This window comes from Nocardioides aquiterrae (assembly GCF_039526625.1).
In the GTDB taxonomy this organism is placed as follows: domain Bacteria; phylum Actinomycetota; class Actinomycetes; order Propionibacteriales; family Nocardioidaceae; genus Nocardioides; species Nocardioides aquiterrae.
Genome location: NZ_BAAAJE010000015.1, coordinates 46,102 through 156,470, shown reverse-complemented (window position 1 = coordinate 156,470; position 110,369 = coordinate 46,102). Strand labels below are relative to the sequence as shown.

Here is a 110,369-nt window from a genome sequence, read left to right as displayed (position 1 = left end):
CGTTCCTCGCCGACCGACGCGCGCACCCCCAAGACGACCTCATGACAGCACTCGTCCACGCCGAAGTGGACGGCGCCCACCTCTCCGAGGAGGAGCTCCTCGGCTTCTGCCTTCTGCTGCTCGTCGCCGGGCACGAAACCACCACCAACCTCCTCTCCAACAGCGCCGTAATACTCGCCCAGCATCCCGAGAGCCGTCGACGGCTCGCGGATCACCCCGATCTCGTCCCCGCCGCGGTCGAAGAACTGCTCCGCTACGACTCACCCGTCCAGGGCCTCGCGCGCACCCTGACCCGGCAGGTGGACCTGCACGGGCAACGCATGAAGACCGGTGACAGCGTGCTGCTGTTGTTCGGGTCGGCGAACCGGGACGACCACGCCTTCCCCTCCGCCGACGCCTTCGACATCAACCGCCGCCCCGAACGACAGATCGCCTTCGGCCGGGGCATCCACTTCTGCCTCGGCGCAGCCCTGGCACGCCTCGAAGCACAGATCGCTCTCCAGGCACTCCTGGCCCGACGTCGTGACTGGGATGCCGACCTCGACTCAGCGGTCCGACTTCGCTCCGGTCCGATCCGCGGCTACGTCGCGCTGCCCGTGCAGTGGGCGAAGGCTGCACCACCCTCGTCCTGAGGAAGGGAGCGCCCCGTGAAGAACCACCCGAAGCCGACCCGCGCCAGCGTCCTCCACGCCGTGACCGAGGAGATCCTGGCCCGCAAAGACGGGCAGATTCCCACCGACATCGACGGCATCGACACCTTCTTCAACGACCCCGACGACCTCGCGGACGCCCTGCTACTTCGCTGGCACACGCTACTGACCGCTTCACTAGAACGCGGACTCGTCGGCGACCCCGAAGACCGCGAGGAGATGGTCATCGAGGCATGGCGGCACGCCAGCGAGACCTACCGCGGCGTGCGGATGGTCATCGACGAGCTGGCTGAGAACCCGACAACCGACGGCATCGCGCACGCTGTCCGCGCGACCGCGCGCAACGACCGGGCAGCCATGGCTATCGCAGCGGGACTGGCCAGTGGCTTCGACGAACCAGCGATTCGAGTGGGGCGTCGCCTCGAGCTCGAAGCGCGACGGCGCAACGACCTCGTCGACGACACCGCGGTACGCGAGCCACCACCGCGGAAGCTGTTCAGCAAGTTCAAGACGATCCTCATCGGTCGATCCGTCACCGCAGAATTCGAGCGCCCTCGACCCTGACGTCGGTGAACTCCGCATCACGATCACGAACGGGGTGAAGGCCAGCAGCAGGACGAGAAGGGTGTCGATCGGGTGCAAGCCGCCCAGGTGCCACGCGGTGACGGCAGCCGAGACCACTGGTGCAGTCCCTCCTGCTGCGGGTGGTGGTCGACGACCTTGGGCGCCTGGTGGAGGAGGCCCCGCCCGAGGCGTTGGCCGCGTACCTGACCGAGCGGGCCGAGAGGTCGGACACACCGTCGACCCCATAGCCCGAAACTAGTGCGAGGGCAGCTCTCCGGTGAGCCGACCGTGCCGTTCGGCGCTGGCGTCGTTGAGACCGACGATCTCAACGGTCTTGACCTTGCGTTCGTACTTGGTGCTGATGGCGTCGAGCGAGGCGACGGTCGAGGCGTCCCAGATGTGTGACTGGGACAGGTCGATGACGACGCGGTCGGGGTCGTCGGCGTACTCGAACTGCGTGTATAGGTCGTTGCTGGAGGCGAAGAACAGCTCGCCGGGTGACGGTGTAGACCGCCGTGACGGTCCCGTCTGCGCTCTCGACGAGCTCGCGGTGGGTGTCGGTGAGGTGGGCGACCCTGCGGGCGAACAGCGTCATGGCAACCAGGACGCCGCCCCGTGATCACCTCCGCAGGCATCATCTTCGCCAGCACCTTCGTCGCCCTCCTCTCTTCACCAGTGGTCACCCTCGCGGAGACCGGCTTCGCCGTGGCCGCAGGACTGCTGCTCGACACCTTCGTGGTCCGCAGCCTCATCGTGCCCGCGTGCGCCGCCCTGCTCGAGGATCACAATTGGTGGCCGACTCGGATGCTGCGCCACGGGATCGGGTGATCGACCAGCCGATTGCCAGTCCCTCGACGGGACCACTCCTCGTCGACGGCCGCTGGAGTATCGGGCGCCAACGTCTCCTGTCCGGCCCTGATGCTCGGGCAGCCACCGGGGAACGCGGGTCGGCGCGCGCCACTGGCCCGATGCGCCGGTGCGCCGGCGTCCGCGTTGAGCCTCCGCAATGAGGCTTCCGGCCTCCTATCGCTGGGGGCGGCCGGGCTCCTGGATCGAGGCGGTGGAGCCGTTGCCTGACAGTGCGCTCACCTCGTCGTTGACGGTCGCTTGTGCGCTCGACCGCTGGCTGAGCAGGGTGGCGAGCCGGTCGCCTTCGACGTCGAGGTTCGGGATCAAGCGATCGAGCCAGCGCGGCAGCCACCACGCCCTGTCGTCGACGATCGCCATTACTGCTGGCATGAGTGTCACGCGGACGAAGAAGGCGTCGATGAGGATGCCAACGGCGAGCGCAAGGCCGACCTGTTTGACCACGATGTCGTGGCTGAAGATGAAGCCGGAGAAGACGGCGATCATGATCAGGGCCGCTGCTACGACTACGCGGCTTGCTTGGTCGAAGCCGTGTACGACACTGCGCATGCCGTGGTGGCCGTGGACGTAGGCGTCTCGCATCGAGGAGACGAGGAAGACCTGGTAGTCCATGGCGAGTCCGTAGAGGATGCCTGTGGCGATCATCGGTATCAAGCTCATTATCGGGCCACCTCCCTCCACTGCAAACAGGCTGCCGAACCATCCCCAGGTGAAGACGGCTGTAGTGACGCCGAAGGTGGCCAGGATGCTGAGCAGGAACCCGGCAGTCGCGACGAGTGGAACGATGACGGACCGGAAGACCAACATCAGGATCAGTAGCGATAGCACCTGACACTTCCGTGGGTGCTTGCGCGAGCCTGAGAGAGCCGCACGCCGTTCCCTGCCTAGGTTTCTGAGCTGTCGAAGAACAGGAACCAGTGAGCGGGGAACGGCGTGCGAAACGCCAGCCTATGGCGCGCCCTTCTGGGGGTCGAGCGCACTGTCATCGAGGACGTGGAGTTCGATGAGGACGAGGGCGTTGTGGTGGCCGCTGTGCGGCCCACGCGCCGGGCTGCGGCCCGGTGCGGACGGTGTGGTCGACGCTCGCCGTGGTACGACCGTGGCGAGGGACGACGGCGGTGGCGAAGCCTGGACCTCGGCACGATCGAGGTGTTCCTCGAGGCCGATGCGCCGCGGGTGAACTGCCGCGAGCACGGCCCCACGGTGCGTCAGGTGCCCTGGGCTCGCCACGCTGCGGGCCACACGTTGGCGTTCGACCAGCAGGTCGCGTGGCTGGCCACGCAGTGCTCCAAGAGCGCGATCACCGAGTTGTCGACGACGCTCGAAAACAGGGCTGATGCGACGTGGTGGTTTCCAGTGACCATCGCAACGAGCGCCGGTTCGTAGGAGGCCTTGTTGTCAGCGCGTCGTGTTCGGAAAGGGCCGGGTAGACGGCCGAAGTCGGAGGCCCGGGCCAGGTTTGTCGAGTTGCTGGCGCAGGGCTGGTCGCTGCGCGCCGCGTGCGCGGAGGTGGGTGTCTCACGCTCCGCCGGGCAGCGGTGGAAGAACGGGGCACGGGTGCGTCGTCCGGATGGCACGGTCTTCGTCGTGCCACCTCTCGAGCCGCTCGCTGTCCGTCAGATTTCGCCCCGCTTCCTATCCGAAGGCGAGCGGGTCAAGATCGCTGACCTGGCCAGCCGCGGTCACGGGCCGGCGGCGATCGGGCGAGAGCTCGGTCGCGCCGCATCGACGATCAGCCGCGAGCTGCGACGCAACCTGCACCACTCCGGGCAGTACCGCCCCTTCCACGCCCACAGGGGGACTTACTTTCTGCTGACTTTTCGGTGAGCTAGGCATGGTAAGGACCTCACGTCCGTGCGCAGGCAGCTCGCCGCGATCGCTAGCTGTTCCGCCCAGGGGGGTTGCGGACACGCAGGGCATCTTCGAGCCGCCCGCGAACCTTCGCGCTCACATCGACCACGTGACGCTCGGTCAAGCCCTCCGTTGCCACCGGCGCCGTCACCACCACCCGCACCGTCCCTGCTCTGACCCTCAAGCGCTTGGCGGGCCACACCTCGCGGCTGTCGGTCACCAGCACCGGAAGGATGGGAACGCCGTGCCTGACCGCGATCTGGAAGGCACCGGGCTTGAACGGCAACAGATCGCTGGTTCTGGAGGTGGTGCCTTCGGGGAACACAAGGAGCGGCATGCCTTGGTCGAGTGCATGCGCCGCGCCGGCGGCAATGGTTACCCGATCTGGAGCGTCGCGGTTCACCTCGACCATGCCCCCCGCACGCAGTGCCGAACCTAGCAGCGGCACCCCGAAGAGCTCTCGTTTGGTGAGAATGCGGATGCGCCCGCGGAAAGTCGAGGTGAGCACGATCGGGTCCAGGTTCGACTGGTGGTTGGAGACGACGACGCAGGCGCCCACTCTGTGGAGGTGCTGGGCGCCCTCGACAACGACCCTGGCGCCGGTCGCGATCAGCCAGCCCCGACTCCACAGGCTCAGTAGCCGGTTGGTGAGCTCAGGTGAGCGCCAGCCGGGCGGGCACAGCGTCATGACCGCGGCGAGGACGAGCGTCCACAGGCTACCGGCGACGAGCGCTGGCACGGTGCGTGGCGACGGTTGGCACCTCGGGGCGTTGGCGGTTCCCACGGCTCTATGGAGCTTTCAGCGCAGCAGGGGGAGCGCCGATGCGGGGGGCGGAGCCCACCGACACCTCCAGCTCGGTGCGGTGCTCGGTTGCCGACCGCTCGTCGAGCACGGTGACAGTACCGTCGTCGCCGACGACAATGCACTCGTGCGCGCGGGCTTCGTACATCCTCGGGAATGTCGACCCATGCAATGCCCGCGGGGACCCCTCGAAGCTCGTCCCCGGCCGCGACCTCGTCGATGTTGCCGCGACTGGGGCAGCGAGCGGCGAGCACCTCCTCCTCCACGACACCGGGTGCGGGTCGTCGACCACCTCGGCGACGGTCGCTTCGTCGACCGCCGACACCGGGCACCGGGCAAGAACCTTGGCCCGCTTGCGAGGGGGGATGTTGGCGGGGCTGACGTCGCCGCCGGGGTGAGCCAGTACCCGAACACCTGTTACGCGTGGCCAGATCGGCGGGAAGATCGCCACCAGGAACATCCCGACGTAGCCGGCGGGCAGCACCGAGGGTCGGCTCTTCATCGCGCAGCGTCTGGTAGTGGCGGGTGATGTTGGCGCGGTGCTCGTCGTGCCGCCACATGCAACCTCCACGTTGAGCCTTCCTCGCCAGAGCCGGCGTCTGCGCGCTGTCAAGCGAAACCGGGTGTCACGAGGCCCTTCCACTGCGGGCCCACGCTCGGTCGGTCCGGGGCAACGCTCAGCCAGTCTTCGTGCCTACCGTACATACATTCGTGCACGGATGTACTCTCCTTACTGTGCCTGTGCAAGCGAGACGACAAGAGGAACGTTCGGCCATTACGCGCCGGGCCCTGCTTGACGCCACGGTGACCTGCCTGGCCGAGCTCGGCTACGCGGGCACCACGAGCGCCGCGGTGGCGGAGCGAGCCGGCCTTTCGCGTGGTGCGCAGCTGCACCACTTCGGGACCCGAGACCAGTTGGTGGTCGCGGCCGTCGAGCACTTGGCGCAGAAGCGCCTGCGTCAGGTGCGGGACCAGATGTCTCGGCTGGCGTCGTCAGGTGCCGAGCGCGAGGGCCCGTCGTCACGGGACAATCCGGAAGCGGCATTGGGGCTGCTGGCGGAGGCACTCTCGGGTCCGCTGTACGCCGCCACTCTGGAGCTCTGGGTTGCCGCACGCTCACATCCCACGTTGCGGACGGAGTTGGTTCCCGCCGAGGACCGGGTCAATGCCGAGCTCGCCGAGATCTGCCGAACCTATGTCACCGTCGATCCGATCGAGATCCGCCTGACCCTGGACCTCCTCCTCGGGCGCGGCGTCAGCGGACTGCTGACCCCTCATCCAGACCAGCGCCAAGCAGAGGTCCTGGCCGCCTGGGCCCGGCGCCTGACGGGAAGTCCCCGTGACTGACGCGGAAGCTCTGCTGGCAACGTGGGAGCAGAAGTTCCGGCCCCATCCGGACGGCGCCGACCTGCCGGCCCACCACAACCACTGCCTGGGCTGCGGCCCGGACAACCCTCACGGCCATCGCCTGCAGGCCCGTCGTCACGGCGACAGTGTGGTCGCCTCGCACTCCTTTGACGGGCGCCACGTGGGCGCACCCGGAATCGTGCACGGCGGCGCCGTCGCGACCGTCATCGATGATCTCTACGGGTTCCTGCTCTACCTGGTCGGCACACCCGCGGTCACCCGCCGGCTGACGGTTGACTACCTCGCCCCGGTGCTGATCGGCACGACGTACCGGCTGGAGGGGAGCGTGACCAGCCGTGAGGGACGGAAGCTGTTCGTCGCTGCCAGCCTGACCGCGTCGGACGGTCGGTCGGTGGCGACGTCGACTGCCGTGTTCGTCACCGTCGGCGTCGACCACTTCGGCCGATGTGGCGCCCCTTCCGTGGACGATTAGCTCCGTCGGGCGCGAGAGCCGTGGCGAGTCCAGCGCCAGCGGGCGTTCAGTCGCGCCGGCGCCAGTCGCCTCGAGCGTGCCCAGGTATTGTCCGCGGACCGGTGATCGCGGCAAGAACGACCCGATCCTCCACGCCGGCTCGGATCGGGGATACCCGAGGGGTGCGCATGTGGCAGGTCGCCTGCTCTTACGCCGCTGCCGCGTCCACCAGGCATCTGGCGACCGGTATCGATCCGGCGAGGCGAGGGAAGACCTTGTGTCCCGCACCGAATCACTTACTATTGGTAAGTGGCCTGTGGCGCTAGAGCCAAGGCCACGGAGGGACGAAATGGCCGGAACCGGACTGCTTCCGGTCGGCGCGATAGCGCCGGAGTTTGAGCTGCGCGACCAGGCCGGTGACCTCGTCCGACTGTCCGAGCTCCTCACCCAGGGTTCCGTCGTGGTGTTCTTCTATCCGGCGGCCATGAGCCCCGGCTGCACCGCACAGAGCTGCCACTTCCGGGACCTGGCCGCGGAGTTCGCCAGGTGGGGAGCCAGAGTCGTGGGCATCAGCCCAGATGCCGTGGATCGGCAGCGCCGCTTCGATGAGGCCAACCATCTCGGTTACCCAGTCCTGGCTGATGTCTCGGGTGAAGTCTGCCGAGACTACGGGGTGGCCCGGACCCGGTCGCGCACCCGACTTCTGCCCTTGCGCCGCTCGACTTTCGTTGTTGCCCCTGACCGACACATCGCGGCTGTCATCCACAGCGAGCTCCGGATGGACGTTCACGCGGACAAGGCGCTCGACGTGCTCCGCCGCCGCGCCACGTCGGCAACGTGAACGTCACGCACGTCCTGAACTCCCCGCAAGAGAGTCGCCGACCGTGGGCCGCAGGCCCCCACCTGCATGTATCGCATCCATTACCCAACTGTCGCCCCAACACCCTGGCACGAGCGGCGCATCACATCCTCCCCGGGCATGCGGCTCTTAGCCCGGATCCACCGATGATCTGGGTCTGTCGGCGGGCTTGAGCGAGCCGTAACGCGAGGATGCCCTTGCGGGCTGGGAGATTGGGGTTTGTCTAGGACTCCAGATCCACCGGCACGAAGGGCATCCGTCGAGTGCAACTCTCTCATAGCCTCCGCGCGACCTCGGCGGTGTTCGACGATCCGAATCTGGTGTCGTCCGTGGGTCTGGTTCCGCTGCTCGCGCTGGCCGAGTCCGCAGGGTTGCGTGAGCTCGCCGATGAGCACCTGACGGTGCCGACCGACAAGGGCGCGAATGCTGGGTTGAAGGTAGCTTCGCTGGTCGCCGGCATGGTCGCGGGCGCGGACTCGATCGACGACATGGCGCTGTTGCGGCACGGTGGGATGGGCCGGTTGTTCGCCTGGATCTACGCACCCTCGACGTTGGGGTCGTTCCTGCGGGCCTTCACCTTCGGTCATATCCGCCAACTCGACGCCGTCGCCTCGAGGCTCCTTCTCGCGCTGGCGAAGCTGACCGGGCTGTTCGACTCGGCCACCTCGCGCCCGGAGGGCGAGCCCGGTCGGTATGCGTTGGTCGACGTTGACGACACCGTGGTGGAGGTTCATGGGCACGCCAAGCAGGGAGCCGGTTTCGGCTACAACCGGGTCCGTGGCTTGAATGCGCTGTTGGCCACGCTGACCACCACGACGGCCGCCCCGGTGATCGTGGCCCAGCGGCTCCGCAAGGGATCGACCAACTCAGCGCGGGGCGCGAAACGCCTGGTCGGCGACGCGGTCAAGACCGCCTGTCGGCTGCTGGGCCCGAAGGCGTCGATCCTGGTGCGGATGGACTCCGCGTTCTACGGCCGCGGCCCGGTGCACGCCGCCCTGGCTGGAGCCGCCGCGGTGTCGGTCACGGTCCGGATGAACCCCCAGATCAAGGCTGCGATCGCCGCCATCGACCAGGACGCCTGGATCGCGATCGAGTACACCGACGCCGTCTTCGAGGAGAGCACCGGCCGTTGGATCTCCCGGGCGGAGGTCGCCGAGATCGACTTCACCGCCTTCGCCGGACAGAAGAAGGCCGAACAGGTCCCCGGCCGGCTGATCGTGCGCCGGATCCCGGACTTCAACGCCGAGGCGCACAAGGCCGCCGGCCAGGACACCCTGTTCGACCTGTGGCGATTCCACGCGTTCTTCACCACCGCCGACGCCGACCTGCTCGACACCGTCGCCGCCGATGCCACCCTTCGCGGTCACGCGGTCATCGAACAGGTCCACGCCGACCTGAAGAACTCCGCGCTCGCGCACCTGCCGTCGGGGGTGTTCACCGCCAACGCCGCCTGGCTGGTGCTCGCGGTCATCGCGTTCAACCTCACCCGAGCCGCCGGCACACTCGCAGCACCAGACCTGGCAAGGGCGACGACTGCGACCCTGCGTCGCAAGCTCCTCGCCGTTCCCGCCCGGGTGGCGACCTCAGCACGGCGGGTGACCCTGCACCTACCCCAGAACTGGCCCTGGCAGACCGCCTGGACCCAGCTGATCACCCGCGTCAGCGACCCACCACTCGAGCTCGCGTCCTGAACACCCAGCCGTCAGCGACGGCGTGACCTGAGAACCGGAACGCCCCTGGCAGAAAGGCCAGGCACTCCGCCACGCCCCCTCACCGAGCTGCCAACGTCAACGTCGACAACCCCGCTCGTCACGTCGCGTCGGTGGATCCGGGCTTAGGCATACGGAAAAGGCACGGCAGTGCCGGGCGATAGTGAAGGGCGAGTCGACCACACCCACCACCCCGGTTCGAGGTAGGCAGTGTCATCACCAGCCTGGCCGGCTTCGCGGTCGGGGTCGCCATGTTCGGCGCGATCATCTTCCTTCCGCAGTACCTTCAGATCGTTAAGGGCGAGTCACCCACTGCCTCCGGTCTGCTGGCCCTCCCGCTGATGGTTGGCCTACTGATCACATCGATCGGGTCAGGGCGGCTGATCACCCGCACCGGCCGCTACAAGATCTTCCCAGTCGTCGGCCTGCTGATAGCGGCCGTTGGATTGACGCTGATGAGCCGGCTGTCGGTGGACACCTCCCTCTGGCTGGCCGGCGTGTTCATGCTCGTCACCGGCGCCGGCATCGGCATGGTGATGCAGGTTCTCGTGCTGGCGACACAAAATGCGGTACCCCACGCCGACCTCGGCGTGGCCACCTCCGGGGCGACCTTCTTCCGCTCCCTCGGGGGCGCGATGGGAGTCGCGGTCTTCGGTGCCCTGCTTACCCACCGGCTCCGCGACACCATCCCTGCCCAGTTGCGGGCAGCCGGGGTGACCGCCGACCAGATGCCCGCCGGGTCAGCCACCCAGGGCAGCCCCGAACAGATCGCCGCGCTGCCCGACCCCATCCACCTCGCAGTGACCGCCGGGTTCGCCGAGGCACTGCAGACCACGTTCCTCGCCGCCGTACCGTTTGCGCTCCCTCGGGTTCGTCATCCTGCTCTTCCTCCGCGAGACCCGCTGCGACGGACCCGGGGACACACCCGGGCGGGACCTCGCCGCCGCACTCGAGACCTCGGTCGACCCAGACACACACCTGAGCGACGACGAAGACGGACCGCGTCCCCAGAACCCCCTGCCACCAGCGAGAACACCCCGACGCCGCTACCCAGGACCGCTCGCCCTGGCGGCCGGTGGCCCCTCAACCCCGAGGATGCGCAGCCGACTGGGTCTCCATCCGTGCCTCACTGCGGACAACCCGCCGCACACGACGGCTTGTTCGGCGTCGCACCAAGCCTCCCGAGCCATCGGCGCCGCGGCAGATCGCCCAACCGCCCTGGTCGCCCCCCCCCCCGTCTCGACGTCCGCAGCCAGGCCACGAAACGCGAGGCCTTGCGCGGTTGGCCCTCGACTCCTCGCAGCCCATCCGTGGACCCAGGGTTCCGGCCACGTCCGGACGGCGCCCACCGTGTCGGCTCCCCCTACCGCTTGCCTGGGCTGCCGTGCCGACCTGGCGCGAGGTGGCGCGCCTGCCCCTCGACGGTTGATCCACCCCTGAGGCGATGCGGACGGGGCCGCGGTCAGCGGTGCGGGAGCCAGTGCATCGGGAGTGCCAGGTATCCGCGGATCGGACCGTACCTCAGCCGCCCGGACCGGTCTTCGTCGACCTCCCAGTCCGGGCAGGTTCGGAGCAGGACCTCGAGGGCGGCCCGTGCCTCGAGGCGAGTCAGGGCTGCGCCCAGGCAGAAGTGGATGCCTCGCCCGAACGCGAGGTGGCGCTCTGGTCCCCGGTCGATGTCGAATCGATCCGCGGCCGGGAAGACGCGCTCGTCGCGGTTCGCCGATCCGAACAGCAGCAGGACGGTGTCCCCGGCGGGCATCGTGATGCCGTGGATGGTCACGTCGCGGGTGAGGGTTCGCGAGAGGCCCTGCACTGGGGAGTCGAAGCGGAGGAGCTCCTCGACGGCCCCCGGGTGAAGCTCGGGGTGGCGCGCGAGGCGCTCGCGGGCAGCGGGGTGCCGGGCCAGGATGACCATGCTGTTGGCGAGCAGGTTGGTGGTCGTCTCGTGCCCGGCGACCAGCAACAGCAAGCAGAACCCGAGCAGCTCCTCCTCGGTCAGCCGCTGCCCGTCTACCTCGGCTCCCACCAGCGCGGAGATGAGATCGTTGCGCGGCTCCTTGCGTCGTTGGGCGAGGAACCCGCTGAAGTACTCGTACAAGGAGGCCGCGGCGGCAAGGCCGGCGCCGGTTTGATCCCGCACCGGGTCTGCCTGGACGAGCAGGCTTGACCACTGCCGGAACTGCGCCAGGTCCTCCCGGGGTATGCCGAGCAGGTCGGCGATCACCATCGCCGGCAACGGGCCGGCCAGCTCCGCGACCAGGTCGCAGGCGCCTGCCTGGACGAATCCTTCCACCAGCTCGGTGGCGATCGCCATGACCGCTGGCTCCACGCTGGCGATTCGCCGCGCGGTGAAACCTCTGCTGACCAGCGCGCGCAACTGCGAATGGCGGGGCGGGTCGGTCATGATCATCGGCAGGAACAGCTCAGTCATCTCCATGCCGGCCGGTGTGGGAAAGATCCCCGAGGCTGAGGAGTAGGTTCCCGGGTCCAGCGGTGCCGCCTCCACATCGGCGTGGCGGCTGAGCACCCAGGTGTTGCTGGGCGGCGCCCAGTACACCGGGTGGGCGGCCCGCAAACTCTCGTAGACGGGGTAGGGATCGTCTTGCACGCCGGTGTCGAACGGGTCGTAGAGGTTGCTTTCCGGGACTGCTGCGTGGGTCATGGCTCTCCCCTCACCGCACTGCTTCCGGACTGCCTGTTTAGACTCTGAGTCTGGACCCGTCGGACAGGAGTTGCAATGCGTACCGTCCCCAGTCAGACCGCCGCCAAGCTGGGCGCCGCCGCCGAGCTGTTCGCCGAGCACGGTGTCGACCAGACCAAGATCGACGACATCGCCGCCGCGACGGGGATCCCCAAGGCGACGCTGTACTACTACTTCGCGGGCAAGGAGGAGATCCTCGCCTTCCTGTTCCGCGACGTCCTGAACCGCGTCTCGGACGAGGTAGCGATCGCGGTGCAGTCCGACCGGCCAGGAGCAGTTCGGCTCGGCGAGGTGATCCGGGCCCAGCTGCGGGTGATGGCCGAGCAACCGGCCGTCTGCCGCGCCCTCGTGGGCGAACTGGGCCGGGCCGGCCGCATCCCGGAGATCGCGGCCGTGATCCACGCGGCCTACTACCAACCAGTCCAGGCCCTGCTCGCCGAGGGGGTGGCCGACGGCTCGCTGCGGCAGGTCCCGGACCCTGGGTCGGTCGCCATGGCCCTGTTCGGCGCGGTCACCATCAGCGCCCTGTCCTACCTGGTCACCGACCAGCCCCTGGACGAGGAGCGCATCGGGAGCGCCGTGATCACGACGCTCCTCGACGGCCTTCGCCCCCGCTGACCCCGCCCGGTCAGAAGCACCGCTGAAGGCCGCCACGAGTCCTCCAACCCCTCGCCCCCGACCCGAAGGATGGTTCCTCGACATGCTTGCAAACGCTCTCCCGCTGTGGGCAATGCGCGCGTTGGCGGCGCTGCTCGCGCTCACCCTGCTCGTCGTGACCATCGGAGTGGCACTGCTGCTGCCGCACCTCCCCGGCCTCGCCCGGGCTGCCACCGAGATGCCCGAGGCTCTCGAGGTGGTCGACCGCGCCCCGGACACCCTGGACCAGGTCGAGCGGATCGACCGCAACGTCGAGAACATCACTCCCCCCGTGGCGGCTGCGACCAAGGACCTGTCCGAAGTTGCCCCGCACATCGCAACCCTGGCCGGCCAGGTCGACCAACTCCTGGGCGACCTCGAAACCTTGCAACGCACCACCAAGCCACTGGGCGAGGCCGCCCCCAAGATCGCCCGCCTGTCCGACCAGCTCCAGGGCCTCCAGACCTCGCTCCGTCGGCTCGACGGTCGCCTCGCCGCCCTCGACCAAGGTCTCGTCGAACCACTCAACCAGGTGGAGAAGCCCCTACGCAGCCTCGCGGGCACCACCGCCCCGCTTCCCGAGAGCCTCGACCGGCTCAACCGGAGCACCGCCGTGCTCGAAGAGCTCCCCGGCTACTTCGACCGGCTCCAGCGCACACTCCACCGCGTCGCCCGACACGTACGAAACCTGGACGAGAAGACCGGACCAAACCTCCGGTGAGCCAGCGCCGGACACGCAGCACCCTGCTCGCTCGCGTGCCGAGCGCACCGAGCCACTTCAATCGGTCAGCCCAGACCACCACTGGCGTGCCCCGCATGGGTCCCGCCAGACTGCAGGGCCCCGGCCGCGCACCCGGCGTGGACAACGCCCCGCCTACCGAGTTAGCCGACCGTGGGCGACAGAACGTCTCAAGACATGTCGCAGCAGCCGGAGTTGGGCCGCCCATCTGGACGAGCCGGGTGCGTCAGCGTCAGCGGACATGTCGTTACGGGGCTGCTCACGTAGAATTGGCAGCGTAGGGCCTGGGTGGAGGATTACCACGCCGAAGGTCTGCCTGCACCAGAGCCGACCCGGCGCCGGCGAGGAGGAAGCGTGCAGCGAGCGATCGTTGAGCCGCCCTCCAGCCAGCCCGTGGACGCGCACCCGGGACCCCGGCTGCGTGACGACACCGTGGCCGAGGCCGACCATCGTGGTAGTGCGTCGGGGCGTACCGGACGGCGGCCGGGCCAGAGCACCACTCGGGCGGCCATCGCTGCAGCAGCGCTGCACCAGTTCGCCGCGCGGGGCTACGGCGGCGCCACCATGAGGTCCATCGCCCAGCAAGCAGGCGTGGATCCTGCCTTGATCGCCTACTTCTTCGGATCAAAGCGCGATCTGTTCAACCAGGTGATGCGGCTGCCGATCGACCCGCCTCGGGTCGTGTCGCGCGTTCTCGACGGCGAGCGCACCGCCGTGGGCGAGCGCCTGGCTACGGTTACCTTCGAGGTGCTCGCCGACCAGCACAACCGGGACACGGTGATCGGGCTGCTGCGGTCTGCCAGCCACGATCGCGAAGCCGCGACACTCCTCCGAGTGGCGGTCACCGAGGAGATCCTCAAACCCATCGCGTCAGGGCTTGACGTCTCCGATGCCGACCTTCGCGCCGAGCTCGCGTTGTCCCAGATCTCAGGCCTCGTTTTCGCGCGGCACGTGATCGGACTGGAGACGCTGGGCGCATCGGCCCCCACCCGCCTCAGGAGGACGCTCGGTCTCACCCTGCAGCGCTGCCTGGTGGGACCCCTGGACACCTGACGGCCGCCTATGCGAGGTCGGGGCGCTCGTCCTGGTCCACGATCCACCTCGGCCGGATTCATGACATCGTGAACGTGCCGAACTAGCCTTGTCCCGTGGGTGATGTCCAGCAGGCCGTCGAACGCCTCGGCCGCGCCCTCGAGGACAACGGCGTCCCGCGGATGCCGGCCCGGGTGTTCGCCTTTCTCCTGGCCGAGGACCGTGACCACTGCACCGCCGCCGAGCTCGCCGCCGCACTTCAGGTCTCACCTGCCGCGATCTCCGGCGCAGTCCGCTACCTCATCCATAACGGGCTGATTATCAAGGAGCGCCGGCCCTCGGCCCGCGGGGACTTGTACCGGCTCGTCGACGGAGATGTCTGGGGCACGATGATCACGGCGCGGCTTCCGCAGTTGGACCACTACCTGACATCGCTGGACGCGGCCGTCGCCCTCCTGGAGCCCGGCAGCCCTGGCCGGGCCAGGTTCGAGGAGACCCGCGACTGCTTCGCCCTTGCCCGGGAGGGGATCGCCGACCTGGCCGAGCGCTGGGCACGGCACCACGACGCCCGCACGAGGTAGCCAGCTCTCGGCACTGTGACACCGACGCTCTGCTCGTGTCCCGATCGGGGGCGTCGCTTCTCGCGGCGGTGTGCGTTCTCGCACTTCGCCCGCCTGCCCTCCGTCCACGCCCCCGTCCGGCCTTGTCCCCACCCGGCTCAGCATGGGCCCTGGGCCGACCTCAACTTGTGCATGCCAATGGGTTACATACGTGCATGACGGCATGTAGTCTGGGCGTGTCGGACGTCACTCAGTGGACTGTCAGCGTCCGATGGAGGTGGCCGATGTATTCGGGTTACGCCTGGCAGGCGCTGGCGGACCTGCTCGCCGACGCGGCCTGGTACGCGATGTGGTTCCTCTACGGCGGTCTGGTCGCGTTCGGAAGCTGTTGGTGCCTCGGGTACGGCGGTTACCGCGTCTGGCAGGAATGGGATCGTGACTGGCTGCGGCGACGCGAGCAACGTCGGATCGACCGAGAAGTCGCCCGCGGCCTGCGCCAGGTCGAGGAGTTCTTGCAGCACCAGACACCGGCACGGGCGGAGGGCTTCGACGGCTTCAAGCCGTCCCGGGCACCTCGAGGCCTCCGACGACGCCCGTCACGCGGGTAACGTGCGCCCGGCGTCAACAGATCGGAGCCCGGGGCCGCGTCTCCGCCGCCCGGCCGAGACGATTGCGTCAGGCTGGCGACTTCCCGGGCTCGGTGTCGGTCCAGCGGCGGTTCCAGCGGTCGATGGCGAGGAAGACGTGCTCGAGGTCGCGCCCCATGTCGGTCAGCTCATAGCGCGGGCAGGCGTCCTTGAGCCGGTGGGTGATCACGCCGGCCCGGCACAGTTCCTCGAGCCGCTGGCTGAGCAGACGCGAGGACAGGTGCGGGACCGCGTCGAGCAGGTCGCTGAAGCGGACCGGACCGTCGAACATCGGCCGCAGGATCGAGGCCGTCCAGCGACGCCCCAGGAACTCGATCGACTCCTGGAACCTCGGGCAGTGCCCGGCATCCAACTCTTCCCTCACCACCATCACAGGATTGCACCAGCACCGACACAGGTATAGGTTATGCATAGTAACTACTCTTGGTAATGCGGTGAAGGGGTGTCGTGATGGAGTGGCTGGTGCTGGTGGGGCGGCTGTTGTTCGGCGTGCTGTTCGTGGCGAGCGGGGTGGGTCACCTCACCCAGACTCAGATGATGGCCGGATACGCCCAGAGCAAGGGGGTGCCATTGGCCCGCGCTTCGGTCCTCGGCACCGGTGTGCTGATCTTGGCGGGTGCGCTGATGGTGCTGCTGGGGGTCTGGGCAGACCTCGGCGCACTCCTGCTGGTGCTCTTTCTGGTTCCGACCGCGGTCTTGATGCACGGCTTTTGGAGTGTCACCGATCCGCAGAGCAAGCAGATGGAGCAGACGCAGTTCCTCAAGGACCTCGCTCTGGCCGGTGCGGCGCTGATGCTGTTCGCGTTCTTCGCCACCACCGCGGATCTCGGGCTGACCCTCACCGACCCGCTGTTGGACGGCCTGTTCGAATGACCCTCGCCACGCCCCTGCCGACGCGGCCGGGACCACGCCCGCGCACCACCACGTCCAATCCCCACACCCAGCTCGACCAGCAACCCGCCGACCCGAGCATCCGGGAGCAGCTGGCGGCCAGGCTGTTCGCCCTCCCTGGCGTAGTGGAGCGCCCAGCGCGATCTCCGTGCCGGGCGCGCGGGCGCTGACCCTGCGGCAGCCGGGTCCACGATCGCCGATGTTCCTGGTCGGCAGCGAATTCGCGCACCTGCATCCGACGCCGGACCTCAGCCTGCACGCCGCGCTGCCGCGCGATCTGATGGTCGAGGCGATCGAAGCCGGCTGGGCAGAGCCGCATCCGATCGCCCGCCTCGGTCTGATCCCGGACACCATCGTCATGCTCTACGCGCCGCGCGACGAGAACGAACTCGACGTGGTGGCCGACCTGGTCACCGCGACCCACGCCCTCCTCGTTCCCTGACCTGCCTTCTGCCGGCTCCGGCCGCGCCGACTCGGCACGCACAGCGAAAACAGTCGCGAGACAAGTCACCGGACTCGGACGGGATCTCCGCCCGGGCCGCCGAAGGAACCGCACCCGCACCCCAGCCAGGCGTCGGCCACAAGGCGCCGCGCCACGCCGCGGGTGACGGCCTACCGCGTCCCCACCGCGTCGGGACGCGGCGTCTCCTCGCTGTCCTGACGCCGGGCGAGCATCTGGAGAAGTCGGTCGCCCTCGACGTCGAGGTCGGGCAGGATCCGGTCCAGCCACCGCGGTAGCCACCAGGCCTTGTCGCCGAACAGTGCCATCAGCGCCGGGGTCAGGGTGATCCGCACCAGGAACGCGTCGATGAGGATGCCGATCGCGAGCGCGAAGCCCATCTGCTTGATCATCACGTCGTGGGTGAAGATGAAGCCGGCGAAGACCGACACCATGATCACCGCGGCCGCGACGACCACCCGGCTGGCCTGGTCGAAGCCGTGCACCACGCTCGCCGGGCCGTGGTAGCCGTGCACGTAGGACTCGCGCATCGAGGAGACCAGGAACACCTGGTAGTCCATCGCCAGGCCGTACAGGATGCCGGTGACGATGACCGGGATGAAGCTCATCAACGGCCCGCCGGTGTCGATGCCCACCAGCCACCCGACCCAGCCCCAGGAGAACACCGCGGTGGTCACCCCGAAAGTGGCCAGGATGCTGAGCAAGAACCCGACGGTCGCCTGGATGGGCACGACGATGGACCGGAAGACCACCAGCAGGATCAGCAGCGACAGGCCCACGATGACGGCCAGGTAGACCGGCACGACCTCGGCGAGCCGGTCGGACATGTCGATGCCGATCGCAGTAAATCCGGTGACACCCACCACGACGCCGTACTCCTGCGCGATGGAGGAGCTCGGAGCTCGGAGCGCCTGCACCAGGTCGGCGGTGGCGTCGTCGTCAGGTCCGGAGGTCGGGATAACGCTGAGAACGGCCATGGCGCCGTCCTTGCTGGTGCCGACCGGCACCGCGGCCACGACGTCGTCGCGCTGCTGCAGCATCTGGGTGACCGCGCCGAGGGTCTGCGAGTCGACGGCAGCGCCCTTCGCGGACTCCACGGTCACCAGCAGCGGGCCGTTGAAGCCCTCGCCGAAGCCCCGGGTGATGGCCTCGTAGCTCTGCCGGGCGGCAGTGTCGGTGTTGGCGGTCGCCCCGGTCGGCAGGCCCAGGTCCATGTTCGCCGCCGGGACCGCACCCAGCCCGAGGACGGCGACGACGCCGAGAACCACCGGCCAACGGAACCGCACCACGGCCTTGGCCCAGTGGTCGGCGACGCTGTGGGCCTCCTCCTCGCGCCTGGTGTGTCCCTTCTGGCGGGCCTTGGCCGAGACGATCCGCTCACCGATGAGTCCGAGCAGGGCCGGAAGCAGGGTCAGCGCAATCAGGACCGCCAGCAGCACCGTGCACGCCGCCACCAGCGCCATCGTGGTGAGCAGGGAGATCCCGATGACCGTGAGCGCGACCAACGCCACGAGCACGGTCAGGCCGGCGAAGAATACGGCGCTGCCCGCGGTCCCCACCGCCCGGCCGGCGGCCTCCCGGGCCTCCAGACCACGGTCGATGATCAGCCGCCGCTGCCGGTTGACCACGAACAGCGCGTAGTCGATCCCCACGGCCAGGCCGACCATCAACGCCAGGACCGGGGTGGCCTCATTTATCTCCATCGACGTCGACAACGCGAACGCCGTACCGACGCCGATCCCGACGCCCACCAGCGCGGTGACCAACGGCAGTCCCGCGGCGACCAGCGACCCGAGGGTCAACACCAGCACCACCGCGGCGATCGCGAGACCGACGACCTCCGTCGGGCCGACCGGGACCTCGATGGCCTTCAGCGACTCGCTGGGCAGCACCCGCAGGCCGGTGCCCCTGCCGGCGTTCTCGACCACCTTGAGTACCGCGGAGACCTCCTCGTCGGTCAGTGACGTCGAGGGCACGGTGAACTGGAATTGGAACAGCGCCACCGGCGCCTGGGTGGAGACCAGCACACCCGGGACCGGGGTGCCGTCGACCACCAGCGGCTGGTACGGCGGCGGCTCCGCACCCGGCTGGGTAGGCGCCTGCGGGGCATCCGCACCCGGGGCCCCTGGCTCGGCGGTGGGCTGATCCGGGCCGGGAGCACCCAACTGCCCCTGGGCGGCGATCAGGTCGGCCGGGTTGACGACCTGCTCCAGGCCGTAGACCTCCTGCACGGTTCCCGCGATGGCGGCCATCCGCTCCGGGGTGTCCAACCGCTGGCCGTCGGGCACGGTGAAGACCACGCTGGCCTGACCGCCCGAGGCCTCCGGAAGCTCCTCGATGACCCGGTCCAGGACCTGCTGGGCGTCGGTGTTGTCGATCTTCATCTCCGAGGTGACCTTGACCCCGTTGACCAGCAACGCGGCGACCACCGCGGCGAGCACCAACACCCAACCGACGATGAACGGCCAGGGCCTGCCGTAGGCCCCGCGGCCGAGGCGGTACAGGAACGTGGACATGCGGTTCTCCTCAGAAGGTGACGGGTGCGCGGGTCAGAAGCCGGTACGGAGGTGCTTGAAGGCGACGTCGAGGAACTGGTCGAACTCCATCGACCCGGGGCTCGACGACGTGTCCCCGGGGAGGCGGACGTCGACCAACCCCTCGAGGGCCGCCGAGACCATGCCGTAGAGCGCGCCGAAGAGCAGCGAGACGTAGGTCGGCGGGTACCGATCGGCCGCCACCGAGCGCAGCCGCTGCTCAGCCTCCAGCCGCATCCGGTGCTGGACGTGGTGGACATACGGTTCGAGGGACGGGAACTCCCGCGAGAGCCGGATGACCTCCCGCATCCGCGAAAGGGTCTCCGTGGTCAGCTGCAGCCGCAGCACGCCGTGGATCGCGTCGAGCAGCGGGACGTCACCCGAGACATCCTCCAGGGCACTCACCGCCGCATCGATGCCGGAGTACGCCACCGCAGCGACCGCCGCCTCCTTGCAGGAGTAGTGGTTGGCGAACGTGCGGCGCGAGTACCCCGCGCGCTCAGTGACGTCGTCGATCACGAAACCGTCCAGACCATGCGCCTTCGCCAGGTCGAACGCAGCCTCGGCGAGCGCCTGCGCGGTCGCCTCACGCTTCATCTCACGCAGTCCGGGTCGTGTCACACACCAAGAGTGGCAGACGACTGCCCAAACGGCAAAATGACCCATCGGGCAACCAGTCCGCGAGCACAAGTGAGAGTATGATCTCAGATGGAGCGTCGATGGCAGCGAGGAAGGGTTGCGTGTGCCCACACCGAAGTTGGCGTCCATGCGTTCGGACGCCGTGTCGAACGTCGCGCGGATAGTGGAGGCGGCACGCCGCCTCTTCGCCACCGGCGACGGCAGGGGGCCACTCCGCCACGTCGCCCGGGATGCCGGCGTCGGGGTCGCGACGCTCTATCGGCACTTCCCGGACCGAGAGTCCCTGGCCTCCGCGGTGTACGCGCACGTGTTCGCCACTGAAATCGAGCCCGCACTCGCGACCTTCGGGCGCCACGGCGTATCACGGGAGGCGCTCCTCGACGTCGCCGAACGGATCAGCGACGTGGTGGCGCACCAGCCCGGCCTTATCGCCGCCATGAGCGACATCACCGAGACGACCCGGGACCTGCTTCGCCACCGAATGGAGACGATGGCGCCGATCCTGCGCGCCAGCCAAGAAGCGGGCAACATCCGCCCGGACATCACGCCCGAAGACCTCCCCGTGTTGATCGCCCTGGTCGCCACCGCCTTCGCAGGCACGAGCCTCGACCGACCAACACGCCGCCGCTATCTCGGGCTACTGCTCGACGCACTCAGCCCGAGCCGCCCCCAGCGCGCACCCTCCCACTGAGAAGTGCCCGACCAGCACGGAGCCGCTGCATGTCCTCCAGCCCGCGAATCGGTCTCGCCCTCGGGGGCGGGGCCGCACTCGGCGCTGCCCACATCGGTGTCCTGCATGCCCTCGCCGACCACGACATCCAACCCGAGATCATCACAGGGACGAGCGCCGGAGCCCTCGTCGGCGCCGCATTCGCGGCCGGCCTGCCCCTGGACCTCATCGAGGAGAAGGTCCGCACGGCCACCTGGGCCACCTTCGGTCAGTTCACCCTCGCACCCCGCGTGGCATTGCTGGACAGCTCCGTGCTCTCGACCTCCGTTGCCCTGCTGGGCCACGAGCCGAGGATCGAGGACCTGCCACGCCAGTTTGCGGCTGTCGCCACCGACCTCCGCACCCGCGCATCCATCGTGCTCACCCACGGCCCGCTCGACCTCGCCCTGCGGGCAAGCATCGCCGTCCCCGGACTCTTCCCACCGGTCGCCTGGGACGGTCACCTCCTCGTCGACGGCGTCCTGACCGACAACCTACCCATCAGACCGGCCCGGAGCCTGGGCGCAGACATCGTGATCGCCGTACAGCTGTACGGTGGCCGCAAGCGGACAGTTGCCTCGAGGCGACCCACAGCGGCGCCCGGAGCCGCCACCCCGCCCGCCACCGAGACCCTGATCATCAAGCCACAGCTGCGGCAGCTGTCGAAATGGTCACGCACCGACATCCCCCGGATCATCGACGAAGGACGACGTGCCGCCGATGAGGCACTGGCAGCCCCGTGCCGTCGACAATGACGGAGGAATGGATGAACGCCAGCGACTTGGTCGAATGCTTGAGAATCAGATGAAGGAAGTGCGGCAAGGACGGCTTCGCACTCGGCGCCACCGCCCAACATGGGCAAGGTGTGGGTTCACGCTCAAGCCGCGTGCATTGACCCCGCGGGCGAACAGCGGAAGCGTGCAACTGCGTCCCGTCGGCTTCCACGACCTCGCCGCGAGGCACAGCGCCAGTTCGCTCGCCGATGAGCGGCCCGCCCCGATCCCTACCGGGCCGACAGCCGCCGAACTCTCGACCTTCTTGGCTTGGCCGACGATGCGCCACGACTGCTGGGGAGGCCCACGTTCGTTACAAACGTGGTACAAATGCTCCAAAGTCATCGACGTTTGAGCAGGTCAGCATGGGTCAGTCAGTCAGTACTACGACATCTAGCAGCCGCTAGTTCAAGGGTTCGGCACAGCCCCTGACCTGCACTGCCTCGGGGAGTTAAAGCCCCAGTTCAAGAGAGGTTCTTGAAGGCAGAAACACACTTCAGCGTGTTGTCGCAGGTCAGGGGCTGTTTCGACGTTTCTGGACATTCTTGTGTCATGGCTGTGTCACGAAGTCAATCACCGCGTATGACCGTGCGGCCCGGCTCTCTGGGAGATGCAGCCGCTCATGCCGAAGAGCGGACGGGCGTCCGACGACGGTATTCTGGCGCCGGAGGTTCGGCGTTGAACGAACAGAAACAGTCGACGAGGCGTGGTCTCGCCGACGAAGCCATTGGTACTCGTGCCCTACCGTTCGGCGTGCGCGCCTCCCCCCCATACGCCCGTCCGACCCCGGCCCCCGCGACTCGTAACACCACGCCAGACGGCGAGCCGAAGTACCTGTACTTGGCCGAGCAGGCTTACGCGGACACCTGGATCAATGGCGGCGACGTGCCCATCTACCCGGCGAGCCGTTACCTAGACACGGTTCGCGACGGAACCAAAACGCCAGACGAGGTCATGCAGAAGTCAATCACCGGGGCGAGCATGAACTTCCTGAGCGAGAATCGAATTCTCAAGATCGGGCCGGGGGCAGCCGTTACTGGGCTCGTCTTCGAGAACTGCACCTTCAACGGCGTGCGAGTGCCTGGCCGGATCGAGATCAATCAGTACCCGGAGCACTCGTTGATTCTCTGCATGTCCAACGTGTACGACGTGGCCATCATGGAGCGGTTGGGACACAAGGCGGCCCTTCGAATTCCGTCGGTGGCCGCCCTGAAGGCTTGTATCGACCCACAGATCGGTGCAGACAGCATGTGTGGGCGCGTCGACTACACCAGCGAGTCCGGCAACCGGGGGCACTTCCTCAAGAGCACCGACGACCAGTGGCAGAACGAGTACCGGCTCGTTTGGGTGGGTGACGGCTTGGGCGCCGAGGCCAAGTGGGTCACTCTCGCCGCCGGGCTTGCGGAGCCGCTTTCGGTCGACGTTGGATCCTACTCATGACGTGTGGGCCGACCCCACCTGGCTATTGGTTTGATACGAACGTCGAACGCGCGGGCGAGTTGTTCTTAAAGGCCTTATGGATCCAAGGCCAGATGGCCGACCTTCTCATATTCTCAGAGCGGCCAGACCTCATCGCGCCTTTTCATGCCACTCCGACGGAATTGCCAGGACAGTTCATACAGCTCCGGTTTGAGAAGTGGGAGAAGTTGAACTTTGGTCCCACCAAGGACGCCTTCATCGCGACATTCGGTGCCCTACTCGCGGACGCTGACAGTGACGACCTTGAGTATCTCAGTGCTCTGCGCAACGCCATCGGCCACGCACATGTCTCCATGGGCCGCGACTACTTTCTCTATCGTCCGAGGACCAACCGCGAAGCTGCTGCAATCGAGGGACTCGCGCTACCGCCTCGCGAGGGAGCGATGGAACCTTCGGTCATCAAGCTCGCCTTCTATGACGATGAGTTCTACATGGACTGCTTCAACCGCATCAAGAGACTCGACGAAGGTTGCCTGAGGAGGGTCGCTACGGCAATTGGCGTTCAACAGAGCCGCATACGTTGAGCCTCAGACTCTGCCGCGATGGGCGCGCAACCCACGGATCCACTCCTCACTCGCCGGAGTGCGAGCGGCGAGTGCATCGCCAGACACCAACCGTGGCCATCAGCGCATCTCCTAGATCGTCCCTCGCCGTGCGTCACGGGACAGCGAAGCATGCGGAGCCGGTGGTAGCCATGCGGCGAGGGGGCGCGACCACGCCCGGTCACTGACCGAGGTTGGTGACCAGGTTGATCGCCACCGCCATGACGCCCGTGCCGAACGCGTAGGAGAGCAGGGCGTGGCCCAGGGCGATCCTCCTGATGGACGTCGTCGTCGGTTCGGTCTCGGAGACGGCGAACGACATGCCGACCGTGAAGGCCAGGTACGCGAAGTCGCTGTACGCCGGGGGCTCGTCCTGCTTGAAGTCGATGCCCCGGGCGTCCGGCTCGTCGAGGTAGTACAGGCGTGCGTACTTGAACGCGTAGACGCTGTTCACCAGGGCCCACGAGAGCGTCACGCTGAGCACGCTCAGGATCACCGAGGCCACGGCGGCGCCGCTCTTGCTGCTGCTGGACTGCACCAGCGCGACCACGACCACCGCGAGGCTGGCGACCGCCGCCGCGAGCAGCCAGACGTCGGTCGACCTGGTCTGGCTCTCCTGCTCCGCGAGTCGCTTCGTCCCCGCCGCGTCCTGCGGCCAGCTCATCCGCCAGACCCAGGTGAGCAGCACCGCCACGGTGACGGTCCAGCTCACCAGCGGCAGCAGGCGGGGTGTGGCGAGCACGGCGACCAGCCCGCCTGCGGCCAGGCCGGCCACCAGGCTGAGGAGCGCCCGGCGCGGGGAGAGCAGCTGGCCGGGCGTCACCGCGGAAAGTTCTCGTTGCGCAGCGTGACGACCGCGCTCTGGAGCACCACCTCGGGCGGCAGGGTGACGGCGGTGCGGACCAGCCCTGCGACGATCGCGGGATCCATCTTCCGCTCCTCCGGGAGGCCCCACTGGTCCATCATGGGCGTGTTCATCGCGGCGGGGTCGATGATGCTGACCCGGGCCGGCCAGTCGCGCTCGCGCGACTCCGTCTGCATGACCTCGGCCAGCTTGTGCATCGCGGCCTTGGACGAGTTGTAGGCGCCGGCGCCGGCGCCCACCGTCAGCGCGCTGATCGAGACGACACACACGATGTCGCCGGTGCGGGAGGTGTGGTGACCCTGGAGGTGCCGCACGAACGCCCGGCTCAGGTACATCGGGCCGTGCACGTTGACGGAGAAGACCTGGTGCCAGCGCTCGTCGTCGACGTCGACCAGGTCGTCGCCGCGGTCGGTGCCGGCGTTGTTGACGAGCAGGTCGAAGCGGTCGCCGTACGTCGTGGACGCGTCCGCCACCACCCGGTCGACCGCGTCGCGGTCGGTGACGTCGACGGCGACGGGCTCGGCGGTGCCGCGGCCGTCCTCCTCGACCAGCGCGACGGTCGCCTTCGCTCCGTCGAGGTTGACGTCGCCGACGAGCACGTGCGCACCGGCCTGCGCCAGGTCCCGGCTGATCGCGCGACCGAGCCCGCTCCCGCCGCCGGTGACCAGCGCGACCCGGTCGGTCAGGTCCCTCGGGGCGCTCATCAAGAGTGCACCGGCACGGAGTGGGCGTCCTTGGTCCTGGGCGGTTCGACTCGAGGCATGCGGGCCGGTACCCAACGCCCGGCTTCGCAGTAGGTCGGGAATCGGCCGACGACGTGTGGGAGCATCGCCGGACCACTGAGCGAGGAGGTCCCATGATCGTGGTCGCGGCCTGTCAGCTGGCGCCGGCGCTGGGCGATGCCGCCGCGAACCGGGATCGTGTCGCGGCCGCGGTCGAGGACGCGGCCGGCCGCGGCGCGGAGCTGGTGGTGCTGCCCGAGCTGGTGTCCAGCGGGTACGCCTTCGAGGACCGGGCCGAGGCCTGGGCGTCCGCCGAGGACGTGGACGGGTCGACGGTGCAGGCCTGGCGGCGACTTGCGGCGGACCGCGGGGTCGTGCTGGTCGGCGGCCTCTGCGAGCGCTCGGGCGACTCCCTGTTCAACTCGGCGGTGGTCGTCGACCCGTCCGGGGTACGGGCGGTCTACCGCAAGGCGCACCTGTGGGACCGCGAGCGCCTGATCTTCGACGCCGGTGACCAGGCTCCCCCCGTCGTCGAGACGAGGGTGGGGCGCCTGAGCACGATGGTCTGCTACGACCTCGAGTTCCCCGAGTGGGTGCGGATCCCCGCCCTGGCCGGCGCCCAGATCCTGGCCGCGCCCGTGAACTGGCCGGCCGCACCGGCTCCCCCGGGCGAGCGACCCGCCGAGGTCGTGCGCGCCCAGGCCGACGCGGCGGTGAACCGGCTGCCCATCGTCGCCGCCGACCGGGTGGGGGTCGAGCGGGGCGTCGCCTGGGTCGGCGGCACCGTGGTGACCGACGCCGACGGCTGGGTGGTCGCCGGCGGGTGGTCCAGCGAGGAGGAGGCCGTCGTGCTGGCCGAGCTCGACCCTGCGCAGGCGGACGACAAGAGGATCGGCGGGCTCAGCGACATCCACGCCGACCGGCGCGCGGACCTCTACCCGACCAGCGGCTGGGTGCGCCCGCTCACGTAGCGTCGTCCAGGCGGCTCAGGACCGAGAGCGCCACCGTCGCCAGGGTGCGCACCTGCGCCGTGGTCAGCCCGTCGAACACGAGCTGCCGGACCAGCTCGACGTGCGCCGGCGCGGCGTTCTCGATGGCCTGTCGTCCCGCGGCCGTGATCGCCACGTACGCGCCGCGACCGTCCTCGGGGCTCGCCGCGCGCTCCACCAGGCCGCGCTCGGCCATCCGGGCCACCTGCCGGGAGACCCGGCTCTTCTCCCACTCCAGGCCCCGGGCGAGCTCGAAGGCGCGCAGCCGCCCGTCGGGCACGTCGGTGAGGTGCACGAGCACGTCGTAGTCGGACAGCGACAGGCCCGACGTGGCCTGCAGCTCCCGGTTGAGACGGGCCGACAGGTGGGCGTGGGCGTCGAGCCACGCCCGCCACGCCCGCTGCTCGTCGGGGTCGAGCCAGCGCACGTCCAGGGGCACGGAGCGAGTCTAGGCAGCCCCCCGTCCCACTGTTGACAGCATCGTCACCCGGCTTCAATCTGGTTGTCACGACAACCAAGCTCGGGTCAGGCGGGTCTGGGAGGACGCGATGAGTGCCTGGAACTTCATGAGCTACGACAGCAAGGACAACCTGCTGGAGGCGGTCCGGCGCGAGTCGGCGGACATGTTCGCGCTGGCCGAGGATCCCGGGGCCTGGGAGGCTCCCACGGGCGCCGGCCACTGGCAGGTGCGCGACATCTTCGGACACCTCATCGACACGACCGAGACCTACTTCACGGGCTTCGACGCGGCGCGCGGCGAGGGCGAGGGCCCCCCGTTGGTGCCGCTCACCGAGATGGCGGTCCACGTCGACCGCGGCGCCCAGGCGTTCCGGTCCCTCGGGCGCGAGGAGGCTCTGGAACGCCTGCGCGTCGCCCTCGACCGGATGCTCGCCATCGAGGAGGGCCTCTCCGAGGAGGACTGGAACCTGCCGGTCCCCCACAAGTACATGGGCCCGCTGCCGGCGTTCTTCTACCCCGTCTTCCAGCTGGTCGACTACGCCGTGCACAGCTGGGACATCCGCGAGGGCAGCGGCAAGCCGCACGCGCTCGAGGGCCGAGCCGCGGACCTGCTGGTGCCCCTCTGCTTCGTGCTCTGGTCGGCCACCGCGAAGGTGGGGCCGGAGACCAAGCCCATGGACCTGGGGGTGCGGATCCTGTCCGGGGAGAACGCCGGGGAGACCCGCATCTGCGTGCGTCCCGACGGCCTGACCACCAGCGCCGACAGCATCGCGGACGTGCCCACGGTGATCGACTTCGACCCGGCCAGCTTCGTCCTGACGGCCTACGGCCGCATGAACGCCGGCACCGTCCACGGAGACCGGGACCTCGGGCACGAGTTCCTCGACGGCTTCTTCCGGATCTGAGGCGCGCACCGTGACGTCGATCGACCGGGACGCGATCTCAGCCGAGCGGGAGCGGATCCGCCAGGATCTCCTCCGGGAGGGTCCCGACCGTCCCGCCACCAGCGCCCAGGGCCTGCACCACTTCGCACTGATCTGCTCCGACGTGCGCCGGACGATCGAGTTCTACCAGGGGCTCCTGGAGTTCCCGCTGACGGAAATCTTCGAGAACCGGGACTATGCCGGCTCCAACCACTTCTTCTTCGACATCGGCGCGGGGAACCTGCTGGCGTTCTTCGACCTGCCCGGCCTCGACCTCGGCCCCTACGCGGAGGTGCTCGGCGGCCTGCACCACCTGGCCATCTCGGTCACGCCCGAGACGTGGGACCACCTGCGGGGCAAGCTGGACGCGGCCGGCGTGGAGTACCTGATCGAGAGCGAGAGGTCCATCTACTTCCGTGACCCCGACGGCGCCCGGCTGGAGCTGCTGGCCGACCCGCTGGGCGAGATGTACGGCACCAAGGTGCTCTGAACGGCGCGTGCGCCGCTCACGCCGTGGGATCGGGCGAGAGGTGCTCGTGGACCCCCAGCCAGCGCCCCGCCGCGTCCCTGCGGAAGACGATCGTCTCGCGCTCGTGCTGAGGTGCCTCCTCACCGGCCAGCGCGGTGGTCACCCGGTGGGTGAAGACCGCGACGTCGTCGGTCAGGAGCTGCACGCGCGGATCGGACGACGTGCACCCCTCCACCCGGAACCCGTCCTGCTCCCAGTCCTGCCAGGTCGCCTCGTACTCCGCCCGCGACTCCAACGGCGCCGGGCAGTTGGGGAAGACGAACGTCGCGTCGGCGGCGAAGCCGTCGAAGTACGACGCCACGTCGTGCGCGCCGAACGCGTCGACCAGACGCCGTGCCGCCTCGAGCACCTCATCCTGCGTTGTCACCGGACCACCTTTCGCGCGCGCTTCATCAGGCAAGTATGTTGTCCCTGAGACAACAACGGTATCAGGATGCGGCGGTGGGCGACCTCGGCCGAGAGAGCGGGTCTCGATGAAGTCTGTCCCGGTGCGGCCCAGTGCCGAGCGGCCCCGGATCGGCGCCCGGCTGCGTGCCGCGCGGCAGCGCCAGGGCCTGACGATCGACCAGGTCGCGGCGGCCGCTGAGGTCACCAAGGGCTTCGTGAGCCGGGTCGAGCGGGACGAGACCTCCCCGAGCGTGGCCACGTTGGTGACCCTGTGCGAGGTGCTGTCCCTTCCGGTCGGCACGCTGTTCGAGGTCTCCGAGAACGACCTGGTCCGGCGCGCCGAGGCGCCCGAGATCCACCTGACCGGCGCCGGCGCCGCGGAGCGGCTGGTGACACCGCGGGGCCAGTCCCGCCTGCAGATGATCCGCTCCTCCATCGAGCCCGGAGGCTCCGGCGGGGACGAGCTCTACACGCTCAACTGCGAGCTCGAGGTGCTCCACGTGCTCAAGGGCCGGCTCGACCTGGTCTTCAGCTCCGAGACCCACCGCCTGATGGCCGGTGACACGGTGACGTTCGCCGGCCGCGAGCCGCACACGTGGCGGAACCCGGATGCGTCCCGGGCCGCCGAGGCCATCTGGGTGATCCTCCCGGCCTCCTGGGACGCGTCCGTCTGACCTCTGGACCCGGGGCGACGCGGGTGCTCGCAGACTGTTGACCGATAGAGATCACAGGTTTATCGTCAGGCAACTTCCTCTACCGCAGCCACCAGAAGAGGTTCGCCCATGTCCGAGGCAACGAGGAGCCCGCGCGTCTCCGAGATCGAGGTCCGCTCCATCGACTGGGTGCCGGACACCGAGCGGCACGGCCGCTTGTGGCACCAGGCCCCGCTGTGGTTCCTGGGGAACTTCCAGTACTTCTCGATCCCCATCGGGTTCATCGGACCCGGTCTGGGCCTGTCGCTCGGCTGGACGGCGGTCGCGGCGGCCATCGGGCTGGCCATCGGCACGACGGCGATGGCGTTCCACGCCTCGCAGGGGCCTCGCATGGGCCTGCCCCAGATGATCCAGTCGCGGGCACAGTTCGGCTACCGCGGCGTCGTGATCGTGCTGCTCGCCACGCTGTTCACCTACGTCGCGTTCAACGTGACCGACCAGGTGCTGCTCGGGTCCGGGCTCGAGGCGGCGTTCGGCTGGAACCCGCACGTGGTGGCGGTGGTGGCCACCGTCGGTGCGGCCGTGCTGGCCATCTACGGGCACGACTGGGTGCACCGCGCCTTCCGGACCCTCCTGTACGTCTCGCTCCCGCTGACCACCATCGTGACCGTCGGCATCCTGCTCGGGCAGGCCGGCGGCCACGCCCCGACCGCGCACTACGGGTTCTCCTGGGTCGCGTTCATGGCTCAGCTGTCGGCCGCGGCCGCCTACAACATCACCTACGCGCCGTACGTCTCCGACTACTCCCGCTACCTACCGGCGAACACCCCGGCCAAGAAGGTCATCGCGTCGGTCTTCGTCGGCGCGGCGGGCGCGGCGTTCTGGCTGATCGTGCTGGGCGCCTGGCTCGCCATCCGGTTGGGCGCGGTCGACGGGCTGGCCGGGCTGCATACCGCCGGCAACAACGTGTTCGGCAACCTCGGCGACGTCGTCGCCCTGCTGTCCGCCCTGGCGCTGGCAGCGACGATGGGGATGAACGCCTACGGCGGAGCGCTGTCGGTGCTCACCGCCATCGACTCCTTCAAGCCGCTCAAGCCGACCCGGACCGCGCGCATCGTCGCCATCCTCGTCCTGACCGTGCTCTGGTACGTCGTGGGCGAGGCCATCACCGGCGGTGCCGTGGGCACCGTCTTCACGGCGCTGACGCTGATGCTCTACCTGCTCGTGCCCTGGACCGCGACGAACCTGGTCGACTACTTCTTCGTCCGGCGCGGCCACTACGCCATCACCGAGCTGTTCCGCCCGGACGGCATGTACGGCGTCTGGGCCTGGCGAGGGCTCACGGCCTACGCCGTAGGCTTCCTCTTCGAGATCCCGTTCATGGTCCTCCCGACGCTGGGCAACTGGACCTTCACCGGGTTCATGGTGGAGAAGGTCAACGGCATCGACATCGCGTGGCTGGTCGGCCTCGTGGTCTCGTCCGTCACCTATCTCGTCCTCGCCAGGTCGCTGGACCTGGACGCGGAGCGCGCGGCGCAGCACGAGAGCGACCAGGAGCTGGCCAGGATCGACGAGGCAACCGCCACCTGAACGGGTGCGGGACTCGGGCCGACCGTCACCCGGAGGGGAATGGATGTCACAGGAAACGCCACGCACGGTGGAGAACGGGCGGGTCGGCCCGGTGCTGTCGACCGACGTCCCGCGCTACGCCGGCCCGGCTACGTTCGCGCTGCTGCCACGGGTGGACGAGATCGGGAGCAACGACCTCGACGTCGCCGTGGTCGGGGTGCCGTTCGACGGCGGCGTCAGCTACCGCCCGGGAGCGAGGTTCGGGCCCAGCCACGTGCGTGAGTCCTCCCGGCTCCTCCGGCCGTACAACCCGGCCATGGAGCTGTCGCCGTTCGGGGTGCAACAGGTGGCGGACGCCGGTGACATCGTGGCCAACCCCTTCTCGCTCGAGGAGGCGGTGCAGCAGATCGAACGAGCGTCGGACGAGCTGCTCGAGCGGGCCGGCCGGCTGCTGACCATCGGGGGTGACCACACGATCGCCCTCCCGCTGCTGCGGTCGGTCAGCAGGCGCCACGGGCCGATCGCCGTGGTGCACTTCGACGCCCACCTCGACACCTGGGACACCTACTTCGGCGCCCCGACGACCCACGGGACGCCGTTCCGCCGAGCCTCCGAGGAAGGCCTGATCGACCGCGAGGGCAGCATGCACGTCGGCATCCGGGGTCCGCTCTACGCCGCGCAGGACCTCGTCGACGACAACGCCCTGGGCTTCCAGATCGTGCCGGCTCGGGAGATGGACGCCCTCGGCGTCTCCGGCGTGGTCGAGCAGATCCGCGCCCGGGTCCAGGACCGGCCCGTGTACGTCTCGGTCGACATCGACGTGCTCGACCCGGCGTTCGCACCCGGGACCGGCACGCCCGAAGCGGGCGGGCTGCTCAGTCGCGAGCTGCTCGCCATCCTGCGCGGGCTCGCCGGCGTCGACCTGGTCGGAGCCGACGTCGTCGAGGTCTCGCCGCCCTATGACCACGCGGAGATCACCGGGATCGCCGCGAGCCACGTGGCCTACGAGCTCGTCTCCGCGATGGGGAAGACCGCTCGACCCTGACGACCGCGTAGGGACAGTGGTAGATCTGCCGATAGCGGCCCCCGCACCCCGCCGGTTCAATGGAGCCCGACCAGCCCACACCGGAGCGAAGGAGTCCGAGCCGTGCTGACCAAAGCGCTTCTCGTGCGTCTCGAGGCACTACCCGGCAAGGAAGACGAGCTCGCCGACTTCCTCACCCAGGCGCGAACGATCGTCATGGACGAGCCGGGCACGGCTACCTGGTTCGCCATCCGGTTCGGGCCCTCGAGCTTCGGGGTGTACGACGCGTTCCCCGACGACGAGGCCCGAGACGCCCACCTCGCCGGCGGTGTCGGTCAGGCGCTCGGACCCAACACCGGGGTCCTCTTCTCGGAGCCGCAGATCGAGAAGATCGACATCATCGCCGACAAGGTCCCGGCGTAGCCGCCCAACCTGTCGCGGCGACCCTGATCCGGCCTCCGCTCAGTGGACCGGGAACCGCAGGGTGGCACACAGACCGTGCGGTCGGTTCGTCGAGAGCTGGAGTGCTCCGCCGTGGGCCAGGGCGATGGTGTGCGCGATGGCGAGCCCCAGGCCTCGTCCGGTGACGTCCTGACGGGGGTGCGAGCCGCGCTCGAACGGTTCGATGACGCGATCGCGCTCGTCCTCGGCGATGCCCGGGCCGTTGTCGGAGACGCAGACCTCGGCGACCGCTGGGTCCTCGCGATGAGCGCGGAGGAGAACCACCGAACCGGCTGGTGCGTAGCAGGCGGCGTTCTTCAGCAGCTCGGACACCGCGCGGCGGACCTCTGCGACGTCCAGCACGACGGGCAGCGCGGCGGGCGTCTCGACGCGTAGCTCGACCCGGTTCTCGTCGAACAGCGGGTGGTACGCGGACGCCACCTGCTGCACGAGACGCGCCAGGTCGTCGCACGTCCTGGTGAGCTGGGTGTGGCGGTCGAGGTCGAGGAGTGCCGAGATGGTCTCGAGCAGCGTCCCGAGGGTACCCGCGGCCCGGAGCACGGCGTCGAGCGCCCGCTCCGCCTCGGGCGGGACGCCCGCTCGCTGGTCGTCGAGTATCTCTGCGTAGCCCAGCAGGTTCGTCACGGGTGTGCGCAGGTGGTGGTTGATGGTCTCCAGCAGCTGTCCCCGAAGCTCGGACTGACGCTCCAGCGCCGACCGCTCACCGGTGACGTCCTGGACGAGGACGATGGCCCCGTTGGGAGTACCGTCGGGTGCGGTCAGCGGCGAGGCGTTGCAGCGCAGGTAGAGCAGGCGTCCGCTCGACGTCCGCGAGGCGATGAGGGCGTCCCGGACGATCTCGCCCCGCCCGGCCCGCACGAGCGGGACGTCGTCGGTCGGCAAGGGCGCGGACCCGTCATGGGTGAACAACCGGAAGCGAGCGGTGATCTCGTCCTCGGGCACGGGTTCGAAGGGAAGCTCGAAGAGCTCCTGCATGCCGGGGCTGAGAAAGGCGATCCGTCCGGCAGCGTCGCTGGCGGCGACGAGCAGTCCGGTCTGCGCCAGCAGGGTCGACGACTTCAGCCGCTCGAGCTCCGAGTCAGCCATCCACTCCTCCATGCTGGGAACCGCCTTCGCGTCGTTCGGCCGGCGCGGCGCGCCTGTCGGCGCGGGCGCAACCCCACCGCCGCTCCATGCTGACCCCCCGGAACGTACGAACAGGACACCCAGGACGGCGTCCTGCACACACCGGCTATCAGACGGCGCTCTTCGGACACCCGGACCCCGGACCCAGGAGGACGCCGTCACGGGGCGCCGTCGGCGTCGGCGTCGTCGATGACCGCGAAGAGGAAGTCGCGATGGACCTCGTCGAGGGGGTGGAACCGCAGGCCCACGACGTGCCCGTCCTGACGGCTCCGGGCGTAGGTCACGCCGGCCTCGAGCGGCAGCAGGGCGCCACCGACGGCGATGGTGATGCGGACCGAGCTGCCCACGCCCGGCACCTGGTCGGGATCCGAGGTCGGGACCAGGCAGCGCAGCCCCCAGATGCTGAGGGACTCGGCAGCGCAGGCGGTGTCGTGGCCCGGCCACTGCAGTCGGGCGGGAATGCGCACCTCCACTCGGCGGGTCATCCGACGGTCGTAGAGGACCACTCGCGGCTGCGCGGGCCCGACCGCGGTCGCGGCGGTCGCACCGGCGTCCGGCCCCGTGCAGGTGGCGGCGTCATGCCCGCCCGAACGCGGCGAAGGGACGACGGGGCCTGCGTCGGTGTCCTGCTCCGTGTCGTCGTCCGGGGAACCGACGTCGCCGTCGTCCTGATCGACGTGGTGCTCCGAGGCAGCGTCTGCCTCCGCCTCGCTGTCGGTCTCATCCCCATCGCCCGTCTCGACGAGCTCCAGCTCGTCGTCGCGCTCGTCGTCGGAGCCGCGCGAGCGACGCAGGATGGCTCGGGCGACCGCCAGCCCGGCGGCGATCGCACCCACCGCGACGGCCAGGGCGGCCAGGCTCCCGTCGATCGTCGTCGACCGGGTCCCCGGCACGGGTGCCGCATGCCGGGACGCCTGCGCCGGGGCGGCGGTGGTCGTGCTCAGGTCCCGGGACGGGTCGTCGGTCGGCTCGGGGGCGCGCAGGTCGCGGACCAGCTCACGCCGAGCGTCGCGCCCGGGGTCCCCCGATTCGTTGCCGACGACCAGCCGCTCCCCGGCGAGCACCGCCCAGGCCACGTAGCAGATCAGCACGACGACCCCGGTCACGGCGGCCACCGCCACCAGGGCACCCGCGCTGGGGCGCGGGCGGGGCGCGGCCACCGGCACGACCTCGACCTCGTGGGTGCCGTGGGTGATGCCCTGCGGCCTGTGCGGACCGTGCGGACCGTGCGGGACGTACGGGCCGGGGGCGCCGTTGCCACGGAGGACCACCGCGAACGCCCAGCGCAGGCGCTCGCGAAGCGAGAGATCCAGCACGGCGTCTCCGGCGGTGTCCAGCACGGACTCGTGGGACCCGTTCGGGGCCGCGATCCTCTGGTCGCTCATGCCGTCGCCGAGGTCGAGCTTTGGCCGACGGTCCTCGAGCACGTGGGGTGGGCGGAAGCGTGGGGTGACACCTGCGGAACTCCCTTCGGAGAAGACACCGAACATCGCCCGAGGTCGCACATCGTCTGCCCTCGGAGGTGCCCGACGCCCGGGGTTCTCGGCGTGGTTGCGTCGAGCGGACACCGGTCAGCGCACGGCGGACATGCCGGGCCGGCTCAGGACCTTCGCCCCTGGCGGACGGCTCCCCCGCGGCGGTTGTCTGGCGGCATCCGGCTGACTGGGAGGTCGCATGTCGACGGCTGTTCGTCCGCTCCCTCGGACCACGCGCCACGACGTCCGCACGGTGCTGCAGTCGGCCTGGATCTTCGTGACGCTCAACTACCTCTACTGCGACGTCCTCACGCTGATGCATCGCGACGAGCTGCAGGGCTTCCTGGCGGGTGAGGTCGGGGGGATGAGGATCAGCGAGGGGTTCCTGCTGGGCGCGGGCGCGCTCATGGAGATCCCGATCGGGATGGTCCTGCTGTCGCGGGTGCTGCGGCGTTCGGCGGCGCGCATCGCCAACCTGGTCGCCGGGACCGTGATGACGGTGGTCCAGGCGGCGACCCTCGGGTTCGGCCCCGCACCGTTCTACCTCTTCTTCTCGGCGGTCGAGATCACAGCCACCGCGTTCGTGGTGGTCTACGCCTGGCGCTGGCGGGAGCCCTGACCGTGGACGCGCGAGTCAGCGTCGCGCGCACCACCGGGCTCCTCTACCTGGGGGTCGCGATCACCGGGCTGCTCTGGCAGGTCGTCCTCCGCGCCTACCTGTTCGACCCCGACGACGCCGGCGCGACGTTGGACAACCTGGCACAGCACGAGGGCATCGCCCGCGTCGCGACAGCGCTCGAGCTGGGCCTCGTGGTGACGCAGTCACTCACCGGGCTCTGGTTCTACCGGCTCTTCCGGTCCGTCGACAGCCTCGCCGCCGGAGCGCTCGCGGCCTTCAGCTTCGTCAACGCGATCGTCGTCTTGGTGAGCGCCGCCTCGGTGGCGGCGGCACTCGAGCTGACCCTCGACAGCTCGCCCGGCTCGCAGCAGAGCGTCCAGCTCATGTACGTCCTCAGTGACCAGCTCTGGGTGGTCGGCGAGCTGTTCTTCGGACTGTGGCTGGTGCCGATGGGGCTGCTCGTGCTCCGTTCGGGCTGGATGCCCGCGGCCCTGGGCTGGATCCTCGCCTGCGGCGGCGTGGGCTACCTCCTCAGCCCGTTCGTCACCTACCTCGTCGACGCCGGGGCGGCGGCGGGCATCCTCGTCGTACCCGCGACCGTGGGCGAGCTCTGGATGATCGGCTACCTCCTCGTGCGGGGCGTGCGCCGGGAGGTGACACCCCCCGGGTCGTGAACGGTGTGCGCTCAGTCGATCCGAGCGATCGGCGCACCCTGGCGGACGACCTCCTCCTCGGCGACGAGGAGGTGCACGACGCCCCCGACCGGCGCTGGCACCTCCGCTGCGACCTTGTCGACCTGCACCTCCGCGAGGAGCTGGTCGGCCGCGACCGTGGCGCCGTCGCTGACGAACCAGGTCGCGAGGACTCCTTCGGCGCCCGCCGTCTCCTTCGACAGCGCCGGGAAGAGCACGAGAGAGCTCATCGAGCGGTCACCGCGTGGATGGCCCTCTCGATCCGGTCGTGTCGAGGCAGGACGGCGTACTCCAGGTCGTGGGCGTACGGGATCGGCACGTCCGGCACCGCGACCCGCTGGGCCGGCATCACGAGCAGCCCCGGGTCGACCCCGGCGACCGTGGCGACCACCTCGCCCGAGACGCCGTAGGACAGGTAGTCCTCGTCGACCACCACGAGCCGCCCGGTCTTGCCGACCGAGGTGAGGATCGCCTCGCGGTCGAGCGGCACCAGGCTGCGCAGGTCGATCACCTCGACGTCGATCCCCTGCGGAGCCAGCCGCTCCGCCACGTCCAGGGCGTGGTGGACCGACAGCGACAGGGTCACGACGGTGACGTCGCTGCCCTCGCGGGCGACGCGGGCCTTGCCGATCGGGACCACGTGCTCCCCCTCCGGCACCTCGTCGAGCGTGCGGGGGTTCTTCGCCATCCACGGCAGGCCCATCACGCCCTTGTGGAAGACGTACACCACGGGGTTGTCGTCACGGATCGCCGCCGTCATCAACCCCTTGGCGTCGGCCGGCGAGCTGGGCACCACGACCTTCATGCCGGGCAGGTGGGCGAACGTGCCCCACAGGCACTGCGAGTGCTGCGCACCGTCGGAGTAGCCGCCTCCGGCCGCCATCGTCAGCACCATCGGCACCTGCACGTTGCCCCCGGACTCGAAGTGGATCTTCGCCATGTGGTTGTAGATCTGGTCCAGGCAGACGCCCATGAAGTCGGCGAACATCAGCTCGACGATCGGGCGCATGCCCTCCACGGCGGCGCCGATGCCCAGGCCGATGAACGCGGTCTCCGAGATCGGGGTGTCGATGACCCGTTGCGGGCCGAACCGCTCCAACAGGCCCGTGGTGGAGCTGAAGATGCCGCCGTACGCGCCGACGTCCTCGCCCAGGTAGAGGACGGACGGGTCGCGCTCCATCTCCTGCTCGATCGCCTCGACCATGGCCTTCGAGGTGGTCAGCCGCCGCGTTGCCTGCGGCGCTTCCATGATGGTCATCGGGGTCTCCTCTCAGGCGAACACGAGGTCGGTCGCGGACGACGGGTCGGGGGTCGGGCTGCCCTTGGCGAACGCCACGGCGTCCTCGACCCGTGCGGTCGCCCGGTCCCGGATCGCTGCGACCCGGGCGTCGTCGAGCACCCCCGCGTCCCGCAGCTCGTGCTCGTAGCGCGGGATCGGGTCGTTGGCCGGCACGTCGGCGAGCTCCGGGCGGTAGCCCTGGGCGTCGCCCTCGAAGTGGCCCCACATCCGCAGGGTGTGGATCTCGAGGAGCGACGGGCCCTCCCCCGCCCGCGCCCGGGCCACGGCCTCGCCGGCGGCGGCGTACACGGCCTCGACGTCGTTGTCCTCCACCCGGAGACCGGGGATGCCGTACGCCATTGCGCGGTCGGCGTTGGACGGAACGGCGGTCGACGCCGCCCGCGGGACCGAGATCGCCCAGTCGTTGTCCTCGACGACGAACACGACGGGGAGCCTCCAGAGCGCGGCGAGGTTGAGCGACTCGTGGAAGGCGCCCTGGTTGGCGGCACCCTCGCCGGTCACGGCGACCGCGATCCGGTCCGTGCCCCGGCGTTGGAACGCGAACGCCTGTCCGAGCGCGGGCGGGAAGCCCTCGGCGATGATGCCGGAGCAGGAGAAGTGCGTGGCCGGGTCGAACAGGTGCATGTGACCGCCGCGGCCCCGGCCGAGCCCGGTCTCGCGACCGAAGATCTCCGCCGTCATCCTGCCCAGGTCCACCCCGTGCGCGATGGCCAGATGGTGCGGGCGGTGTGTGGCGGTCACCGCGTCGTCGGTGGTCAGGTGCGCGCAGACCCCTGCCGCCACCGGCTCCTGGCCCGCGGAGAGGTGCATCTCCCCCGGGACCAGCCCCTTGCCGATGTCGAAGCCGGGGCCCTTGTCGGCGTGGTACTCCCGCAGGATCGCCTCTTCATAGGTGCGGCACAGCACCATGGTCTCGTACAGCTGAGCACGTACGGCCGGCTCCGGCCGCAACTGCTCGCCCGGCTGCGACGCTCGGGGCGCCGGAGCCGTGGCGGATCGTGACGTATCGGTCGTCATTCCAGCCTCCAATGAGCGGGGACGGTCCGGACGCTAGGCCGGTCCCGCTCCCCGCGACAGGGCCGGAAGTCCCGGGCCTTTCGGGCGGCGATCCGGGGCTGTTGGGGCCCGTCCACCCTGGGTACCGCGGCCCCATGAACCCGCTCCGCGTCGGCCTGGTCGCAGACCCGGCAAAGCCCACCGTGATCGCCCACCGGTTCAGCGAACTCGACACGCCGGACGGCGAGGACGGGCCCGCCTGGGACCTGGACGTGGTCAGCGAGCCGTTCACCCTTGCCACCGAGGACGTGGACACGGCGCTCTCCCGGCTGACGGAGCACGCCCGCGAGAACCAGTGGGACCTCGTCGTCGGACTCACCGAGCTGCCCCTGCGCGGCGACGACGGCCGGTACCTCCTGGTCGAGACCGACCCCCGACGTCGAACGGCGGTGCTCTCGCTGCCCGCGCTGGGCGGCCTCCGCATGCACCGGCGCAGCAAGCACGCGCTGCGGAAGCTCATCGACGGCCTCGCCGACCCGAACTCGGAGAAGGACAGCCGGGTGCCGCTGCCTCGCCGCAGTGGCCACTGGCGGTTGCTCCAGGGCATGGTGCTCGCCAACCGCCCCTGGCTGCTGGTGCCCGGGCTCAAGACGGCGCTGGTCGCGGCCATCACGACCGGCGCGATCGCCACCATCAACTCCACGGTCTGGCTGTTGGCCGACTCGTTGTCGTGGTGGCGCCTGACGATCGCCTCGATCGCCTCGATCGCCCTGGTCGTCGGGTGGATCGTGATCGACGGCGAGCTCTGGGACCGTCCGGAGGACCACTCACCCGAGGCGCGCGAGCGGTCGCGCCTCTACAACATCTCGACGCTGGTCACGCTGACCGTCGGGACGCTGATCTGCTACCTCGCGCTCTACGTCCTGAACCTGGCGTGGGCGCTGTTCGTGCTCGACCCGTCGGTCATGGGCGGCTACCTCGGGATGTCCATCGGCTACGGGGACCTGTTCGTGCTCGCCTGGTTCGTCGCGTCGGCGGCCACCGTCGGCGGCGCGCTGGGCAGCGGGCTGGAGTCGGACGAGGCGATCCGGGCGGCCGCGTACTCGAAGCGGGAGGAGGAGCGCCGGAAGCGGATCGCAGACGACCGGAGCTCCTAGTCCCAGGTCGCCTGCGCCCGCCGCCGGCGGCTCACTAGGCGTGGCCCCGCGCGCGCCTCGTCAGCCGCAGGAGCAGCATCAGCGCGGCCACCCAGGGAGCGCCGACGATGAAGGGGTCCATCCAGTGGTGTTTGACGTCGGCCCGGTTGTGTCCCAGGCGTGAGCTCATCCCGTGGCGCTTGACCTCGGCCAGCACGCCGGTCTCGGTGATCGGGTTGTCCGGGTGGAGCGTGAGCACGGACCGCAGCGCACTCTCGACCGTGTCGACGCGGTCGCCGGCCATGAGGAGCAGCCAGTGGGCGGCCTGGCCCTCGCTGTACTTGGCGTAGGCGTACCTGCGGATGGCGCCCGACAGCCCGGTGGGTGGTTGGGCGGTGCCGAACACGGGAGGCAGCTGGGTGTGTTCGACGGAGCGTTCCCGGGGCCACTTCTCGGGTTGCTCGTCCGGGTACTCCCAGTGCGCGCCGGTGCGGCCGGGGTCGAACTGTTCCCGGGGCACGGAGGGTCGGTCGGCGGGATCCAGGTCCGCGCCCCAGCCGGGGATCCGGCTGCGGAGCTGGTCGCTGTCCTCGGCCAGCCGGGGCTTGTGCGGGGTGTAGGTCATGGCGAGCTCCTCCCGGGCCTCAGGCCGCGGCGGTGGGGATGACGATGGGCTTGATGCAGTTGTCCAGCTTGGCCGAGAACATGTGGTAGCCCTCGGAGATGTCCTCGAGCGGGACGTGGTGGGTGATGACGTCGCTGGGCTTGAAGTACCCGTTGCGCAGGTGCTCGAAGAGCCGGGGCCACTGCCGCTTGACCGGGCACTGGTTCATCCGCAGGGTCAGGCCCTTGTTCATCGCGTCCCCGAACTTGACCGCGCTGAACAACGGCCCGTACGCCCCGACCACCGAGACCGTGCCGCCCTTGCGGACGCTGTCGATGGCCCAGTTCAACGCCACCGGCGACCCGCCCTGCAGCTTGAGCTTCGCCGCGGTCACGTGCTGCAGCAGGGCGCCGTCGGCCTCGGCGCCGACCGCGTCGATCACCACGTCCGCGCCCAGCCCCTCGGTCAGGTGCTTGAGGTGGCGCACCACGTCACCGTGCTCGGTGAAGCTGATCGTCTCGGCATGCGCGAACGTGCGCGCCTTGTCCAACCGGTAGTCGAGATGATCGACCACGATCACCCGGCCCGCGCCCATCAACCACGAGGAACGGGCCGCGAACAGCCCTACCGGCCCGGCCCCGAACACCACCACCACGTCACCCTCGACGATGTCACCCAGCTGGGCGCCGAAGTACCCGGTCGGCAGCGCGTCGGTGCACAGCACCGCGTCGTCGTCGTCCATCCAGTCCGGGATCAGTCCGGGCCCGACGTCTGCGAACGGCACGCGCACGTACTCCGCCTGTCCTCCGTCGTAGCCGCCGCAGGTGTGGGAGTACCCGTAGATCCCGCCCACCGCGGTCGCGTTGGGGTTGACGTTGTGGCAGTTCGAGTACAGGCCTCGGGCGCAGAAGAAGCAGGTTCCGCAGAACACGTTGAACGGCACCATCACCCGGTCCCCCACCGACAGGTTCTGCACCGACGGGCCGACCTCGTGGACCTCGCCGATGAACTCGTGGCCGAACGTGTGACCGACCCGGGTGTCCGGCATCATGCCGTGGTAGAGGTGCAGGTCCGACCCGCAGATCGCCGCACGGGTCACCCGCACGATCGCATCGTTGGGGTGCTCGATCGCGGGAACGTCCTTCTCCTCCACTCGGATCCGGTACGGACCGCGGTACACCATCGCGCGCATGCTGACTCCTGACCTCTCGGTGACGCTCGTCTGGGCCCGGCGCCGGACCGTGTGCCAACCAGCTCCGGGCCGGGGTCACCCATTACACGGGCCGAGCTCCACGCGCGGTATCGGCAGACCTGCCGATCTGCACCTCACCCGAGGTCGCGGGCCAGCGTCTCCGAGGGCAGCTCGCCGAACGCCTCGCGATAGGCGCGGGCGAACCGGCCCATGTGGACGAAGCCCCACTCGCGTGCCACCGCCTGGACCGTGGTGGACTCGCGGGCCGCCCGTCGGAGCGCCTCGTGGGTCCGGCGGAGCCGCACCTCGCGCACGTAGGTCATCGGCGGGATGCCGACGTCCCGGCTGAAGCCGTCCTGGAGCGCCCGGGCACTCAGGTGCACCTCGCCGGCGAGCCGGACCGTCGACCACGGCTCGGTGGGTCGGTCCTCGATGAGCCCGACCGCCGCCCTGATCGCGGCCCGGGGCGCCTGGCCGCGGTGGCCGAGGGCCGCCTCGCTGTAGTTGTGCGAGCACCGGAGCAGGAGCGTATCCATGACCAGCCCCTCGACGTGCCCGGCGGCGACCTCGTGCACGCGCCGGTCGTTCGGGTGGTCGATCTCCTCGGCGAGGAGCCTCGCGATGTGTGGCCACTGCCGGCCGACCGACGCCTGGGGGCTCGTGGTGAAGTCGAAGGTGAGTGGAGCACGGATGGAACGACCGAGCAGTCGCTCGAGCTCTGCCTCCAGGCCGGCCCGCGGGATCATCAGGCACAGCTGGACGCAGTCGCTGGACCAGGAGATCTCCGCCGGTTCCCCGGGAGAGAAGATCAGGCCGCGCCCCGGACCTCGCACGACCGGATCGCCCGAGCCCCGCCGGCTGGCGGCTCGCCCACGTAGGGGCGTGTTCACGTGGAAGTTCCGGGCGTCCGAGGTGCGGAGGCGCACCCGCCGGCCATGGGACAGCCGCCCGGCGGTGAGCACGCCCAGCTGCAGGGCCGCCACCTCCACCGCCAGCGGCGCACTGCCCCGCGACAGGTCGAGGCGGCTCGGCAGGTAGAGCTCCGAGATGACCTGTTCCGCTTCGTCGCGGTCGCTGGTCCGCCGCCGTGTGTACCCCGGGGGGCGGGGCACCGTGGTGCCACCCTGGACCTCGTCGTCGCCGTGCGGATGTGCTGCATGGCGGCCCGAGCCGCCGACCTTGTTCATCGTCCTTTTCCCGCGGCCACCAGCCGCACGCCGGAAACGTCCCGAGACTCCGTCCGTCCGCCGATCGGCGACGAATGCGGGCCCACGAAGGACCGGCGCCCCTTGATCTCCCGACTGCCATGGTACGGGACCGGTGTGCACCTGGTGCAGTCAGGCGACGGGGACGCCCCGTCCAGCACAGCCGGTCGAGCAGGATCCAGGGCCGCAGGAGCCGCGGCGCGCAGCCTGGTAGCCGGATCGCGCAGCATCTGCCCTGCAGCCCTGGTGCCAGGCGTCCGGGACACGATGATGGACGCGAGGGAGCCGCGAGTCCCTCACGGCGCCCTGTGCCCGCCCCATCGGGGGCAGGGCGCCCCCCTCGCGCGTTCACGTCAGCCCCCGTGGAGTCGAGATCGCTGCTGGAGGACGTACAGCAGCGCGAACGACGGGGTGATGATCGCGACGGCGACCACGATGACGATCGCCAGCGCATCGAGGGACGTCCGGGGTGCGGCCGCGGAGCCGATCGTGGTGTGCGTCCCCAGCAGGTACGGAGCCTGCGCCGCGACCCAGGCGAGGACCAACGCGGTCACCGCGACCCAGGACACGGCTCGGATGAGCCGAGGAGATGCTCGCCGGAGTAGCAACAACGCCGCGGTCCCGGCGGCGACGGAGCAGAGGGCCAGTGGCCACGCTCGCGTGAGCAGGTTGTCGAACAGCAGCGGCGCGTCTGCCCGTGCCACGACGAGCCCGACCAGGCTCACGACACCGGTCACGACGGCAGCCGCTCGAGCTCGGCGACCGAACCAGTCCTCGAGGTCCTGCTCGTGCGCCGCGTGCGCGTCCGCGGTGAGGAACACGGCCGCGAGGTAGGCGCAGACGGCCACCGCGAGCAGACCGCTCATCAGCGCGCTGGGGCTGAGCCAGCTCGAGAAGGGAGGCCCGTAGCCTCCGGCCGGCACCCGTCCCGATGCGATCGCTCCGGCCACGGTCCCGAAGGCGAACGGGGTGAGGACCGACGACGCCGAGAAGGCGAGTCCGGCCAACCGAGCATGCGGCGTCCGCCAGAGGACCTTGCGGAACGCGAAGCCGCTGCCCCGCAGCACGATCCCGAGGGCCGCGATCCCGAGCGGGACGTAGAGCGTCGTCATGACCGCGGCGAAGGCCTCGGGGAAGGCGGTCCACATCACCACGAGGCAGTAGATGAGCCAGGTGTGGTTGGCCTCCCAGACCGGTCCCACCGACGCGTCGATCCGCGCCCGGGCCTGCGCTCCGGTCTCCGGGCCGCCGGCGGTCAGGTCCCAGAACCCGGCGCCGAAGTCGGCCCCGCCGAACGCCGCGTACGCGAGGAGGCCGAGCACCAGGGCGGCGGCGACCACTGAGGCCATCACGCCGACTCGTCCGGTCCGGCGCAGGACGGTCCGGCCGGCGCCGCCGAGGGCCCGTACGGCACGTCGTCGGCGTCCCCGCCGCCGGAGCCGCGCCACCGCCGAGACATCGCTCGGAGGACGACCACGGTCACGGTGCCGACCGCGAGGTAGACGAGCAGGGTCGCGGTGAAGAACACCCACACCTGGCCGGAGCGCGTCACCGCCTGGTCGGTCTGCAGCAGCCCGACCACGGTCCACGGCTGACGCCCGACCTCGGTCACCACCCATCCGCTCTCCAGGCTGATCACCGAGACGACGCCGGCCACGCTGGCACATCGCAGGAAGCGACGGCTCGTCGGGAGCTCTCGTCGGCGGATCCGCAGATAGCCGTACCAGGCGGCCAGCGCCAGCAGTGCGAACCCCGTGCCCACCATGACGTCGAAGGCCAGGTGGACGGTCGTGACGATCCGGTCTGCCGGCCGCACCGCCGCGGGTATCGCGTCGAGCCCCCGGATCCGCGTCGAGGGACTGAAGCCGGACAGCAACGAGGCGCCGTCCGGGATCGAGACGCCGTACCGCACCTTCCCGTCGACCAGCGCACCGCCGAGCACCTCGGGAGCGTGGGTCGAGGTCGTGGTCGTCATCTCGATCGCGGCGAACTTCGCCGGCTCGTGGTGAAACACCTCCCGGGCCGCGACGTCGCCGACGTAGATCTGCACCGGGATCACCACCGCGGCAGTGGTGAACCCGATCAGGAAGCCGAGGCGGTGGTAGGAGTCGGTCCGGCCCTGGAGCATCGCCCGGGCGTACACGCCGCCGACGACGAAGCCGGCGACCACGTAGGCGGCCAGGAACATGTGCAGGGCCTCGTACCAGAAGGCACCGTTGAAGTAGACCTCCAGCGGCCGCACGTCCACGACCCGTCCATGGTCGAGCGTCACCCCGCCCGGCCGGTTCATCCAGGCGTTGGCCGCGACCACCGACGCCGTGCCCCCCAGCCCCGCGAGCGGGACGGGCACCCCCGACCAGAAGTGCGGCCACGGTCTCATCCGGTCCCAGCCGTAGATGTAGATCGCCACGAAGATCGCCTCGAGGAAGAAGAAGATCCCCTCCACGGCGAACGGCAGCCCGTAGGCCGCGCCGAAGCGGCCCATCAGGCCCGGCCACAGGAGTCCGAGCTCGAAGGACAGCACGGTCCCGGAGACCGCACCGACCGCGAAGAGCACCGCGGACACCTTCGACCAGCGCCGGGCGAGGAGCAGCGCATCGGCGTCGCCGCGGCGGAGCGCCCGGTAGTTCGCCACCAGCATCATGAACGTGAAGGCGACACCGAACGGCACGATGATGATGTGGAACCCGAGCGTGAAGGCCATCTGCTCCCGAGCGGGGAGGAGCTGGGTCGGATCACCGTGGAGGAGCACCGGCGCCGACCTGTTCCGGCTCGCGCGGCGGGCGGTCCGCCGGCCGCACGCCGCTCATGACTCCTCGATGATCGCGCTGATCCGTCGCGCCAGCTCGACGTCGAGGTCGGTGACCACACCGCGCGCGTGGGTCCAGACCCGGAACACGGTGCCGTCCGGACGGTCCTCGACCACGGCGTGGTGGTTCATCGCCTGCTCCTCGCGAGCGATCCGGTTGCGGAACTCCTCACCGATGCCCGGTGGCAGGTCGACGGTGCGCTCGAGGGCCCGGACGTCGCCGGTCCAGCCGGGCAGGGAGGCGAGCGCCGCAGCGACCTCGTCCGCGGTCAGGTCGGTCGGCTCGGGAAGCGCGGCGGTCGCAGCGCGGTCCGGTGGCGGACCGTCGCCGGGCGCGGCGAACAGCTCCGCGAAATCGTCGGGCAGCTGGCTGCGCACCGCCTCCGCCGTGGGGGCGTCCCGGTCGGCGAGGGCGGCCAGCACCGCTTGGGCGAGGAAGCGAGCCCGCTCCGGGGTGGTGTCGAGCTCGGACGCCACGGTCTGCAGGAACGGCGTCCTGCCCTGGTCGCGACGCAGCGGTGCCGATTCGCCCACCAACGTCGCCAGGTGCGAGGGCAGCGTCGACCCCAACGCGGCCCGGCTGGGACCGTCGAGCCGCCGGGCGACGCCCACGAGGACGCTCTCCGCCGGCCGCCGCGCCGTATCCGGAGGGTCGAGCCCCGCTCGCTCGGCGATTGCCTCGAGAAGTTCGCGATGTGCCACCACAGGTGCTCAGTCCTCTCGTCGGGGGTGAGGCGGTGCCGGTGCGACGCCGTGGGCGACGCGACGCCGGTCGTCTCATGCTCGACGGGGGTCCCGCGCTGGGCAATCGGTCGATCTACCGAGGCCCGGTCCTCACCGTCGGCCTGCCCTGCGGAGGTGGTCGTACGCCTGGCGGACCGCGATGGCGCCCTCACCGACGGCGGAGGCGACCCGCTTGATGGAGCCGCTGCGCACGTCACCGACCGCGAGAATGCCCGGCTCGGCGGTCTCGAAGCCGGCCGCGGAGCCGTTCTCGCCGCTGCCCGTCAGGATGTAGCCCTTCTCGTCCAGCGGGACCTGACCCTCGAGCCAGGAGGTGTGGGGCTCCGCGCCGATCAGCACGAACAGCGCGGTGGTGGGGACCTGGTGTCGATCGTCGTTCTCCAGGTCGCGGATCGTCACGGCTTCCAGCTTCTCGCTCCCGAGCAGCTCCGCCACCTCGCTGGTGCGCCAGACCGTGATCGCCGGGTCCTGCTCGATCCGGTCGATGAGGTAGCGGGACATGTCGCGGTTCAGGTCGCCGTGCCGGACCACGAGGTTGACGCCGGCGGCGTTCCTGGCCAGGAACAGGGCCGCCTGGCCGGCGGAGTTCCCGCCCCCCACGACGGTGACCGGGTCGCCCCGGCACAGTCGCGCCTCGAACTCGGTGGCGGCGTAGTACACGCTGGGGCCTTCGAGCCGGTCGATCCCGGGCACGTCGAGGCGCCGGTAGCGCACGCCGGTCGCGAGGATCACGGCGTGCGCCTCCACCTGGGCGCCGTCGGCGAGTCCGACGACGAAGTGGCCGTCGATGCGGTCGAGGGACCGGGCCTCCCCCGGGATCGTGAAGATCGCGCCGAACTTGCGGGCCTGGACCACGGCGCGGTCGGCGAGCTCGGCACCCGAGATCCCGGCCGGGAACCCGAGGTAGTTCTCGATCTGGGACGAGGTGCCGGCCTGCCCTCCCGTCGCCATCGCGTCCACCACCACCGTGGAGAGTCCTTCGCACGCCGCGGTCACCGCGGCGGCCAACCCGGCCGGACCGGCGCCGACCACCAGCACGTCGTGCGCGTCGCGGGGCGGCGCGTCCTCCCGCAGTCCCAGGAGCTCCGCGAGCTCGGTGTTGCTCGGGTTGCGCAGGACGGTCTGTCCCTTCCAGATCACGACGGGGGTCTGCTCAGGCGGGATGTCGAAGGCCCGCAGGGTCGACTCGGCGTCGGGATCCTCCTCCACGTCCTCCCAGCGGTACGGCACCCGGTTGCGGCTCGCGAAGTCCCTCAGCCGGCGGCTGTCGGGCGAGTAGCGGGACCCGATGATCTGAAGCCCCGCGCCGAGGTGGGCGTGGAGGTTGCGGCGCAGGATGAAGGCCCGCAGGATCAGGTCGCCCAGCACCGGGTCCCGGGTGACCGCCTCCTTGAGCCGGTCGAAGGGGATCTCGAGAGCGTCGACGTCGGTCTGGGCGACGGCGGTGACGTAGACGGCCTGGCCGGTCAGCATCGACAGGTCGCCCACGAACCGACCGCGGGCGTGGACGGCGATCACCCGCGACTCCACCCCGGGTCCGTCCTCCTGCAGCACCACGACCCGGCCGTCCAGCACGACGAACACGCCGCAGTCGCGATCACCCTCGCAGAACAGCGTCGATCCCCGGGGCAGGCTCCTCCGCTCGGCGTACCGCGAGAGCAACATGATCTGGTCGTCCGTGAGCCGCGGGTAGGCGCCGGCCGTGTCCGGGGTCTCGGGCAGGTCCGGCAGCTCGAGCTCAGACGAACTGCTCGTCGGCATAGCACCACCTCCAGTCCTCCCCCGGCTCGATGGAGCGCACGATGACGTGACCGGTGCTGGCCGCGTGAGCGCGCGCGTGGCGCATCGGCGAGGAGTCGCAACAGCCGACCACACCGCAGGTGAGGCACTGCCGCAGGTGCACCCACGGCGTGCCCAGGCGCAGGCACTCCTCGCAGCCCGGCGTCCTCGGCGGGCCGACCGGCCGGATGATCGGCAGGTGCGGGTCCGGGACGGCGCGGCCGGGGAACATGGTCATCGCCGGCCCTCCGGCGTGGACTGGTCGTCCCCGGTGGGCGCCGCCTCGGCCGGGGGCAGGTGCTCGGTGAGCCACGACCGCAGCGAGGGTGCGGGCGCGGCGCCGATCTGCTTGTCCACCACCTTCCCGTGGTCCAAGAGGACCAGCGTCGGGATCGCCTGGACCTCGAACCGGCGGCTCACCTCCGGCGCCTCGTCCGCGTTGACCTTCACCAGCTTCAGCGCGCCCGCGAACTCCGTCGCCAGCTGTTCCAGCACCGGACTGACCATGCGGCAGGGGCCGCACCACGGCGCCCACACGTCCACGAGCACCGGGACGGTCGCGTCGTCGGCCACGGCGGGGAAGTCGGCGTCGGAGGTGTCGACCACCCACGGCAGCGGGCTCCCGCAGTTGCCACACCGGGGTGCGCCGTCCGCGGCGGCGGGCACTCGGTTCTTCGTGCTGCACGTGGGGCACACCACGACCGTGGCCGGGCCTTTCGTCGTCGTGCTCATGCCACTGCTCTCCTCTGGTCGTCGGGTGGGCTCACCAGGACCGTGAGGTCACCGTCGTGGACGTCGACCACCAGGGTCGAGCCCTCGGGCAGGTCGCCGCCGAGCAGCGCGCGCGCGACGCGCGTCTCGACCTCGCGGGCGATGAACCTCCGCAGGGGACGAGCGCCGTACGCCGGGTCGAAGCCCTGCTCCGCCAGGAACCGCCGGGCGTCCTCCGTGACCTCCAGCGTCATCCCCTGCGCCGCCAGCCGCTCTCGCAGCTCGTCGAGCTGGAGATCGGCGATGCGCTCGATCTCGGTGAACGTCAGCGGCTTGAACAGCACGATCTCGTCGATCCGGTTCAAGAACTCCGGCCGGAAGTGGGATCGCAGGGCCGCCATCACCTGGGCACGGGCGTCGGACTTCACCTCCCCGTCCGGCGTGACCCCGTCGAGCAGGTACTCCGACCCGAGGTTGGACGTCATGATGATGACGGTGTTGCGGAAGTCGACCGTGCGGCCGTGGGAGTCGGTGAGTCGGCCGTCGTCGAGCACCTGGAGCAGGGTGTTGAACACGTCGGGATGGGCCTTCTCGATCTCGTCGAGCAGGACCACCGAGTAGTGCTTGCGCCGGACGGCCTCGGTGAGCTGGCCGCCCTCCTCGAACCCCACGTAGCCCGGCGGAGCTCCGACCAGCCGGCTCACCGTGTGCCGCTCCTGGTACTCGCTCATGTCGATGCGGACGATGTTCTCCTCGCTGTCGAAGAGCGCCTCCGCGAGCGCCTTGGCGAGCTCGGTCTTCCCCACGCCGGTGGGTCCGAGGAAGACGAAGGAGCCGATCGGGCGCGTCGGGTCCTTGATGCCGGACCTGGCTCGCACGATGGCGTCGGTCACCAGCCGAACTGCCTCGTCCTGACCGATCACCCGCTCGTGGAGCACGTCGTCGAGGCGGAGGATCTTCTGCCGCTCTCCCTCCTGGAGGCGGGTCACCGGGATGCCGGTCCACCGGGCCACCACGTCGGCGATCTCGTCGGCGGTGACGACCTCGCGCAGCAGGCGCCGCGCGCCCTGCTTGGCCTCGAGTCTCTCCTCGGCCGCCGCGAGACGTCGTTCGAGCTCGGGTAGCCGGCCGTGCCGCAGGCTCGCGGCGCGGTTCAGGTCGTACTCCCGCTCGGCCCGCTCGCTCTCGGACCGGACCTGCTCGATCTCCTGACGCAGGGCCTGGACCTCGCGGAGCGCCTGGCGCTCCGCCTCCCACTGGGCGCGCAGGGCATCGGCCTCGGCCTTGAGGTCGGCCAGCTCCTTGCGCAGCTCCTCGAGGCGGCGCTTGCTGGGCTGGTCGGTCTCCTGGGCGAGCGCGGCCTCCTCGATCTCCAGACGGGTCACCCGGCGGGTGAGCTCGTCGAGCTCGGCGGGCATCGAGTCGATCTCGGTCCGGAGCATCGCGCAGGCCTCGTCGACCAGGTCGATGGCCTTGTCGGGCAGGAACCGGTCCGAGATGTAGCGGTGGCTCAGCGTGACCGCGGCGACCAGGGCACCGTCGTGGATCTTGACGCCGTGGAACACCTCGAACCGCTCGCGCAGACCCCGGAGGATCGACAAGGCGTCCTCCACGCTGGGCTCGTCGACCACGACCGGCTGGAACCGCCGCTCGAGCGCCGCGTCCTTCTCGATGTGGCTGCGGTACTCGTCGAGCGTCGTGGCCCCGATCATGTGCAGCTCCCCCCGGGCGAGCATGGGCTTCAGCATCTGACCCGCGTCCATCGCGCCTTCCGACGCGCCCGCCCCGACGACGGTGTGCAGCTCGTCGACGAACAGCAGGATCCTGCCCTCGGCGGCCAGCACCTCGTTCAGGACGGCCTTGAGCCGCTCCTCGAACTCGCCGCGGTACTTCGCACCCGCGACGAGGGCACCCATGTCCAGGGCGAAGACGGTCTTGTCACGCAGTCCCTCGGGCACGTCCCCGTGATGGATCCGCTGCGCCAGGCCCTCCACGATCGCCGTCTTGCCCACCCCGGGCTCCCCGATCAGGACCGGGTTGTTCTTGCTCTTGCGCGAGAGGATCTGGACGGTGCGGCGGATCTCGGAGTCCCGGCCGATCACCGGCTCCAGCCGGCCGGCCGCCGCGTCCGCGACCAGGTCCCGACCGTACTTGGCGAGCGCCTCGTAGGTGCCTTCCGGCGTCGCGGACGTGACTCGCTGGGAGCCGCGCACCTCGGTCAGCGTCTGCAGGAAGGAGTCGCGGGTCACGCCGTGCTGCGCGAGGATCCGGCCGGCCGCCGAGCCGGACCCCTCGTCGAGGAGCGCGGCCACCAGGTGCTCGACGGAGACGTACTCGTCCTTCAGCCGGCGGGCCTCCTGCTCGGCCGCCTCGAGGACCCGGTTCAGCCTCGCGGTGACGTACACCTTCCCGGTCTCGGCGCCGGAGCCGGTGACCCGAGGGCGCCTGGACAGCTCCGCCTCCAGGTCCTCGCGCAGCCGATCGACGTCGGCGCCCGCCCGGCCCAGCAGCGGTGGGACCAGCCCCTCGGCCTGGTCCAGCAGCGCCAGCAGCAGGTGCTCGCCGTCCACCTCCTGGTGGCCGAACCGGAGCGCCTTGGTCTGGGCGTCGTGCAGTGCTTCCTGCGACTTCTGCGTGAGTCGGTTCAGGTCCATCGGACTCCCCTGTCTGAGAGTGGGTGTCGCTGGGATCTCTCCAGGTCGGAGATGCGGGCCAGCAGGTCCATCACCAGCCCGAGCGACGCGTACGTGAGGTTCAGCCGCAGGTGCAGCCGCTGCACCGTCGCCATCTCCCGGACCTGCGACGGGTCGAACCAGAGGTTGCCCTCGGCGTCCCGCGTGATCTCCAGCAGGCCGAGCGCGACCAGGCGGCGGACCAGGTCGGGGTGCACGCCGGTGATCCGGGCGTAGCTGTCCAGGCTCAGCCGGTGCGGGCGCGCGAGCGGCCACCTCGTGCCGGTCGGCGTGCCGCTGGTCGTGCCGGTGGTCGTGCCGGTGGTCGTGTCGGTCATCGTGGACTCCTCAGGTCGACGGTCGAAACCTTGCGCCACCGCTCCAGCAGCTCGCGTTCCTCCACCGACGGTGAGGCAGGCACCTTGATCTGGGCTTCGGCGTACAGGTCACCGGGCGTGCCCCGGCTGTTCGGCAGTCCCCGGCCCTTCAGCCGGAGCCGGCGGTGGCTGGACGTGCCGGCCGGTACGGTCACGGTGGCAGGACCACCGGGCGTCTCGATGTCGACGCTCGAGCCGAGCGTGGCCTCCCAGGGGGCCAGGGGCATCAGCAGGTGCACGTCTCGGCCTTCGAGCCGATAGCGCGGGTGGGGTGCGATGCGGACGACGAGGTACAGGTCGCCGGGCTCGCCGCCGCCGGATCCCTCACCCCCCTGGCCGCGCAGGCGGATCCGCTGGCCGTCCACGACGCCCGCCGGGATAGTCACGTCGATGGTGCGGGGCCCGTCGCTCCCCGAGACGGTCAGGGTTCGTCGGGCTCCGCGGTAGGCCTCCTCGACGGTCACCTCCACCTCCGTCTCGTGGTCGGATCCGGAGACCGGTCCCCAGCCACCCCGACCGCGGCCGCGAGCACCGAAGATGCCGCCGAGGAGGTCCTCGAGGTCCACGTCGTCGCCGGAGCTCGTGTACCGGAACCCGCCCCCGGGACCGGCCCCGCCCCAGCCGCTCGACCGCCCGGCGCCGGCACCGGCGTACTCCCGCGCGCGGCGGTAGGCGTCCGGGTCGACGTCGGGACCCACGCGCCGGAAGTCCGGCCCGAACGCGTCGTACCGCTTGCGCTGGTCGGGGTCGGAGAGCACGTCGTACGCCTCGGAGAGCTCCTTGAAGCTCTCCTCCGCTCCGGGATCCTTGTTGACGTCGGGGTGGAGCTTGCGGGCGCGCTTGCGGTAGGCGCGCTGGATCTCCGACTGGTCGGCATCGCGGGAAACCCCGAGGATCTCGTAGGCGTCCCGAGCCATCACGCGGTCCTGGTCGCCACGACGACGGACGCCGGACGGAGGATCCCGTCGTCGGGTCCGTATCCGGGACGGACGACGTGGGCGACGGTGCCGGGGACGAGATCGTCGGCGGTGACGGTGCTGACGGCTTCGTGGTGGGCCGGGTCGAAGGCCTTGCCGGTCTCGTCGTCGCGGCGGGGGTAGCCCAGGTCCGCCAGGACGGAGAGTGCCTGTTGGTGCACCGCACGCACGCCCTCGACGATCTGGTCGGGCGCCGAGGACGCGTGCTCGAGGGCACGCTCGAGGTTGTCGAGGACCGGCAGCCAGCGGCCGGCCACCGACGCCCGCTCCTGCTCGCGGGCGCGGATCACGTCCTGGGCGCACCGCTTGCGGAAGTTGTCCAGCTCCGCGGCGGTCCGGCGCCAGGAGTCCTCGAGCTCGGCGATCCGCTTCTCGGTGTCGGCAGCGCTGTCCACGACGTCCTCGCCGCTGGACTCGGGCTCGTGGTCGCGTGGTTCGGACATGACGGTGGCGGTCAGCGTGTCGTGAAGTCGGCGTCGATGACGTCGTCGGAGTCGTCGGCCCCTGCGGCCTGCCCCGAGGATCCGGCCTGTTGGCCCGTGGATCCGTCGGCTCCACCGCGGGCCGACGTGCTGAGGACCTGGGCCATCTGGTGCAGCTCGCCGGTGAGGGACCGCAGGCGGTCGATGGGTGCCTGCTCGTCGAGGGCCGTGCGCGCTTCGCTGATCAGCATCTCGGCCCGGGCGCGGTCGTGCTCGGCGACGGCGTCCCCGGCCTGCTCGAGCTGGCGCTGCACCTGGTAGGTCACGGAGTCGAGCTCGTTGCGGGCGTCGACGAGCTGCCGGAGCTGGGCGTCCTCGCTCCGGTGCGTCTCGGCGTCCGAGACCATGCGGTCGACCTCCTCCTGGGAGAGGGTCGAGGTCTCGCTGATGGTGACCTCCTGCTCGGCACCGGTGTCCTTGTCCTTGGCCGACACGTGCAGGATGCCGTTGGCGTCGATGTCGAAGGTCACCTCGATCTGGGGCTCGCCCCGCGGCGCGGGCCGGATGTTCTCCAGCCGGAACCGGGCGAGCGCCCGGTTGTCGCTCGCGCGCTCCCGCTCGCCCTGGAGGACCACCACGTCCACGGCCCCCTGGTTGTCCTCAGCGGTGCTGAAGACCTCGGTGCGCCGCGCCGGGATCGTGGTGTTGCGCTCGATGACCTTGGTCATCACCCCGCCCTGCGTCTCCAGACCCAGCGACAGCGGGGTGACGTCCAGGAGCAGGACGTCCTGCACGTCCCCCTTGATGATCGCCGCCTGGACAGCGGCGCCGAGGGCGACCACCTCGTCCGGGTTGACGGTCATGTTGGGTTCCTTGCCGCCGGTCAAGCGGCGCACCAGGCTCTGCACCGCAGGGATGCGCGTCGAGCCACCGACGAGGATGACCTCGTCGATGTCGTCCTCGGTGACCTTCGCGTCGCCCATGGCCTGCTTCACCGGACCCAGGCAACGTTCGACGAGGTCTGCGGTGAGCTGCTCGAACGTGGAACGCATCAGGTTGACGTTGAGGTGCTTGGGGCCGGAGGCGTCGGCGGTCACGAACGGGAGGTTCACCGACGTCTGCGTGACGGACGACAGCTCCACCTTGGCCTTCTCGGCGGCCTCGAACAGGCGCTGCAGGGCTTGCGGGTCCTGCCGCAGGTCGATGCCGTTCTCCTTCTTGAACTCGTCGGCGAGGTGGTCGACGATGCGCCGGTCGAAGTCGTCGCCACCGAGGTGGGTGTCGCCTGCCGTGGACCGCACCTCCACGACGCCCTCCCCGACGGTCAGGACGCTGACGTCGAACGTGCCGCCGCCGAGGTCGAAGACGAGGATGGTCTCGTTCTCGAGCCGGTCCATCCCGTACGCGAGGGCAGCGGCCGTGGGCTCGTTGATGATCCGGAGCACCTCGAGGCCGGCGATCCTGCCCGCATCCTTGGTGGCCTGCCGTTGGGCGTCGTTGAAGTGAGCCGGCACGGTGATGACCGCTTCGGTCACCCGTTCGCCGAGCGTCCGGCCGGCGTCGTCGGCCAGCTTGCGCAGGATCTGGGCAGAGATCTCCTCCGGGGCGTAGAGCTTCCCGTGGACCGAGAAGCGGACTGCCCCGTCCGGTCCGGCCACGACGTCGTACGAGACCGCTTGGAGCTCGCTCTGCACCTCGTCGTACTTCCGCCCGATGAACCGCTTGGCCGAGTAGATCGTGCCCTTGGGGTTCAGGATCGCCTGGCGCCGGGCCATCTGGCCCACCAGCCGCTCGCCGTTCTCCAGGAAGGCGACGACGGAGGGGGTGGTCCGGTTTCCCTCAGCGTTGGGGACGACCTCGGGCTGACCGCCCTCCATCGCCGCGATCACCGAGTTCGTCGTTCCCAGGTCGATGCCGACAGCCCTGCCCATGAAGCTCTCCGTTCGCTCGGTACGGACCAGCCGGGCGCGCGGTGCACGGCACAGGAGCCGGTGATCGGCTCATCGGGGTGATCGCCGTTGTGGCGCGCGGTGTCCGGTGGTTGAACCTCCATTGCACCGACCGGGCCCGGGTCCTGCTATCGGCAGAACTGCCCATAGCGGGCTCGGGCCCGGCTCGCGGGCCGTTCTGGGTCGATCTGCCGATAGCAGGACCGGGAGCCGACCTGCTGCCATGGGCCCACTCGTTCCGTCGCGGCGACGGCCGCGGGTCTCCCGAGGAGGAACCTCATGCGCATCGGCCTCATCGCCCCGCCGGGGATCCCCGTGCCTCCTCCCGCCTACGGCGGCACCGAGTCCGTGATCGACCGCTTGGCCCGCGGGCTGGCTCGCGCCGGTCACGACGTGCTGCTCGCCGCGGCAGCGAACAGCACGTGCCCGGTGCCGCGGGTCGCCGGCACCGACGAGGCCGGCGACTCGGCACCGGTGTGTGCCGCCACGACCGCCGACCTGCGCCACGTCATCACCAGCTACGCCGCCCTGGCCGACGTGGACGTCGTGCACGACCACACCCTGGTCGGTCCCCTCTACGGGCACCCTCCGGTGTCCATGCCCGTGGTGACCACCGCCCACGGCCCCTTCGACGCGATTCTCGGGCCCGTGTACCGCGCGATGCGAGGGGTTGCCCTCGTGGCCATCTCGCACCACCAGGCGGCCACCGCGGACGGCGTCACCGTGGCCGGTGTGATCCACCACGGCCTGGACGTGAGCTCCGTGCCCGAGGGCCGCGGGACCGGAGGGTATGCGAGCTTCCTGGGCCGCATGTCCCCGGAGAAGGGTCCCCGGGAAGCCGTGCTGGTCGCCCGAGGCGCGGGCATCCCGCTCCGGATGGCCGCCAAGCTCCGCGAGCCGGCCGAGCGCGACTACTTCGACGCGGAGGTCAAGCCGCTGCTGTGCTCCGAGGTCGAGTTCCTCGGCGAGCTCGACCACGCCGAGAAGCTGGAGCTCGTCGGCGACTCCGTCGCCTTGGTGAACCCCATGCAGTGGGCCGAGCCGTTCGGCCTGGTGATGATCGAGGCGCTCGCCACCGGCACCCCCGTCGTCGCCACCCCGGTGGGCTCGGCGCCCGAGCTCGTCGACGACGGCGTCACCGGCTATCTGCGCACGGACGTCCCCGAGCTGGCCGCGGCGCTCATGGACGCGGCAGAGCTCGACCGCGCGACCTGTCGTGCCGTCGCCGCCAGCCGCTTCAGCAGCGACCGGATGGTCGCCGCGCACGTCCGGCTCTACGAGGAGCTCCTGTCCGGCCGGGCGCCGCGCTACCCGCCGCCCCGCCCAGCGGCGATCGCGACGCCGGCCGTGAAGCAGCCGAGCGCGTCCCTCCACCAGTCCCCATGAGCCGCTGCGCGGTGCCCGATCTCCGTGCGGCGGCCTATCCACGATGGGGCGAGGAGCTGGCGTCGCCGAGCTGGGGCCGCAGCTGCCCGCCCCTGTCGACGTCGACCAGGCCGCGCCCGAAGGCGTCGATGCGGCCCCAGCGGCCGGGAATGTCGAGCAGCTCGATCCGGCCGATGCCGACGGGAAGCGCGGGGTCGACGATCAGGTGGTCACCCATGGGCTCGAGGCCCAGCATCGTCCGCAGGAGGAGCAGCGGCGCACCGGTCGACCACGCCTGCGGACTGCAGGCCGTGGGGTACCGGACCGGGTACCGGGTCTGGGTGCGGTCGTAGCCGCCGAACGCCTCCGGCAGCCGGCCGTGGTAGAAGTCCGCCGCGTCCAGGATGCCGGCGGCGACCCGTGCGGCCTCGGACTTGAACCCGTAGCGGCGCAGGCCCCAGGCGGCGAACGAGTTGTCGAAGGGCCAGATGGTGCCCACGTGGTAGCCGATCGGGTTGTACCTCGCCTCACCCTCGGCCAGCGTACGTATGCCCCACCCGGAGAAGAGACGTGGCCCGAGGAGGTGCTCGGCGATCGCCGGCGCCCTGTCGGTGTCGACGATGCCGCTCCAGAGCAGGTGACCGATGTTGGAGGACAGGGCGTCCACCTGGCTCCCGTCGGCGTCGAGCGCCAACGCGTAGTACTGCCCGTCCTCGACCCAGAAGTCCCGGTTGAACCGGGTCTTCAGGTCGGCTGCCTGCCGCTCGAGCTCGTCGGCGTAGGCGGCGTCGTTCCAGAACAGCCGAGCAAGGCGAGCCCCTCGCAGCTTGGCGTCGTAGGCGTAGCCCTGCAGCTCGCACGTCGCCCTTGGGAACCCCGGCAGCCGGCCGTCGCGGTAGCAGATCGAGTCCCACGAGTCCTTCCAGCACTGGTTCTCCAGGCCGGTCTCCTCGTTCCGTGTGCGGTAGGAGACGTAGCCGTTGTCCTGCAGGTCGGCGTAGTCGTCGATCCACCGCAGGGCGGCACGCGACTCCATCTCGAACTCGCGCACGAGGTCGGCGTCGCCGGTCCATCGTTCGTACTCGTCCATCAGGACGACGTACAAGGGCGTGGCGTCGACGCTGCCGTAGTACGGCGAGTGCGGCCGCTCCTGGAACGCGGTCAGCTCGCCGTAGCGCACCTCGTGCAGGATGCGGCCGGGATCCTCGTCGCGGAAGTCGTCCACCCGGTTCCCCTGCCAGTCGCCCAGGACCCGCAACGTCGTCGCCGCGAGCCCCGGGTTGAACGGGAGCGCCTGCAGGCTGGTGAGGATGCTGTCCCGGCCGAACAGCGTCATGAACCAGGGCAGTCCCGCTGCCGGAAGACCCTGCGCGTTCGCGATCAGCGGCGAGAACCGCAGGGCCCCCAGGTCGACCAGGCTGCGCCGGTACGTCGCGGCGAGCGAGTCCCAGTCGCAGGTGAGGCGCGGCGCGTCGGCGATCCATTCCTCCAGGTCCGCCAGCGCCGCTCGTCCTGCATCGTCGGCCGGCGCCCGGGACATGAGCGGACGCCCCCCAGGACCGACGGTCGCCACCCGGACGTCGAGGTCGGTGGACCAGGAGCCGTGCGGCCCCACCACGAAGGAGAACTGGAGGCCCCTGTCGTCCACCTCGGCCGGTTGGGTCGAGGAGACGGTGGTGCTTCGGCGGAAGCTCTCGCGCGCGTAGGTCATCACCAGCTCTCCCCCGATGGCGTCGACCGAGTGCGTCCCCTTCTTCTCCAAGGCGTCCTTGACCTCGAACAGGTCCGCGAAGTCGGCGGCAGCCTCGACCCGGACGGTCAGCTCGGCCGGCTCCACGTCGTGGTTGAGGACCGTGAGCTGCTCCCGGAAGCCGGCGGTGACCGCGCGCTGACGGATCACCGTGATCTTCGCGTCGGTGTAGACGGTGTCCGAACCCGGCACCAGGAAGAACCGTGTCTCGAAGTAGTGGAGGTCGTCGGTGGACAGAGCGGTGAGCCGCTCGCCGTTCACCGTCAGCACCCAGCGGGACAGGAACCGTGTGTCGAGCGCGAACAGTCCGGACGGATCGGAAGCAGTGGCCTGGATGTCACCCTGCGCGTCGCTGACCACGAAGGTGTTGCCGTCGAGGATCTGGACGCGCTCCTCAGCCATCTGGTCCGCGCCCTTCGGGGAGGTGGTTGCGTCCGACCGCGGCAGCCCGCTGCCGGGGGAACAGCCGCTGCGCCAGCACCATCAGCTCCGGGTCGCCCTCGACCGTCGCCGCGCCGCGCAGCAGCGCAGCCAGCGCACTGGTCCGGCCGCGGACGACGTCGTCGCACACGGCGTGCGCAGCGGTGATGACGCAGTCGGCGGGCTCGTCGCTCAGTGACACCCGGATGTCGCCGTGGTCGATCCTGACCAGCCGGTGCTCGGTCCGGTCGCTGTGGAGGATGTCCCAGCGCAGCGTCGCCCGGAGCCTGATCAGCATCGGCTCGTGCCCCCGCCGACTCAGCCCATCGAAGAACTCAGCGGTCGCGTCCGTCATCGAGAGTGCTCCCCTTCGGTCTGCGGTTCGGCGGATGTCGGCGAGCGGTGGCGCGCCGACATCCGCCGACGGAGGCGGTCGGCCCTCCTCCGGTGTCGGCGGCCTACCGGGCCGCTGCGAACTCCTGCACGATGCGTTCGCAGAACGCCGGGAGGTCGTCCGGCGACCTGCTCGTCGTGATGTTGCCGTCGGTGACCACCTCCTCGTCGACGACCTCCGCGCCGGCGTTGCGCAGGTCGGTGCGCACGCTGGGCCACGACGTCAGCCGGCGGCCACGGGCGACGTCGGCCTCGACGAAGTTCCACGGACCGTGACAGATCGAGGCGACCGGCTTGCCCGACTGCACGAAGTCCCGGACGAACTGGACCGCGGTGGGCTCCATCCGCAGCTTGTCCGGGTTCACCGTCCCGCCGGGCAGCAGCAGCGCGTCGAAGTCGTCGGGCGAGACGTCGCCGACGAGGCCGTCGACGGGGAAGGTTCCGGCGTCCTCCAGGTCGAACTGGCGCGCGGCGATCTCACCGGTCTTGATCGACAGCAACGTGGTCTGTGCGCCGGCTTCGTCCAGCGCCTGGCGGGGCTGCTCGAGCTCCACCCGCTCCACTCCGTCGGCGGCCAGGATCGCGACCCGGCGTCCGCTCAGCTCGCCGGCCATGTCAGGCACCTGCCCCTGCCATGTCGGGGTGCAGGACGACCTTCGTCCAGCCGTCGTCGCGGTTGTCGAAGTGCTCGTAGCCCTCGGCGGCCTGGTCCAGCGGCAGCTCGTGGCTGACGATCCAGGACGGCTTGGCCTTGCCGCCGGCGACGAGGTCGCGCAGCGCGCGGTTGTACTTCTTGACCGGACACTGCCCGGTGCCCATCTTCTGGCCCCGGAACCAGTGCTCTCCGTAGTCGAAGGCGACGACCCCCTCCTTGTACAGCTGGTCCGGCGAACCCGGATCCTGCGGGACGAAGACGCCGACCACGCCGATCTGTCCGGTGAACCGCACCGACTTGACCAGCTTGTTGAGCGTCTCGTTGGGGTGCTCGTGGCCCTGGGTGTCGTGCGCCTGGTACCCCACGCACTCGCAGCCGTTGTCGGCCCCCAAGCCCATGGTCATCTCGTTGACCGCCTCGACCGGGTCGACCTTGGAGTCGTCGATCGCGATGGCGCCGATCTCCTCGGCCAGCCGCAGCCGGTCGGGGTGCCGGTCGACCACCATCACCCGGCCCGCGCCCTTGATCACCGCGGAGTAGGCCGCCATCAGCCCAACCGGGCCGGCGCCGTAGATGACCGTCTGGTCACCGGGCTTCACGCCGGCCATCTCGGTGGCGTGGTACCCGGTCGGGAAGATGTCGGCGAGCATCACGTAGTCGGTCTGCTTCTCCTCGGCGTCCTCACCCAGGCGCAGGCAGTTGAAGTCGCCCCACGGCACTCGGAGCAGCTCCGCCTGTCCCCCGGCCCACGGGCCCATGTCGGCGAAGCCGTACGCCGCGCCGGCCCAGTTGGGCACCGGCTGGGCGGTCAGGCAGTAGTTGGTCAGGCCCCGTTCGCAGTTCTTGCAGTGCCCACAGGCGACGTTGAACGGCAGGACGACGTACTCCCCCACCTGCACCTTGTCGACGCCGTTGCCGACCTCGACCACGCGTCCCAGGTTCTCGTGCCCGAACCAGCGACCTGGCTCGAAGTCGGTCCTGCCTTCGTACATGTGGAGGTCCGAGCCGCAGATGTTGGTCGACGTGATCTGCACCAGAACGTCGGTCGGCCGCTCGATCCGCGCGTCCGGCACGTCCTTGACGCTGACCTGCCGCGGGCCGTCGTACACCACTGCCTTCATGCTGCCTCCTCGTCGTCGAAGTCGTCCACCGCCCGCCCGAGCGGCGCTCTGCCATTACACGGGCGCACACCGCCGGGCGGTATCGGCAGACATGCCGATTCCGCCCGGTGGGCAGCGTCGGCGAGTCACACCGCTTGCGGGTCGCCGCTCTGGGTACCGCAGCCTCGCGCCACGGTCTCGACCAGCCACGGCCGACGACAGGGTCCACACACCCGGCCGCGGATCGCCGAAGGAGGGACGTCATGCGCACGGATCCGCCCGTCGCCCAGCTGCTCGAGATCGCCGCTTCCGCGGTTCCGTTGCTGGAGCGGGCTCGAGGCCTCGTGGAGACCCTGGACGGCTGGCTCGCCGCCGACGCCATCTGGCTCACGCTCTCCGATCCCGGTTCCAAGGTCTACGCGACCGTGGGGAGCACCGGGCTCGAACAGCCCGTCCTCGACTACCTGGGCCGTCAGGCCGTGGCCCGCGAGACCCAGCTGGCCGGCCTCCACCGGAACCGGCCCCCGGTCAGCGTGACGGAGCTCCCGGTCCCGATGGAGGAGCTCCCCACGTGGGCGGACTGCCTCATCCCGACCGGGTTCCGAGAAGGCCTGGGCGTGCCGATCCTCGAGCCCCGGGGACCGTACCTGGGCATGCTCAGCCTGCTGTTCGCCAGCGGAGAGCCACCGTCCGGTGCGCTGCGCGACCGTCTCGGCCAGCTCGCGCCGCTGATCGCGCGCGGTATCTCACCGATGCGCTCGATGCTGGCCACCGCGCGTCTGGTGCAGGGGGCGACCTCGGGGGTGGTCCTGCTCCGCGACGGCACCAGCTACACCCTCCCCGGGCTCGACGACCATCCGCTGCTGGCCGCGGACTCCCTGGCGGTCGAGATCGCTCGACGGACGCTCGTTGCCGGCCAGGAGTACCGATCCTTCCTGTGGCCGGCGGACGGCGACTCGGGCACGACCGGTCACGCGCGCCTGACGGTGCTGACAGCGACCGACGTGCCGGCCTTCGTGCTGGGCACGGTCCTGGTGACGCCCGAGGCGGACTGCCGAGGCCTGACGCCGCGCGAGCTGGAAGTGCTCGGACTGCTGGTGGAAGGCCGGTCGAACCAGCAGATCGCCCGACGGCTCACCATCGCCCTGCGGACCGTGGCCGCCCACGTGGAGCACATCCTGCACAAGATGGACGTGCCGACGCGGACGCTCGCCGCGGTCCGGGCCGAGCGGGAGGGTTGCCACGTGCCCCCGCCGCCGCGACCGCGGTCGCGGCGCTGACCCCTCGACCACCGCCCGGGGCGCACCCGGCGAGGGAGCTCAGTCCCACAGAGCCGGGGGCAGGTAAAGGCCCTCACGGGCCGCATGCTGCACCAGAGCTGCCGTCGACCGCAGCGCGAGGCGACGGGCCAGGTCCTCGGCGGAGCGAGCGGGATCGGACAGGCCCAGAGCGGCCCGGATCCGGTCGTCGTCCCAGCCCTCGACCAGCGCGCCGAGCAGCCGCACGTCCGACCGCGCCAGGTCCGCTGCCCCACCCGCGGGGCGGACGAGCGCGAGCGCGCAGAGGTGGTCGGCCGTCTCGTCTCGGCAGTCCAGCACACCGACCCGCAGCAGGGTCCCCGCCCACACGGCCAGGAAGGCCGAGGCCGACCCCGGAGCGCACGCATGCCGACGCGCCACGACCAACGCCGCAGACCCCTCGGCCAGCAGTGGGTGGGTGGGCAGACCGGGCACGGGCAGGCCATGGCCGGCCCGGGTGATCACGGTTCCGCCGATCGCGTCGCCGGTCAGCTCGGCCGCCTCGGCAAAGGACGGCAGCCGGTCCAGGGCCACGGCGATGATCGGCCGGAGACCGGCGAGAAGACCGACGTACGACGCGGTCCGCTGGGCGGGGTCGGTGGTGAGCACGGTCAGGAGGCCCAGGTGACGTCCGTCGTCGGCGAACAGCCCCATGGCCACGCCGTCGTGGAAGCCGGCAGGGAGCAGGTACTCCCCCCAGGCGACCGTCTCCGGAAGCGGGACGGGGAGTGCCGATGCCGGCACCGGGTGCCGGTACCGGTTCAGCCCGAGCTGCTCGAGCTCGTCGTCGGCGTACGGGTGCGCGAAGTAGCGGACCAACGAGGCGGTGTCGCCGTCGCTGCCGACCCGACGATGGACGCGCGTCTCCGGGTCCCGCACCCCGATCCAGGCAGCGGTGTACGGAACCACCTCACGCAGGCACGCCAGCAGTGCGTCCGCGCGCTGCGGGACGCTGCCCGCCTGTGTCGCGACCAGCGCCATCTCGGCGTGCAGCGACCTGGTTGCGCTCAACAATGGGAGCCTCGCTTCGGCTACCGGCTGACGGCTTCCCGGGCCGGCGGCCGGGACGGCCGCTCTGCCCGTCTGGTCGTACACCGTAGGTCGGGACCCGCGCGGGCGCAAAGGGCGTCCCGCCCGCTATCGGCCATCCTGCCGATGGCGGACGGGTCGCCGCACCGGGCCTCCGAGGCCGCCCGCCCCACGTCGTGGACTGCTCGTCGACGGGCCGACGCCGACGAACTGCTCGCGAGGGCGATGCCGGCGTCCGGCCACCGGATGCACTAGGAGGAAGGTCGCGCCGTGGCGCGGGCACTCGACCCGGGGGGTCCGTCGGGGTAGGTGATCAGCGGGGGGTGCCGGGGTCTGATGCGCGCCACGTTGTCCGCGTAGTCAGCCCACAGCCCTGCGGCAGGTGCGGCATAGGTGGTCTCGTCGGTGTCGATGACGACCAGCCCGCGGGTGAGGTCGAAGCTCACCGTGCGCGCCTTACCCGCGTGGCTGATGCCGATCTCGCGGAGGAACCGCATGACTCTGGCCTCGAGCTCTCGCTCCTTCATGGTGAGGGACACTACGCGGCCCTACCTCGGAGGCTCCTGCACGCTGCGCGGTCGGCCCGTGATGCCGGGTGGGCGCGATCGTGCGCAATCCGGCTAGCGCGGTGCGCTGTGCGGCTCAGGGGACGCGTTCGAACTCCCTAGCATCGTCTCCGGAAGCTGGCCTCCGGATCACCCCTGCGGGGGAGCTCGGACGAAGGCCGCGGTGGCTACGCCGACCCTGGCCGCCCGCCCATGCCGTGACTCGGGACGACGCAGGGAGAGGGACATGACTGCCGCTGCCGCCGGTGGCCGCGGAGCCAGCCAGGACGAGGGCGAGCCGTGGGAGACGCCGTGTACGCGGCTCGTGAGCGGCGACCGCGACGAGGCGGAGCAGATCATCACCCAGCTCTATCTCCCCCACCGGCTCGACCTCTCCGGGAGCGCTGCGCCCCTGCGGATGGAGGTGAGCGGCCTGCGCCTGGGGGCTCTCACAGCCAGCCGGCTGACCTACGGCCGTCGTGTCGACCTCCGCACGGCCGATGCCGAGAACTTCCACGTCAACATCACGCTGCGCGGCCGGGCCGCATCGAGGAGCGGATCCGGTGAGCCGGTGGCTACGGGACCGGGAGAGGGACTCGTCTTCTCGCCCGGAGAGCCCGCCGAGATCTCGTGGTCGACCGACTGTGAGCAGCTCTGCCTGATGATCCCGAAGGCCTGCCTGGAGGCCGAGCTCGAGCGGCTGCTCGGCCGGCCCCTCCGAGAGCGACTCTCGTTCGACTTCGCCGCCGATCTGCACAGTCCTCTGGGGCAACGCTGGCGGGTCGTGCTGGACCTGCTCGTGGCCGAGCTCGACCACCCCACGGACATCGGGCGGAACCCGCATCTGGGCAGACACCTCGAGGGCCTGGTGATGGACGGCCTGCTGCTCGGTCAGCGGCACAGCTACAGCGGCGCCGTGACCCGCGTCGGCCCGGCCGCGCCGAACCCGGCGATCACCAGGGCGGTCGAGCTCCTCGAGGAGCGACCGTCCGAGCCGTGGACGACGTCGCGTCTGGCCGCCGAGGTACACCTGAGTCCCCGGGCGCTGCAAGCCGGGTTCCGCCGGGACCTCGGCACACCGCCGATGATGTACCTGCGCCAGATCCGGCTGCGCCGCGCACACCAGATGCTCAAGCAGGCCGACCGCGATGCCACCACGGTGCGTGCCGTCGCCGTCAGCCTGGGGATCCTGCACATGGGTCGCTTCGCCGCGGCCTATCGCAGCGCCTTCGGTGAGTCTCCGTCAGACACGCTCAACCGTCTCGTCTAGGACCGCTCCCCCACCGTCGGACGCTCAGAGCAGCAGGCTCATCAGATCCGACGAGCGATCCCACTGCGTCGTCTGCGGGTTCTTCAGGTCCGGATCGAGGATCCGGAAGGTGCGCGCAAGTGCGACGCTGAGCCCTCCCACGACGGCGGGCAGCCGGGACTCCGTCTCCTCGCTCACGGTGACGTCCAGAGGGGGCCACGTCGCGAGCTGCACCAGGATCGGTTGCAGGTCGACCTCCTCGTCCAGCCTCCGGAACTCGTGGATGCGCTCCTGCAGCCCCTTCGTGACCGGTAGATCACTCGGCTGGATGACGTCCCTGCCGTTGGCCTGAGCGTTGGCCTGGGCGACGACCAGCAGGTCGTACAGCTTCTCGCCGACGAAGTCGCTGTACCTCTTCAGGTCTTCCTTGTCCACGTCCAACCCGGCAGCGAGCCGGAAGAAGCGCTCGAACTTGGGCACGCCCATCACCGACATCTGTCATCTCCCTGCAGCCATCGAAGTCACTCAGGTCCTCGGGTCGGGATCCACGGATGCGATCCGCCTCGGCGACTCTGCGGGTCAGCCCGCGCTTCGTTTCTCAGCGTCACCTCCTCCTGGAGCGCCCCGCATCCCGGGAACACGGGATGCGGGCAGGGTCCCCATCGCTGGACGGTGCAACTCACCCCGGGTCACGAGGCACGAGGCGGGGTGGGGACGTGGACGGAACGCCGCCACCGCCGCGGGGATGGACGGAGGGGCGGACGGAGGAAGGGGCCTCGCACCATGACGCAGGAACGTCGAGACCATCGGCGCGGCCCTGCCGTCTCCCCATGAGCACGGGCGAGGTGGCGATCGGGCTGGTCTCGGCGCCGGGCGCCGCGACCGAGATCGCCACCACCCTCGCCGACGACCTGCACGCCGAGCTGAGTCGGCACCTGCCGACGGTTCGGTGGCGGCTGCCGACGGTGGTCGACGCACTCGTGCACCCACCGACCGACGACGCCGCACTCGTCGCCGCGGCGAGGGATCGGCTCCTGGCGGAGGACTGGGACCTGGTCGTCTGCCTCACCGACCTGCCGCTGAAGGCTCGCCGGCGACCGGTCGTGGCGCACGCGAGCCCCCTGCACGGCGTGGCTGTCGTGTGCCTCCCGGCGCTCGGCGCCCTCGGCCTGCGGCGTCGCACCCGGGACACGGTCGTCGGCCTGGTGCGCACCCTGCTCGGGGACTCGGAGGACCACGCCCTCTCGAGCCGTGGTGGAGGTCTCGGGCGCCGCGCCCGCGAGCTCGGCAGGAGCCAGCAGTCGGTGGGCGACGACAGCGTGATGTTCACCGCGAGGGTTCTCAGCGGGAACCTGCGACTGTTGATCGGAATGATCCGGGCCAACCAGCCATGGCGGCTCGCCATCGGACTCTCGCGCGCGCTGACCGCCGCCTTGGCGACAGGCGTGTTCGCTCTCGTCACCCCCGACATCTGGCAGCTGGGCAACGCGCTCGACTGGACCAGGCTCTCGGCGATCGGCGTCGGAGCGGTGGTAGCGATCGCCATCGCGTTGATCGCCGGAGCCGGGCTGTGGGAACACACGTCGCATCCGGGAGTCCGCAAGCAGGTGACGCTCTTCAACCTCGCCACCACGGCGACCGTCGTGCTGGGGGTGCTCTCCCTCTACGCAGCACTCGTCCTGCTCGCGCTGCTGACCGCACCGGTCCTGGTGCCGGCACAGCTGCTCGAGCAGGCCATCGGGCACGCTGCCCGGGTCGGCGACTACGTGAAGCTGGCCTGGCTCACCGGCTCGTTGGCAACGCTGGGCGGCGCTCTCGGGGCGGGTCTGGAGACCGACGAGAGGGTCCGGGCGGCCGCCTACACGTACCGGCGCGATCGAGGTCAGGGCGGAGAGAGCGGGTGAGCCACGTTCGATCGCCGCGATCACGGAGCTGGTCGTACCGAGGTCGATACCCACAGCTCAGGCCCCGCGGTCAGTCGACAGGTTGCTGGAGGGCGAGCACCGTGAGCTCGACGCGGGTGTGGATGTCGAGCTTCACGAAGATGTGCTTCAGGTGGGCGTCGACGGTGTGGCGTGAGACCACCAGCGCCGCGGCCATCTCCCGGTTCGTCAGCCCGGCCACCACGTAAGCCACGATCCGGAGCTCCGACCGGGTCAAGGAGTCCCACCGGCCGTCCGCGGGCGAAGATGCCGTCCGCCGGCTCCGGGCGCCTGCCGGGCTGGGCCGTGCCCCGCCGCTCTCGGTGGCCGCGCGGGAACCCGTACCTGCCCGGTAGTGCGGATTCACCAGCACGGTGCCGTCGAGGAACACCGTCTGGTGGGTCGTCAGCACCGTCGTCATCATCTGCACGTCCAAGCAGTGCAGGTCGTACACGCACAGGACCACCGCCGGCTCCCGGCTCACCACGCGATCCACGGCCGACTCGTAGCGCCCGAGGTCGTTCGCCGTCCCGGGCGGCTGGTGCAGCCAGCCCATCTCCACCAGCACGCGCAGGCGCAGGCACCCCGCCTCCACTGCACGACCAGCACTTTCGACGAGAACGTCCGTCATTCGATCCGCCGAGAACAGACCGGCGTGCAGGCAGGCGTCCGAAGCGAGACGGACGTCGGAGCCGGACCGGGCCCGGGAGATCCACGGGCTCGCCCTGGGACGCGGCACCCGCGCGGGCTCGCGGTGGTCCGCCAGGCACAGGTACCCGTCTCCCCGCCAGAGCCCCTCCTGACGAAAGGCGAGTTCGAGGCGGTTCCGCTCACCCGGAGTGGAGCACAGCGCGGCCAGGTGCGTCCCAGCAACCATCGTTGCCTCCTCGGGTCCACTCCCCCGGACCGCCTGAAGGCCGAGACCCGCACCCCGTACTCCGCACGGTCACGTCCTCCCTTTCGGTACCCAGGCCGGGCCTGGCAAAACGGGTGGGCCCCCACCCCTGGGCGAGGCCTCCGGCGCCGCGGGCTGATCCCGCGAACGCGGGATGACAGGGCCCGCCTCCGATGGGCAGGTTCGTTGCACGACGTCCGGAGAAGGGGACGAGCATGACCCGTCACGCTCCCCCAGATGGGAGACAACCATGAGCCAGTCGAACAGCACGCCCCCAGGTCTCCGGCACCACGAGCCCGTCCGCCGGGTGATCGCCTCCTACGACAGCTACGCGGAGGCCGAGGCGGCGGTCGACCACCTGGCCGACCGGGAGTTCCCGGTCGAACGGTTGGCCATCGTCGGGCAAGACGTGAAGCTGGTCGAACAGGTGACCGGCCGCCTCACCTACACCACCGCGGCGATGCACGGGGCGGCCGCCGGCGCGCTCCCCGGCGCGCTGATCGGCTGGGTGTTCGGGCTCTTCGACTGGGTCGACCCGCTCACCTCCAGCCTTCTCCTCGCGTTCTACGGCCTGATCTTCGGCGCGGTCCTCGGAGGGCTGCTGAACATCGTGGTCTACGCGATGCAGCAGGGACGTCGTGACTTCACGACGGTCACCGTCATGCAGCCGTCCCGCTACGACATCCTCGCGGACGCCGACGTGGCCGACCGGGCCCTCCGGGAGCTCCAGGCGCGCGGGGGCGTGCGCGGGGAGGCCCCCGACCAGGGGCCACCCGCCCGATGATCGCGACCAGCCGTGGCACAGATCCACGACCCTGATCGCGGGCCGGGCACCAGCACCGGCACCGGCACCGGCACACCCGGACCGGTCTCGGTCCGCGGCGTGACCGACCCCGCTCGAGCAGAGGCGCTGGTGGGTGACGCCTACCTACCGAACCGACTCGAGGTCTCTCCTCGCGCGAGCCGCCTGGACATGTCCCTGACCGTGCTGCCGGTCGGCCAGCTCACGGTGGGCCTCCTGGGCTACGGGCAGGAGGTCCGGGTGGTGACCGACGACGCCAGCAACTTCCACGTCGACGTCCCCGTGGCCGGGCGCGCGGAGATGAGCGCCGGCAGAGACTCCGTCGTCGCCGCTCCGTGGGACGAGGGCGCCGTCTTCTCCCCGGGCGAGCCGGCGCGGATGCGCTGGAGCGACAGCTGTCTCCAGGTGTGCCTCATGATCCCCCCGGGGATCCTGGAGACCCAGCTCGAGGAGCTGGTCGGGCGTTCGATGGTGCGTCCGCTGCGCTTCGACTTCGCCATGGATCTGCGGGGATCGATCGGACGCTCCTGCTCGGACACGCTGCGACTGCTGGCCCGCGAGCTCGGCGACGGCCCGGGCCTCCTCCTCCACCCGTACACCGCCTCCCACGTGCAGAGCCTGCTGCTCGACGGCTTGCTGCTCGGCCAGCCCCACAACTACCTCGAGGACGTCGAAGGTCCAGCACGGCCCGGTACCACTGCGATCATCGCCCGGGTCGTGGATCTCATCAACGAACGCGCGAACGAACCGTGGTCCAGCACCACGCTCGCCCGAGAGGCGCACCTCAGCGTCCGGGCCCTCCAGGAAGGGTTCAAGCGAGACGTCGGCCAACCGCCCATGCGCTACCTGAGGGACGTGCGCCTGCGCCGGGTCCACGCCGTCCTCCGGGACGCCCGCCCTGGGAGCACCACGGTCCAGGCGGTGGCCTCCCGGTGGGGCATGCTGCACATGGGACGACTCGCGGCTGCCTATCGGGCGGCGTTCGGCGAACCACCGTCCTCGACGCTGGCCCGGTAACCGCGACCGTCAGGCCCGCTCGGGCGGTGAATGGAAGCTCGTGATGGTCGTCGTGCCGTCCTTCTCCACGACCTTCAGGGCGCCGTTGTCGACGTCGACGTCCACCTCGGTGGGGTGCCAGATCATGTGGCGGAGCAGCACCGGGTACTCGGGTGTGTTGCCTCCGACGGCGATGACCACCACGTCGTCCTTCGGGTCGTACACCGCGTAGGCGAACGGCAGGCGCTCGGCCTGCGGCTCGTCACCGTACGCCGGGTGGAGGATCTCGATCGTGACGTACTGGCCCCGGCGCTCCTTGGACAGCTGGTCGAGCTGCAACACCCACTCGTCGTGATCGGTCGTCGAACTCGTCATCGGACCAGCCTCGCCCGTCAGCCCGGTCGCCGGCATCCCGCGAATCCGGGATGGCGCCGGAAGGCGTTCCGGCAACCCGTCGAGCAGCTGCGCGGGCCACGGACATCCCGTCGACACGGGATGTCGGTGGTCATCCGGCCTCCTAGCCTGGAGCGATGGCCGTCACCGTGGGTCTCGTCGGATCCGGAATGCGAGCCACCACCGTCCACGCTCCGGCCCTGGCGGCGACGCCCGGCATCGAGTTCGTCGGTGTCTGGGGACGTTCACCACGAGCCGTCGAGAAGCTGGCCCGCCAGTACGACGTCTCGGCCTTCGGCACGTTCAGGGACCTGCTCGGAAGCTGTGAGGCCTTGTCCTTCGCCGTGCCGCCGGCCGTCCAGAGCGACCTGGGAAGCATCGCGGCCCGGGCCCACAAGCACCTGCTGCTGGAGGTGCCCATCGCGTGGGACACGGCGGGTGCGGAGGACCTGGCCGCGGCCGTCGCGGCCGCGCGCGTCATCTCCCAGGTCGCCTTCACCTGGCGGTACACCGAACCGGTTCGGCAGCTCCTCGGTGAGGTCGGGTCGGCTCCCCCTCCCCGGGGGGCTCGGGGCCGAGCCACGAGGGCGGCCCGGCCGCCGACCAGCCGGTGGCGCGACGAGCGCCGGGCGCTCTTCGACCACGGTCCTCATGTGGCCGACTTCCTCGACGCCGCGCTCGGCGAGATCGTCGACGTGGAAGCACGGCACCGGGAGAACGACTCGGTCCGGTTGAAGTTCGAGCACCGGTTGAGCGGGGACTCCGAGACGCTGCTGAGCACGAGCACGGCGATCGAGCGCGACCAGGCGCGCTTCGAGTTCGAGTTCGAGGAGACGGACCGGACCCGGGTCGTGGACCTCTCCGACGCCGCAGGGACCGCCGACTACTCCTCCATGTTCGGTGAGTTCGCGGAGGCGGTCCGGACCGGAAGGGTGCCCGGGCTCGACGTCAACCGGGGACTGCACGTCCAGCGCGTGGTCGAGGCAGCGGACACCGAGCTGTTGCTGCACCAGTGACCGGGCCGCGCCGCCCGAGCCGGGTGTCACGGCCGGCGGTGCCGCCTATCCGAGCGCGTCCCGGATGACCGCGTCGGTCGGCATCGTGACCACCAGCCTGCGGTTGGCGAACTCCGTGATCCCGAGATGGGAGAGCTCGCGGCCGTAGCCCGAGTCCTTGACGCCGCCGAAGGGCAGGTTCGGTTCCGAGGAGGTCGGGTGGTTGATCCAGACCATGCCGGTCTCGAGCCGGTCCGCGACGGCGCGGGCGCGCTCGAGGTCGCTGCCGAACACCGCCGACCCGAGACCGAACGGCGACGCGTTGGCGAGCGCGACCGCCTGGGCGTCGTCGGCGACGCGGTAGATCACCGCGACCGGGCCGAACAGCTCCTCGGTGTACGCGCGCATCTCGGGCGTGATCCCGGTGAGGACGGTCGCCTGGACGAACGCGCCCGGGCGGTCGACCCGCTGGCCACCGACGACGGCGGTCGCACCCTTGTCGAGCGCGTCGCGCACCTGGTCCATGAGCTGCTCGGCGGCCTGCTCCGAGGACAACGGCGCCAGCGTGGTGGACTCGTCGGCCGGATCGCCGGCCTGGAGGCCGCCGAAGCGCTCGGCCACCGCATCCACGAACGCCTCGTAGGCCTCGGGCACCACGATCATCCGCTTCGGGCTCACGCAGCTCTGGCCCATGTTGTGCAGCCGGCCGACGACCGCCGCCTCGACGGTGCGATCGAGGTCGTCGGCGTCGAGGACGATGAAGGGGTCGCTGCCGCCGAGCTCGAGGACGCTCTTGCGCACCTTGCGGCCGGCGATCTCGCCGACGCTCGCGCCGGCCTTGTTGCTCCCCGTCAGCGAGACGCCCTGGACGACAGGGTTCTCGATGATGCGCCCCATCCGGCTGCCCGGCGCCCACACGTTGGTGTAGACGCCGTGCGGCACGCCCGCGTCGGTGAAGAGCTGCTCCATCGCGAGACCGCACTGCGGCGTGCTGCTGGCGTGCTTGAGCAGGATCGTGTTGCCCAGCACCAGGTTGGGTGCGGCGAAACGCACCACCTGGTAGATCGGGAAGTTCCACGGTTGGACGCCCAGCAACACTCCGAGCGGGGCGTTGGCGATCACGGCCGTGCCGCCCTCGATCTCCAGCGGCTCGTCGGCGAGCAGACCTGGCCCCTGCTCGCCGTAGTACTGCAGGATCCGCGCCGCCAGGTCGACCTCGGTGCGGCTGTGCCGGATCAGCTTGCCCATCTCCAGGGTCACCAGGTGCGCGAGCTCCTCGCTGCGCTCGCGCATCAGCCGGGCGGCCTCGGCCACCCTCGCCGCGCGCTCCTCCACGGGGGTGGCGCGCCACCCCGCAAACGCGTGGTGGGCGGCGTGGACCGCCTGATCGATCGCGGCCTCGTCCATGGCGGGGAACTCGCGAACCAGCTCGTTCGTGTACGGGTTCACCGTGGCGATGGAGCTGTGCCCGACGGTGGTGGACTGCGACATGAGTGGCCTTTCGAAGGTTCGGCGACGCCGCCGTGCGGCGGCGGTGCGGCTGGGGAGACGGGCCGCCTGGCCCGACGACGACTAGTCGGGCGGGGGCGGGAGCGGGAAGCGCAGGTGGGCAGCTGCGACGTCCTCCTTCAACGGGGTGTCGGCGGCCACGTGCTCGACCGTGCCGCTGGTGTCGATCACGGCCTGGGCCAGCTCGTCGATGACGTCGTCGGTACGCCGGGTGGGTCGCCCGCAGATCGGGCACGTGTCGCCCGACAGGGCCAGCCACCCGGACTCGTCGCAGACGACCCCGGGGGCGGTGGCGTCCTCGTGCACCAGGAGTCGCTGGACGGCGGCGACCGAGCCTGCCCACAGGCAGTGTTCGAGCCCGACGACGGCGTTGCCGCCGGCCGCCTGCGTCTCGTAGGCCTCGGCCACCTCGCGGCGCTCCTCGTCCCGCTCGTATCGTTCGACGATCGCCTCCGCGCTCGCGCGGATGTCCTGGGTGGTCGCGGTGCCGGGGTCGACCGAGAAGGTGCCCGCAACGGCGTCGCGGAGCTTCGGCGGCAGGAAGTCCAGGAAGGTCGACACCTCGACGTCGTGGCCCCCGACCGCCAGGAGCTCGAAGCGCCCCTCCCGGAAGAAGTCGTCCAGCACCGTCGCGACCCGGCGGAAGTGCCGTCTGGCCAGCTCCTGCGCCTTGTTGCGAACGCGGTACTCGTCGAGCCCGTGCCAGCCGGCGTACTGCGGCTTGCGCAGTGCCGCTCCGAACAAGGTGCTCGTCTCCTCGAGCTCATCCGCGAAGAGCTCCCACGTGCGAGCCGACTCCTTGTCGACGACCAGGACACAGGTGCGGTGGTACTCGTCCAGCACGGCCAGCATCGGTCGGACCCACGGCGTCGCGTCGACGACGATCCGGTCGCGCACGGAGCGGGGCAGCTCGAGCTCCTCGTAGAAGTCGCGCCCGCTGCAGGAGAAGATGGCGAGCGCTCTCCCGGTGGGCCTCGGCTCGCGTCCTGCCTCGGCCTCGATCCGCTCGATGTCGGCGCGCACGGAGAGCCGCGCGTCGCGGTCCAGTGACCTGTCCTCGGCCATCGGGCGGATCTGGTGCAGCAGGCTCGAGACCTGGGCAGACAGCGACCGCAGCGCGCGCCGGTCCGGCTGCAGTCCGAGGTACACCGAGGTCACCGGCAGCTTCCCACCGTCGAACCGGGTGAGGCGTTCGAGTGCTGCTGCGGTGATCATCCGCGCTCCTTGCCCGTGAGTGTCCTCGACGCCCCGGCCTCCTCCACCCACCGCCTGCCGTCGGGGCGACCGCCCGGGACCCCTCCATCCTCACGGCGAGCCCGGCGGCCGGCATCCCCCGGATCCGGGATGCCGCGGAGGGTTCACCGGTCCGAGGCCACGACGCCCGCGGAGCTCCTCAACGCCTCCTCGACCCAGTTTCGGAGCTCGAGGGCCCGCGCCGCGCCGCTCGTGCGCGCGATCGCCGTCTCCCGGTGCATCATCACCAGGGTCGGCACGCTCCGCACCTCGTAGCGCTCGACCCGCTGCGGCGTCTCCTCGACGTTGGCCCTGACCAGCTTCGCCGCCGGCGAGCTCCCTCGCGAGCTGCTCGAGGACCGGGTCCAACCTCCGGGAGTGCGCACACCAGGCGCCCCAGAAGTCGACGACGACCGGGATCGGGGCCGAACCGACGACATCGGCGAAGTCATCGTCGGACGCGTCGACCAGCCAGGGCAGCCAGCGGTGACACCGGGGACAGCGCGGCCCGCGCACCGCCTGCGGGCGCACCCGACTGCGCTCGCCGCACCCGTCGCAGACGATCGCACTCGCTGACATCGGCTCCCATCTCAGCCTCGGACGGCTCGCGGCCGCCGAGCCGCGACATCCACCCGTGCGGACGCACCCGGCTCCTGGGAGCCGAGCATCCACCTGTGCTTCACCAGTCCCACCACCATGTCGATCAGGAGGCTCTCGCTGACCGGATCCGACTCCCCCAGCACCGCGATCCGCCGCGGGCACTCCTCGATGAGCTCGTTCAGGCGCCCCACGATCGGAGCCACGGCCTCTGCGGCGTCGACGAACCCGACGGGGAAGCTGGTGCGCCGCACCTGCCCGGCGACGGTCCCGGCTCGGCCGTCGGGCGGGACCCCCATCCCCACCAGCCGCGCGCCCACCGCGCCGGCCCATTCCCAGGCGTCGGCGGCCAGGTCGTCCAGCTCCGCGGACAGCGGCTCCAACCGGGACCGACCGAGGACCCAGTGCGCCTGTTTCGAGCTCAGCGACAGGTCGATCACCTCGACGAGCAGGGACTGCAGCTCGTCCGCGACGGCGTGGGAACTCACGGCTTCCTCCTACCCCCGGGGCCAACGCACGGCCCCGACGCCGTCCAGCATCGTCAGCCGAGCCCGGGCATCGCATCACACGATCACGGGATGCGTCCGCCGTCCTCCTGCGGGCAGCCTGGCGTCACCGAGACGGCCGGAAGGTCGCGCTGCGACCGCAGCCGAGGAGAAGGGGACGAGATGCCCGGATACAAGGTCGGCTACTTCGTCGGCAGCCTGTCGTCGCGATCGATCAACCGCGTGCTCGCGCGTGCGCTCATCCGGTTGTCTCCCGAGGGCCTGGAGTTCACCGAGATCGCGATCGACAACCTGCCCCTGTACAGCCCCGACCTCGACGACAGCTTCCCGCCCGAGGCGACCGCGCTCAAGGAGGCGATCACCAGCTCGGACGCCGTCTTGTTCGTGACCCCGGAGTACAACCGGTCCATTCCGGGTGCCCTGAAGAACGCCATCGACTGGGCGTCGCGCCCCTGGGGCCAGAACTCCTTCCACCACATCCCCGCCGGCGTCATCGGGGCCTCGATCGGTCCGATCGGCACCGCGGTCGCCCAGCAGAGCCTGCGCTCCGTGCTGAGCTTCTGCAACGCCCGGCAGATGACCTCACCGGAGGCCTACGTCCACTACACCCCCGCGGTGTTCGCGGACACCGGCGAAGTGATGAACGAGGAGACCGCGGCGTACCTGCACAACTACATGGCCGAGTTCCGAGACCACGTGGAGCGGGTCCTGACCGTCCTCCCCCGCGCCCGCGACCGTGAGCCTCTGGGCTGACCATGGCGAGAGTCGCGGTCGTCGGGGGCCACGGGAAGGTCGCCCGGCTTCTCCACCCGCTGCTCGTCCGAGCGGGCCACACCCCGGTCGCCCTCGTCCGCAACGAGGCCTACCGTCGCGAGCTCGAGGACCTGGGCGCCGAGGTCCGCATGCTCGACATCGAGAAGGAGACCGCCGAAGGATTCGCGCGGGCCTTCGCCGGGTGCCGGGCGGTGGTGTTCTCCGCCGGAGCGGGCGCGGACGGCAAGGTCGAGCGCAAGCGCACCGTCGACCTCGAGGGTTCGCTGAAGTCCATCGAGGCGTGCCAGACGGCCGGCATCAAGCGGTTCGTGCAGGTCTCCGCCATGGTGGTCGACGACCCGATCCCCGAGGACGCGTCCCCGGTGTGGCGGGCCTACATCGAGGCGAAGCGAGCGGCTGACGATGCACTGCGAGACAGCGAGCTGGACTGGACGATCCTGCGACCGGGGTGGCTGACCGACGACCCGGGCACGCGACGAGTCGTCATCGGCCGCGACGTCCCCGAGGGCGACATCCCGCGAGCGGACCTCGCCGCCGTCATCGTCGCGGTCCTGGACAACGACGTCACCATCGGACGGCAGTGGGAGCTGACCCAGGACGGCACGCTGATCGTCGAGGCGATCGCGGTGGCCGCGGCCGCCGAGCTGCGCGGGAACCCCGTGTGGGCACGGTAGCGTCGCGGCTCAGCGTGGGAGCCCTGCTGTGGGTCACCGTCGCGGCCTGCGCATCGCCCGGCGGCGAACCCGGCGGTGGGGACACGTACGTGCCCCAGGGCGGCGTGCAGGCCTCCAGCCCGACCATCACCCTCACCGACGTGTGGCTCGACGCCCCCACGGGCGTCGCACCTGGCGGCGCGGCCGACCTGCGCCTCTACGCGGTCAACGAGTTCGGCGGACAGGACGCACTGACCGGCGTCACCTCCCCGCTCGTCCAGGGCGACGAGCTCTGCCTCGGCGGGCGCCCCGTGGTGCGGATCCCGCTACCGCCCGGCGAACCCGTCGACCTCGAGTGGGGCGACGGGGCGGGGGTCCGCCTCACCGGCTTCCGCCAAGCGGTCCGCGCGGCCAGCTGGATGACCATCTCACTCCACTTCGAGCATTCGCAGACGGTCACGATGCAGGTGGTCGCCGGGCCACTCGGAGCGCCCGACACCGCCTCGGCCGGTCCGTCGACAGCTCCTCCCGACGGCGGGAGTGGATGTCCTCCCGGGCCCTCCAGCGCCGCCCACCCGAGAACGATGCCGAAGCCCACCGACGGGCGGTGAACAGCAGGGTCTGCGGCCCGCACCGGCCGCGGGCAGGGCACAACTGCCCCGGGCCGGGAGGTCTCTGGTCCGGAACCGCGCGTTCACCTGCGCTTCATGATCCCTTTCCTACGGTCTCGCCCATGCTCGATTCCGCCCTGTCCAGCTTCGTCGGCCGGCTCGGCCTCGACGTGGTCGCGTTGCTCCTGCTCGTCGGCGTCCTGCACCGACGCCGCTCCACGCTGCCGGAGATGGCGCTGGTCCTGACGTCGCTCAACGTCGGCCTGTTCGCGGCGGTCACGGTGATCGGGACGGGCGACTTCCCCACCGGCATCGGCTTCGGGCTCTTCGGCCTGCTCAGCCTGGTCCGGCTGCGCAGCGCCGCGTTCACCCTCAAGGACGTCGCCTACACGTTTCTGGCGTTGGTGCTCGCGCTGGTCAACGGCCTGCCCGAGCGCAACCTCGCCCTCGTCGTCGGCCTGAACGTCGTCGTGCTGGCCGCGGTCTGGGTGACCGACGACTCCCGGCGGCAGCCGACCACCCGACGGATCCGCGTCGTGCTGGATCGCGCGGTCTTCGACGAGACCGCCGCGCGTGCCGCGCTGGCGGAGCGGTTCGCCCAGGTACCGATCGCGGTGGTCATCGAGGACGTCGACACCGTCCGCGACACGACTCGGGTGTCCGCGCTGGTGGAGTCCACACCGGGGTGGTGGGCGACGCGGGACCAGGCCGCCGAGGAGCTCGGCGACGACCTGGTGGAGCCGGAGGCGCACCGATGAGCCTCGCCGAACTCCTGCCGCTCGACGAGCTCGCCCCGGTCGACCTCGCCACCGTCATGTCGGTGGCGGCGCTGGCCCGCCGCGTCGACCGGAAGTACCTCGTGCCGATCGAGGATGCGGCCCGGCTGGTGCGCGGCCTCGCGGACAGCCACCACGTCCTCCGGATCGCCGGGCGACGCGCGACGACGTACCGGTCGACCTACCTGGACACCGGCGAGCTCCGGCTGTGTCGGGACCACCTCCAGGGCCGACGGCTGCGGTGGAAAGCGCGCAGCCGGCTCTACCTCGAGGACGGCCTGTGCCGCTTCGAGGTCAAGGTCCGGGGCGCCCGCGGTGAGACCGTGAAGCACGCGGTGGACCTCGACCCGTCCTCGTACGGCGGCTGCGGGCCCGCCGAGCGGGCGTTCATCGCGGCCGTCCTCGGCGAGGACCACCCCGCCGTCCCCCAGCTGCGTCCGGTGCTCGAGATCGGGTACACGCGCGCCACGCTCGTCGACCTGCGGGCCGGGACGCGACTCACCATCGACCACGGGGTGCTCGGCCGCCCGACCCGTGCCCGGACACCGGTCCTCGCGGCCGCGAGCGTCGCCGTCGACACGGGTCTTGTGATCGTGGAGACCAAGAGCGGGCCGCGTCCCGGGGCCGGCGACCGGCTGCTCGCGCGGATGGGGCACCGCCCGCTCGCGCTCAGCAAGTACGCCACCTCGGCAGCGCTGCTCGCCCCGGACATCGCGGACAACCAGGTGCGCCGCCTCGTCGGCCGCGGCGTCCGCGTCCACGACGAGAGCGCACTGACCGGCCAGGAGGCTTCATGACGCACCACCGTCCGCCCACCCGCTACGTCGTCGTCGCGGTCCTCGCCGTGCTGGCGCTGCTCGGCGCCCTGGTCGGCCCGGCCGTCTACGGCCTCGTCACCGGCTCCACGGCCAAGGACCGGATCGCGGCCGATCCGCCTCCCTCCTTCTTCCCGGACGCGACGACCCACCGCATCGACGCGCTGACCGACCCCCAGCAGGCGAGGGCGACCACGCTCATGCAGCGGTGGTGGGACCAGCACGGGACCGCGACCGACGACACGGCGTTCCAGGCCTTCCTCGAGGCGAACCTGCCCGGGCCGCCCGACGCCGCCCGGCGGAGCAAGGAGATGACCGAGGTCGAGCGGCTGGACCGCGAGCGCACGGCCGCCGGGATCACCGCGGCGACCTGGCTGGAGGACCACGGCAAGAAGGACGTGTGGAAGCTCGCCGTCCACGACCAGGCCGAGTACCTGCCTGCCGGCCCCGGCGACGACCGCAAGAACGCGGTCGACGCCATGTTGGCGATGACCAAGACCGTCGCGGACGACCTCGGCACGAAGTTCCAGATGTCCGCGCCGTACGTGCTCGAGCCGTCGCTGCGCAACGACCACACCGTCGCCCCCGGCGACGTCTGCCCGTGCAGCTACCCCTCACGGCACGCGTCGGCCGCCGCCGCGTCGCGGACCTTCCTGGCGCACTTCATGCCCCAGCGCGACCCGGAGTACCGCTGGTGGCAGGACCAGATCGACTACTCCCGGATCTACATGGCGGGCCACGTCGCCAGCGACATCGCCGGCGGAACGCTGCTCGGCGACATGGTCGGCGACTACTTCCTGGTCACCCGCGGCCACGTCGACCCGAGCCGGGTGTAGCGCCTGGGTGCCGTGACCTCGGGCACACGGGCCTCGTTGACGACCCGTGCCCGCTCCCCGGTTCCGGTCCCTGGCCGCGCTCGTCGCGGCGTTCGCCCTCGCGCTCGTCGCGCTGACCGTGGTGGAGGGAGCGCCGGCCGACGCGTCCCGGGGCTTCACCGCCCGCGGCAGCGCCCACCAGGTCTACGCCGTGGGGGTGCGGCCCGGCGCCGGGGTGAGCCTGCTCGACGCGCACGGCGACGTCGTCAAGCGCCAGGAGGCCAACTCGCTGGGCGGCGTGCTGTTCCGCCACGTCAAGCCGGGCCAGGGCTACCGGGTGCGATCGGGCGGCCACACGTCCGGTCCACTGACGGTGCACGGCACCCGCCCGCACCAGTGGAACAAGAGCATCTACCAGCAGTCGATGCCCGAGGAGGGCTACGGCTACCTGACCACCCGCGACGGCACGAAGCTCGCCTACTCCGTGCACCCGCCCACGAGCCCGGCCGGCATCGGCGGCACCACGATCCCGGTCCCGGCGGGCGTCAGCTACACCCCGCCGTACCCGACGCTCATCGAGTACTCCGGCTACGGGTACGCCGACCCGTCCGGGCCCACCAACGGGATCGCGGCGATCGCCAACGTGATGGGCTTCGCGGTCGTCGACATCCAGATGCGCGGCACCGGCTGCTCCGGCGGAGCCTTCGACTTCTTCGAGCCGCTGCAGTCGCTGGACGGCTACGACATCGTCGAGACCGTCGCCCGGCAGCCGTGGGTCAAGGGCGGCAAGGTCGGGATGATGGGGATCTCCTACGGCGGCATCAGCCAGCTGTTCACCGCGCAGACCCGGCCGCCGCACCTGGCGGCGATCTCGCCGCTGTCGGTCATCGACGCGACCGCGACCACGCTCTACCCGGGCGGCAACCTCAACACCGGCTTCGCGGTCGCGTGGGCCAAGGAGCGCCAGCAGGAGGCGCAGCCCGCCGGCACCGGCGCGGAGGGCACGCAGCCGTACGCCGAGCAGCGGATCCAGGACGGCGACACGACCTGCAAGGACAACCAGGTCCTGCACGGCGAGGCGGCGTCGCTGATGCGCAAGATCAAGGCCAACAGCCACTACCGGCCGAAGGTGGCCGACCCTCTCGACCCGGTGTCGTTCGTGCACAGGATCGGCGTGCCGACGTTCCTCGCCTGCCAGTTCCAGGACGAGCAGACCGGCGGCCACTGTCCCTCGCTGGTGCGCCACTTCACCGGCACGAAGAAGAAGTGGTTCACGTTCACCAACGGCGCCCACGTCGACTCCCTGGACCCCGAGACGCTCAACCGCCTCTACGACTTCCTCATGCTCTACGTCGCCGACCAGGCGCCGTCGACGAACGCCGCCGCGCTCCGGGCCGCCGCGCCGGTCATCTACCGCGAGGCGCTGGGCACCCCGCCCGAGGACCCGATCACGCTGCCGGCGGACCCGGTGCAGGAGCAGCCGACGTACGACGGCGCGCTGGCGGAGTTCGAGAGCGCCGACCCCGTGCGGGTGCTGTTCGACAACGGGGCCGGGACCGGGCCCACCCAGAGCAACCAGCCCGGTGACCCCTACCCGGCGTACGAGCACTCGTTCCGCTCGATCCCGGTGCCCGCGACCAAGGCCGTGTCCTGGTACCTCGGCGGCGGGAGCGCGCTGCACGCGCAGGCACCGGGGCGGAACGTCGACCGCTACCGCTCCGATCCCCGCGTCCTGCCGGGCACCGACTTCGACGGCGGCACCGGCACCGGCGGCCTGTGGGGCAACGCCTCGCAGTGGAGCTGGGACTGGAAGCAGCGGAAGGCCGGGACGGCGGTCTCCTACGTCTCCGCCCCGTTGCCGAAGGACCTGACCACCGTGGGCGCCGGCGCGGTGCAGCTGTGGGTGCGCTCGTCGACGAGGGACGTCGACTTCCAGGCGACGGTCAGCGAGGTCCGGGACGGCCACGAGACGTTCGTCCAGAGCGGCTGGATGCGGGGCAGCGAGCGGAAGCTCGCGACCGACCGGCACAACATCATGAAGCAGCAGCCGAGCCTGCTCGAGCCGATCCCGACGTTCCGCGCCGAGGACGTGCGCCCGATGCCGAGCGACCGGTACACGAAGGTCGTCGTGCCGCTGTACTTCCAGGCGCACGCCTACCGCGCCGGCTCGCGGATCCGGGTGACGATCTCCGCGCCCGGCGGCGAGCAGCCGATCTGGTCGTTCGCCCACGCCCGGCCGGTTCGCGGGGCCGCGACCGTGCACGTGCTGTCCTCGCGGACGCACCCCTCGCGGCTGGTGCTGCCGGTCGTGCCGGGGCTCAACATCGACTCCCCCGCCCCGCCCTGCCCGAGCCTGCGCAACGAGCCCTGCCGCGACTACGTGCCGTTCACCAACCGGTAAGCGGAGCCGGAGACGTCATACGGATGGTGTGTCCCCTTCCACCATCCGTATGACGTCCCGCGGGGACCCTCAGGACAGGACGGTCGCCGGCGCGGGGACGCGGACGCCGTTGACGACGGCGAGCTGCCCCAGCGTGTAGTGCCGCAGCCGGGCCAGGGCCGAGGCGTCCAGCTCCTCGCACACCCAGTCCCAGTGCAGCGAGCACCAGGCGCCCGGCCGGAGCCCGCCGTGGTGGACGCCGACGGTCGCCGGCTCGTCGACGGGGGGACCGAGCGCCAGCCGGCGGCCGTCCCAGACCAGCGGGCGGCAGCGGACCACGGCCTCGCGCCCGTCGACCGACTGCACCTGCCCCCAGCGGATCCGGCAGCGGTCGAGGGCCCGGAGCGGCTCGCCGAGCCGGCCCTCGCGGAGCAGGCCGAGCCAGGGGTAGACGCCGAACACGTGGAAGGAGTGGTGCGGCACCGCACCGGCGGGCACCGGCGCCACGAGGTCGGCGAACGACCGGCCCGCGCGGGGGCGGAAGCGGTCCTCGAGCGAGTCCGCCAGCAGCCGCGGCCCCACCCGGTCGAGGAGCGGGCTCCCGACCCAGTACGCCGAGACGACCCGGTCGTCGAGCGGGTCCCCGATGCCGTTGGCCGCGGCGATCAGCTCCAGGTACGGCCACGCGCCCTCGAACCCCCGCAGCAGCCGGCGCAGGTCGCCGTCGGCCACGCCGGCGCCGACCTGCTCGAGCAGCTGCGACGCCGCGTCCGGTCCGCAGTAGCCGAGCTCGTTGGGCGGATAGGCGTAGCGGGCGAACCGCAGCGGGCCGTTCACGTCACCCCACCGGCGCGGGTACGGCACGTCCTCGCCACGCGGCCCAGAGCGCCAGGGCCCCGCCGGCGAGCAGGACCAGCAGCCAGTCCAGCTGCGGCCGCAGGGGTACGCCGTCCGCGAGGTTGCTCAGCAGCGCCGTCAGCGGCGCGGCGAGCACCAGGACCGCGGTCACGTCGACGGCCAGTGCCCGCCGGAGGGCCGCGAACCAGGTCGCGACGTACCCCGCGAGCAGCAGGCCGGTCAGCAGCACCCAGCCGGCCTGGGTCGCGGTCATGCCGGTGAGCAGACCCAGGTCGCCGCGCAGGGCGACCCAGGCGAGCAGCACGACCGACCCGAGGGCCATCCGGGCCACGCCGACCGTCCACGACGACACCCCGGCGAGCAGCCACTTGGCGACCACGACCTCGACCGCCCACAGGAGGGTGGCGGCCAGGATCATCAGCTCCGCGGAGCCGAACCCGCCGATGCCGCCGACCAGCCCGACCTGGCCGGCGACGAGCAGCCCGATCGCGAGCACGTGGACCACGCTCAGCCGTTCGCCGAGGAACACGACCGCCAGCGCGGCGACCCACACCAGCAGCGTCTTGTGCAGGAAGGCGGCCTGGGCCGAGTCGGCCCGCGCGAGGCCCTCGAAGAACAGCACGAACGGCACGCTTCCGCCGACCACCCCGACGCCCAGCAGGCCGAGCCACTGGCCGCGGGTCCGGGGCCGGGTCAGCCGGACGCCGGCGGGCGACCCGAGTCCGACCACGGCGAGCAGCACCAGCGCGGAGACGACGTTCTTGGCGGTCGTGTACGCCGTCGGGTCGCCGAAGGCGCGCACGCCGTCGGCGTTGACGAACACGGACACGCCGCTGATCGCCGCGGTGCCGAGCGCGAGCAGGATCCCGGTACGCCGGGCGGGGGTGATCGGGACGGACATCACGGCTCCTCGTCGGTGGTGGTCTGGGGGGTGGCACGGATCCGGGCGGCCTCGCGCCGCTCCTCGTCGGTGAGACGGGCCAGCGCGTAGCCCGAGTGGACCTGGAGCCAGTCGCCGGGGGCGACCGCTCCGTCGAGGGTCAGCAGGGACACGGTGACCAGCCGGTCGCCGACCCGGGCCCGCACGGTCCGGTCGTCGATCCGGTCGACCACCTGGGCGAGCTCACCGAGGCACATGGCCGAGCTCCTCGCAGACGCGGCGGACGGCGACGGGGACCGCGGCGGCGACCGCGGGCGACAGGGGCGCGCCGTGGTCGAACCGGTCGGCCTCGACACCGACCACGACCAGCCGCTCCGGCAGCCGGCCCAGCGCCCGGGCCAGCTCGACGACCTCCGCCAGGCCGAGCGCGTGGGTGCTGCCGTGGCCCGCCCGGATCGGCCGGTCGGCGGTCCCGGTCTCCAGCCGGTGCACGGTGCCCGGCGGTGCCCCGGTGCGGACGGCGTCCACGACCACGACCGGGCTGTGGCCGGCCCACACGTCGAGCAGGCCGGTCGGGTCCTCGTGGGCGACGACCGCGATCCCGGCCAGGCGCGTCGCGACGGCGCCGGCCACGGCCGCGCCGACCGCGTCGTCGCCGCGGTCGGGGGCGCCCAGGCCGATGACCAGCGGGCCGGTCATGTCCGCTCCACGGTCAGGTCGAGGAAGTGCGTGGCGCAGGAGATGCACGGGTCGTAGTTGCGGATCGCGTGCTCGCAGCGGTGCTGGAGGGCGTGCTCGTCGAGGTCGGACCAGGCGCCGACCATCGCCCGCAGGTCGGCCTCGACGCTGGCCTGGTTCTGCGAGGTCGGCGGCACGATCTGGGCGTCCCTGATGACGCCGGCGGCGTCGAGGACGTAGCGGTGGAAGAGCACGCCGCGCGGCGCCTCGCTGGCGCCGAACCCCTCCCCGGCGCGCGCAGGCACCGGCACGCTCGGCGGGCCGGCGCCGGTCCACCCGTCGACGATCCGCAGCGCCTCGTGGCAAGCCTCCACCAGCTCCACCGCGCGCACGACGATCGAGCGGAACGGGTTGCGGCAGGCGTCCCCCAGCCCGGCGTCGCGGGCGGCCTGCCGCGCGGGCGGGGAGAGCCGGTCCGCGTTGAGGGTGTAGCGGGCCAGGGGGCCCACGGCGTACGGACCTCGCGCGCCGCCGTCGAGCCGGGCGTGCAGCGCGTGCGAGTGCTCCACGTGGATCTCCTGGATCCGGGCGCCGAAGTCCCGCACCGGGAACGCCGCACCGCTCGTGGTCACCGGGCTGCCCGACTCGATCGGGTAGCCGGTGGCGGCCCGCAGCGCGAGGTACTCGTAGGGCTGCTCGAAGTCGGGGAAGTCGAAGCCGGAGACGAGGCGTACCGTCTCCACGGCGTCGTCGAGGGCCAGCTCGAGGACCGGCCGCAGGTCGCGCAGCTCCTCCGCGGTCGGGAACCGGTAGAACCCGCCGACGCGCACGTTGACCGGGTGCACGGCCCGGCCGCCCACGACCTCCATCAGCCGGTTGCCGGCCTTCTTCAGCCGCAGCCCGCGCTCGACCACCGCCGGGTGGTCGACCGCCATGTCGACGGCGCCGTCGTACCCGAGGAAGTCCGGGGCGTGGAGCAGGTAGACGTGCAGCGCGTGGCTCTCGATCCACTCCCCGCAGTACAGCAGCCGGCGCAGCGCCAGGATCTCGTCGGTGACGGCCACGCCGCACGCGTCCTCGATCGCCCAGCACGAGCTGGTCTGGTAGGCCACCGGGCAGATGCCGCAGATCCGGGCGGTGATGTCGGGAGGCTCGGTGTACGACCGGCCGCGCAGGAACGCCTCGTAGAACCGCGGCGGCTCGTAGATCCGCAGCTGCACGTCGGTCACCTCGCCGTCGCGGTAGGCGATGTGCATCGCGCCCTCGCCCTCGACGCGGGCGAGCGTCCCGACGTGCAGCACGTGGCCGCCGTCCTTGTTGCCGTGGGTCATCGGCCCGCCTCCTCGTGGCGCTCGCTCTCGCGCAGGAAGGCCTCCGACGCCGCGTTGAACGTGCGGAACACCCGCACCACCTCCGGCTCGCTCATCCCGAGCGCGCCCAGCCGGGTGGCGATCGACGCCGTGTTCGGCGTGTCCTGCGGGCCGAAGCAGCCGTAGCAACCCCGGGAGAACGTCGGGCAGAGCGCGCCGCAGCCGGCCTGCGTGACCGGCCCCAGGCACGGCGTCCCGTGCGCGACCGTCACGCAGACGTTGCCGCGCCGCTTGCACTCGACGCAGACGCTGTGGGACGGGATCCGCGGCGTCCGGCCCTGGAGCTCGGCCGCCAGCACCTCGAGCAGCTGGCGCCGGTCGACCGGGCACCCGCGCAGCTCGAAGTCCACCGGCACGTGCGCCGCGATCGGGGTCGAGCGGTCCAGCGTCGCGACGTACTCCGGGTGCGCGTAGACGACCGCGCGGAACTCGGCGACGTCGGCGAAGTTGCGCAGCGCCTGGATCCCGCCCGCGGTCGCGCACGCACCGATCGTGATCAGCCGGCGGGACACCTCGCGGACCCGCTGGATCCGTTCGAGGTCGTCGGGGGTGGTGATCGAGCCCTCGACCAGCGACACGTCGTACGGTCCGTCGACGACGCCGCGGGTGGCCTCGGGGAAGTAGGCGATCTGCACCTCGCCGGCCAGCGGGATCAGCTCGTCCTCGCAGTTGAGCAGGGTGAGCTGGCAGCCGTCGCAGGACGCGAACTTCCAGACCGCCAGCTTCGGCCGCTCGCGCCGGGTCACAGCTCGGCCCTCGCCATCAGCGGCGCCAGCCGGTCGTAGCCGAGCACCGGCCCGTCGAGGCAGCAGAACAGCTCGCGGAGCTGGCAGTGGCCGCACAGGCCGACGCCGCACTCCATGTTGCGCTCCATGGACAGGCGCACCCGCTCCGGCGGCACGCCGCGGTCGACCAGGGCGCGCGCCGTGTGGCGCATCATCACCTCGGGGCCGCACACCAGCGCGAGCGCGTTCCGCGCGTCGAACTCGGCCCGCTCGACCAGCTGGGTGACCAGCCCGACCCGGCCGCGCCAGGCGTGCGGGCCGTTGTCGACGGTGACCTGGACGTCGATCCCGTGCGCGTCGGCCCACGCGCGGTGCTCGGCGGCGTACAGGATTTCCTCCGGGCTGCGGGCGCCGTAGAGCAGCAGCACCCGGCCGAAGCCGTCGCGGGCCGCGGCCGCCCGGAGGATCGCGGGGCGCAGCGGCGCCAGCCCGATCCCGCCCGCCACGAGCACGAGGTCGCCGCCGCGACCGTCCTCGACGCCCCACCCGGTGCCGAACGCGCCGCGGACGCCGAGCACGGCGCCGGGCGGCGCGGTGGCGAGCGCGTGCGAGACCGAGCCGACGTCGCGGATCGTGTGCTGCAGGACCTCGGGGCGGGCCGGGTCGCCGCTGATCGAGATCGGCACCTCCCCCACGCCGAAGGCGAGCAGCATCGTGAACTGGCCCGGGGCGAAGGCGAGCGGTTTGCCGTCGAGGGCGGCGAGCTCCAGGGTGTGGGTGTCGCGCGTGTCGCGACGGGTGCTGGTGACCGTGAACCGGCGGGGCAGCATCTCGGTGGCGGTCACGAGTCGCTCCCGTAGAGGTCCAGGAGCCGCACCCGGGCCGAGTACAGCCGGGCCGACATCACCTGCACGACCCGCTGGAGCAGCGCGTAGCCGAGCGTGGGGTCGCTCTCGCACTTGCCGCGCAGGCAGGCGCCGTCGAACGCGATCGCGCTGGTGCCCTCGGTGGCGCGCGCGTCGAAGGTCCAGCGGTACGGCGGAATCAGCCACGACCACCCGACCACGTCGCCGTCGTGGGCGGTGTCGAGCACGACGGCGCCCACGGGCGTCCGCGTCTGGATCGAGACCCGGCCGTGCCGCACGACGTAGAAGGTGTCGGCGGGGTCGCCCTCGTGGAAGAGGAAGTCGTCCTGGCGGAAGTGCACGTTGACCGCGCACCCCGCGGCCAGCTCGAGCGCGGCCGGGTCGAGGCCGGCGAAGAACGGGTGCTCGGGGAGGTACGCCGCGATGGCCCTCATGGCCGCTCCTCCCCCGCCGCCTCGCGGCGCAGCGCCGCGGCCTCCTCGGTGATGTCGATCGCCGCCGGGCACCACGTCACGCAGCGGCCGCAGCCGACGCACCCGGACATGCCGAACTGGTCGACCCACGACCCGAGCTTGTGGGTCATCCACTGCCGGTAGCGCGACCGGGTGGACTCCCGGACGTTGCCGCCGTGCAGGTGCGTGAAGTCGGCGTTGAAGCACGAGTCCCAGACCCGCGCCCGCTCGGCCGCGTCGCCGCCCAGGTCGGTGACGTCCGCGACCGTCGTGCAGAAGCAGGTCGGGCAGACGGCCGTGCAGTTCCCGCAGGACAGGCAGCGCTGCGCGACGTCGTCCCACACCGGGCTGTCGACGCCGGCGTAGAGCAGGTCCTTGAGCCCGGCGGTGTCGAGCGTGCGCCCCATCCGGGCGGCCGCCCGCTCGGCGACCCGGTCGGCGAGCCCGACGTCCTCCGCGCCCGCTGGCGCGGTGCCGATCTCGTCCACGACCTCGAGCCCGCGCTCGCTGCCCACCTCCACGAGGAACCGGTGGCCGGCGTCGTCGAGCAGCTCGGTGAGCGCGAGGTCGTACGGCGCGCCGTGACCCGGCCGCGGCCGCGGTCCGGTGTCCATCGAGACGCAGAAGCAGGTGCCACCGGGGTCGCCGCACGTCACCGCGACCACGAACGCGCCGTCGCGGCGGGCGGCGTACGCGCCGTCCCGGTGGGTGCGGTCGCGGAGCACGGTGTCGTGAATGCCCACGGCGTGCAGGTCGCAGGAGCGGACGCCGAGCAGGGCGTACGGCGCCTCGTCCGCGGGGTCCACCGGCTCCGCGTCGAACCCGTCCGCGGTGCGCCGGCCGCGCCAGAGCACCTCCTCGGTGGGGAAGAACACCGGCTTGGCGGACTGGGCGCCCGACGCGAAGCCGAACACCGCGTCGTCGTCGCGCCGGCGCAGCCGGTAGCGCCCCGCGTCCTGGTCGTCGCCCCACCCGACCGGCAGGTCGCCGACCGTCCGCACGGGAGCGTCGACGATCGCGCCGTCGCGCACGGTCGGTCCGAGCACCGTGTAGCCCCGGCGGTGGAGCGCGTCGATCAACGCCTGCAGGCCGCCGAGGTCCATCAGCCGGGTCGTCACGTCAGCCTCCCGCGGCGTCGTCCCTCTCCCTGCAGTGTCGGCCGCGGAGCCGGGACCGCCAAGGGTCCTTGGACCCGTGTGGCGGCGCGAGACCAGACCAGGACCACGGCGGCCGGTACCGCGGCCACGGCGGCGACGACGGCGGCCTGGCGCCACGGGACCGGCGCGGTGTCCAGCAGCTCGCGCAGCGGCCCCCACCCGGCGGCCGCCACCAGCAGCACGGCGGCGCCGAGGACGGCGACCTCCAGCCCGCGGTCGCGCCAGCCGGCGTCGGCGCGCGGCGCCCGGAGCGCCAGCGCCAGCCAGAGCTGGGCCAGCCCGAGGCACAGGAAGATCGAGGTCTGCTGCTCACCCGTCGACCCCGCGGCCAGCCCGACGCCGAGCGACACCGCGGTGATCAGCACCGCGGTGACCGCGATCTGGCGGACCAGGCCGCCGAGGACCGAGCGCTCCGGGGACGGCGACGGCCGGGCCATGTCCGCGGGGTCCGCCGGCTCCCCGCCGAACGCCACCCCCGGCACGCCGTGGGTCACCATGTTGATCCAGAGGATCTGCCCGGGCGTCAGCGGGAGCGGGACGCCGAGGAACGGGCCCAGCAGCAGGACCAGCACCTCGGCGAGCCCGCCGGACAGGCCGAAGCGCAGGAACCGCCGGATGTTGGTGTAGATCCGCCGGCCCTCCTCGACCGCGGCGACCACGGTGCGCAGGTCGTCGTCCCCGAGCACGAGGTCCGCCGCCTGGCGCGCGACCTCGGTGCCGCGGCTGCCCATCGCCACGCCGATGTCGGCGTTGCGCAGCGCCGGCGCGTCGTTCACGCCGTCGCCGGTCATGGCCACGACCTCGCCGCGCGCCTGCCAGTCGGCCACGATGTCGACCTTCCCCTCGGGCCGGGTGCGCGCGTAGACGTGGTCCTCGGGGATCGTGAGCTCCGCGCCGATCGCGCGCGCCGTCGCCGGGTGGTCGCCGGTGATCATCACGACCTGGATGCCGGCGTCCCGGCAGGCGGTGACGACCTCGCGCGCGGACTCCCGCGGCGGATCGACCAGTGCGACCAGCCCGCGGAGGGTCAGCCCGGACGGCGCGGCCAGCTCGGCGTCGTCCCGGGGCGTCCCGTCCGCCACCGCGAGCACCCGGTAGCCGTGGTCCGCGAGGCGGTGCGCCTCGACGAGGGCGTCGCCCGGGTCGCCGGCCGCAGGCAGCACGGCCTCCGGGGCGCCCTTGCAGACCAGCAGCGGCCCGGCCGGTCCGCGGTGCAGGGTGGTCATCCGCTTGGTCTCGGCGTCGAACGGCACCTCACCGACGCGGGGCCAGCGGTCGCGGCCGGCGAGGGCGTCGGGGTCGGCGCGGACCGCCGCCGCCAGCAGGGCGGCCTCCATCGGGTCGCCCGCGGTGCCGCCGCCGTCCGCGTCGTTGCACAGCACCAGGTCCCGGAGCAGCTCCTCGCGCCCGCCGGCGGGCGGCGTCCACATCTCCCGGACCGTCATCCGGCCCTCGGTGAGGGTGCCGGTCTTGTCCGACGCCAGGACCGTGACCGAGCCGAGCGTCTCGACGGCCGGCAGCCGGCGTACCAACGCGTGCCGGCGCGCCATCCGGTAGGCGCCCAGCGCCAGCGCCACGGTGACCACGGCGGGCAGCGACTCGGGGATCGCGGCGACCGCGAGGCTGACGGCCAGCACCAGCGTGTGGGCGACGTCCTCCCCGCGCAGCACCCCGAGCAGGAAGACCACGCCCGCGAGCGCGAGGGTCAGCACCACGAGGCGCGCCGACAGCCGGGACAGCCGGAGCTGGAGCGGGGTGGGCCGTACCCCGGCGGCGGCGACGGCCGCGGCGATGGCGCCGAGCGCGCTCTCCGCGCCGGTCCGGACGGCGACGCCGTGGGCGCGGCCGCGGGTGGCGACGGTGCCGGCGTACAAGCCCTCGCCCGCGCGCCGGGTGACGGGCACCGACTCGCCCGTCATCGTCGACTCGTCGACCTGCAGGCCCGCGGCCAGCTCGAGGTCCAGGTCGGCCGGCACCACGTCGCCGGCCTCGAGGCGCACCAGGTCGCCCGGGACGACGTCGGCGGCCGCGACCCGGACCGGCTCGCCGTCGCGCACGACCACGGCGTGCGGCGCGGCCAGCCGGTCCAGGGCGTCCAGGGCGTTGGCCGCGCGGATCTCCTGCACCACGCCGATCGTGGTGTTCAGGGTCACGACGGCCAGGATGATCGCCCCGTCGGCGACGTCGCCCACCCCCGCGACCACGACGAACGCCCCGAGCAGCATCAGGATCATCGGGTCGCGCAACTGGTCGAGCACGCGCCGCGCGGCCCGACGCCGCGGCGGCCGGGGCGCGAGGTTCGGGCCGTGCTCGGCGAGCCGGCGGGCCGCGTCCGCCGAACCCAGCCCGGTGCTCATCAGTCGAGCGCTTCGAACGCCTGGTAGACCATCATCGCCGGCCAGACGATCCCCTCGAGGATCGCCAGCACGTGCCACCAGAAGCCGTCGGCCTGCTGCCAGAACCACACCCACGCGCCGAAGATCCCCAGCCCGTAGATCGCGCCGCTGCCGGCGGCCGCGCCGGATCCGCTGTCGCCCATGACTCGGTCCTCCTTCCCCGCCATTGCAGCGCGGGACGGCGGCCGCGGCCACGGCCGAACGTCCCGGGCCGCCGGGACGTCTCGCGCGGCGTACCTCGGCGGGCGCGTTCGTCGCGCGCAATTGAACGCCCAGACTCCGTTACCCGCGAGTACACCCAGTCTGGCCGTTCAATTGCTGAGCTGCGGCCCGGCCCAGCCCATGTCCGGACGCAGCCGCACTCGCCCAGACTCCTCGGGGAATCCCTGACGTTCTGGGCCGAAGTTCCGGCCGAGAAGTTCAGGTTTCCCCGGCCCACCGGGGAAACCGCCAAGCCGCCCTGCCGAACGTCCCGCGGCCCCCGGGACCGACGGCCGTTCCGCCGCAGCGGGCGCGCGGCCACGATCGGAGGAGAGCCCACCGGAAGGGCCCACCGGAAGGGAGAGTGCCATGCACACGCGCACCTGGCGCCTGCACATCGACCTGTTCGAAGCGGAGAACAGCACCCGCGCCGAGGCCGTGCTCCGCACGGACGCCGGCACCGAGCTGCGCCACGTGGGCGTGGCGCGGCGGCGGCCGGGCGACCACGACGTCCCCGAGATCGGCGACGAGCTCGCCGCGTGCCGGGCCCTGTCGGGCCTGGTCCACGACCTGCTGGACGCCACGATCGCGGACATCTCGGCCAACGACCCCGTCGGCGGCGACGTCACCGTCGACGTCGGCTGAGGACCGGTCATGACCGCGCGCGCCCTGGTCCTGGACTTCGGCCGGATCGGGCGGGACGACGTCGCCCTGGTCGGCGGCAAGAACGCCTCCCTCGGGGAGATGTACCAGCACCTGTCGGAGGCCGGCGTGCGCGTGCCCGGCGGGTTCGCGATCACCGCCGAGGCCTACCGCCACGTGCTCGACGCCGCGGGCGCCGTACCGGCCCTCGAGTCGGTGTTCGCCGACTTCGACCCCGACGACGTGACCCAGCTGGCCGAGCGGGCCGCCCGGGCCCGGCAGATCGTGTACGACGCCGGGCTCCCCGACGACCTGGTCGCGGAGATCCGGACGGCCTACCGCGCGCTCCGCGAACGGTACGGCGACGACCTGCGCCTCGCGGTGCGCAGCAGCGCGACCGCCGAGGACCTGCCCGACGCGAGCTTCGCCGGGCAGCACGAGACCTTCCTCGACGTCGCAGGCGAGGAGGAGCTGCTCGACGCGGTGCGCAAGTGCTTCGCGAGCATCTTCACCGACCGCGGCGTCCACTACCGGCACCGGCAGGGCTACGGCCAGCTCGAGGTCGCGCTCTCCGTGGGTGTCATGAAGATGGTGCGCTCGGACCTCGCCAGCTCTGGCGTGATGTTCACGCTGGACACCGAGTCCGGCTTCCGCGACGTCGTCTTCGTCACCGGGTCCTACGGCCTCGGCGAGTACGTCGTCCAGGGCTCGGTCGACCCCGACGAGTTCTACGTCCACAAGCCGACCTACCAGGCCGGCTACCGCGCGGTGCTCCGCCGCCGCCTCGGCCAGAAGGCGATCCGCCTGGTGACCGCGGGCGCGTCCGGCACCCGCGACGAGTCGGTCCCCGAGCCGGAACGGCGCCGCTTCTGCCTCGCCGACGGCGAGGTGCTCGAGCTGGCGGGCGCCGCCGTCGCGATCGAGCGCTACTACGGCCAGCCGATGGACATCGAGTGGGCCAAGGACGGCGTGGACGGGCTGACCTACATCGTCCAGGCGCGCCCGGAGACGGCGACCTCGCAGGCGCCGGTCACCACGCTGCGCCGGTACGTCGTCGACGCGCACGGCGAGTCGATCGTGGCCGGCCGCGCCGTGGGCGACCACATCGCGATCGGCCCGGCCCGCGTCATCACCGACACCAGCCACCTGTCCGAGTTCCGGCCCGGCGAGGTGCTCGTGTCCGAGACCACCACGCCGGACTGGGAGCCGGTCATGAAGACCGCGGCCGCGGTTGTCACCGACCGCGGCGGTCGGACCTGCCACGCGGCGATCGTCGCGCGCGAGCTCGGGCTGCCGGCCGTGGTCGGCACCGACGTCGGCACCGGCACGATCAAGGACGGCGACCTGGTCAGTGTCTCCTGCGCGGAGGGCGAGACCGGCCACGTGTACCGCGGTGAGGTCACCTACCACGTCGACGAGCTCGACCTCAGCGACATGTTGCGGCCGCGCACGAAGATCATGCTCAACCTCGGCAACCCGGCGCTGGCCTTCCACACCGCCCTGCTGCCGAACGACGGCGTGGGCCTGGCGCGGATGGAGTTCATCATCAGCGAGTCGGTCAAGGCCCACCCGCTGGCGCTGCTGCACCCCGACCGGATCGCCGACCCCGGCGAGCGCGCGGAGGTCGCCGAGCTGGTGTCCGGCCACGCCGACGGCGCGGCGTTCTTCGTCGAGCGGCTGTCGGAGGGCGTCGGCACGATCGCCGCGGCGTTCTACCCCAAGCCCGTCGTGGTGCGCATGTCGGACTTCAAGACCAACGAGTACGCCGGCCTGCTCGGCGGCTCCGCCTTCGAGCCGCACGAGGACAACCCGATGCTGGGGTTCCGGGGCGCGTCGCGCTACGCGCACCCGGCGTACGAGGAGGGCTTCGAGCTCGAGTGCCGGGCGATGCGGCGGGTCCGCGAGGAGATGGGCCTGACCAACGTGATCCTGATGCTGCCGTTCGTGCGGCGTCTCGAGGAGGCCGACCTGGTCCTGGCCCGGATGGCCCAGCACGGGCTGGAGCGCGGCCGCGACGGCCTGGAGATCTACGCGATGTGCGAGATCCCGAACAACGTCGTGCTGGTCGACCAGTTCGCCGCCCGGTTCGACGGGTTCTCGATCGGGTCGAACGACCTGACCCAGCTGACGCTCGGCGTCGACCGGGACAGCGGGATCGTCGCCTTCGACTACGACGAGCGCGACCCGGGCGTGAAGCGGATGATCCAGCTCGCGGTCGAGGGCTGCCGGCGGCACGGCATCCACTCCGGGATCTGCGGGCAGGCGCCGTCGGACTACCCGGACATGGCCGAGTTCCTCGTCGAGATCGGGATCGACTCGATGAGCCTCAACCCGGACAGCATCCTGCGCACGACGCGAGCGGTCCTCGACCTGGAGGAGCGCCTCCAGCAGGCGTGGTGACACCGTGACCGGGCTGCGGGTGCGCGACGTGATGTCGCGCGACGTCGTGACGGTCCGGCCGGACGCCGCCATCGGCACGGCGATCGACCGGGTGCTGCGGCGCGGCCACACGCACCTGGTCGTCGTCGACGACGACGGCGTCCTGGTCGACATCGTCTCCGCGCACCTGCTGACCACCGCGCTGATGACCCGGCTGATCGAGCGCCACCAGCCGCTCTCCGACGTGCTCGCCGACCCGGCGGCGATCCGCGCCGGCGCCCGCCTCCACGAGGCGGCCGGCCTGATGATGGCGCTGTCGGTGGACGCGCTGGGCGTCGTCGACCGCCAGGGCCGGCTGGTCGGCGTGCTGACCTGGGCCGACATCGGCCGGTCCGTCGCCCCACCCCTCACCGTCCGGGCAGAACGGCGCGCGCCCGGATGACCTTCGGCCCTGCACCGGTCAAGGCCGCGCCGGAACGCTGGGAGGAGCAGCGAGAACCCACCAGCGGCGCAACATCGGCGAGGAGGCCACCATGGCAGTGCGAGTCGGGATCAACGGCATGGGACGGATCGGGCGGGCGTTCCTGCGGCTCGCCGAGGAGATCGACGAGCTCGAGGTCGTGGCCGTCAACGACGTCGCCGAGCCGGCGATGATCGCGACCCTGCTGCGGCGCGACAGCACGTTCGGGCCGTTCCGTGGCGACATCGGGCTGGACGGCCCGACGCTCTTCGTCAACGGCCGCAAGGTCGCCATCACCGCCGAGCGCGACCCGTCCGCCCTCCCCTGGGAGGAGCACGCGGTGCAGGTGGTCGTCGAGGCGTCCGGCAAGTTCCGCACCCGCGACGCGGCCGCCGCCCATCTCGACGCCGGCGCGCAGCGGGTCGTCATCTCCGCGCCCGGCAAGGGCGTCGACGCCACCATCGTGATGGGCGTCAACGACGACGCCTACGATCCCGACCGACACCGCGTCGTCTCCAACGCGTCGTGCACGACCAACTGTGTGGCGCCGATGGTGAAGGTCCTCCACGACGCGTTCGGGCTGCGGTACGGCTTCATGTCGACCGTCCACGCCTACACCGGCGACCAGAACATCCTCGACGCGCCGCACAAGGACCCGCGGCGGGCGCGCGCGGCGGCGGTCAACATCGTGCCGACCACCACCGGCGCGGCCAAGGCGGTCGGCGAGGTGCTCCCCGAGCTCGCCGGACGGCTGGACGGCGTGGCCCTGCGGGTCCCGGTCGTCGACGGCTCCCTGGTCGACCTCGCGGTGCTCCTCGAGCACAGCGTGGGCGTCGAGGAGATCAATGCCGCGTTCGCGGCCGCGGCCGCGGACGGGCCGCTCGCCGGCCGGCTGCGCTACGACACCGAGCCCCTGGTCTCGTGCGACGTGATCGGCGACTCCGCGTCCTGCGTGTTCGACGCACCGCTGACCCAGGCCCGGGGCGGCTTCGCCAAGGTCTTCGGCTGGTACGACAACGAGTGGGGCTACACCAGCCGGCTCGCCGACCTGACCCGGCTGGTCGGGACCGGGCGGTGAGCCCGTGTTCAACGTCAGGTTCCACGGACGGGGCGGCCAGGGCGTCGTGACGGCGGCCGAGATGCTGTCGGTCGCCGCCTTCGACAGCGGCCGGCACGCCCAGGCGTTCCCGACCTTCGGCTCGGAGCGCACCGGCGCACCGGTGGTGTCGTTCTGCCGCATCGACGACGCGCCGATCCGGTTCCACGAGCCGATCGAGACGCCGCACGCCGTGGTGGTCCAGGACCCGACGCTGCTGCACGTCGTCCCGGTGCTGCAGGGCGTCACACCCTCGACGTACCTGCTGGTGAACACCTCGCGGACGCCCGCGGAGCTGGGGCTGGAGAACGTCGGACGGGTGACGACGCTGCCCGCGACCGACCTCGCCCGCGAGGTGATCGGCCGGCCGCTGCCCAACACCGCGCTGCTCGGGGCGCTCGCGGCCCTGACGGGGGTGGTGTCCCTGGACGCGGTCATCGACGCGATCCGGCAGCGGTGGGCGGGCGCGGTGGGCGACGCCAACGTCGAGGTCGCGGTCCGGGCGCACGCGGGGGTGAGCACCCATGCGTGAGCAGCTCGAGGGCTCGCAGGCGGTGGCCCGCGCCGTGGCGCTGTGCCGGCCGCACGTGGTCGCCGCCTACCCGATCTCGCCGCAGACGCACATCGTCGAGGCGCTCTCGGACCTGGTCCGGACCGGCGACCTGGCCCCGTGCGAGTACCTGACGGTCGAGTCGGAGTTCGGCGCCATGTCCGCCTGCATCGGCGCGTCCGCGGTGGGCGCTCGCGCCTACACGGCCACCAACAGCCAGGGCCTGCTCTACATGACCGAGGCGGTGTTCAACGCCTCCGGGCTGGGCCTGCCGATCGTGATGACGGTGACCAACCGCGCCGTCGGCGCCCCCATCAACATCTGGAACGACCAGTCCGACTCCATGGCGCTGCGGGACGCGGGCTGGATCCAGCTGCACGCGGCCTCGGTCCAGGAGGCCGCGGACCTGCACCTCCAGGCGTACGTCCTGGCCGAGCGGCTCTCGGTGCCGGTCATGGTGTGCATGGACGGCTTCGTGCTCACGCACGCCACCGAGGAGGTCGACCTGCCCGCGCAGGGACAGGTCGACGCGTTCGTCCCGCCGTACCGGCCGCGGCAGGTGCTCGACCCCGCCGACCCGGTCACGATCGGCGCGATGGTCGGCCCCGAGGCGTTCACCGAGGTCCGCTACCTCAACGAGCAGCGCCTGCAGCGGGCCCTCGACGAGGTGCCGGCGATCGGCGCGGACTTCGCGCGTGGCTTCGGCCGGTCGTCCGGCGGGCTGCTGCACACGCACCGCACCGAGGGGGCCGAGACGGTGCTGGTCACCATCGGCTCCGCCGCCGGTGCCGCCGAGGAGGTCGTCGACGAGCTCCGCGCCGAGGGCCGCTCCGTCGGCGCCGTCGCGATCACGTGCTTCCGGCCGTGGCCCACCGAGGCGGTCCGCGACGCGCTCTCCGGCGCGCGCCGCGTCGTGGTGCTCGAACGCGCGTTCAGCCCCGGCTCCGGCAGCATCGTCGGGAACGACGTCCGCCGCTCGCTCGGCCGCCCGCTGGTGCCGGTGATCGAGACCGTGGCCGGCCTCGGCGGCCGTCCGGTCCGGCGCGCCGACGTACGGCGCCTGCTCGACGACGCGGCCGGCGGCCGGCTCGAGCCCGGCACGCTGCACTTCCTCGACCTCGACCACGCGCTGCTCGCGCGGGCCACGACCGGCTGAGGAGGCCGCCGTGCAGGAGACCAGGCTCTACCAGATCGGGACCTTCGCGGCGGGCAACCGCCTGCTCGACCCCGACGACAACTCCGTGCAGTCGCACGCCGACCGGACCAACGCGATCACCAGCGGGCACCGGGCCTGCCGCGGGTGTGGAGAGGCACTCGGTGCGCGCTTCGTCCTCGACGCCGCGATGCGGGCGGCCGGCGGCGACCTCGTGACCGTCAACGCCACCGGGTGCCTGGAGGTGTTCTCCACGCCGTACCCGGAGTCGTCGTGGCAGGTCGCCTGGCTGCACTCGCTGTTCGGCAACGCGCCGGCGGTGGCGGCCGGGGCGGCGGCCGGGCTCCGGGCGCGCGGGCGCGCCACCCGGGTCGTCGGGCAGGCGGGCGACGGCGGCACCGTGGACATCGGTTTCGCCTGCCTGTCCGGCATGTTCGAGCGCAACGACGACGTCCTCTTCGTCTGCTACGACAACCAGGGCTACATGAACACCGGCGTGCAGCGGTCCGGCGCGACCCCGCCGGCGGCCCGCACCGCGACCACGTCGGCGCTGGGCGAGCGGCCGGGCAACCCCTTCGGGATGGGCAAGTCCGCCCCGCTCATCGCGATGGCGCACGACATCCCGTACGTGGCCACGGCGACCGTCGCCGACCTGCGCGACCTCGAGCGCAAGGTGACCCGGGCGATGGGCATGCACGGCGCCCGCTACCTGCACGTGCTCGTCCCCTGCCCGCTGGGCTGGGCCGCCGAGGCGCACGACACCGTCCGGCTCGCGCGGCTCGCCACCGAGTCCGGGCTGTTCCCGCTGTTCGAGGCCGAGCACGGCGAGGTGACGGCGTCCACCCCGATCCGGCACCGGGTGCCCGTCGAGGAGTACCTGCGCCTGCAGGGCCGGTTCGCCCACCTCTTCGGGGACCCGCCCCGGCCCGACCTGGTCGCCCGCATCCAGGCCGGCGCGGACCGCAACATCGCCAGGTTCGGGCTGCTGCCCGACCCGACCTGACCCGAGGAGCCGAGATGGAGCACCCGTTCGCGATCACCCTGGACGTCGGCAGCAGCCGCGCCAACCACACCGGCAGCTGGCGCACCGAGCGCCCCGTGTACGTGACCCTGGACCCGCCGTGCGCGGGCGGCTGCCCCGCCGGCGAGGACGTCCGGGAGTGGCTGCGCGAGGCCGAGGACGGCGGCGCCGGGTACGAACGCGCCTGGCGCCGGATCATGGAGACCAACCCGTTCCCGGCCGTCATGGGCCGGATCTGCTACCACCCGTGCGAGACCGCCTGCAACCGCGCGACGCTGGACGAGGCGGTCGGCATCAACTCCGTCGAGCGGTTCCTGGGCGACGAGGGCATCCGCGCCGGCTGGACGGTCGGCGTCGACGCCGCACCCACCGGCCACCGCGTGCTCGTCGTCGGCTCGGGGCCGGCCGGCCTGTCCGCGGCGTACCACCTGGTCCGCCGGGGCCACGCCGTCACGATCGTGGAGGCGGCGCCGAAGCCGGGCGGGATGATGCGCTACGGCATCCCGGCGTACCGGCTCCCCCGGGACGTGCTGGACGCCGAGATCGACCGGCTGCTGGCACTCGGCGTCGAGCTCCGGGTGGGCACGCCCGTGACCGACCTCGAGCAGCTCGTCGCCGACGGCGGGTACGACGCGGCGTTCCTCGCCGTGGGCGCCCAGCTCGGGCGGCGCACCTACCTGCCCGCGGGCTCGGCCGCTCGCGTCGTCGACGCGGTCCAGCTGCTGCACGGCATCGAGGAGGGCGAGCGACCGCTGCTCGGCCGCCGGGTCGCGGTGTACGGCGGCGGCAACACCGCCATGGACGCCGCGCGCACCGCGCGCCGGCTGGGCGCCGAGGACGCGGTCGTGGTCTACCGCCGCACCCGGGACCGGATGCCCGCCCACCCGAGCGAGGTCAGCGAGGCGGAGGCCGAGGGCATCCGGTTCACCTGGCTGTCGACGATCACCGAGGTCGACGCCGGCGGGCTGTCGATCGAGCGGATGGAGCTCGACGAGACCGGCTTCCCCCGTCCGACCGGCGAGGTGGAGCGGCTCGAGGCGGACTCGCTGGTGCTCGCGCTCGGCCAGGAGGCCGACCTGGCGTTCCTCGAGAACGTGCCCGGGCTGGAGTTCCGCGACGGCGTGCTCGCCGTGGACGAGAACCTGATGACCGGCCGGGCCGGGCTCTTCGCGGGCGGCGACATGGTGCCCGACGTGCGGTCGGCGACGGTCGCCATCGGCCACGGCCGGCGCGTCGCGGCCTCGATCGACGCCTGGCTGCGCCGGGGCTCGCCGGCCGCGGCTGCCGAGCCCGGCGAGGCGACGTACGAGCGCCTGCACACCTGGTACTACACCGACGCGCCGCGCGCCCACCGGCCGGTGCTGGAGGCCGCGCGCCGGGCGTCGACATTCGACGAGGTGGTGCAGGGGCTGGACGCGGAGACCGTGCTGTACGAGGCGCGCCGCTGCCTGTCGTGCGGCACCTGCTTCTCCTGCGACAACTGCTTCGGCATGTGCCCGGACAACGCCGTGATCAAGACCGGCGACGCGGACCCGCCGTACGTGATCGACCTGGACTACTGCAAGGGCTGCGGCATCTGCGCCGCCGAGTGCCCGGCCGGCGCGATCTCGATGGTGCCGGAGGAGATCTGAGGCGGTCGGCGGCGGGGAGTTTCGGGTCGTGTGCCTGTGAACGCGCCATGGCGCGTTGTGAGGCACACGACCCGTTCAGCGTGCCGGTCAGCCGGCGCCAGGCACGCGGATTGGTCACCAACCGCAGGTTTCAGGGCCGAACTCATGCGGTTGGTGACCAATCCGCGCATCCCCGGCTGCCGGGGACCCGGGTCGAGCCCGCGCCTCAGCGCGCCATCGCGTCGAGCACCAGGACGGGCACCAGGACGAGCACCAGGACGAGCACCAGGACGGGGCACTCGGCCTCGTAGAGGACCGCGCGCCCGGGGTTCACGCGTCGTACTCCGGCGGGTAGGTGGGGCCGGCGTGCTCGACCTCGGCGTCGATGGGCGGGAAGACGAGGGTGTCGTGGACCGAGTCCTCCCACCGCACCCAGTACGGCGGGCGCCCGTCGTCGTGGGTGCCCGAGACGACCTCGGCCTCGCGCACGGTGTCGTCCTCGCGCACGACGATCCGGTCACCCTTGAACGCATACATCTGGTTGCTCCTCCGTGGTGGTGGTGGACTCCGTCAGCCCGGGTCCCTAGCGGTCCTGCGGCTCGCGCCAGCCGGCGCGCACGAGGACGGCGTCGAAGGCGGCCGGGTCGCGGCGCTCGATCTCGTCGAGCAGCCGCTCGCGCTCCTGGACGAGGGCGAGCACGGCCTGGACGTCGCCGCGGCGGTCGCGCAGCTCGCGGCTGGTCCGCACCCAGCGGCGCTCGAGGTCGCCGGCCTCCAGCCGGTGGACGGTCCCGGTGGACGCCACCGGCCGGCGCTGCCGCAGCTCGCGGACGGCCAGGTCGAGCAGCGGCGGGCACGTCACGCCGATCGCGATCAGCAGGAACAGCGCCCACGGCCCGAACGCGACCGGCAGGCCCAGCATGAGCACGGCGCCGATGCCGAACCACAGGGCGAGGTCGCTCATGGCGCGCCAGCGGCGCCTCGGCTCCTGGACCCACGCGAAGCTGACGACCGCACCGGTGACCGCCATGCCGGCGGCGGTGCCCAGGACGGCGATCCAGCCGATGCTGATCCCGCCCACCACGAGCGCGAGGGCGGCCAGGGCCACGACGACCCCCCGCCACACGCTTCGATATGCCCTCATACCCTCACGGTGCTCCGCGGCGCCGCCCGGACGTCAGGGCCGATGGTCTCCGCGACCCGGGACCTCCGTCCGCGGTGCGCGGACGCCCCCGGTGACACCGTGGGGACATGATGGCGGGTGGCCCCGGGCTGCTGCAGCCGCTGCCCGACGTCCTCGCCGACCTCGGTGTGACGCCGGCCGGGCTGACCTCGGACCAGGCGGCGGAGCGGCTCGCCCGGTTCGGGCCGAACGAGCTGACCGCGCACCGCGGGCCGTCGTTCCTGTCGGCGCTGGTGCGTCAGCTCGTGCACCCCCTCGCGCTCCTGCTCTGGCTCGCGGCGGGGCTGGCGCTGGCGACCGGCACCGTCGTCCTCGGGGTCGCGATCCTGCTGGTGATCGCCCTCAACGCGGCGTTCGCCCTGGCGCAGGAGCGCCACGCCGAGCACGCCGTGGCCGCCCTGAGCGCCTACCTCCCGCCGCACGCGGTGGTGCTGCGCGACGGCGGCCGGGCCGGCATCGAGGCGCGGGAGATCGTGCCGGGCGACGTGGTGCTGGTCGAGGAGGGCGACGCGATCTGCGCGGACGCGAAGCTGCTGTCCGGCGCGGTCGAGGTCGACCTGTCCGCCGTGACCGGGGAGTCGGTGCCGATCGTGCGCTCGGCTGCGTGCGCCGCCCCCGTCGAGGTCCCGACCCGCCTGGTCGACGCCTCCGACGTGCTCCTGTCCGGGACCACCTGCACCTCGGGCGAGGCGGTGGCCGTGGTCGTGGAGACCGGCATGGCCACCGAGCTCGGCCGGATCGCCGGCCTCAGCGGCCGCACCACCCAGGAGCCGAGCCCGCTCGAGCTGCAGGTACGCCGGGTGGCGTGGCTGATCGCCGCGGTCGCGGTCGGCGTCGGGCTGGCCTTCCTCCCGCTCGGCGTCGTCTCCGGGCTCAGCCTCGCGGACGCCGCGGTGTTCGCGATCGGGCTCCTGGTCGCCAACGTCCCCGAGGGGCTGCTGCCGACGATCACGCTCGCGCTCGCGGTGGGCGTCGCCGACCTGGCCCGGCGCGGCGGCCTGGTGAAGCGGCTCAGCGCCGTGGAGACGCTGGGCTCGACCGACGTGATCTGCACCGACAAGACCGGCACGCTCACCCAGAACCGGATGCAGCTGCACAGCAGCTGGGACGCGACCGCGCGGCACTCCACGGAGCCGGCGGTCCGCGCGGCGCTGGCGCGGGTGCTCGGCTCGTGCACGACCGCCGACCTGGCCTCCGGCATCGGCGACCCGACCGAGCTCGCGCTGCTGCGCGCGGCGGAGCGCCTCGACGGCATCGAGCCGCCGGTGGAGCGGCGCGAGGCGACGTACCACTTCGACCCGCGGCTGCGCCTGATGTCGGTGATCGTCCCGAACGGCGGCGGCGCGGACCTGATCCTGACCAAGGGCGCACCCGAGGCGGTCCTCGACCGGTCGCGGTCGGTGCTGCTGCCCGACGGGACCACCGGTCCGCTGACCCCCGAGGCGCGGCACCGCCTGGAGCGGCGCCTGGGAGACCTCGCCGGCCGCGGGCTGCGGCTGATCGCGTGCGCGTGGCGCGACATCCCGCCGCCCGGCGGGCAGCCCGAGCGGGCCGAGGTCGAGCGGGACCTCGTGCTGCTCGGGTTCGTCGCGCTGTCCGACCCGATCCGCGACGCCGTACCGGACGCGGTCGCGCACGCCCACGCCGCCGGCATCACCGTGCACGTGATCACCGGCGACAACGGCGCCACCGCGGCGGCGATCGCGGCGTCCGCGGGCATCGGCGGGGGCGGCCGGCCGCACGTCGTGACCGGCAGCGAGCTCGACGGGTACGACGACGAGCGGCTCGGCGCGCTGCTCGACAGCCGCACGGAGGTCGTGTTCGCGCGCAGCTCGCCCGAGGACAAGCTGCGCATCGCCACCCGGCTCCAGGCCTCCGGGCACGTGGTGGCGATGACCGGGGACGGCGTGAACGACGCCCCCGCCCTGCGCAAGGCCGACATCGGCGTGGCGATGGGCCGCAGCGGCACCGACGTGGCGCGCGAGGCGGCGACGATGGTGCTCACCGACGACAACTTCGCGACGATCATCAGCGCCGTCGAGTCCGGGCGCCGGGTCTACGACAACGTCCGCAAGTTCATCCTCTACATCTTCGCCCACGCGGTCCCGGAGATCGTGCCGTTCCTGCTGTTCGCGCTGTCCGGCGGCGCCATTCCCCTCGGCCTGACCGTGGTGCAGATCCTGATGATCGACCTGGGCACCGAGACGCTGCCCGCGCTGGCGCTCGGCCGGGAGGCCGCCGAGCCGGGGCTGATGGCCCGCCCGCCGCGCAGCCGCCGGGAGGGCATCATCACCGGCCGGATGCTGGTCCGCGCCTGGGGCGTCCTCGGCCTGACCTCCGCGGTGCTCGTGGTGCTCGGCTTCCTCGGGGTGCTCTGGTCGGCCGGGTGGCAGCCGGGCGACCCGGTGGGCGCCGGGAGCCCGCTGCACGAGACCTACCTGCGCGCGACCACGATGACGTTCGCGGGCATCGTCGCCTGCCAGGTCGGCACCGCGCTCGCGGCCCGCACCGACCGCGTCTCGCTCCTGCGCATCGGCCCGCTGACGAACCGGCTGCTGCTCGCCGGCATCGCGTTCGAGCTCGCCGTCACCGCGATCGCGATCTACCTGCCGTCCGCCCAGACCGTGCTCGGCACCCGCCCGCTGCACGCCGCCGAGCTCGCCGTGCTCGCCGGGTTCCCGTTCGTCGTGTGGGGCGTCGACGAGCTGTACCGGCTGGTGCTGCGCCGCCGGGGGTGACACGAGTACGGCCCCCGACGGACTCGCCGTCGGGGGGCCGCGCCCTCACTCGCGGTGCAGTCACTCCACCGGCAGCTCCCGGTGCGTGACCGGGATCTTGGTCGACGCCGACTCGTGCTGCGTCGGCATCGTGACGGTGAGGACACCGTTCTCGTAGTGAGCGCTGACGTCGTCCGCCGTGGTGCCCGGCGGGAGCGTGATGACGCGCTCGAACCGGCCGTACCGGATCTCGGTGTGGAAGTCGTCGTGCTCCTCCTCGCGGCGCTGGCCGCTCAGCTTGAGCAGGCCGCCCTCGACGGTGAGGTCGATGTCCTTCGCCGGGTCGACGCCGGGCAGGTCCGCGCGGACGATCCGCTTGTCGCCCTCGACCCACTCCTCGACGCGGACCTCGGGCTCCGCCCCGGTGTTCAGCCAGGCCAGCACCTCGCCGAGCAACGACTGGCCGCCGTGCCGCTGCAGGGTCTCCATCCTCTGCTCCTTCCGCCGTTCCCAGCAGTCCCTGGGTTGTTCCCTGGGATCAGCAGACCGCGGCCGGCCCCGGCGTCCCAGGGGCGAAGGTCACGGATCGGCGAGACCGGAGGTCACGGGCGGCCGCGCAGCCGCCGCGGCACGCCCGCGTCGAGCACCGGGCCCGGCGCGATCCGGACCTTGGCGTCCACCACCGTGCACCCGGCCGGCCCGACCAGGACCGGGTTGAGGTCGAGCTCGGCGATCTCGGGCACCTCCTCGGCCAGGCAGCCGAGCTGCACGACCAGGGCGACCAGCGCGTCGACGTCCGCCGCGGCCGCGCCCCGGTGGCCGGCGAGCAGCGCGGCGACCCGCAGCGACCGGACGGCGCGCGCGGCGTCGCGGGTGCCGATCGGCGGGAGCAGGAAGACCCGGTCGTCCCAGACGTCGGTGTTCACCCCGCCCGCGGCGACCATGGCCAACGGTCCCAGGACGGGGTCGCGGACCAGCCCGAGGGCGACCTCGATCCCGGTGGCGACCGGCTGCACGAGCACGGGTACGCCGTCCGCGACCGCGGCCTCGAACTCCCGGACCACCTCGTGCACGGCGTCGTCGTCGCTCACGCCGACACGCACCAGCGCCCGCTCGGTGCGGTGCACGACCGCGCCGGCGGCGACCTTCAGCACCACCGGGTAGCCGGTCGCCCGGGCGGCCTCGACCACGGCGTCGGCACCCCGCGCCACCGCCCCGACCGGAGCCAGGTCGTGCGCGCCCAGCAGCTCGACCACGCCGTCGGTGTCGAGCCAGCCGCCGTCGGGGCGGTCGGCCAGCTCCGCGAGCGCACGGGCCCGGGCCTGCTCGCCGCAGCCGCGGTCCGACGGGACCTCGGGCTCGGGCGGCTCGCTGCGCCAGGCGGCGTACCGGGCCGCGCGGCCGATCGCCCGCAACGCCGACTCGGCGGAGCCCAGGCGGGTGAGGCCGGGCAGCTCGGGGAGGCTCGGGCCGCCGTACGGCACGAGGACGACCGGCAGCTCCGGGTGGCGACGCCGGACCTCGGGCAGCGTCGCGGCGACCGCGCCCGCGTCACCGACCGCGGTCCGGACGAGCAGCACGAGCAGCGCGTCGACCTCGCCGCCGCCGAGCAGCAGGTCCGCCAGCGCCGCGAAGTGGGCGGGCTCGGCGGCCGCACCGGCGTCGACCGGGTTGCCGGTCCCGGCGGTGCCCGAGACGTACCGCGCCAGCCGGCGGCGCAGCCGCGCGGAGAGCTCCGGGACCGTCAGGCCCTGCGTCTCCGCGACGTCGGCGGCCAGCACGCCGAGCCCGCCGGCGTTCGAGAGCACACCGACCCGAAGGCCGGCCGGGAGCGGCTGCTCGGCGAGGAACAGCGCGGTCTCGGCCAGGTCCTCGGCCCCGTCGCACGCGATCACGCCGGCCTGCGCGAACAGCGCCCGGACGCCGACCCCGGGCGTCGCGGCGGCGGCCGTGTGGGACGCGCCGGCCCGGCGCCCGCCGGCCGAGTGGCCGCCCACCACGGCGAGCAGCGGCTTCACCTCGCTGAACTCCCGCGCGACGCGGGCGAACTTCCGCGCGTTGCCGAACGACTCCAGGTAGAGCGCGGCCGCGGAGACCCGGTCGTCGTCGTACCAGGCGGCGAGCAGGTCGTTGCTGGACACGTCGAGCTTGTTGCCGAGCGACACCAGGGCGAGCACGCCCAGCCCGAGCCGGCGGGCGGCGTCCTCGACGACGATGCCGACGCCCCCGGACTGGGATCCGATGGCGAGTCCCCCGGTGGGCGGCAGGACGCCGCTGAACGTCGCGTCCAGGCGTACGTCGGGGTGGTTGCTCAGCAGGCCGAGGCAGTTCGGCCCGACCAGGCGCATGCTGTGGCGGCGGGCGATGCGCAGCATCGCGTCCTCGAGCCGCGCGCCCCGCCGGCCCAGCTCGGAGAACCCCGACGACAGCACCGCCACCGCGCGGACGCCGGCCGCGGCCGCGTCCTCGAGCACCCCGACCACGGCGACGGCCGGGACCGCGACGACCAGGAGGTCCACCGGCTCGGGCAGATCCCGCACCGTGGGGACCTCGGTGCCCGGCTGGACCACCCAGGTGCGGCCGGTGAAGCCGCCCGCCTCGATCGACCGGAGCACGGCGGCCCCGGTGCCGGTCCCGTCCCGGCGGGCACCGACGACCGCGACCGACCGCGGGTACAGCAGCGGCCGCAGCGACGACGCCTCGGCCCGACGCTCCCGCTCGTCGGCGGAGCGCAGCGCCTGCCGGGAGACGCCGGTGTCCATCTCGACGTGGACGCAGCCGGCCTCGGTGTGCCGGACGATCGCGAACCCGGCGTCGGTGAGCACGTCGATCATCGGCCGGTTCTCGCTCAGGACCTCGGCCACGAACCGGTGGATGCCGCGCTCGCGCGCCGCCGCCGCCAGGTGCTCCAGCAGCAGGCTGCCCAGGCCGAGGCCGTGGCAGGCGTCGTCGACGAGGAACGACACCTCGCTGGTCGTCGGGTCCACCGGCTCGGCGGTCGCGAGCGCGACGAGGCCGCCGTCGCGCTCGGCCACGAGGACGAGCACGTCGGGCGAGCGGCCCAGGTGCTCGACGTACGCCTGGGCCGCGACCCGGCTCGCGCTGAAGAAGCGCAGCCGCAGGCTGTCCGGCCCGATCCGGTCGTGGAGCGCGGCGAGGGCCGGGGCGTCGGTGCGCCGCGCCGGCCGGATCGACGCCACCGAACCGTCGCGCAGCAGCACGTCGGCGGGCCGTCCGGTCGCGGGGGTCACGACCCGGTCCTCAGCACCGCCGAGCCGCCGAACCGCCCGGCCTCCAGGTCGGCGAGCGCCCGGTCGGCGTCCTCGAAGGCGTACGTCGTGGTGTGCGCGCGCACCCCGAGCCGCCCGGCCAGGGCGAGCAGCTCCTCGCCGTCGCGGCGGGTGTTCGACGTGACCGTGCGCAGGTCCCGCTCGAGGAACAGGTGGCGGGCGTGGTCGAGCGGCGGCACCTCCGACAGGTGGATGCCGGCGAGGGCTAGCGTCCCGCCCCGGCCCAGCGCCTCGAGGGCGACCGGGACGAGCGACCCGGCGGGCGCGAAGACGATCGCGGAGTCCAGCGGCTCGGGCGGGCGCTCCTCCGCCGTACCGACCCAAGCGGCGCCGAGCCCGCGGGCCAGCCGGCGGGCCTCCTCGCCGCGGGTCATCACGAAGACCTCCGCGCCCTGGGCGAGCGCCACCTGCGCGGTGAGGTGCGCGCTGGAGCCGAAGCCGTACAGGCCCAGCCGGCCGCCGGGCGGGAGCTGGGCGCGCACCAGCGAGCGGTAGCCGATGATGCCGGCGCACAGCAGCGGCGCCGTCGCCACGGCGTCAGCGGACTCCGGCAGCCGGTAGGCGAAGGCCTCGGGCACCACGGTGTGCTCGGCGAACCCGCCGTCGGCGTCCCACCCCGTGTACGCCGAGTCCGGGCAGAGGTTCTCGCGGCCGCTGCGGCACCAGCGGCAGCGGCCGCAGGTCCCGCGCAGCCAGGCGATGCCGACCCGGTCCCCCACCCGGAACCGGTCGGCGCCGGGCCCGCGACGCGACACCCGGCCGACGACCTGGTGGCCGGGGACGACCTCCGGGTGCCGCGGCGCCAGGTCGCCCTCCGCGAGGTGGAGGTCCGTGCGGCAGACCCCGCAGGCCTCGACCTCCACGAGCACCTCGGCCGGACCGGGCTCCGGCACGGACCGCTCGACGAGCCGCAGCGGGCCCGACGCGATCGGCCCCGGCCGACCGACGACCCAGCACCGCATCGATCGCGCGCCGTCCATGGCTCCACGCTCCCGCCGCCGCGCCTGCTCCCACAAGGTCTAAGGTCTCCGGTCCGCCGGACCATGCGCCCTGCCGGTGCGCGCGGGCGGCGACGAAAGTCGGAGCATGACGAGCCCGATGCTGTCCTTCCTCGGCGCCGCGGGCACCGTGACCGGCAGCCGGTTCGCGATCTCGACCGGCGCCGGCGTCTCGCTGGTCGACGCCGGGCTCTACCAGGGCCTGGCCGAGCTGCGCCGCCGCAACTGGGCGGCGCCCGACCTGGACCCGCACGACGTGGACGCCGTCGTCGTGACCCACGCCCACCTGGACCACTGCGGCTACCTGCCGCGACTGGTGCGCGACGGCTTCCGCGGCCCGATCCGCTGCACCCCGGAGACGGCCGAGCTGGTCGAGATCGTGCTCCGCGACAGCGCGCACCTGCAGGAGGAGGACGCCCGCATCGCCAACGAGGGCGGCTGGTCCAAGCACCGCCCGGCCCTCCCGCTGTACGGCCTCGAGGACGTCGAGCGCACGCTGCCGCTGCTCCAGCCCCTCGACTTCGACCGGTGGTTCGACCTCGTCCCGGGGACCACGGCGTCCCTGTCCCCCGCCGGCCACATCCTCGGCTCGTCCTGCGCGCTCCTCGACGTCGACGGGCGCCGCGTCGTGTTCAGCGGGGACCTCGGGCGCGGCAGCCACCCGCTGCTCCGCTCGCCCGGCCAGCGCGCCGAGGCCGACCTGGTCGTGGTCGAGTCGACGTACGGCGACCGCCGGCACCCGCCCCCGGAGCCCGAGCTCCTGGCGGGTGCGATCCGGCGTACCGTCGGCCGCGGCGGGTCGGTGCTGATCCCGGCGTTCGCGGTCGACCGCACCGAGCTGGTGCTGATCGAGCTGCACCGGCTGATGACCACCGGGCAGATCCCGCGGGTGCCGGTGCACCTGGACAGCCCGATGGCGCTGGCCGCGCTCGCGGTGTACCGGCGCGCGTTCGAGACCCACTCCTGCCAGCTGCGGGCGGGAGCGCCCGACCTGCGGACCGCGCTCGACGAGCTGCGGCTGCGCGCCGTCGCGGACGCCGCGGGGTCGATCCGCCTGAACCGGCCGGGCGAGCCGTGCATCATCGTCTCCGCCTCCGGGATGGCCACCGGCGGGCGCGTGGTCCACCACCTCGCCCACCAGCTCCCCGACCCGCGCAACTGCGTCGTGCTCACCGGCTACCAGGCCGCCGGCACCCGCGGGCGGCAGCTCCTCGACGGGGCCCGGCAGGTGAAGATGCACGGCCGCTACGTGCCGGTGCGCGCGGAGATCGTCGACGTCCCGACGTTCTCGGTGCACGCCGACGCCGAGGAGCTGCTGGCCTGGCTCACGTCGGCGCCCGCCCCGGACACGGTGTACGTCGTGCACGGCGAGCCCGACTCCTCGGCCGCGCTCGCCCGCCGGATCGACGACGAGCTCGGCTGGTGCGCCGTCGTACCGCGGCTCGGCGAGCACGTCCGCCTCGACTGACCCACCGGAGGTGCGGGATGAACGAACAGATCCAGGAGCCGCTGGTGCCCGGCGGCACCATCGTGGTCGGGGTCGACTCCCACGACACCTGGCAGGAGGCGGCCGACTGGGCCGCCGGGCAGGCCCTGCTCGACGGGCGCGGCGTCACGCTCGTGCACGTCGCGGACCCCGCCGAGGAGATGTGGCACGACCCCGCGGGCCACGACACGCGCATCGGCCTCGCCCGGACCGCCTCCGCCGCCGACCTGGTGCTCGAGCAGGCGCGGACCCGCGTCGCCGCGCGGGCGCCGCGGCTCGCCGTGCACACGGTCCTGCGCGGCGGCGGCGTGCGCGGTGCGCTCCACGAGGCCGCGCGCGACGCCCACCTGCTGGTCGTCGGCGCCCGCCGGCACCGCACGCTGTGGTCCCGGCTCTTCGGGACCGTGGGCACCGACGTCGTCCGCCGGCCGCCGTGCCCGGCCGTGGTCGTGCACACCACCAACCCGGGGCTGGTGCACCGCGGCGTGCTCGCCGGCATCGACGACACCGAGCGGTCCGCGGCGGTGCTCGACTTCGCGTTCCGGCACGCGTCGCAGCGCGCGCTGCCGCTGACCCTCCTGCACGTGGCGCCCGAGCCGACCTTCGGCCCACCCGAGGACGACCCGGAGGAGCGCCGCTACATCGCCGAGGCGGTCGCCGGGCTGCACGAGAGGTATCCGGACGTCCACGTGCAGACGGTCGTCGGCCGGGGCGACCCCGCCGCCGAGATCCTGGACGCCGGGCGGCGGATGAACCTGATCGTGCTCGGCGCCCACGAGGGCCGGTCGCTGGCGGACCTGCTGCTCGGCTCGGTCGTCTCGCCGGTCGTCGAGCAGGCGGACTGCCCGGTGGCCGTCGTGCCGCCGGTGGGCGGCTGAGCCGAGCGCACCTGG

At 71.8% G+C, this 110,369-nt stretch carries 114 protein-coding genes and 3 pseudogenes (1 of these 117 running past the window's edge); 56 read left to right on the top strand and 61 right to left on the bottom strand.

Translation table 11 applies throughout. The features are described 5' to 3' along the window. Together ABD086_RS15045 and ABD086_RS15040 are read left to right on the top strand one after the other, a co-directional pair. A protein-coding gene (locus ABD086_RS15045; RefSeq protein WP_343908382.1) for a cytochrome P450 crosses the window boundary here: on the top strand, nt 1-632 show its 3' portion. 574 nt of this gene lie to the left of the window's left edge; only the last 632 of its 1,206 coding nucleotides appear in the window; its start codon lies beyond the left edge, outside the window; the stop codon is at nt 630-632. Between the two features lie 15 nt (nt 633-647). After that, the gene (locus tag ABD086_RS15040; protein ID WP_343908381.1) at nt 648-1,214 is read left to right on the top strand and encodes a hypothetical protein; all 567 of its coding nucleotides are present in this window, start codon (nt 648-650) and stop codon (nt 1,212-1,214) included. 255 nt (nt 1,215-1,469) lie between these two features. Here ABD086_RS15040 and ABD086_RS15035 read toward each other — a convergent pair whose 3' ends face one another. Next, on the bottom strand, nt 1,470-1,703 hold the full coding sequence (locus ABD086_RS15035) for an STAS domain-containing protein (RefSeq protein ID WP_343908506.1): 234 nt from the start codon (nt 1,701-1,703) through the stop codon (nt 1,470-1,472). A gap of 126 nt (nt 1,704-1,829) precedes the next feature. Between ABD086_RS15035 and ABD086_RS15030 the strand changes: the two genes are divergently transcribed. Beyond that, nucleotides 1,830-2,042, top strand: coding sequence for an MMPL family transporter (locus tag ABD086_RS15030; protein ID WP_343908380.1), 213 nt, complete (start codon nt 1,830-1,832; stop codon nt 2,040-2,042). 195 nt (nt 2,043-2,237) lie between these two features. Here ABD086_RS15030 and ABD086_RS15025 read toward each other — a convergent pair whose 3' ends face one another. Beyond that, nucleotides 2,238-2,909 (bottom strand): MMPL family transporter, encoded by a 672-nt coding sequence (locus tag ABD086_RS15025; RefSeq protein WP_343908379.1) that lies wholly within the window; start codon nt 2,907-2,909, stop codon nt 2,238-2,240. 105 nt (nt 2,910-3,014) lie between these two features. Here ABD086_RS15025 and ABD086_RS15020 point away from each other — a divergent pair. Together ABD086_RS15020 and ABD086_RS15015 are read left to right on the top strand one after the other, a co-directional pair. Next, nucleotides 3,015-3,392, top strand: a pseudogene (locus ABD086_RS15020) (transposase family protein); the annotation flags it as partial. Between the two features lie 81 nt (nt 3,393-3,473). Continuing rightward, entirely contained in the window at nt 3,474-3,908 is a 435-nt protein-coding gene (locus ABD086_RS15015; protein ID WP_343908378.1) for a helix-turn-helix domain-containing protein, read from the top strand. Between the two features lie 52 nt (nt 3,909-3,960). Here ABD086_RS15015 and ABD086_RS15010 read toward each other — a convergent pair whose 3' ends face one another. After that, the gene (locus ABD086_RS15010) at nt 3,961-4,671 is read right to left on the bottom strand and encodes a lysophospholipid acyltransferase family protein (protein WP_343908377.1); all 711 of its coding nucleotides are present in this window, start codon (nt 4,669-4,671) and stop codon (nt 3,961-3,963) included. A 49-nt stretch (nt 4,672-4,720) separates the two neighbouring features. Beyond that, the gene (locus ABD086_RS15005; RefSeq protein ID WP_343908376.1) at nt 4,721-5,236 is read right to left on the bottom strand and encodes a hypothetical protein; all 516 of its coding nucleotides are present in this window, start codon (nt 5,234-5,236) and stop codon (nt 4,721-4,723) included. 233 nt (nt 5,237-5,469) lie between these two features. On the opposite strand from ABD086_RS15005, the gene ABD086_RS15000 reads away from it, so the two are divergent. From ABD086_RS15000 to ABD086_RS14980, 5 genes and pseudogenes are all read left to right on the top strand, one after another. After that, the gene (locus ABD086_RS15000; RefSeq protein ID WP_343908375.1) at nt 5,470-6,081 is read left to right on the top strand and encodes a TetR/AcrR family transcriptional regulator; all 612 of its coding nucleotides are present in this window, start codon (nt 5,470-5,472) and stop codon (nt 6,079-6,081) included. Beyond that, a complete protein-coding gene (locus tag ABD086_RS14995) occupies nt 6,074-6,574 on the top strand; it encodes a PaaI family thioesterase (RefSeq protein WP_343908374.1) in 501 nt (166 codons plus the stop codon). Before ABD086_RS15000 ends, ABD086_RS14995 begins: the two co-directional genes overlap by 8 nt. Nucleotides 6,575-6,902: 328 nt before the next feature. Then, nucleotides 6,903-7,394, top strand: coding sequence for a peroxiredoxin (locus ABD086_RS14990; RefSeq protein WP_343908373.1), 492 nt, complete (start codon nt 6,903-6,905; stop codon nt 7,392-7,394). A 281-nt stretch (nt 7,395-7,675) separates the two neighbouring features. Continuing rightward, nucleotides 7,676-9,103 (top strand): IS1380 family transposase, encoded by a 1,428-nt coding sequence (locus ABD086_RS14985; RefSeq protein WP_343908372.1) that lies wholly within the window; start codon nt 7,676-7,678, stop codon nt 9,101-9,103. 269 nt (nt 9,104-9,372) lie between these two features. Continuing rightward, a pseudogene (locus ABD086_RS14980) lies at nt 9,373-9,702 on the top strand (MFS transporter); the annotation flags it as partial. Between the two features lie 881 nt (nt 9,703-10,583). Here the strand turns inward: ABD086_RS14980 and ABD086_RS14975 are convergent. Continuing rightward, on the bottom strand, nt 10,584-11,732 hold the full coding sequence (locus ABD086_RS14975) for a cytochrome P450 (protein ID WP_343908371.1): 1,149 nt from the start codon (nt 11,730-11,732) through the stop codon (nt 10,584-10,586). Nucleotides 11,733-11,861: 129 nt separating this feature from the next. Here ABD086_RS14975 and ABD086_RS14970 point away from each other — a divergent pair, with 129 nt between their 5' ends. From ABD086_RS14970 to ABD086_RS14950, 5 genes are all read left to right on the top strand, one after another. Then, nucleotides 11,862-12,443: a TetR/AcrR family transcriptional regulator gene (locus ABD086_RS14970; protein WP_343908370.1), complete on the top strand. Its 582-nt coding sequence runs from the start codon at nt 11,862-11,864 to the stop codon at nt 12,441-12,443. Between the two features lie 112 nt (nt 12,444-12,555). Further along, the gene (locus ABD086_RS14965) at nt 12,556-13,182 is read left to right on the top strand and encodes a hypothetical protein (RefSeq protein ID WP_343908369.1); all 627 of its coding nucleotides are present in this window, start codon (nt 12,556-12,558) and stop codon (nt 13,180-13,182) included. 372 nt (nt 13,183-13,554) lie between these two features. After that, nucleotides 13,555-14,253, top strand: coding sequence for a TetR/AcrR family transcriptional regulator (locus ABD086_RS14960; protein WP_343908368.1), 699 nt, complete (start codon nt 13,555-13,557; stop codon nt 14,251-14,253). 95 nt (nt 14,254-14,348) lie between these two features. Continuing rightward, the gene (locus tag ABD086_RS14955) at nt 14,349-14,813 is read left to right on the top strand and encodes a GbsR/MarR family transcriptional regulator (protein WP_343908367.1); all 465 of its coding nucleotides are present in this window, start codon (nt 14,349-14,351) and stop codon (nt 14,811-14,813) included. A 263-nt stretch (nt 14,814-15,076) separates the two neighbouring features. Then, the gene (locus tag ABD086_RS14950; RefSeq protein ID WP_343908366.1) at nt 15,077-15,400 is read left to right on the top strand and encodes a hypothetical protein; all 324 of its coding nucleotides are present in this window, start codon (nt 15,077-15,079) and stop codon (nt 15,398-15,400) included. Between the two features lie 67 nt (nt 15,401-15,467). Here the strand turns inward: ABD086_RS14950 and ABD086_RS14945 are convergent, their stop codons facing one another. Next, entirely contained in the window at nt 15,468-15,803 is a 336-nt protein-coding gene (locus tag ABD086_RS14945) for a winged helix-turn-helix transcriptional regulator (protein WP_343908365.1), read from the bottom strand. An 86-nt stretch (nt 15,804-15,889) separates the two neighbouring features. Between ABD086_RS14945 and ABD086_RS14940 the strand changes: the two genes are divergently transcribed. Then, the gene (locus ABD086_RS14940) at nt 15,890-16,312 is read left to right on the top strand and encodes a DoxX family protein (protein WP_343908364.1); all 423 of its coding nucleotides are present in this window, start codon (nt 15,890-15,892) and stop codon (nt 16,310-16,312) included. A 217-nt stretch (nt 16,313-16,529) separates the two neighbouring features. Next, nucleotides 16,530-16,772 carry a luciferase domain-containing protein gene (locus ABD086_RS14935; RefSeq protein WP_343908363.1) on the top strand — a complete coding sequence of 81 codons (243 nt, stop codon included), beginning with the start codon at nt 16,530-16,532 and terminating at the stop codon, nt 16,770-16,772. A gap of 170 nt (nt 16,773-16,942) precedes the next feature. On the opposite strand, the gene ABD086_RS14930 is transcribed toward ABD086_RS14935, so the two are convergent. Beyond that, nucleotides 16,943-19,306 carry an MMPL family transporter gene (locus tag ABD086_RS14930; RefSeq protein ID WP_343908362.1) on the bottom strand — a complete coding sequence of 788 codons (2,364 nt, stop codon included), beginning with the start codon at nt 19,304-19,306 and terminating at the stop codon, nt 16,943-16,945. Nucleotides 19,307-19,339: 33 nt separating this feature from the next. Continuing rightward, a complete protein-coding gene (locus ABD086_RS14925) occupies nt 19,340-19,945 on the bottom strand; it encodes a TetR/AcrR family transcriptional regulator (RefSeq protein WP_343908361.1) in 606 nt (201 codons plus the stop codon). A gap of 145 nt (nt 19,946-20,090) precedes the next feature. Between ABD086_RS14925 and ABD086_RS14920 the strand changes: the two genes are divergently transcribed. The 4 genes from ABD086_RS14920 to ABD086_RS14905 all read left to right on the top strand — a co-directional run bounded on the left by ABD086_RS14920 (nt 20,091) and on the right by ABD086_RS14905 (nt 23,448). Continuing rightward, a complete protein-coding gene (locus ABD086_RS14920) occupies nt 20,091-20,654 on the top strand; it encodes a TetR/AcrR family transcriptional regulator (protein ID WP_343908360.1) in 564 nt (187 codons plus the stop codon). A 29-nt stretch (nt 20,655-20,683) separates the two neighbouring features. After that, the gene (locus tag ABD086_RS14915) at nt 20,684-21,427 is read left to right on the top strand and encodes a patatin-like phospholipase family protein (protein ID WP_343908359.1); all 744 of its coding nucleotides are present in this window, start codon (nt 20,684-20,686) and stop codon (nt 21,425-21,427) included. Between the two features lie 696 nt (nt 21,428-22,123). Continuing rightward, nucleotides 22,124-22,885 carry a hypothetical protein gene (locus tag ABD086_RS14910; RefSeq protein ID WP_343908358.1) on the top strand — a complete coding sequence of 254 codons (762 nt, stop codon included), beginning with the start codon at nt 22,124-22,126 and terminating at the stop codon, nt 22,883-22,885. Next, nucleotides 22,882-23,448 carry a hypothetical protein gene (locus tag ABD086_RS14905; RefSeq protein ID WP_343908357.1) on the top strand — a complete coding sequence of 189 codons (567 nt, stop codon included), beginning with the start codon at nt 22,882-22,884 and terminating at the stop codon, nt 23,446-23,448. Before ABD086_RS14910 ends, ABD086_RS14905 begins: the two co-directional genes overlap by 4 nt. Nucleotides 23,449-23,647: 199 nt before the next feature. On the opposite strand, the gene ABD086_RS14900 is transcribed toward ABD086_RS14905, so the two are convergent. Both ABD086_RS14900 and ABD086_RS14895 read right to left on the bottom strand, forming a co-directional pair. Next, the gene (locus ABD086_RS14900; RefSeq protein WP_343908356.1) at nt 23,648-24,289 is read right to left on the bottom strand and encodes a DUF1345 domain-containing protein; all 642 of its coding nucleotides are present in this window, start codon (nt 24,287-24,289) and stop codon (nt 23,648-23,650) included. Next, the gene (locus tag ABD086_RS14895) at nt 24,286-25,035 is read right to left on the bottom strand and encodes an SDR family oxidoreductase (RefSeq protein ID WP_343908355.1); all 750 of its coding nucleotides are present in this window, start codon (nt 25,033-25,035) and stop codon (nt 24,286-24,288) included. The genes ABD086_RS14900 and ABD086_RS14895 overlap by 4 nt, the downstream gene beginning before the upstream one ends. 152 nt (nt 25,036-25,187) lie before the next feature. Here ABD086_RS14895 and ABD086_RS14890 point away from each other — a divergent pair, with 152 nt between their 5' ends. Next, complete coding sequence (locus tag ABD086_RS14890) at nt 25,188-26,024, top strand: nitrilase-related carbon-nitrogen hydrolase (protein WP_343908354.1); 837 nt, start codon at nt 25,188-25,190, stop codon at nt 26,022-26,024. Here the strand turns inward: ABD086_RS14890 and ABD086_RS14885 are convergent. Beyond that, nucleotides 26,017-26,481, bottom strand: a complete 465-nt coding sequence (locus ABD086_RS14885; RefSeq protein ID WP_343908353.1) for a MarR family winged helix-turn-helix transcriptional regulator — start codon at nt 26,479-26,481, stop codon at nt 26,017-26,019. The genes ABD086_RS14890 and ABD086_RS14885 overlap by 8 nt on opposite strands. A 109-nt stretch (nt 26,482-26,590) precedes the next feature. Here ABD086_RS14885 and ABD086_RS14880 point away from each other — a divergent pair, with 109 nt between their 5' ends. Then, the gene (locus ABD086_RS14880) at nt 26,591-27,406 is read left to right on the top strand and encodes a maleylpyruvate isomerase N-terminal domain-containing protein (protein WP_343908352.1); all 816 of its coding nucleotides are present in this window, start codon (nt 26,591-26,593) and stop codon (nt 27,404-27,406) included. Between the two features lie 10 nt (nt 27,407-27,416). Then, nucleotides 27,417-27,914, top strand: a complete 498-nt coding sequence (locus ABD086_RS14875; RefSeq protein WP_343908351.1) for a VOC family protein — start codon at nt 27,417-27,419, stop codon at nt 27,912-27,914. A 16-nt stretch (nt 27,915-27,930) separates the two neighbouring features. Here ABD086_RS14875 and ABD086_RS14870 read toward each other — a convergent pair whose 3' ends face one another. Then, on the bottom strand, nt 27,931-28,320 hold the full coding sequence (locus tag ABD086_RS14870) for a YybH family protein (RefSeq protein ID WP_343908350.1): 390 nt from the start codon (nt 28,318-28,320) through the stop codon (nt 27,931-27,933). 106 nt (nt 28,321-28,426) lie between these two features. Here ABD086_RS14870 and ABD086_RS14865 point away from each other — a divergent pair, with 106 nt between their 5' ends. From ABD086_RS14865 to ABD086_RS14850, 4 genes are all read left to right on the top strand, one after another. Then, on the top strand, nt 28,427-29,014 hold the full coding sequence (locus tag ABD086_RS14865) for a helix-turn-helix domain-containing protein (protein WP_343908349.1): 588 nt from the start codon (nt 28,427-28,429) through the stop codon (nt 29,012-29,014). Nucleotides 29,015-29,122: 108 nt separating this feature from the next. Next, complete coding sequence (locus ABD086_RS14860; protein WP_343908348.1) at nt 29,123-30,583, top strand: purine-cytosine permease family protein; 1,461 nt, start codon at nt 29,123-29,125, stop codon at nt 30,581-30,583. A gap of 43 nt (nt 30,584-30,626) precedes the next feature. Continuing rightward, a complete protein-coding gene (speB, locus tag ABD086_RS14855; protein ID WP_343908347.1) occupies nt 30,627-31,607 on the top strand; it encodes an agmatinase in 981 nt (326 codons plus the stop codon). A 102-nt stretch (nt 31,608-31,709) separates the two neighbouring features. Continuing rightward, a complete protein-coding gene (locus ABD086_RS14850) occupies nt 31,710-32,009 on the top strand; it encodes a putative quinol monooxygenase (protein WP_425571632.1) in 300 nt (99 codons plus the stop codon). A gap of 39 nt (nt 32,010-32,048) precedes the next feature. Here the strand turns inward: ABD086_RS14850 and ABD086_RS14845 are convergent, their stop codons facing one another. Further along, entirely contained in the window at nt 32,049-33,134 is a 1,086-nt protein-coding gene (locus ABD086_RS14845; RefSeq protein WP_343908346.1) for a sensor histidine kinase, read from the bottom strand. A 197-nt stretch (nt 33,135-33,331) separates the two neighbouring features. Beyond that, a complete protein-coding gene (locus ABD086_RS14840; RefSeq protein WP_343908345.1) occupies nt 33,332-34,558 on the bottom strand; it encodes a PilZ domain-containing protein in 1,227 nt (408 codons plus the stop codon). A 289-nt stretch (nt 34,559-34,847) separates the two neighbouring features. On the opposite strand from ABD086_RS14840, the gene ABD086_RS14835 reads away from it, so the two are divergent. Together ABD086_RS14835 and ABD086_RS14830 are read left to right on the top strand one after the other, a co-directional pair. After that, nucleotides 34,848-35,267, top strand: a complete 420-nt coding sequence (locus tag ABD086_RS14835; RefSeq protein ID WP_343908344.1) for a DUF6326 family protein — start codon at nt 34,848-34,850, stop codon at nt 35,265-35,267. A 2-nt stretch (nt 35,268-35,269) separates the two neighbouring features. After that, complete coding sequence (locus ABD086_RS14830) at nt 35,270-35,941, top strand: DUF4386 domain-containing protein (protein WP_343908343.1); 672 nt, start codon at nt 35,270-35,272, stop codon at nt 35,939-35,941. Nucleotides 35,942-35,952: 11 nt separating this feature from the next. Here ABD086_RS14830 and ABD086_RS14825 read toward each other — a convergent pair whose 3' ends face one another. The 3 genes from ABD086_RS14825 to ABD086_RS14815 are packed head-to-tail and all read right to left on the bottom strand — an operon-like array spanning nt 35,953 to nt 38,276. After that, nucleotides 35,953-36,189 (bottom strand): biotin/lipoyl-containing protein, encoded by a 237-nt coding sequence (locus ABD086_RS14825; protein WP_343908342.1) that lies wholly within the window; start codon nt 36,187-36,189, stop codon nt 35,953-35,955. Next, nucleotides 36,186-37,217: an alpha-ketoacid dehydrogenase subunit beta gene (locus tag ABD086_RS14820; RefSeq protein WP_343908341.1), complete on the bottom strand. Its 1,032-nt coding sequence runs from the start codon at nt 37,215-37,217 to the stop codon at nt 36,186-36,188. The genes ABD086_RS14825 and ABD086_RS14820 overlap by 4 nt, the downstream gene beginning before the upstream one ends. Before the next feature lie 12 nt (nt 37,218-37,229). After that, nucleotides 37,230-38,276: a thiamine pyrophosphate-dependent dehydrogenase E1 component subunit alpha gene (locus ABD086_RS14815; protein WP_343908340.1), complete on the bottom strand. Its 1,047-nt coding sequence runs from the start codon at nt 38,274-38,276 to the stop codon at nt 37,230-37,232. A 134-nt stretch (nt 38,277-38,410) separates the two neighbouring features. On the opposite strand from ABD086_RS14815, the gene ABD086_RS14810 reads away from it, so the two are divergent. Next, nucleotides 38,411-39,412 carry a hypothetical protein gene (locus tag ABD086_RS14810; protein WP_343908339.1) on the top strand — a complete coding sequence of 334 codons (1,002 nt, stop codon included), beginning with the start codon at nt 38,411-38,413 and terminating at the stop codon, nt 39,410-39,412. 34 nt (nt 39,413-39,446) lie between these two features. Here the strand turns inward: ABD086_RS14810 and ABD086_RS14805 are convergent, their stop codons facing one another. The 14 genes from ABD086_RS14805 to dnaK all read right to left on the bottom strand — a co-directional run bounded on the left by ABD086_RS14805 (nt 39,447) and on the right by dnaK (nt 54,814). Then, nucleotides 39,447-40,016, bottom strand: a complete 570-nt coding sequence (locus ABD086_RS14805; RefSeq protein WP_343908338.1) for a hypothetical protein — start codon at nt 40,014-40,016, stop codon at nt 39,447-39,449. A gap of 19 nt (nt 40,017-40,035) precedes the next feature. Then, a complete protein-coding gene (locus ABD086_RS14800; RefSeq protein WP_343908337.1) occupies nt 40,036-41,187 on the bottom strand; it encodes a zinc-dependent alcohol dehydrogenase in 1,152 nt (383 codons plus the stop codon). Between the two features lie 134 nt (nt 41,188-41,321). Continuing rightward, entirely contained in the window at nt 41,322-42,374 is a 1,053-nt protein-coding gene (locus ABD086_RS14795; protein WP_343908336.1) for an AraC family transcriptional regulator, read from the bottom strand. 371 nt (nt 42,375-42,745) lie between these two features. After that, nucleotides 42,746-43,741 (bottom strand): cytochrome d ubiquinol oxidase subunit II, encoded by a 996-nt coding sequence (locus ABD086_RS14790; RefSeq protein ID WP_343908334.1) that lies wholly within the window; start codon nt 43,739-43,741, stop codon nt 42,746-42,748. Next, a complete protein-coding gene (locus tag ABD086_RS14785; RefSeq protein WP_343908333.1) occupies nt 43,741-45,144 on the bottom strand; it encodes a cytochrome ubiquinol oxidase subunit I in 1,404 nt (467 codons plus the stop codon). The genes ABD086_RS14790 and ABD086_RS14785 overlap by 1 nt, the downstream gene beginning before the upstream one ends. Before the next feature lie 54 nt (nt 45,145-45,198). Next, the gene (locus ABD086_RS14780; RefSeq protein WP_343908332.1) at nt 45,199-45,903 is read right to left on the bottom strand and encodes a DUF2267 domain-containing protein; all 705 of its coding nucleotides are present in this window, start codon (nt 45,901-45,903) and stop codon (nt 45,199-45,201) included. A 132-nt stretch (nt 45,904-46,035) separates the two neighbouring features. Continuing rightward, nucleotides 46,036-47,706: an FAD-dependent oxidoreductase gene (locus ABD086_RS14775; RefSeq protein ID WP_343908331.1), complete on the bottom strand. Its 1,671-nt coding sequence runs from the start codon at nt 47,704-47,706 to the stop codon at nt 46,036-46,038. Beyond that, on the bottom strand, nt 47,684-47,962 hold the full coding sequence (locus tag ABD086_RS14770) for a UBP-type zinc finger domain-containing protein (protein ID WP_343908330.1): 279 nt from the start codon (nt 47,960-47,962) through the stop codon (nt 47,684-47,686). Before ABD086_RS14770 ends, ABD086_RS14775 begins: the two co-directional genes overlap by 23 nt. Beyond that, a complete protein-coding gene (trxA, locus tag ABD086_RS14765) occupies nt 47,959-48,456 on the bottom strand; it encodes a thioredoxin (RefSeq protein WP_343908329.1) in 498 nt (165 codons plus the stop codon). Before trxA ends, ABD086_RS14770 begins: the two co-directional genes overlap by 4 nt. Continuing rightward, nucleotides 48,453-51,089: an ATP-dependent chaperone ClpB gene (gene clpB / locus ABD086_RS14760; protein WP_343908328.1), complete on the bottom strand. Its 2,637-nt coding sequence runs from the start codon at nt 51,087-51,089 to the stop codon at nt 48,453-48,455. Before clpB ends, trxA begins: the two co-directional genes overlap by 4 nt. Beyond that, nucleotides 51,080-51,445 carry a chaperone modulator CbpM gene (locus tag ABD086_RS14755; RefSeq protein WP_343908327.1) on the bottom strand — a complete coding sequence of 122 codons (366 nt, stop codon included), beginning with the start codon at nt 51,443-51,445 and terminating at the stop codon, nt 51,080-51,082. Before ABD086_RS14755 ends, clpB begins: the two co-directional genes overlap by 10 nt. Then, nucleotides 51,442-52,401 carry a DnaJ C-terminal domain-containing protein gene (locus tag ABD086_RS14750; RefSeq protein ID WP_343908326.1) on the bottom strand — a complete coding sequence of 320 codons (960 nt, stop codon included), beginning with the start codon at nt 52,399-52,401 and terminating at the stop codon, nt 51,442-51,444. Before ABD086_RS14750 ends, ABD086_RS14755 begins: the two co-directional genes overlap by 4 nt. Next, nucleotides 52,401-52,904, bottom strand: a complete 504-nt coding sequence (locus ABD086_RS14745; RefSeq protein ID WP_343908325.1) for a nucleotide exchange factor GrpE — start codon at nt 52,902-52,904, stop codon at nt 52,401-52,403. Before ABD086_RS14745 ends, ABD086_RS14750 begins: the two co-directional genes overlap by 1 nt. A gap of 11 nt (nt 52,905-52,915) precedes the next feature. Beyond that, complete coding sequence (gene dnaK, locus ABD086_RS14740) at nt 52,916-54,814, bottom strand: molecular chaperone DnaK (protein WP_343908324.1); 1,899 nt, start codon at nt 54,812-54,814, stop codon at nt 52,916-52,918. A gap of 297 nt (nt 54,815-55,111) precedes the next feature. On the opposite strand from dnaK, the gene ABD086_RS14735 reads away from it, so the two are divergent. Further along, complete coding sequence (locus ABD086_RS14735) at nt 55,112-56,218, top strand: glycosyltransferase family 4 protein (protein WP_343908323.1); 1,107 nt, start codon at nt 55,112-55,114, stop codon at nt 56,216-56,218. A gap of 34 nt (nt 56,219-56,252) precedes the next feature. Here the strand turns inward: ABD086_RS14735 and ABD086_RS14730 are convergent, their stop codons facing one another. From ABD086_RS14730 to ABD086_RS14715, 4 genes are all read right to left on the bottom strand, one after another. Further along, the gene (locus ABD086_RS14730; RefSeq protein WP_343908322.1) at nt 56,253-58,349 is read right to left on the bottom strand and encodes an amylo-alpha-1,6-glucosidase; all 2,097 of its coding nucleotides are present in this window, start codon (nt 58,347-58,349) and stop codon (nt 56,253-56,255) included. Further along, on the bottom strand, nt 58,342-58,722 hold the full coding sequence (locus tag ABD086_RS14725; RefSeq protein ID WP_343908321.1) for an SCP2 sterol-binding domain-containing protein: 381 nt from the start codon (nt 58,720-58,722) through the stop codon (nt 58,342-58,344). Before ABD086_RS14725 ends, ABD086_RS14730 begins: the two co-directional genes overlap by 8 nt. A gap of 103 nt (nt 58,723-58,825) precedes the next feature. After that, the gene (locus ABD086_RS14720; protein WP_343908320.1) at nt 58,826-59,374 is read right to left on the bottom strand and encodes a type 1 glutamine amidotransferase domain-containing protein; all 549 of its coding nucleotides are present in this window, start codon (nt 59,372-59,374) and stop codon (nt 58,826-58,828) included. Nucleotide 59,375: 1 nt separating this feature from the next. Further along, nucleotides 59,376-60,536 carry a glutathione-independent formaldehyde dehydrogenase gene (locus tag ABD086_RS14715; protein WP_343908319.1) on the bottom strand — a complete coding sequence of 387 codons (1,161 nt, stop codon included), beginning with the start codon at nt 60,534-60,536 and terminating at the stop codon, nt 59,376-59,378. A gap of 242 nt (nt 60,537-60,778) precedes the next feature. Here ABD086_RS14715 and ABD086_RS14710 point away from each other — a divergent pair, with 242 nt between their 5' ends. Beyond that, entirely contained in the window at nt 60,779-61,795 is a 1,017-nt protein-coding gene (locus ABD086_RS14710; protein WP_343908318.1) for a helix-turn-helix transcriptional regulator, read from the top strand. A gap of 39 nt (nt 61,796-61,834) precedes the next feature. On the opposite strand, the gene ABD086_RS14705 is transcribed toward ABD086_RS14710, so the two are convergent. After that, a complete protein-coding gene (locus ABD086_RS14705; RefSeq protein WP_343908317.1) occupies nt 61,835-62,824 on the bottom strand; it encodes a hypothetical protein in 990 nt (329 codons plus the stop codon). A gap of 269 nt (nt 62,825-63,093) precedes the next feature. Beyond that, on the bottom strand, nt 63,094-63,369 hold the full coding sequence (locus ABD086_RS14700) for a hypothetical protein (protein WP_343908316.1): 276 nt from the start codon (nt 63,367-63,369) through the stop codon (nt 63,094-63,096). Between the two features lie 265 nt (nt 63,370-63,634). Here ABD086_RS14700 and ABD086_RS14695 point away from each other — a divergent pair, with 265 nt between their 5' ends. Beyond that, nucleotides 63,635-64,657, top strand: a complete 1,023-nt coding sequence (locus ABD086_RS14695) for an AraC family transcriptional regulator (RefSeq protein WP_343908315.1) — start codon at nt 63,635-63,637, stop codon at nt 64,655-64,657. Nucleotides 64,658-64,681: 24 nt separating this feature from the next. Here the strand turns inward: ABD086_RS14695 and ABD086_RS14690 are convergent, their stop codons facing one another. Beyond that, nucleotides 64,682-65,122 carry a DUF1931 family protein gene (locus ABD086_RS14690; RefSeq protein ID WP_343908314.1) on the bottom strand — a complete coding sequence of 147 codons (441 nt, stop codon included), beginning with the start codon at nt 65,120-65,122 and terminating at the stop codon, nt 64,682-64,684. Nucleotides 65,123-65,466: 344 nt separating this feature from the next. Between ABD086_RS14690 and ABD086_RS14685 the strand changes: the two genes are divergently transcribed. Continuing rightward, nucleotides 65,467-66,540, top strand: coding sequence for a hypothetical protein (locus ABD086_RS14685; RefSeq protein WP_343908313.1), 1,074 nt, complete (start codon nt 65,467-65,469; stop codon nt 66,538-66,540). A 70-nt stretch (nt 66,541-66,610) separates the two neighbouring features. Here ABD086_RS14685 and ABD086_RS14680 read toward each other — a convergent pair whose 3' ends face one another. After that, nucleotides 66,611-67,435, bottom strand: a complete 825-nt coding sequence (locus tag ABD086_RS14680; RefSeq protein WP_343908312.1) for an MEDS domain-containing protein — start codon at nt 67,433-67,435, stop codon at nt 66,611-66,613. Nucleotides 67,436-67,703: 268 nt separating this feature from the next. Here ABD086_RS14680 and ABD086_RS14675 point away from each other — a divergent pair, with 268 nt between their 5' ends. Next, on the top strand, nt 67,704-68,237 hold the full coding sequence (locus ABD086_RS14675; protein WP_343908311.1) for a YflT domain-containing protein: 534 nt from the start codon (nt 67,704-67,706) through the stop codon (nt 68,235-68,237). 12 nt (nt 68,238-68,249) lie between these two features. Beyond that, nucleotides 68,250-69,272, top strand: a complete 1,023-nt coding sequence (locus tag ABD086_RS14670; protein ID WP_343908310.1) for an AraC family transcriptional regulator — start codon at nt 68,250-68,252, stop codon at nt 69,270-69,272. Between the two features lie 9 nt (nt 69,273-69,281). Here ABD086_RS14670 and ABD086_RS14665 read toward each other — a convergent pair whose 3' ends face one another. Continuing rightward, nucleotides 69,282-69,626 carry a DUF5335 family protein gene (locus tag ABD086_RS14665; protein WP_343908309.1) on the bottom strand — a complete coding sequence of 115 codons (345 nt, stop codon included), beginning with the start codon at nt 69,624-69,626 and terminating at the stop codon, nt 69,282-69,284. Between the two features lie 155 nt (nt 69,627-69,781). Between ABD086_RS14665 and ABD086_RS14660 the strand changes: the two genes are divergently transcribed. After that, nucleotides 69,782-70,660 (top strand): Gfo/Idh/MocA family protein, encoded by an 879-nt coding sequence (locus ABD086_RS14660; protein WP_343908308.1) that lies wholly within the window; start codon nt 69,782-69,784, stop codon nt 70,658-70,660. 45 nt (nt 70,661-70,705) lie between these two features. Here ABD086_RS14660 and ABD086_RS14655 read toward each other — a convergent pair whose 3' ends face one another. The 5 genes and pseudogenes from ABD086_RS14655 to ABD086_RS14640 form a co-directional block, all read right to left on the bottom strand. Further along, the gene (locus ABD086_RS14655) at nt 70,706-72,130 is read right to left on the bottom strand and encodes an NAD-dependent succinate-semialdehyde dehydrogenase (protein WP_343908307.1); all 1,425 of its coding nucleotides are present in this window, start codon (nt 72,128-72,130) and stop codon (nt 70,706-70,708) included. 81 nt (nt 72,131-72,211) lie between these two features. Then, a complete protein-coding gene (locus tag ABD086_RS14650; protein WP_343908306.1) occupies nt 72,212-73,363 on the bottom strand; it encodes a baeRF10 domain-containing protein in 1,152 nt (383 codons plus the stop codon). A 143-nt stretch (nt 73,364-73,506) separates the two neighbouring features. Then, a complete protein-coding gene (locus ABD086_RS14645) occupies nt 73,507-73,767 on the bottom strand; it encodes a thioredoxin family protein (protein ID WP_343908305.1) in 261 nt (86 codons plus the stop codon). Between the two features lie 4 nt (nt 73,768-73,771). After that, nucleotides 73,772-73,960 (bottom strand): annotated as a pseudogene (locus tag ABD086_RS25335) (thiol reductase thioredoxin); the annotation flags it as partial. Nucleotides 73,961-73,971: 11 nt separating this feature from the next. Then, nucleotides 73,972-74,466: a ferritin-like domain-containing protein gene (locus ABD086_RS14640; RefSeq protein WP_343908304.1), complete on the bottom strand. Its 495-nt coding sequence runs from the start codon at nt 74,464-74,466 to the stop codon at nt 73,972-73,974. 180 nt (nt 74,467-74,646) lie between these two features. Here ABD086_RS14640 and ABD086_RS14635 point away from each other — a divergent pair, with 180 nt between their 5' ends. The 7 genes from ABD086_RS14635 to ABD086_RS14605 all read left to right on the top strand — a co-directional run bounded on the left by ABD086_RS14635 (nt 74,647) and on the right by ABD086_RS14605 (nt 81,329). Beyond that, entirely contained in the window at nt 74,647-75,237 is a 591-nt protein-coding gene (locus ABD086_RS14635; RefSeq protein WP_343908303.1) for an NADPH-dependent FMN reductase, read from the top strand. A gap of 2 nt (nt 75,238-75,239) precedes the next feature. Continuing rightward, a complete protein-coding gene (locus ABD086_RS14630) occupies nt 75,240-75,932 on the top strand; it encodes an SDR family oxidoreductase (RefSeq protein WP_343908302.1) in 693 nt (230 codons plus the stop codon). 14 nt (nt 75,933-75,946) lie between these two features. After that, nucleotides 75,947-76,522: a copper chaperone PCu(A)C domain-containing protein gene (locus ABD086_RS14625; protein WP_343908301.1), complete on the top strand. Its 576-nt coding sequence runs from the start codon at nt 75,947-75,949 to the stop codon at nt 76,520-76,522. Between the two features lie 122 nt (nt 76,523-76,644). Next, entirely contained in the window at nt 76,645-77,280 is a 636-nt protein-coding gene (locus tag ABD086_RS14620) for a DUF4956 domain-containing protein (RefSeq protein WP_343908300.1), read from the top strand. Further along, complete coding sequence (locus ABD086_RS14615) at nt 77,277-78,095, top strand: polyphosphate polymerase domain-containing protein (RefSeq protein WP_343908299.1); 819 nt, start codon at nt 77,277-77,279, stop codon at nt 78,093-78,095. Before ABD086_RS14620 ends, ABD086_RS14615 begins: the two co-directional genes overlap by 4 nt. Further along, nucleotides 78,092-78,949, top strand: coding sequence for a phosphatase PAP2 family protein (locus tag ABD086_RS14610; protein ID WP_343908298.1), 858 nt, complete (start codon nt 78,092-78,094; stop codon nt 78,947-78,949). The genes ABD086_RS14615 and ABD086_RS14610 overlap by 4 nt, the downstream gene beginning before the upstream one ends. Nucleotides 78,950-78,995: 46 nt before the next feature. Then, nucleotides 78,996-81,329, top strand: coding sequence for a CocE/NonD family hydrolase (locus ABD086_RS14605; protein WP_343908297.1), 2,334 nt, complete (start codon nt 78,996-78,998; stop codon nt 81,327-81,329). A 69-nt stretch (nt 81,330-81,398) separates the two neighbouring features. Here the strand turns inward: ABD086_RS14605 and ABD086_RS14600 are convergent, their stop codons facing one another. The 11 genes from ABD086_RS14600 to ABD086_RS14550 are packed head-to-tail and all read right to left on the bottom strand — an operon-like array spanning nt 81,399 to nt 90,833. Next, nucleotides 81,399-82,172, bottom strand: a complete 774-nt coding sequence (locus tag ABD086_RS14600) for a DUF6390 family protein (protein WP_343908296.1) — start codon at nt 82,170-82,172, stop codon at nt 81,399-81,401. Beyond that, a complete protein-coding gene (locus ABD086_RS14595; RefSeq protein WP_343908295.1) occupies nt 82,147-83,067 on the bottom strand; it encodes a DMT family transporter in 921 nt (306 codons plus the stop codon). Before ABD086_RS14595 ends, ABD086_RS14600 begins: the two co-directional genes overlap by 26 nt. Then, complete coding sequence (locus tag ABD086_RS14590; protein ID WP_343908294.1) at nt 83,067-83,303, bottom strand: HypC/HybG/HupF family hydrogenase formation chaperone; 237 nt, start codon at nt 83,301-83,303, stop codon at nt 83,067-83,069. The genes ABD086_RS14595 and ABD086_RS14590 overlap by 1 nt, the downstream gene beginning before the upstream one ends. After that, nucleotides 83,290-83,745 carry a hydrogenase maturation protease gene (locus tag ABD086_RS14585; RefSeq protein ID WP_343908293.1) on the bottom strand — a complete coding sequence of 152 codons (456 nt, stop codon included), beginning with the start codon at nt 83,743-83,745 and terminating at the stop codon, nt 83,290-83,292. Before ABD086_RS14585 ends, ABD086_RS14590 begins: the two co-directional genes overlap by 14 nt. Further along, nucleotides 83,742-85,055: a Ni/Fe hydrogenase subunit alpha gene (locus ABD086_RS14580; protein WP_343908292.1), complete on the bottom strand. Its 1,314-nt coding sequence runs from the start codon at nt 85,053-85,055 to the stop codon at nt 83,742-83,744. Before ABD086_RS14580 ends, ABD086_RS14585 begins: the two co-directional genes overlap by 4 nt. Beyond that, on the bottom strand, nt 85,052-85,840 hold the full coding sequence (locus ABD086_RS14575; RefSeq protein ID WP_343908291.1) for an NADH-quinone oxidoreductase subunit B family protein: 789 nt from the start codon (nt 85,838-85,840) through the stop codon (nt 85,052-85,054). The genes ABD086_RS14580 and ABD086_RS14575 overlap by 4 nt, the downstream gene beginning before the upstream one ends. Next, nucleotides 85,837-86,664 (bottom strand): FAD/NAD(P)-binding protein, encoded by an 828-nt coding sequence (locus tag ABD086_RS14570; RefSeq protein ID WP_343908290.1) that lies wholly within the window; start codon nt 86,662-86,664, stop codon nt 85,837-85,839. The genes ABD086_RS14575 and ABD086_RS14570 overlap by 4 nt, the downstream gene beginning before the upstream one ends. Beyond that, a complete protein-coding gene (locus ABD086_RS14565) occupies nt 86,661-87,119 on the bottom strand; it encodes a Crp/Fnr family transcriptional regulator (protein WP_343908289.1) in 459 nt (152 codons plus the stop codon). Before ABD086_RS14565 ends, ABD086_RS14570 begins: the two co-directional genes overlap by 4 nt. Next, nucleotides 87,116-88,255: a 4Fe-4S dicluster domain-containing protein gene (locus ABD086_RS14560; RefSeq protein WP_343908288.1), complete on the bottom strand. Its 1,140-nt coding sequence runs from the start codon at nt 88,253-88,255 to the stop codon at nt 87,116-87,118. The genes ABD086_RS14565 and ABD086_RS14560 overlap by 4 nt, the downstream gene beginning before the upstream one ends. Then, on the bottom strand, nt 88,252-90,651 hold the full coding sequence (locus ABD086_RS14555) for a cation-translocating P-type ATPase (RefSeq protein ID WP_343908287.1): 2,400 nt from the start codon (nt 90,649-90,651) through the stop codon (nt 88,252-88,254). Before ABD086_RS14555 ends, ABD086_RS14560 begins: the two co-directional genes overlap by 4 nt. Further along, nucleotides 90,651-90,833, bottom strand: a complete 183-nt coding sequence (locus tag ABD086_RS14550) for a hypothetical protein (protein ID WP_343908286.1) — start codon at nt 90,831-90,833, stop codon at nt 90,651-90,653. The genes ABD086_RS14555 and ABD086_RS14550 overlap by 1 nt, the downstream gene beginning before the upstream one ends. A 427-nt stretch (nt 90,834-91,260) precedes the next feature. Here ABD086_RS14550 and ABD086_RS14545 point away from each other — a divergent pair, with 427 nt between their 5' ends. The 8 genes from ABD086_RS14545 (at nt 91,261) to ABD086_RS14510 (ending at nt 99,823) form a co-directional block, all read left to right on the top strand. Beyond that, nucleotides 91,261-91,536, top strand: coding sequence for a DUF1876 domain-containing protein (locus ABD086_RS14545; RefSeq protein ID WP_343908285.1), 276 nt, complete (start codon nt 91,261-91,263; stop codon nt 91,534-91,536). A 9-nt stretch (nt 91,537-91,545) separates the two neighbouring features. Next, on the top strand, nt 91,546-93,933 hold the full coding sequence (ppsA, locus tag ABD086_RS14540; RefSeq protein WP_343908284.1) for a phosphoenolpyruvate synthase: 2,388 nt from the start codon (nt 91,546-91,548) through the stop codon (nt 93,931-93,933). Nucleotides 93,934-93,937: 4 nt separating this feature from the next. Continuing rightward, complete coding sequence (locus ABD086_RS14535; RefSeq protein ID WP_343908283.1) at nt 93,938-94,354, top strand: CBS domain-containing protein; 417 nt, start codon at nt 93,938-93,940, stop codon at nt 94,352-94,354. Nucleotides 94,355-94,445: 91 nt separating this feature from the next. Continuing rightward, a complete protein-coding gene (gene gap / locus ABD086_RS14530) occupies nt 94,446-95,450 on the top strand; it encodes a type I glyceraldehyde-3-phosphate dehydrogenase (protein WP_343908282.1) in 1,005 nt (334 codons plus the stop codon). 4 nt (nt 95,451-95,454) lie between these two features. Next, a complete protein-coding gene (locus ABD086_RS14525; RefSeq protein ID WP_343908281.1) occupies nt 95,455-96,000 on the top strand; it encodes a 2-oxoacid:acceptor oxidoreductase family protein in 546 nt (181 codons plus the stop codon). Continuing rightward, nucleotides 95,993-97,174 (top strand): transketolase C-terminal domain-containing protein, encoded by a 1,182-nt coding sequence (locus ABD086_RS14520; protein WP_343908280.1) that lies wholly within the window; start codon nt 95,993-95,995, stop codon nt 97,172-97,174. Before ABD086_RS14525 ends, ABD086_RS14520 begins: the two co-directional genes overlap by 8 nt. A gap of 10 nt (nt 97,175-97,184) precedes the next feature. After that, nucleotides 97,185-98,174: a thiamine pyrophosphate-dependent enzyme gene (locus ABD086_RS14515; RefSeq protein WP_343908279.1), complete on the top strand. Its 990-nt coding sequence runs from the start codon at nt 97,185-97,187 to the stop codon at nt 98,172-98,174. A gap of 14 nt (nt 98,175-98,188) precedes the next feature. Then, nucleotides 98,189-99,823 (top strand): NAD(P)-binding protein, encoded by a 1,635-nt coding sequence (locus tag ABD086_RS14510; protein ID WP_343908278.1) that lies wholly within the window; start codon nt 98,189-98,191, stop codon nt 99,821-99,823. A gap of 309 nt (nt 99,824-100,132) precedes the next feature. On the opposite strand, the gene ABD086_RS14505 is transcribed toward ABD086_RS14510, so the two are convergent. Next, nucleotides 100,133-100,339, bottom strand: a complete 207-nt coding sequence (locus ABD086_RS14505) for a DUF1918 domain-containing protein (RefSeq protein WP_343908277.1) — start codon at nt 100,337-100,339, stop codon at nt 100,133-100,135. Between the two features lie 46 nt (nt 100,340-100,385). Continuing rightward, nucleotides 100,386-100,946 (bottom strand): hypothetical protein, encoded by a 561-nt coding sequence (locus tag ABD086_RS14500; protein ID WP_343908276.1) that lies wholly within the window; start codon nt 100,944-100,946, stop codon nt 100,386-100,388. 107 nt (nt 100,947-101,053) lie between these two features. On the opposite strand from ABD086_RS14500, the gene ABD086_RS14495 reads away from it, so the two are divergent. Continuing rightward, a complete protein-coding gene (locus ABD086_RS14495; protein ID WP_343908275.1) occupies nt 101,054-103,723 on the top strand; it encodes a cation-translocating P-type ATPase in 2,670 nt (889 codons plus the stop codon). Nucleotides 103,724-103,783: 60 nt separating this feature from the next. Here ABD086_RS14495 and ABD086_RS14490 read toward each other — a convergent pair whose 3' ends face one another. The 3 genes from ABD086_RS14490 to ABD086_RS14480 form a co-directional block, all read right to left on the bottom strand. Further along, nucleotides 103,784-104,191, bottom strand: coding sequence for an Hsp20/alpha crystallin family protein (locus tag ABD086_RS14490; protein ID WP_343908274.1), 408 nt, complete (start codon nt 104,189-104,191; stop codon nt 103,784-103,786). A gap of 113 nt (nt 104,192-104,304) precedes the next feature. Next, entirely contained in the window at nt 104,305-106,953 is a 2,649-nt protein-coding gene (locus ABD086_RS14485) for a bifunctional acetate--CoA ligase family protein/GNAT family N-acetyltransferase (protein WP_343908273.1), read from the bottom strand. Further along, nucleotides 106,950-107,972 carry a zinc-dependent alcohol dehydrogenase family protein gene (locus ABD086_RS14480; RefSeq protein WP_343908272.1) on the bottom strand — a complete coding sequence of 341 codons (1,023 nt, stop codon included), beginning with the start codon at nt 107,970-107,972 and terminating at the stop codon, nt 106,950-106,952. The genes ABD086_RS14485 and ABD086_RS14480 overlap by 4 nt, the downstream gene beginning before the upstream one ends. Nucleotides 107,973-108,078: 106 nt before the next feature. Here ABD086_RS14480 and ABD086_RS14475 point away from each other — a divergent pair, with 106 nt between their 5' ends. Both ABD086_RS14475 and ABD086_RS14470 read left to right on the top strand, forming a co-directional pair. Further along, nucleotides 108,079-109,458 carry an MBL fold metallo-hydrolase RNA specificity domain-containing protein gene (locus tag ABD086_RS14475; RefSeq protein WP_343908271.1) on the top strand — a complete coding sequence of 460 codons (1,380 nt, stop codon included), beginning with the start codon at nt 108,079-108,081 and terminating at the stop codon, nt 109,456-109,458. Between the two features lie 17 nt (nt 109,459-109,475). Then, on the top strand, nt 109,476-110,354 hold the full coding sequence (locus ABD086_RS14470) for a universal stress protein (protein ID WP_343908270.1): 879 nt from the start codon (nt 109,476-109,478) through the stop codon (nt 110,352-110,354). The last annotated feature ends 15 nt before the right edge of the window (nt 110,355-110,369 follow it).

Excerpts from the sequence above, each read along its gene's own strand:
- ABD086_RS14555 (WP_343908287.1), bottom strand. The coding sequence starts at position 90,651 with ATGAGCACCGGGCTGGGTTCGGCGGACGCGGCCCGCCGGCTCGCCGAG.
- ABD086_RS14545 (WP_343908285.1), top strand. The coding sequence starts at position 91,261 with ATGCACACGCGCACCTGGCGCCTGCACATCGACCTGTTCGAAGCGGAG.
- ABD086_RS14595 (WP_343908295.1), bottom strand. The coding sequence starts at position 83,067 with ATGTCCGTCCCGATCACCCCCGCCCGGCGTACCGGGATCCTGCTCGCG.
- ABD086_RS14895 (WP_343908355.1), bottom strand. The coding sequence starts at position 25,035 with ATGAGCGCCCCGAGGGACCTGACCGACCGGGTCGCGCTGGTCACCGGC.
- ABD086_RS14860 (WP_343908348.1), top strand. The coding sequence starts at position 29,123 with ATGTCCGAGGCAACGAGGAGCCCGCGCGTCTCCGAGATCGAGGTCCGC.
- ABD086_RS14665 (WP_343908309.1), bottom strand. The coding sequence starts at position 69,626 with ATGACGAGTTCGACGACCGATCACGACGAGTGGGTGTTGCAGCTCGAC.
- ABD086_RS14805 (WP_343908338.1), bottom strand. The coding sequence starts at position 40,016 with ATGACCTACACCCCGCACAAGCCCCGGCTGGCCGAGGACAGCGACCAG.
- ABD086_RS14725 (WP_343908321.1), bottom strand. The coding sequence starts at position 58,722 with ATGACGGACGCGACCGCTGAGTTCTTCGATGGGCTGAGTCGGCGGGGG.
- ABD086_RS14755 (WP_343908327.1), bottom strand. The coding sequence starts at position 51,445 with ATGACCGACACGACCACCGGCACGACCACCGGCACGACCAGCGGCACG.
- ABD086_RS14500 (WP_343908276.1), bottom strand. The coding sequence starts at position 100,946 with ATGAGGGCATATCGAAGCGTGTGGCGGGGGGTCGTCGTGGCCCTGGCC.
- trxA (WP_343908329.1), bottom strand. The coding sequence starts at position 48,456 with ATGAGCACGACGACGAAAGGCCCGGCCACGGTCGTGGTGTGCCCCACG.
- ABD086_RS14510 (WP_343908278.1), top strand. The coding sequence starts at position 98,189 with ATGGAGCACCCGTTCGCGATCACCCTGGACGTCGGCAGCAGCCGCGCC.
- ABD086_RS14825 (WP_343908342.1), bottom strand. The coding sequence starts at position 36,189 with ATGAGCTCTCTCGTGCTCTTCCCGGCGCTGTCGAAGGAGACGGCGGGC.
- ABD086_RS14840 (WP_343908345.1), bottom strand. The coding sequence starts at position 34,558 with ATGAGCGACCAGAGGATCGCGGCCCCGAACGGGTCCCACGAGTCCGTG.
- ABD086_RS14620 (WP_343908300.1), top strand. The coding sequence starts at position 76,645 with ATGCTCGATTCCGCCCTGTCCAGCTTCGTCGGCCGGCTCGGCCTCGAC.
- ABD086_RS14915 (WP_343908359.1), top strand. The coding sequence starts at position 20,684 with ATGTCCTCCAGCCCGCGAATCGGTCTCGCCCTCGGGGGCGGGGCCGCA.
- ABD086_RS14590 (WP_343908294.1), bottom strand. The coding sequence starts at position 83,303 with ATGTGCCTCGGTGAGCTCGCCCAGGTGGTCGACCGGATCGACGACCGG.
- ABD086_RS14580 (WP_343908292.1), bottom strand. The coding sequence starts at position 85,055 with ATGACCCACGGCAACAAGGACGGCGGCCACGTGCTGCACGTCGGGACG.
- ABD086_RS14480 (WP_343908272.1), bottom strand. The coding sequence starts at position 107,972 with ATGGACGGCGCGCGATCGATGCGGTGCTGGGTCGTCGGTCGGCCGGGG.
- ABD086_RS14880 (WP_343908352.1), top strand. The coding sequence starts at position 26,591 with ATGAGTGCCTGGAACTTCATGAGCTACGACAGCAAGGACAACCTGCTG.
- ABD086_RS14490 (WP_343908274.1), bottom strand. The coding sequence starts at position 104,191 with ATGGAGACCCTGCAGCGGCACGGCGGCCAGTCGTTGCTCGGCGAGGTG.
- ABD086_RS14775 (WP_343908331.1), bottom strand. The coding sequence starts at position 47,706 with ATGCCGACGAGCAGTTCGTCTGAGCTCGAGCTGCCGGACCTGCCCGAG.
- ABD086_RS14635 (WP_343908303.1), top strand. The coding sequence starts at position 74,647 with ATGCCCGGATACAAGGTCGGCTACTTCGTCGGCAGCCTGTCGTCGCGA.
- ABD086_RS14650 (WP_343908306.1), bottom strand. The coding sequence starts at position 73,363 with ATGATCACCGCAGCAGCACTCGAACGCCTCACCCGGTTCGACGGTGGG.
- ppsA (WP_343908284.1), top strand. The coding sequence starts at position 91,546 with ATGACCGCGCGCGCCCTGGTCCTGGACTTCGGCCGGATCGGGCGGGAC.
- ABD086_RS14585 (WP_343908293.1), bottom strand. The coding sequence starts at position 83,745 with ATGACCGGCCCGCTGGTCATCGGCCTGGGCGCCCCCGACCGCGGCGAC.
- ABD086_RS14990 (WP_343908373.1), top strand. The coding sequence starts at position 6,903 with ATGGCCGGAACCGGACTGCTTCCGGTCGGCGCGATAGCGCCGGAGTTT.
- ABD086_RS14505 (WP_343908277.1), bottom strand. The coding sequence starts at position 100,339 with ATGTATGCGTTCAAGGGTGACCGGATCGTCGTGCGCGAGGACGACACC.
- ABD086_RS14970 (WP_343908370.1), top strand. The coding sequence starts at position 11,862 with ATGCGTACCGTCCCCAGTCAGACCGCCGCCAAGCTGGGCGCCGCCGCC.
- ABD086_RS14845 (WP_343908346.1), bottom strand. The coding sequence starts at position 33,134 with ATGGCTGACTCGGAGCTCGAGCGGCTGAAGTCGTCGACCCTGCTGGCG.
- ABD086_RS14790 (WP_343908334.1), bottom strand. The coding sequence starts at position 43,741 with ATGGCCTCAGTGGTCGCCGCCGCCCTGGTGCTCGGCCTCCTCGCGTAC.
- ABD086_RS14695 (WP_343908315.1), top strand. The coding sequence starts at position 63,635 with ATGACTGCCGCTGCCGCCGGTGGCCGCGGAGCCAGCCAGGACGAGGGC.
- clpB (WP_343908328.1), bottom strand. The coding sequence starts at position 51,089 with ATGGACCTGAACCGACTCACGCAGAAGTCGCAGGAAGCACTGCACGAC.
- ABD086_RS14495 (WP_343908275.1), top strand. The coding sequence starts at position 101,054 with ATGATGGCGGGTGGCCCCGGGCTGCTGCAGCCGCTGCCCGACGTCCTC.
- ABD086_RS14730 (WP_343908322.1), bottom strand. The coding sequence starts at position 58,349 with ATGGCTGAGGAGCGCGTCCAGATCCTCGACGGCAACACCTTCGTGGTC.
- ABD086_RS14745 (WP_343908325.1), bottom strand. The coding sequence starts at position 52,904 with ATGTCCGAACCACGCGACCACGAGCCCGAGTCCAGCGGCGAGGACGTC.
- ABD086_RS14715 (WP_343908319.1), bottom strand. The coding sequence starts at position 60,536 with ATGAAGGCAGTGGTGTACGACGGCCCGCGGCAGGTCAGCGTCAAGGAC.
- ABD086_RS14615 (WP_343908299.1), top strand. The coding sequence starts at position 77,277 with ATGAGCCTCGCCGAACTCCTGCCGCTCGACGAGCTCGCCCCGGTCGAC.
- ABD086_RS14795 (WP_343908336.1), bottom strand. The coding sequence starts at position 42,374 with ATGAACAAGGTCGGCGGCTCGGGCCGCCATGCAGCACATCCGCACGGC.
- ABD086_RS14905 (WP_343908357.1), top strand. The coding sequence starts at position 22,882 with ATGACGTGTGGGCCGACCCCACCTGGCTATTGGTTTGATACGAACGTC.
- ABD086_RS14520 (WP_343908280.1), top strand. The coding sequence starts at position 95,993 with ATGCGTGAGCAGCTCGAGGGCTCGCAGGCGGTGGCCCGCGCCGTGGCG.
- ABD086_RS14710 (WP_343908318.1), top strand. The coding sequence starts at position 60,779 with ATGCGCACGGATCCGCCCGTCGCCCAGCTGCTCGAGATCGCCGCTTCC.
- ABD086_RS14690 (WP_343908314.1), bottom strand. The coding sequence starts at position 65,122 with ATGGGCGTGCCCAAGTTCGAGCGCTTCTTCCGGCTCGCTGCCGGGTTG.
- ABD086_RS14610 (WP_343908298.1), top strand. The coding sequence starts at position 78,092 with ATGACGCACCACCGTCCGCCCACCCGCTACGTCGTCGTCGCGGTCCTC.
- ABD086_RS14815 (WP_343908340.1), bottom strand. The coding sequence starts at position 38,276 with ATGACGACCGATACGTCACGATCCGCCACGGCTCCGGCGCCCCGAGCG.
- ABD086_RS14810 (WP_343908339.1), top strand. The coding sequence starts at position 38,411 with ATGAACCCGCTCCGCGTCGGCCTGGTCGCAGACCCGGCAAAGCCCACC.
- ABD086_RS14930 (WP_343908362.1), bottom strand. The coding sequence starts at position 19,306 with ATGTCCACGTTCCTGTACCGCCTCGGCCGCGGGGCCTACGGCAGGCCC.
- ABD086_RS14475 (WP_343908271.1), top strand. The coding sequence starts at position 108,079 with ATGACGAGCCCGATGCTGTCCTTCCTCGGCGCCGCGGGCACCGTGACC.
- ABD086_RS14820 (WP_343908341.1), bottom strand. The coding sequence starts at position 37,217 with ATGACCATCATGGAAGCGCCGCAGGCAACGCGGCGGCTGACCACCTCG.
- ABD086_RS14700 (WP_343908316.1), bottom strand. The coding sequence starts at position 63,369 with ATGAAGGAGCGAGAGCTCGAGGCCAGAGTCATGCGGTTCCTCCGCGAG.
- ABD086_RS14750 (WP_343908326.1), bottom strand. The coding sequence starts at position 52,401 with ATGGCTCGGGACGCCTACGAGATCCTCGGGGTTTCCCGCGATGCCGAC.
- ABD086_RS14655 (WP_343908307.1), bottom strand. The coding sequence starts at position 72,130 with ATGTCGCAGTCCACCACCGTCGGGCACAGCTCCATCGCCACGGTGAAC.
- ABD086_RS14800 (WP_343908337.1), bottom strand. The coding sequence starts at position 41,187 with ATGCGCGCGATGGTGTACCGCGGTCCGTACCGGATCCGAGTGGAGGAG.
- ABD086_RS14675 (WP_343908311.1), top strand. The coding sequence starts at position 67,704 with ATGAGCCAGTCGAACAGCACGCCCCCAGGTCTCCGGCACCACGAGCCC.
- ABD086_RS14680 (WP_343908312.1), bottom strand. The coding sequence starts at position 67,435 with ATGGTTGCTGGGACGCACCTGGCCGCGCTGTGCTCCACTCCGGGTGAG.
- dnaK (WP_343908324.1), bottom strand. The coding sequence starts at position 54,814 with ATGGGCAGGGCTGTCGGCATCGACCTGGGAACGACGAACTCGGTGATC.
- ABD086_RS14720 (WP_343908320.1), bottom strand. The coding sequence starts at position 59,374 with ATGGCCGGCGAGCTGAGCGGACGCCGGGTCGCGATCCTGGCCGCCGAC.
- ABD086_RS14920 (WP_343908360.1), top strand. The coding sequence starts at position 20,091 with ATGCGTTCGGACGCCGTGTCGAACGTCGCGCGGATAGTGGAGGCGGCA.
- ABD086_RS14835 (WP_343908344.1), top strand. The coding sequence starts at position 34,848 with ATGTCGACGGCTGTTCGTCCGCTCCCTCGGACCACGCGCCACGACGTC.
- ABD086_RS14865 (WP_343908349.1), top strand. The coding sequence starts at position 28,427 with ATGAAGTCTGTCCCGGTGCGGCCCAGTGCCGAGCGGCCCCGGATCGGC.
- ABD086_RS14630 (WP_343908302.1), top strand. The coding sequence starts at position 75,240 with ATGGCGAGAGTCGCGGTCGTCGGGGGCCACGGGAAGGTCGCCCGGCTT.
- ABD086_RS14890 (WP_343908354.1), top strand. The coding sequence starts at position 25,188 with ATGATCGTGGTCGCGGCCTGTCAGCTGGCGCCGGCGCTGGGCGATGCC.
- ABD086_RS14660 (WP_343908308.1), top strand. The coding sequence starts at position 69,782 with ATGGCCGTCACCGTGGGTCTCGTCGGATCCGGAATGCGAGCCACCACC.
- ABD086_RS14935 (WP_343908363.1), top strand. The coding sequence starts at position 16,530 with ATGTTCCTGGTCGGCAGCGAATTCGCGCACCTGCATCCGACGCCGGAC.
- gap (WP_343908282.1), top strand. The coding sequence starts at position 94,446 with ATGGCAGTGCGAGTCGGGATCAACGGCATGGGACGGATCGGGCGGGCG.
- ABD086_RS14565 (WP_343908289.1), bottom strand. The coding sequence starts at position 87,119 with ATGAGGGCCATCGCGGCGTACCTCCCCGAGCACCCGTTCTTCGCCGGC.
- ABD086_RS15005 (WP_343908376.1), bottom strand. The coding sequence starts at position 5,236 with ATGAAGAGCCGACCCTCGGTGCTGCCCGCCGGCTACGTCGGGATGTTC.
- ABD086_RS14685 (WP_343908313.1), top strand. The coding sequence starts at position 65,467 with ATGAGCACGGGCGAGGTGGCGATCGGGCTGGTCTCGGCGCCGGGCGCC.
- ABD086_RS14965 (WP_343908369.1), top strand. The coding sequence starts at position 12,556 with ATGCGCGCGTTGGCGGCGCTGCTCGCGCTCACCCTGCTCGTCGTGACC.
- ABD086_RS14550 (WP_343908286.1), bottom strand. The coding sequence starts at position 90,833 with ATGGGCGACAGCGGATCCGGCGCGGCCGCCGGCAGCGGCGCGATCTAC.
- ABD086_RS14950 (WP_343908366.1), top strand. The coding sequence starts at position 15,077 with ATGTATTCGGGTTACGCCTGGCAGGCGCTGGCGGACCTGCTCGCCGAC.
- ABD086_RS14940 (WP_343908364.1), top strand. The coding sequence starts at position 15,890 with ATGGAGTGGCTGGTGCTGGTGGGGCGGCTGTTGTTCGGCGTGCTGTTC.
- ABD086_RS14470 (WP_343908270.1), top strand. The coding sequence starts at position 109,476 with ATGAACGAACAGATCCAGGAGCCGCTGGTGCCCGGCGGCACCATCGTG.
- ABD086_RS14735 (WP_343908323.1), top strand. The coding sequence starts at position 55,112 with ATGCGCATCGGCCTCATCGCCCCGCCGGGGATCCCCGTGCCTCCTCCC.
- ABD086_RS14770 (WP_343908330.1), bottom strand. The coding sequence starts at position 47,962 with ATGACCATGTTCCCCGGCCGCGCCGTCCCGGACCCGCACCTGCCGATC.
- speB (WP_343908347.1), top strand. The coding sequence starts at position 30,627 with ATGTCACAGGAAACGCCACGCACGGTGGAGAACGGGCGGGTCGGCCCG.